Source organism: Nonomuraea sp. NPDC050786 (assembly GCF_040654115.1).
GTDB lineage: Bacteria > Actinomycetota > Actinomycetes > Streptosporangiales > Streptosporangiaceae > Nonomuraea.
This window is the reverse complement of sequence record NZ_JBFAHJ010000001.1, coordinates 665589-777168: the sequence shown is the minus strand read 5'-3', so window position 1 is coordinate 777168 and position 111580 is coordinate 665589. Positions and strand designations below refer to the sequence as shown.

The following is a 111580-nucleotide window of genomic DNA, read 5'->3' as shown; positions in this document are numbered from 1 at the left end:
TTCGATCGCGGCGGAGCGGGTCAGTCCTACCACGCCGTGCTTGGCCGCGGCGTACGCGGTGCCGCCCGGGTAGCCGACGTGGCCGGCGATGCTCGCGGTGTTGATGACGGCGCCGGAGCCCTGCTCCAGCATCACCGAGATCTGGAACTTCATGCATAGCCAGACGCCGGTCAGATCCACTTCGAGGGTCCGGTCCCATGCCTTCCTGGTCAGTTCGTGGGTCCGCGGTCCTGAACTGGTGATGCCGGCGTTGTTGTGGGCGGCGTCCATCCGGCCGAACGCGTTCACGGTCGTGGTGACGGCGTTCTCGACGCTGTCCTCGTCGGAGACGTCGGCGACGATCTCGATCGTGCGCTCGCCTCCGGGGTCATGCCGGTGGCGGGTCTCGGTGAGCCGTTCCGCATCGAGGTCGACCATGGCCACTCGGTAGCCGCCGGCCAGGAATCGGGACACGACCGCCTCTCCGATGCCGTTGGCGGCACCCGTGACGAAGGCGACTGGACGGAGGTCGGCGTTGCTGGCTGACATTTAGACTCCTCGGTGACGCTGCTGTTGAATAAAAGATATTATTTAATATCCTAAACGCGATCTCTCGTAGTGTGAGAGCCACGCCGCTTGGTATCCCATATAAGATCCAGAGAGTCATCCGATGTGGCGCATCAGGAGGAGACTCGACATGCCACGTGAACCGGTCCTCGCCGACGTGGCCTACAAGAAGCTGCGCGAAGCGCTCGCCCACGGCACCCTCCGGCCGAACCAGCGACTCGTCGAGGCCGAACTGACCGAGCTGTTCGACATCGGCCGGACGCCCATCCGAAGCGCGCTGCTGGCCCTGGAGAACCAGGGCCTGATCATCAAGCAGCGTACGAGCTGGACGGTGCGGGAGTTCGGCCCCGCCGACATCCGCAACGTCTACCAGGTCCGGATGGCCCTCGAAGGCTTCGCCGCGCGCCTGACCGCCACGGTGGCCGAGGACGGCACCCTGAAGAAGATCGAGCAGATCCTGGCCGGGCACGGCGACAAACTCGGGACGCTCGACGCCGACGCCCAGGTGAAGCTGAACGCGGACTTCCACGGATCCATCGCGCGAGCTTGCGGAAACCCGCACCTGATCGCGCAGATCGAGCGGAACCAGCAGTTCCACTTCGACTTCCACACGGCCCGCCTGTACACAGCCCAGGACTACGCCGTGGGCCATGCCAGTCACCACGAGATCGTCGGCGCTCTCCTCCGCCGCGATCCCGACGCGGCGGAGGAGCTGACCCGCGCGCATTACGAGCTGTCGTTGAAGACCCTGCTCGAACGGCTCTGAGCCGATCGCGCCGCGCCGCCCGGTTTTCATGATCCGGCGAGTTCGTCCTGTCGCGCGCCGACTGGTCGCCCGGCCCTTGAGGTGCGCACTCGGCGGATGCCGAACACGACGAGGGTGAGCGCCCATGTCCCCAGTCCGAGCCAGAGCTGGGAACGGGTGTCCTCCCGTACGCCCAGCAGGACCAGAACGGCCACGATCGCCGCGGTGGTCAGCAGGGACAGCCACGGGAACAGCCACATCCTCAGCGGAAGGTCGGCCTTGGGGTTGCGCATCCGGAGCACGATCTGCGAGACGCACATGAGCAGGTACACGAACAGGATGAGTGCGCCGGAGGAGTTGAGCAGGAACAGGAACACGGTGTCGGGCGAGACCGCGGCGGCGATCACGGACAGGAACCCGACCAACGTAGAGGCCAGGATCGCGGGCGCGGGCACCCCCCGCTTGTTGACCTTCACCAGCGCCGCCGGCGCCTCGTTCTTGCCGGCCAGCACGAACAGCATGCGAGAGGCGGTGAAGATGGCGGAGTTGAGGCAGGACAGCACGGCGACCAGGATCAGGCCGTTCATGACGCTGTCGGCGCCGGGGATGCCCATGACGTTCATGGCCGCGACGAACGGAGACTGGCCTGACTTGACCGACGACCACGGCACGATGACGGCCAGCAGGAAGACGGAGCCAACGTAGAAGGTGATGATCCGCAGGATCACCGAGTTGGTCGCCTTGCTGACCGACCGGGCCGGGTCCTTTGACTCCGCCGCGGCGATGGTGGCTATCTCGGGTCCCATCATCGCGAACATCACCACGACGACCGTCGACAACATCGCCTGCGGCCCGTTCGGGAAGAACCCTCCGTGCGCGGTCAAGTTGCCGAAGTCCAGGGAGCGCCCGGGCCACAGGCCGAGGACGAATGCCGCGCCGAGCGCGATGAAGGCCAGGATGGCCACGACCTTGATGCCGGCGAACCAGAACTCGAACTCGCCGAAGGACCTGACCGAGGTCAGGTTGGAGAGCGTCAGGCCGGCCAACAGGATCAGGCTCAGCACCCACAGCGGCAGGTCGATCCAGTACTGCAGGATCCCCGCGCCCGCGACCGCCTCGAATCCGACGACGATCACCCAGACGTACCAGTACAGCCACCCGGAGGAGAAGCCCGCCCAGTCGCCCAGGGCCTTGCGCGAGTACTCGACGAACGATCCGGTGGAGGGGTGGGCGACGGCCATCTCGCCGAGCATCCGCATAGCACACACGACGATCAGGCCGGACAGGAAATAGGTCAGGAACGAGCTCGGCCCGGTCGAAGAGAGGACGGCGCCGGACCCGACGAAGAGGCCAGCTCCGATGATGCCGCCCATCGCGATCATCGTGACGTGCCGGTTCTTCAGGTCCGGGCGCAGCCCTGCCTGGCTGCTGTTGGTGGGTGTGGTCATGTTGCTCCTCGTGCCGCGACCGTGAAGAAACCGGCCTCAATCTGGTTCTCACGAGAACACCACGTTACAATATCCAAGTCAATATCCTATTTAGGATATTCTGAGTGAGACGCCTGCGTCGCCTGCGATCTCGGTCGGGCCGGGGTGTTCATTGGCTCCGGCCGCCGAATTGATATAGCGCCGGACAGGCAGACCTCTGCCCGGCCCAAGGCCGGGATCGACCAGCTGATCGCCCGCCGCGACGTCGGCGTCCGGGAGAAACCGTCTGGGCCCCCTGCGCCAGACCGCCCGCAAGGCACGGGTCCGCGCCGGTGTCCATGTCGATGAGATTCCCGGACTATTTTGAACCGAATAGTTCATTTTGCCGTACGTTCCACCGTGCAGTGGCGCCATGAGCAATCACTCCGAAGCGCCTGTCACGCCCGTCGAGGCATACGAACCCCCTACTACGTGGCTGTCTTCACTGCGGTGCGATCCCAGGAGCAGGGCGGTTTCGGCGAGACCACGCACGAGTGGAAGACCTGGTGACGGACGTCCCTGGTTCCTGGGGATGGACCATGCGCAGGCGCCTGGCGGGCTGGCCGTCACCGTCGGCTACTTCCGCGACGCCGACGCCCTCACGGAGTGGCGAAATAACGCCGAGCACCGAGCGGCGCAGAACCGCGGGTGGGCCGAGTGGTACCAGAGCTACACGCTGCACGTGGCGAGAGTGGAGCCGAGCCACGGGTTCATGCGAACGTAGGTCCGCAGAGCCCGACAGCAGGTTGACCAACTGAAGTCAGGCGGTGGCGCTGACGCGATCCGCAGGTCTTCGACGCCGCGGCAAGATTCTTCCCCGGTGGTGCGGGGCTGGCTGTCCCTGCACCACCGGCCGATGACCTCCGTGCACGTGACGACCGGCCGGAACGGCTGAGGCCCATCCTCGGCACGCAGCCCGAACGCCACGCCAAGCGCCGGCAGCACCGGGGACCCATGTCCGCGTTCAAGCATGGCCGCGGACGCATCCACAGTTCGAAGGCTCACCGGAAGCTTCCGCCCGATCCCTTGGGGGCGAGGCAACGCGCCTCCACCTGTCGGCTGTGGCCGGTGTCGCGTAGTAAGCGCAATCCTGGCCAGGCGCTGAGCCACTGCAATCCGTTACGCATGTGTTTCTCCTGCCGTGGACGGACAGTGAGCTCGGGCCGTGCGTCCACACGCGTTCTGGGCACGAAGGGCGCGCCGTACTGAGGGTCCGATGCTGGCATGGAGGGTTGACTTACCACTCAGCAAAGTGAACCATTTGATTCAATCTAGCGCCTCGGACCCTCCGGGCGGAAGCCTCGAATTTTTGATAGGACCCATAGTTTGAGCCACGAAGCACCCGAGTTCGACCTGGTGATCCGTCATGGGCACGTCCTGACCATGAACGCCGGGAACGCCACGTTCGATGACGGCTTCCTCGGTGTCCGTGATGGCCGGATCGCCGTTGTGGGCCCCGACGCCGGGCAGCCTCCCTACAAGGCGGCTCGCGAGATCGACGCGACCGGCTGCGCGGTCCTGCCCGGAATGGTCAACGCCCACAGCCACCTGGCGATGGCCCAGTTCCGCGGGATCGCCGACGACGTGACGCTGGACGAGTTCGTCTCCCGCCTCACCACTGAGGAGGCCAAAGTCCTCACCCGCGACACCGTCCGTCACGGCGCCGCGTCAGCCTCGGCCGAGTCCATCCTGGCCGGAACCACCGCCGCGCTGGACATGTACTGGTTCGATGAGGAGACGGTGGCCGCGGCCGCGCCGTACGGGCTGCGGATCGTCACCGGCCCCACATTCGCCAACTTCGCCAACCCCGACCCGCGCTCGTTCGAGGAGATCCTTCAGGATGCCGAAGCCAGGTTGGCCGCCCACCCGCCGGGTGCGACCGCGGCCCCTGTACTCATGCCGCACAGCACCTACGCCCTGAGCCGACGCCAACTCCAGGACGTCGCCGCACTCGCTGAGCGATACGCCTGCCGCGTCCACGTGCACGCAAGCGAGAGCCCCAAGGAGGTGGCCGACGTCCGCCAAGCGCACGGCGCCTCACCCATCCAAGTGCTGGAGCAGACCGGCCTGCTGGGGGCGGGTACGGTGGTGGCGCACGCGGTCGTCATCGACGACGCCGACATCGAGACCCTGGCCGCCACGGGTACCTCCGTCGCGCACTGCCCGTGGTCGAACCTCAAGTTGGCCTGCGGCGTGGCTCCTGCGGGCAGGCTTCTCGCGGCAGGCGTGACAGTGGCCCTCGGCACCGACAGCGCCGCCAGCAGCAACGGACTCGACGTCTGGTCGGTTGTCAGGCTGGCCGCCACCCTGCACAAGGGAATATCCGGCGACCCGCGGCTGATCACGGCACGGGAGGCTGTGGAACTGGCCACCGTCCACGGTGCGAGAGCGCTGCGGCTGGACGGGGAAATCGGCACGCTCGAGACCGGCAAACGCGCCACGCTGCAGGTGGTCGACCTCTCGCGGCCGCACTTCGCCGGCTGCCAGGACGTGTGGTCAGCCCTGGCCTATTCCGCGCGCCCCTCCGATGTCCGCGATGTCGTCGTGGACGGCGTCGAGCGCGTTCTCGCCGGCGCTTTCGTGGGCACGCAGTGATTCGGCCCGCCGGGAGATCGCGACAGTCGCCCGATCATGCACGGCCGTGACCCCGTCCACGTCACCGGTGGCGAGGAGGTCCAACTGCAGACCACGCCACAGTGCGATGATCTCTCTGGCCAGCAGATTCGCGTCACCGGGTGCCAGGCCGTCCTTCTCCAGGGCCGCGCTCGCCGTGCCGATCCAGTCGTGGCCGAAATGCCGCAGGAGACCGGGGATGCGGTCAGGCTGGTGCACCGCCAGCCCGACGGATTCGAACAGCAATCTCAGGTAGGGCAGGTTCTCCTCCCGGCATACGGCTCGCCAGGTCTCCCGCAGCCGCTCATCCAGCGGGATGTCCAGACGGCTGATGTGCCGATCGAGATCCTTCATCGACGGATACTGCAGCAGCGCCGCGTCGAGAGCTTCCTTGACCAGGTTCTCTGTCGATCCGAAGTAGTACAGCAGCATGCGGTTGTTCGACCCCGCCGCTTTGGCGAGCTCGCGCAGTGTCGCGGCCGCGGATCCGTTTCTCAACATGTACTCGACGATCCGGTTCAACAGCTTTTCCCTGCCGCGGGCTTCCTTGCCCTCAGCGGTACCCGTGCGCGCCACGGTGCCGAGGCTACTCCGGATTTCACAGCCCCACACACGACCGATTCCGTCACCCGCCGAAGGTCCAGCCCACGGTGTGGCGTCCTCATACAGGAGGACACATGACCTTTCTCGTGATCGGCGAAAGCATCGCCGACCTGAGCGGCTCGCCGGGGGACTGGCGTTCACCGCGGTCCCGGGAGGCAGCCCGCTCAACGTCGCGGTCACGCTCGCCGGCCTCGGCCGACCGACCAGGTACGTCAGCGAGGTCCACGAGGACATGTTCGGCGATTTTCTGCGCGACCATCTCACCCGGCACGGGTGCCGCACCGACGAACTACGCGGCACGCAGGCGACCAACCTCGCCATCCCCAGGATCGGCGGGGATGGATCAGCGACCTACGACTTCGGGTTCGGCTGGCGGCTCGTGGGGAGCGTGCCGCTCGACGGAAGCGCATGCCTGCACACTGGCTCCCTCGCCACGCTCGTCGGTGGGGGAGCCGAGGAGGTGGGCACGTGCTGGTGGCGGGGATGGCCAGGGCGGTCGGTGGGCTGCGGGAAGCACGGACGATGCTCGGCGACCTGGCCGATCGGACCCGGTCGCCGGACGAGGTGGCCTACCCTGGATCGCGAGAACGAGCCGAAACCGGACACTCCACCCTACGGCCCAACCATGCGAGGCGCCGGAGGTGTGGACTGTCACCGGATCCTCACTCGCCTCCAGCGAGGCCTGCGTCACCGAGGCCTTCGCCCCGCTTCTCATCGGCCGCGACGCCGATGACCACGGTCCCACGCTTGTAGGCCGCAGGTCAGCGAGTCCAGGTGGTGCTCTCGTTACAGCCACTGGCGACGTTCGTTCTCCACTGGGTTGGTGCCTTCTAAGGGATGTCTTTAAGCCCCCATCACGATCATGGACTGGTGATCCGCAAGGTCGGTGTGTCATGGTGGCCTGTCCGGCTGATCTTGGCTGATGGCCGCCAGAAAGCTTGCGACCAAGGGGGTGTGGTCGTTCTTCCGCCAGGCGACGGCGATTTGTGTGCGAACGGTATCGGGCTCAATCCTGCGGAAGGCGACGCCTTTGAGGCGGATGCGCCGGATGCCAGCCGGGGCAAGGGAGACCCCCAGGCCGACTTCCACCAGGGCGCAAACGGTCTGCCACTCCACCGCGTGCTGGGCCACGCGCGGCGTGAAGCCGGCTGCGATGCACAGGTTGGTGATCTGATCGTGAAGCTGTGGGCCGGCGGTGCGGGGCAGGAGCACGAAGGGAGAGTCCGCCAATTGCGCGAGGCGGACCGTGCGCTGGGTCGCCAAAGGGTGCCCGGACGGTAGGACGGCCACGAAGGGCTCAGCAAGTACGGTTTTGAAGCTGAGTTCGGTCTCGTCGTCGGTGGAGGGCTCTCGCAGCAGGCCGATGTCGATGGTCTTATCGTGCAGGGCGGCGATCTGCGGCGCTGTGGTCATCTCACGGATGTCCAGGTGAACGTCGGGGAAGCGTTCCCGGAAGGTGCGCAGCAGTCCGGGCAGGACGGTCAAGGCCAGGGAGGCGGCGAAGCCGATCCGCAGGCGGCCGGCCCGGCCGCTGCCCACGGCCCGGGCTGCCGCCAGGCCGTCCGCGAGGTCGGTGAGGGCCCGCCGGGCTGCGGGCAGCAGTTCGTGACCGGCTGGGGTGAGGGCGATGCGTCCTGGTTCGCGGCTGAACAACGCGTGGCCGACTTTGTCTTCCAGGCGGCGGATCTGCTGGCTCAGTGGCGGCTGGGCGATACCCAGGCGGACGGCGGCGTGGCCGAAGTGGAGTTCCTCGGCGAGCACGACGAAGGCGTGCAGCTGCGGCAAGGGTAGTTCGGGGCGCTCCATACGCCTAGAGATATCAGGCGATGCCTATGGGTGTATTGGACGTATATGTGCTGGTCTCTTAGTGTTCGGCGCATGACGGAGCGACGTGCGATCCTCAGCGGCTCGACGTTTGAGGAGCAGATCGGCTATGCCCGCGCCGTGGTTGACGGCGATTGGGTTCACGTGTCGGGGACGACCGGGTTCGACTACACCACCATGACGATTTCAGACAACGTGGTGGAGCAGGCTGAGCAATGCTTGCGCAACATCGCGGCTGCGCTGGCCGAGGCGGGATGCAGTTTCGCCGACGTCGTGCGGGTACGGTACATGCTGCCGGACCGGGCCGACTTCGAGCCCTGCTGGCCGGTTCTGCGCCGATACTTCGGCGAGGTCCGGCCTGCCGCCTCGATGCTCATGTGCGGCCTTTCCGACCCTCGGATGAAGATCGAGATCGAGGTGTACGCGCGGCGCGCCACCACGTAACGACCTGTGTCATCAGAGTTCGGGATGCCGCCATGTGATCTAGATGAGTAACTCCGATGGCAGGGGTTGATGCCTGGGTATGAAGGGAGGGTGTCGATGATCAGGTTGGGGCGCAAGACCTCGACACCCTCTTGACCGCACTGAGCTGTTCGAATCGCGGGTAGTCCTTTGCACTTGCGTTTTAAGGTCGACGGGCGAGGCCGTCGAGTATGAGAGACAGGAAGCGCTCCGGGATGACGCCCGGATGGCAGGCGAACACGTTGAGCAGTTCCATGAGGTCGCCGGTGCCGACATCTGAACGCATCGCACCGTCCGCCTGCGCCTGCCGTACCAACTCGTCGAGCCGCCGCACCAGTGCCTGCCTCGCCTGCGGCGCGGAGGTCCCGGCCAGTGCGGCTTCGATGGCGCCGCGACCCTTTTCCACGCTGTAGAGGACGAAGGCGCGAACGGCCGCCCACGCGTCAGGCTCGGCCGCCACGACGCGGTCGAGGCCGTCGATGGCTGATCGCCAGCCGGGCCGGCGTTGGCGTCGGCACGCTCTACCGCCGCTTCCCCGACCGCAGCGTACTGCTCGCCGCACTGGCCGAGCAGTAGGCGAGGCCAAAGCGGACAAGGCGGTCGGTGTCGGCGGCAAGGTAGACAGGCAGACCCGCTCACCCGGCCGGAGCCGCCGGGGAACCTGCGGCCACGGCGCGACGCGAGTGCCGAAGGCGACGAACAGGACTGACCACGATGAGGGATGCTGAGGCCGGACGCGACCAGGGCTCCGCGCGGTGCGCGGGGCCCGGCTCGTAGCTGTGTTGCTGCTCGCGCGGGCGGCTGCGCACGCCCGTCGCCCATCGCGACTTGAGCGGCACTGCGGTCGTTCAAGCGGGTGTTGGCAAGCGCTCCTGCCTTGTCACGAGGGGCTGGATGAGCTGGGTGTGCCAGGTGGAGGGGGCCGGCCAGTTGGACGGGTCGGGTTGTTGGGTGAGGTCGATCCAGGTGTAGATCTCCCATGCGCCGCCGTGTGGTTCGTATGTGGATGCGTCCGTCCAGGTTTGCAGCCGGCCGTAGGCATCGGCCAGGCGGTCGTGCGCCCCGGGGTGCCAGGTGCCTATGGCGGGTCCGGCGGGCAGGTGGCCGGTGCTTATCTGCCGGTCGTGCAGGGCCGGCGTCTGGGTGGGTACGCCGATCTCGATGTCGGTTTCGAGCTCGTCGAAGGAGTGGTAGCGCACGTACGGAGGCCCGTCCGGCTGCACGTCGTGCTCGAGCAGGTAGCGCCACAGCGCGGTCAGGCCGTCGGCTAGGGAGTGCTGGAGCTGGACCACGGCGACGGTGTGCCGTACGCGGGCGACGGGCTGGGCGGCGAGGGTGTGGAAGATGACGTCTTGGCTGTGTGGCGAGTTCATCGTGGTGCGGGTGCTCAGCTGGGGAAGGTGCCGCTGGTGACGTTGACGAACGTGCCGGTGATCGCGGCGGCGTGGTCGGAGGCCAGGAACGCGGCGGTGGCGGCGACCTGTGCCACGCGGGGTGAGCGGCGCAGTGCGCGCACGCTGGACAGGTGGTCCAGCACGCCGCGGAAGGTGGCCTCGTCCACCTGGGGTGCTGGGTTGACGGCGGTGAGCTTGGCAGGGGAGACGGCGTCCTCGACGCCGGAGGTCCAGATGCCCAACGCGCGCACGCCGTGCGGCCCGATCTCGACAGCCAGGTTGCGGATGAAGGTGTCGAGCAGGGCGTCGGCGGGGCCGGTGGCGCCCATCAGCGGGCTGCCGAAGGCCGAGCCGCTGTTGATCGCGAGTATCACCCCTGACCCTTGCCTGATCATGTGGCGGGCGGCGGCGCGGGCGGTGATGAAGTTCGTGGTGGCGCCGGTCGTGATCGGGCCGACGAAGTCCGCGGTGGACATCTCGACGAGCGCTGCACATGACGGAGGTCCGGGCTGAGCTCGGTCAACTTGGCTTACGTGAAAGAAGAGATCATCTGCCTCTGACCTGCTGGAAGGGTCCTCCGACCCTAGATAACCATCGCGTTGTTGACCAGGATGTCGATGCGACCGAGTTCCCGTACGGTCTGCTCGACCGCGTTCGTGACCGCGTCGGCGTCCGCGTTGTCCGCCTTGATGACCAGGGCTCGTCCGCCGTTTGCTTCGATCTGGTCGGCGACGGCCTGCGCCTTGTCCGCGGTGCTGGTGTAGGTGAGCGCTACCGCGGCTCCGTCCCGCGCCAGCCGCTGGACGATCGCCGATCCGATGCCACGGCTGCCCCCGGTCACCAGAGCGACCTTGCCTGCAAGCTCGTTCATGTCCGCCTCATTTCATGTAGTCAGATTTGTTTCGTTGCGTGTCTCCGGACGCTGCTGTCGCTGTGGACAGCCGCGGTCACGAGCATGCACCATCGGCGAACCGATCCCTCGGACCGCCGGGTTGCTTGTGTCAGATCCCCGCCGGCTCATACGAAAGAACGACGACACCTGTTCTGAGAGTCTTTGTCGTGACAAGTCGCAGCGCTGTTTCTTGCCCGTCTCGCGACAGCCGCGTACCGTGGCCCACGAAGAGTGGGTGGACCCAGAAATGGAGTTCGTCGAGCAGGTGGTGCTCCAGCAGCGTCTGCCCGAGAGGGCCATGGCCGTACATGACGAGGTCGCGGCCGTCCTGCCGTTTGAGCTTGTCCACCTCGGCTGGGACATCACCCCTGATGATGGTCGAATTGTTCCAGTCGGCATTTTCCAACGTGGATGAAAAGACGTACTTGGGAATACTGTTGACCCGGTCGGCGTATTCACCGGTCTGCGCGGGCCATGCGGACGCGAAGATCTCGTACGTCCGCCTGCCCATCAACATCCCGTCGCTCGCCAGGAGCCGTTCCAGCGCGTACGCCCGAGCTTCACCGTCGAAATAGTCATTGGCCCAGACGTGCGGGTCTCCGATTACTCCGTCAAGAGACACGAGGGTGGATTCGACGATCTTACGCATTGCTGCCTCCGTTGGTTACGTCGTCTGGTTACGTCGTCGGGCGTGGTGTCCGGCCGCGGTCATCGACCCGTGTCGAGCCATCCGGGCCGCCACGGTTGGTGCTGATGAACTGAAGACCAGCCATCACCCGGAGAGGAATCGCGGCCGGGGATGCCGATCCGGCTCGAGACGGGCAGGCGGGTCGCCTGTCATGCGCCACCAGACCCGCGGCAGGAACGCCCCGGTGACGATCGGCGGACGCGGCGGTGCGAGAGTGGTCATGACCATGGAGAACTCCTGAGGAAGATTTCCTGGTTCCTCATGATGTGGCCAGGTCAGAGCCGTCCGCGATACATTCGGCGGCAGCCGAATCCAGAGGGACCCGGACATGCTCACGCTGACGTTCACCGCCTACGACGTGACCTCGATCAGGTTCGCGCTCTCCCCGCTCAGGGAGGTCACCGCGAGCGTCCACGCGCTGCGCACCCCGGCCCGCCGGGCCCTGCAGCTGCCGTGGTTCAAGCAGGAGCCCTCGCCAGCAACACGGTGACCTCACGCGTGCGCTTCGCTGAGGACGATGCCACCCACGCCCAAGGCTGGAACATAAGGGTTGTCCGAGCGCTGGGCGACCGTGAAGAACACGGCGAGTCGGCCGCCATCGGCGACGGCTGTCGGCTTCCACACTCCTGCGTCGTGCCATGCTGTCCCGTCGATGGTTCGTACGATTTGCCGCGCTGGCTTCCACGGTCCGTGGGGGCTGTCGCCCCGTGCTCTCCACAGGCCGTGCTCGGGGGTGAAGACCGAATCGAGTGGGTGGCGGGAGGTGACCAGGGCGAAGCCCTCGCCGTCCCGAGTGACAAGTGCGTCGAAGCGGTCCTCTTCCGGCTGCCCGCGCCGCCGCCAGCCGCTGACGCCGTCGGCGCTTTCGGCCCACCCCACCGACGGGCGCCCGTCGGCGGCGAGCCCGGCCGTGTAGCGCAGCATCCAGGAGCCCTCGTGATAGAGCACGTTCGGCTCGAGAACGGTGCCGCGTTCCCATGATTCGCTCGCGGTGAAGACCGGCTCGGGATGACGCGCCCAGCGGGTGCCGTCCCATTGCAGGAAGCCGATCTGGTACGGGCCGTAGAGGCTCTCCCAGGCCGTAGAACTGGCGTAGTAGATCCGCTCGACCACGTTGCCGTCGGCGTCGCGACCCCGGACGTAGGACGGGCAATGGTAACCGGTGGCGTCCCAGGCGCCGCTCGGCGGCGGTCCTGTCAGCCTTGCCGCCTGGTGCGGATCGTCCGGACTCGTGGAGATCTGCCAGCCCGCGCTTAGCTCGGGCGATTGGGCGGTGTACAGGTGAATGACCTTCTCCTCGGCCTGCATGCCACCCATAACCATCCACCAGTGGCCGTCACGCCGCGTGACGCTCGGATCGGCCACAGTGTCGAGGTTCCGCAGGTGGGCCAGGCCCTTGCCGGCCGCGCCGCCGAACACCAAGTCCTTCATGTCCATACTCCATACGATGGTCGAACATTTGATGTCTGGATAGTACGATGATCGTATGACAAGTGCAACGGACCCGGTTGTAGCGCTGATGGGCCTCCAGCAGCATGCTGCGGCTCTCGGCACGATCCACGCCGAGCAGATCGCCTCTCAGCTCGGCATCACCGCGACCGATTTGAAGGGCCTGTTCCTGCTGCTGCAACGGCCGCACGCGCCGCGCGAGCTAGCGGCCGCCCTGCACCTGACACCGAGCGCGATCACATCCGTCATCGATCGGATGGAGCGGGCGGGCTTCGCGCGGCGTGAGCCATCGAAGACCGATCGGCGGCGCTATCTCGTCACGGCTGTGCCGGATCGTGCACAACAGGCCATCGAGCTGTACACGCCGCTCTTCACCAGCATGCGCGAGGTGCTCGCCCATTACGACGACGACCAGCTCGCGACGCTACTCGATTTCGCCCAGCGCACCGTGCATGCTTTCGAGGAGTTGACAACGCGTCGGCGGGAGTGAGAGCTCTTGTGGGATCTTCGGTGGGGTGTCGGAATGAGACCTAAGGTCGACACGTCGGCGGTGCCGCGACTGGGCCGGACATACCGGCGGCTGGAGGCACTTTCGAAGCGGAGAGCCGACCGACACGATCCGGTCTCGACCACGTGCTGGCGGGGTTCTGATTTGTACCGTCGAGGTGCGTGGCTCCGCCAAGGACCGCGGCTCAGTTCGGGGAGCCCGTCCGCTGTGATCGTGCATCGATGAGGGTGTGGTGGTCTCCATGTCCGGGGAAGCCGAGATGACCGTGAGCGAGACCATCGTGCTCGCAGCCGGGCAGGAGCGGCCGGCCGGGCAGCCCGCTGGGCCGGACGTCCACTTGGTGGCCGTGTTCGCCAAGGCCAAGCGTTTGAACGGTACGTGGCCGCTGTTCGCGCGGGGACTGGATCCGGCCGTCCAAACGGCGTGGTTGCGCAGCCGGTACCGGGCGGTGGCGGTCTGTGCCGCTGGCCGGTCGATACGCCGAGGCAACATCAAGGCTCGCCTGGCCCGCTCCCGTTCACCAGTCAATAGCCCAACCATGACCACATTCCGGCACTCTTGTGACCCGAGCCCCGACACCAAATCCCTTTGTCAGCAGGCTCTAAGAGGGGTGACGGGGCGTCCAATTGTCCGGCCTCGGACAATTGGTCAACGCCTACGGCGGCGGCGCTCGGCGGCGAGGTCGATCACGTCGGCGTACTGGTGCTCCTCGGCGTGGTAGGTGACCATCATCGCTCGCGTGGCCAGCCTGCGAACGGCCTTAACCTCATCGGCGTCCAGGCGTCGGCCACCATTCAGCACACGCTGCGAGGCGGTCAGCAGGCCACGCACGGCCGCCGCGAGCTCCTGCGCTTCGGTCCGCCGGAGCGTCAGCGGTACGACCACCTGGGCAGCCTCGGCGCCCATGTCAGATCATCCTTCTCTGCTCGGCGACCAGCTCGCCCACGAGCGCCTGGCGGGCCTGGTGAAGGCTGCGCAGTGCCTCATCGATCGAGCGGACGGCGGCGTGCCCGGCCCTGAGGGCCTCGGCGGTGTTCGGCTGGCCGTCGCGTCGGGCGAGCGCTGCTAACGCCTCGGCAACGGCGTCGGCGTTCGGAAGAATATGCATGGCCCTCTGAGATCGTCAAGGGAGAAACCGCAGGTTGCCCTACGATCGTGCCATGGCAGAAAGTAAGAAGGGACGGCCGGCGACCGGCAAGACGCCGAACAAGACTGTTCGCGTGCCTGACGGGCTCTGGAACGCGGCCAAAGCCAAGGCCAAGGAGGAGGGGGCCACCGTCTCAGACGTAGTCAACACATGCCTGACCAAGTACGTGTCCAAGCCGAAGAAACAGGATCCTAAATAGGGGGTAGTCCAGTGCACTACTGGCACGTGTAGCGGCAGCCGCGGGTGATCTCGATCGGCCCCTTCCTGCCCAGGAACGAGGGGAACGCGTCGAGCGGGAGCTGCGGCGCCGGCCTGGTGCGCAGCGCGACGCCGTCACCGTCCTTGATCGCCAGCCCCGGGACCGAGGTGAGCGGCTCGTCCCGCTGGAGGGCCCGGACGAGGGAGATGATCGTGGACTCGCCCTCGCCGATCCCCGCCAGGTCCCAGCCCGCGTCGATCACCTGCTGCGGCTCGGCCGTGGCGTGCACGCCACCGGCGATGTGCAGCACCTTCGGGGAGCCGGACATGGCCTGCGACGTGCCGCTCAGCGCTCTGACCGTGGCCAGCTCGGCGGCCATGGCCTCCGCGTCCGGCGAGTAGAACGACCACAGCACGAGCACCCGGTCGGCCTGGCAGGCCGTGATGTGCTCGGCGGTCTCCTCGGGAGTGGTCCCGAGCCTCAGCTCGTGCTCGACCCCGGCGCTCTCCAGGGCGGCGAGCAGCGCGTGCACGCCGTACGTCACCGCCTTGCGGTATCGGACCACCACACCCACTGCCAGCGCCACGTCCCGCAGCGTAGCTCAGGTCGCGCGCACGTGGACCCCGCCGCGGAAGGCTAGGCCCGCCCGGCCATCCTGCGGACCACGGCCACGAGCGTCTCGCCCAGCCCCGGGCCGTGGCCGGCGCCGTCGAGCACGATCAGCTCGCAGCCGGGCCACGCCCGCGACAGCTGCCACGCCGTCTCCAGCGGCGTGCTCACGTCCAGCCGCCCGTGCACCAGCACGCCGGGCACGTGCCCCAGCCCGCCACGCCCCCGGCCCGCCGTGCACGACCACGGCCGGCTTGCCCGCCGGATTGCCCGCCACCTCCCAGTACACGAGGTTGCCGTCGCCGACGTCGAGCATCCCCTTGTCGTACGCATGCATGTGCTCACCCTTCCGATCTAACAGTGCTGTTACATTAGCGGCTGTGATCGTTCCGGGCGGCGGGACGGGATCCTCTTGGGCAGGGGCGGCGGCTTCGGGGTCTCCTCCGGTGGGGGCGGCGGCGGGCCGGTCCTGGCGCTCCGCCAGCGTGAGGGGAAGGCGGAGGCGGCGAGCAGGATGCACCCCGTGGGCAGCGACCAGCTGTAGAGCAGGGACATGTAGCCCTCGAGAAACTCGCTCGGCACCTGGTCGAATCCCATCCGCTGGTCACCGCCCAGGGCGATGCGCAGCAGGGCGGCCCCGATGAATCCGGTGAAGGCGAGGCCCGGCAGCAGGGAGGCGAGCGGCGAGATCCTCGACCCCGCGAGGACCCCGATCAGGAGCAAGGTGCCGATGAACACGGCCATCATGCCCCAGTCGACGGTCATGCGCGCCGTGCCGCCATAGCGCTCGAAACCGAGGATGAAACCGGCCGCGATCAGTGGAGTGGCCAGCAGTCCCGCGCCGGCGCCGAGCAGGTGACGAACACCATTACGCACAGAGAACACCTCCAGCCACGCGACCCTACCGACCTGTCCCGCCGATCACCTTTAAGGCGGTAAATCGGCGGTCCACTCCCTGTCCGAAAAGCCCCCATAACACCGAAATAGAGGCTCTTTGGCATGCTGGCAGGAGCCGTACCAAACGTTAGCTTGACAGCACCCCCACCCGAGGAGTGCACATGTTGGGCAAACGCTGTGCGTTGGTGAGCGGCGTCATCCTCGCCGCCTGCCTGGCCACCCCCATCAGCCCCGCAGCAGCTGACCAGGCACCTCAATCCGCCTCCCCGACCCCTCCGCCTTCCGTGGTCGACGCGCTTGAGCGGGACCTCGGCCTCTCCGAGCAGCAGGTGCTCACCCGGCTGGCCAACGAGGAACGCGCCGCGGCCACGGATGCCACCCTGACCGCCCAGCTCGGCGCGTCATACGGCGGCGCCTGGCTGAACGACGACGCCTCCAAGCTCCTGGTCGCCACCACGGACCCCGGCGCCACCGCCACGATCGAGTCGCACGGCGCGCAGCCGGTCGTGGTCGCGCGGTCGCTCGCCCAGCTCGACACGATCATGCAGCAGCTCGACCGGGCCTCGAGGCGCGTCAAGGCCGCCGCCGCGCTCTGGTACGTGGACGTGAAGACCAACAGCGTCTCCATCCAGGCGCCCACCGTCGAGGCCGCTGAGGCCCTGGCCGCGGCCGCGGGCGTGGATCGCGGCGTGGTCAGCGTGTCGGCGACCGGCGAGCGGCCCATGCCGCTCATCAACATCATCGGCGGCGCCCCGTACTACATCGGCTCCAGCCGCTGCAGCGTCGGCTTCTCCGTCACCAAGGGCAGCACGCCGGGCTTCGTCACCGCCGGGCACTGCCGCCTGGCCGGCAGCACGACCAGCAACCCGACGGGCACCTTCCAGGGCGCGTCCTTCCCGGGCAACGACTACGCCTGGGTCGCCGCCCCCGGCAACACCCCGCAGCCGTGGGTGCGCGGCTCCGGCGGCGCGAACGTGATCGTCCGCGGCTCCACCCAGGCCGCGGTCGGCTCGTCCATCTGCCGCTCCGGTTCGACCACCGGCTGGCACTGCGGCACCATCCAGCAGCACAACACCACGGTCAGGTACTCGCAGGGCACTGTCAGCGGCCTGACCCGCACCAACGTGTGCGCCGAGCCGGGCGACTCGGGCGGCTCGTTCATCTCGGGCAGCCAGGCCCAGGGCATGACGTCGGGCGGCTCGGGCAACTGCTCCAGCGGCGGTACGACGTACTACCAGCCCGTCAATGAGGCCCTGAGCGCGTACGGCCTCACGCTCAAGACCGGCTGAGCTCCCCGCCGGCTGCTGACCGAAACCCCGCGCCGCGTGCCCAGGCCGAACTGGGCACGCGGCGCGGCTTCTTTTTTTCCGGCTCGCCGATGAGTTTTCGCGCCTCGCCCGGTCTGCCCCTGCGGAAGAGATTCGGACCATCAGTGAGGAGTTCGCCATGAAGCGACCCTTCGTGGGCGGGATGCTGCTCGCCAGCACCGACCCCGAGCGCCTGCGCACCTGGTACGTCACCGCGCTGGACCCGGAGGAGAACACCGACGTCAACCAGTACGGGGTGCTCAAGTTCGGCGAGTTCTACCTGTTCATCGACACGCGGGAGGACGTGTCCGACAAGAATCCGGAGCCCGGCAGGGCGATACTGAACTTCCACGTGACCGACGCCCGCGCCGCCGCGGCCCGCATGGAGCAGGCGGGCGCGTCATGGCTGGCACCGCTCGAGGATCGTGACGGCAGCCTGTTCGCCACCGCGATCGACCCGGACGGCAACTACGTACAGATCATCCAGCTCAGCGAGGCCCACCTCGCGGGCATGTGAGGCAGTCATGTTCGAGAACACGAAGGCGTTCAGCGGGTTCGCGGTCGACGACATCGCGGCGGCGAAGCGGTTCTACGGGGAGACGCTGGGACTGCGCGTCTCGGAAGAGCACGGGATGCTCACCCTGCACATCACGGGCGGCACGGACATCCTCGTCTACCCGAAGGAGCGGCACACCCCGGCCACGTTCACGATCCTCAACTTCCCGGTCGAGGACATCGACAAGGCCGTGGACGAGCTGACGGCGCGAGGGGTGCGCTTCGAGCGCTACGAGGGCTTCCCGCAGGACGCCAAGGGCGTTCTCCGCGAGGGACCGCCCATCGCCTGGTTCACGGACCCGGCGGGAAACGTCCTGTCGGTCATCCAGCAATAGTCAGGGTCGGGTCAGGGGCGGCTCGGGGGTGGCGCCGGATGTGGGGAGAGGGCCGCGGGCGGGAGAGTGGGCCCATGACCGCAGTGCAGAGGCTCTACCCCCTGATCGCCTGTGCGTCCATCCTGATCTCGGTGGTCGCCGTGGTGGTCGGGCAGTTCGGGCCCGACCCCTACCTCGACCCCCTCAACGTCACCGTCAGCGAGTACGCCGTGTCCGACCGCGGGGGCGTCACGGAGGTCGCCATGGCGGTGCTGGGGATCGGGTCGCTGGCGCTCCTGGCGGGGCTGCGGTCGTCGGGAGCGCCGGTGCGGGGGATGCCTGAGTGGTTGCTCGGGGTGTGGTCGGGAGCGCTCGTGGTGGCGGCCCTGGTCCCGACCACGCCCCTCGGGGCGGATCTCGATCTGGCGGCGCAGGTGCACCGGTACGTGTCCGTCGCGGCGTTCGTCAGCCTGCCCGCCGCCGGCGCCCTGCTGGTGCCCAGGCTCGGCTCAGACGGCCGCTGGCGGCCTGTGGCACGGGTGGTGGAGTGGGTGACCCTGGCCGGGGGGTTCGGGCTGCTGGCGATCACCTACGTGGCCATGCCGGGGGACCGGGTGCTGATCGGGCTCGTCGAGCGGTTGCTGCTCGCGGCCGAGGTGAGCTTGCTGGCCGTGCTCGCCGTCTGGCTGACCCGGCTGGCGTGGCGTCCGAGCGCCGGTCAGGCCGGCGCACGAAGCGGGAATTTCCCGGCATATCACGAAATTATCGCGAGTCGATCTTAAAACCATCCGTTTCGGTGCTATTCTCTCCCGCGATCTTCTATCCGGGAGCAGGTGTCATGGCATCGGGCAGATCCATCAGATTCAAGATCTCGACGCTGCTCGTCATCCCCTTGATCTCCCTGATCGCGCTCTGGGGCTTCGCCGCGAGCACCACGTGGGGAGAGGCGCTCAGCCTGCTCAAGGTCGAGACGATCTGGACGGGCGTCATCAACAACGCCGACGGCCTGATCGGGAACCTCCAGACCGAGCGGCTGGCCTCCGCCGAGCAGCTGGCGGGCAGGGTCACGGCTCCTGACGAGCTGAGCAAGGCCCGGACCAAGGTCGACAACAACAGGAAGAAGCTGCGCGAGCAGGCGATGAGCGAGGACGTGCAGTCGGCGCTCTCGCAGGACATGAAGACGCAGCTTCAGGCGGTGTTCGAGGCGAGCGACCGGATCCCGGACATCCGCCGCAAGGTGGACGACCGCAAGTTCACCCCGGGCGCCCTGGTCACCGAGTACGCGAAGATCTCCGACGAGATCCACCTGCTCTACTCCCGGATGACGGTCAGCACCGACCTCGAGCTGGCGCTCCAGGCTCAGGGCCTGATCGCCGCCGACGAGGTGCGCGAGATCCTGAGCCGGGAGCACGCGCTGATCGTGGCCGCGAACGGCCGCCTGACCATGATGTCGGACCTCCACCTGCTGGCGGGTCTCGACAGCACCCGGAAGTACCTGTTCCCCAAGGCGCTGGCCAACCTCGACACCGACCTGCGGGCCCCGTTCGAGAAGCTCTTCTACTCCCCGCGCTACACCACCATGGAGAACCTGCTGGAGAGCTACATCTCCGGCCAGCCGGTGGACGTCGAGCTCTGGCGGGGCGTGGCGGACGCGGTGCAGAAGGAGTACAGAGAGGCCGTCTGGCGCACCGGCGACAAGCTGCTGGCCAGGATGGAGCCCGCGGGCGTGGGCATCGTGGTGCGGGCCGCCGTCGCGGGCGCGCTCGGCCTGATCGCGGTCGTGTTCTCCATCTTCATCTCGATCAGGGTCGGCCGCAGGCTCACCCGGGAGCTGGGGGCGCTGCGCCGTACCGCGCTGGACCTGGCCGAGATCAGGCTGCCCAGCGTCGTGTCGAAGCTGCGCAAGGGCGAGAGCGTGGACATCGCGTCCGAGGCGCCGCCCATCACGGTCGCCAAGAACGCGACCAGCGAGGTCAGCGACCTGGCCGCGGCGTTCGACAGCGTGCAGGGCACGGCCGTGGACGCGGCCGTCGAGCAGGCCAGGCTGCGCGAGGGCGTGTCCGAGGCGCTGCGTAACCTCGCCAGGCGCAGCCAGTCGCTGCTCCAGCGCCAGCTCAAGATGCTGGACGAGATGCAGCGCCAGACGGAGGAGCCGGAGGCCCTGGAGCGGCTGTTCAGGCTCGACCACCTGACCACGCGCATGCGCCGCCACGCCGAGGGCCTGGTGCTGCTGTCGGGCGGCTCCGCGGGCCGCAGGTGGCGCGGCGTCATCCCGATCGAGGACGTGCTGAGCGGCGCGGCGGCCCAGGTCGAGGAGTACACCCGGGTCCGCGTCTACCCGATGTCCGAGTGCGGCGTCTCGGGCGCGGCGGTGGCCGACCTGATGCACCTGTTCGCCGAGCTGATCGAGAACGCCGCCTCCTTCTCCTCGCCCAGCAACGAGGTCTCCGTACGCGGCGAGATCGTCGGCAGGGGCTTCGCCGTCGAGATCGAGGACCGCGGCCTGGGCATGGACGAGGCCACCCGCAGGGCCATCAACGACCGCCTGGCCAGCCCGCCGGAGTTCGACCCCTCGCAGACGGAGCGGCTCGGCTTCGCGGTGGTCGCCATGCTGGCGGCCAGGCACGGCGTCCGCGTGACGCTCAAGCCCTCACCGTACGGCGGCACCACCGCCATCGTGCTCCTGCCGGGCTCGCTGGTCGAGCCCATGCCGGCCCCGGCCCCGGTGCAGCCGATCGAGTTCGAGTCCGTCTCCGTGTCGGTCGTACGGTCGGAGCCCACGGGGCCCGGCGAGCTGCCGCGCCGCGTCCGTACCAGCAAGCGCGGCGGCGGCCAGGCGCCGAGCGGGCTGCCGCACCGGTCCCAGCAGGAGCCGCAGCAACTGCCGCAGCAGCTGCGCCAGGAGCAGGAGGAGTCGGGGCTGCCCCGCCGCCAGCGGCAGCGGGAGACGGACCTGCCGCAGCGCGACCGGCAGACCGGCCTGCCGCAGCGGGACCGGCCGGTCGGCCTGCCGCAGCGGCTCAAGCAGGCGCCGCCCCCCGCGTCGCCGGCTCCGGAGCGCTCGCCCGAGGAGGCCAGGGCGCTGCTCTCCTCGCTCCAGTCGGGCTGGCAGCGTGGGCGGCAGGACAGTGATCAGGATGGGGGATCGCAGTCGTGAGCGAGCACGAGTGGGTCGACGAGGAGGCAGGACCTGTCGTACGGCCGTACGCGGTCGCCCGCGGGCGCACCAGGCCCACCTCCTCCTCGGGGCTCGACCTGCTGGCGACCGTCGTCTCGACGGGGTCGCCCGTCCCGGCCAAGGCCGAGCTCACCGCCCAGCACCGGCGGCTGCTGAGCGCCGTGAGCGGCCAGAACAGGCCCGTCGCCGAGGTCGCCTCGGATCTGGGCCTGCCGGTCGCCGTCGCGCGGGTGCTCATGGGGGACCTGCTCGAGCACGGCCTGATCACGGTACGACCGCCGCGCGACGAGGCCACCACCGCCACGGAGAGCCTGCTCCGAGAGGTGATCAACGGCCTAAGGGCGCTCTAGGCGGCCGGCTTCGCAGGAGGTCGCTAGTTCGCCGAGGTCAGCGTGCGCAGGGAGTGCTCGACCAGGGTGATCATGACTTCCTTGGCGGACGCGCGCCGCCGCACGTCGCAGAGCATGATCGGCACGTCGTCGTCCAGGTCCAGCGCGATGCGCACGTCGTCCACGCTGTGGCTGGCGGCCCCGTCGAAGCAGTTGACCGCGACCACGAACGGCGTGCCCCGCTGCTCGAAGTAGTCGAGGGACGGGAAGCAGTCGGTCAGCCGCCGCGTGTCCGCGATCACGACCGCGCCCAGCGCGCCGTGGGACAGCTCGTCCCACATGAACCAGAACCGCTCCTGTCCGGGCGTCCCGAACAGGTACACGACCAGCCCGTCGCGGATGGTGATGCGACCGAAGTCCATCGCCACGGTCGTGGTGTTCTTGGCCTCCACGCCATCGAGGTCGTCGACCCCGATACCGCGGTCGGAGAGCACCTCCTCCGTGCGCAGCGGCTTGATCTCGCTGATCGACCCGACCAGGGTGGTCTTGCCGACGCCGAACCCTCCCGCGATGAGAATCTTCAGGGCGACGGGGTCCTCAGAGAGCACGGAGTCCATTGATCACTTCCTTGAGAATGCGCTCATTCGACCGCGACCCTCCGGCGGAGGGCGACGTCACCGAGATGAGGCCGTGGTCACGCAGGTCGCCCAGCAGGACCCGGACGACGCCGACGGGCAGGTCGAGCTCGACGGCCAGGTCGGCCACCGAGATCGGGTTACGGGCTGCCCGCAGGATCAGTTGTTGCTCGGGATCGAGCTCGCCAGTCGGGTCGCCGATGGCGCGCACGGATGCCACGAGGTCGAACGCGTCTCCAGAGGAGCGCGTGCGACCGCGGATGAGAGCATAGGGCCGGACGACGGGCCCCGCCTCCTCATCGAACCACTGCGGGCTATGGCTCATGACGCTCCAGCGCGCGGATTGGTGGTGATGTGCTGGCCCACCCGCTTGACCAGCATCGCCATCTCGTAGGCGATCTGGCCGACGTCCACGTTCGCATCGGCGATCACGGCCAGACAGGTGCCCTGTCCCGCCGCGGTGACGAACAGGAACGCCGACTCCATCTCCACAATGGTCTGGCGCACGTCGCCGCCGCCGAAATGGCGTCCCGTGCCACGGGCCAGGCTCTGGAACCCGGCCGCCACAGCCGACAGATGCTCGGCGTCCTCCCGGGACAACCCCTGGGAGTAACCCACGGCCAGACCGTCGGTCGACAAGAGGACCGCCTGGCGCACGGCGGCGACCCGGGTGGTCAGGTCGTCCAGCAGCCAGTTCAGCTCACCGGTGTTGGTGCTCGGCGCAGTCATGCATCCCCCTTACTCATGGCCCCTCCTCAGAGGCTTCTTCTCGGGCGCGTTGGGTTCCCCGCTGGAAGGCGGAGAACAAGTCCCTGACCTCGTCGGGAGAGCGTTCGGGCCGCGGCTCCTGCTCGGCGGGCCGCTCCTGCCCACGCGACTCCGGCTCGCCGGGCTGCTCCTTGAGCTGGGCCGCCAGGTTGGCCTGGCGCACCCGCCTGGGCAGCCCCGCGTGGGTGCCCGAGGTCACCACGGCGAGCGCCTTCTTCCGCGTACGGCTCGGCAGCTCCGCCTTGCCGTCACCCGCGCCCAGCGCCGCCTGCTCGGTCACCATCGACCGGGGCACGAGCACGACGGCCGCGGTGCCGCCGAAGGGCGAGCGCCGCAGCAGCACCTTGATCCCGTGCCGCTCCGACAGCCTGGCCACCACGAACAGGCCGAGCCTGTCGCTGTCGGCCAGGTCGAACTCCGGTGGCGCGGCGAGCAGGGCGTTGAACGCGGCGTACTCGCCGGTCGACAGCCCGAGCCCTCTGTCCTCGACCTCGATGACGTATCCGTTGCTCACCAGGTCGCCGCGTACCTGGACCGTGGTGTCGGGCGGCGAGTAGATGGTGGCGTTCTCGACAAGCTCGGCCAGCAGGTGGGTGACGTCGGCCGCGGCCGTGCCGTCGACCGCGCCGGCCGGCATGTTGTCGACGTTCACCCTGGTGTAGTCCTCGACCTCCGCGATGGCGGCCCTGACGATGTCGATCAGGGGCACCGGCTTGCGCCAGGCCCGCCCGGGCTCGGCCCCGGAGAGGATCATCAGGCTCTCCGCGTGCCGGCGCATGCGGGTGGTCAGGTGGTCGAGCCGGAAGAGCTCCTCCAGCCGGTCAGGGTCGTGCGTACGCCGCTGCATGCCGTCCAGCAGCGCGAGCTGGCGGTGCAGCAGGCCCTGCTTGCGCCGGGCGAGGTTGAGGAAGACCTGGCCGACCCCGTGCCGCAGGGCGGCCTGGCCGACCGCCGCCGTCACGGCGGTGCGCTGCACGGAGCCGAAGGCCCTGGCCACGTCGGTGATCTCAGCGGAACCGCTCACCTTGATCGCCTTGGCCTCCTTCTTCACGTCGACGTCCGCGCCCCGGCGCAGCCGCTCCACGATGTCGGGCAGGCGCGCCTGCGACAGCTCGACGGCGGCGGAACGGAGCCCGGCCAGCTCTCCGGCCAGGCGACGGCCGAACCGTACAGAGATGATGATCGACGCGAGCACCGCGATCAAGCCGAGGCCGCCCGCGACGGAGATCTCGACGATGGTGCCGGTGGCGGCCTCGGACGCGCGCTTGGCCAGGATGTCCGCCGAGGAGGCGCCGAGCCGGTCGAGCCGGGTCGTGAGCCTGTTGATCGTCTGGTTCCAGCTGTCGGAGCTGACCGGCGGGGCGCCGGTCCTCGTGATCCGGGCCTCCATGGTGGCGAAGGTGAGGAACGGCTCGCCGGCGAAGACCTCCTCGTACGGCTTGCGCAGCTGCACGTCGAGCCCGGCGAGGCCGCGCGCGTGCAGGAACTTCCTGGAGGCCGCGTACTCGGTGAAGGCGGCCGCCTCCGGCTGGGTGAGCCGGTGGTCGGCCATCGCCCCGATGATCAGCGCGTTCTCCCTGGCGATGTACTCCCTGGCCATGCCCATGGCCTGCAGCGAGGAGGCCTGCTGGAAGATCGCCAGGTCGGAGACGGAGACCAGGTGGTCGTAGAGGGTGAAGATCGCGTCGAGGATGCGGTTGTACTCGTCGAGCCCGGCGAGGCGGGAGCCGAGGCCGCCGTCGATCTCGGCCCTGACCGGGCCGAGCCGGTCGAGGGCGGAGTCAAGGGAGTCGAGGGGCAGGCGCAGGTCGCCGCTGACCGCGCTGCCGGCCTCCATGACGGCCAGCTTGAAGTCGGTGACGGACCTGTCGGTGCGGGCGCGCTGGGCGCCGAGGGCCGTGGTGAGCTTACGCGTAGTGAGCGTCTCGGCGGAGCGTACCCGCTCGGCCTGCAGCTGTAGTCCCAGGTCGGTGGAGGTGAGGCCGATCGTCCGGTAGAGGGTGTTGGCGCGGAGCAGTGACTGGGCGTCGCCCATGGTGAGGTTGAGGACGAAACCCCAGAGCGCGCTCAGAGACAGGAGCGGTAGCAGCAGCAATAAGAAGATCTTGAACCGAATAGACCGGTTTCGCGAGCCCATGTCCCAACCTCAAGTCCGGGGCATTTCCACACCTTGTGTAAATACACCTCCGGAAGATCGCATAGGAGACTAGCATCGTTTATGGTTCCGGCGCAGTGGGAGGAACACGTTCATTACCGGGATTATTGGGACAAGATCCTGCAGCCCGGACGATCCACGCCATGGCCCGGGTGGCGCTACCAGCGGGATCGCGCTCTCACGGCCTCACCCCGCCAGCTCCTCCACGGCGCGCACGGCAGCCGTGACGGCGCCACCGGCCCCGGGCTCCGAGTCGGAGCCCGCGATGGCGATCCGGCCGAACCGCCTGCGCGCCGCGTCCGCCGGGAACGGCCCGTCCGGGTAGAACGCGTGCCAGGGGCGGCAGTACTCGGGCGATCTCCCGTGCCCCCAGCGGTCGACCGTGATCGCCTCGATGTCCCTGGCCGGGTCGAAGCCGCCGGGGCCCAGCAGCCGGCCGAGCTGGTCGCGTACGGTCTGCTCCAGATGGCTGTACGGAGTCCTGAACAGCTCCTGCCTGCCCGCCACCGAGCCCCGGTCGGGCCCCAGCTCCGAACGGCAGGGCGTGGCCAGCAGGCGCACCTCGGACGGCGGCGCCAGCTCGGACAGGCACCAGTACGCACCGGTCCAGCGGACCCGGCGGACGCCGACCCGCCGCCAGGCCCCCGGGTCGCGCACGCGCACCGTGGCGTGCAGCAGCGGCACCCTGACGGCCAGGCTCAGCGCCCGCCGCTGGTCAAGGGGCAGGTCGGGCACGAGGTACGGGATGACCGCACTCCAGCAGGCCAGGATCACCGCCCGGGCCTCGACGGTCATGACCTGGTGGCCGTCGAAGTAGCCCACGGTCGCCGAGGCGGCGCCGTCGCGTACGGACACGACCGGGCTGGACGGGCGGAACAGCACCCGGCCGTCCAGCGGCGCGGCGACGGCCTCGGCCGGCCCCTCCTTCACGCTGGGTGAGTTGAACCGCGACGGCTTGCCCCGGTCGAGCCCCAGCCCGCCGAACCCGGGAAAGCCGGTGCCCCAGGCGTCGATCGCCCCGAACGCCCGGGTGTCGTACCCCCACGCCCGGCACGACATGGTCCGGCAGAACCGCTCGACGTCGGGGTGCGCCCCGCAGACCTCCAAGAGGAAGCGCGAGTAGGTCAGTCCCGCCAGCCGCTCGTGCTTCTCCTCCGCCGAGAGTCCGGGGAACCAGTCGGGCGGATCGCGGTGCAGCATGAGCAGGTCCTGCCTGGCCCGCTCGGCGACCGGCAGCCGGGCGGGCCAGCCGGGGGTGAGCCTGACCAGCGTGTCGGAGCCGAAGGTCTCCCGGTCGCACATCACGCCGTCCTCCTGCGGCCCGAAGCGGGCCGGGCCGGAGAACGAGATCCTGTCGTGGTTGTCGAGGACGAGGACGCTGTCGCCGGGACGGCGCCGCAGCCATTCGCGCGCCGCGCTCGCCCCGCTCGTGCCGCCGCCGACCACCGCCAGGTCGTAGCTCTCGCCGGTCGGCTCCGGCCGGCCCGCGTGCCGCCAGAAACGCCCGTCCCGCAGCGCGTGCGGCACGCTGAGCGCGGCCGGCGCCCCGCCGCGCACGGTGAATGGCTCGGGCGGGGACGCGCTCCCGCGAGGGCTCTCAGCAGCCACGAACCCCAGCGCCATCCCGTCGAAGAAGTCGCGGCGGGAAATGGGATGGTTCGTCACGAGGTCTCGCGGAGTGGAGCTCATGGCGGATCATCAGCAGACAGGCGAAACCTCTGGCGAGCGACGCGCAGCGCTCCGGGGAACATTTTGCGCGGGCTATTACCGCGAATGCCCGTTTGGAGTAGCGTCCGGAATATCGCGAGCGGGGGGAGTCCGGTGGTCGGCAAGCAGGGCAGGGTCACGGGGAAGATCGGCCCAGGGCTCGTCGGCGAGGTCATGATCCCGGTCAGGGGCGGCGTGGAGGCGTTCTACGCCCATCCGAGCGTGCCCGACGAGGAGTTCGGCACCGGATCCATCGTGGTCGTCGTCGAGTACTTCCCCCCGCGGACGGTCTACGTGGCCAGAGCACTTGTCTGAGGGAGGCCCTCCGATGTCCCCCGAGCTCTACATCGCCGCCGCCGGTGTCGCCGTCGCGGCCGTCGTCATCATCCTGCTGTTCAAGGCCGTGTGGCGGGTCGCGGAGCCCAACGAGGCCCTGATCATCTCCGGCCTGGGCGCCCGCCGCCGGGGCGAGGGCGTGGACAGCCTGGGCTTCAAGATCATTACTGGCAAGGGCACGGCGGTGCTGCCGGGGTTCCAGGCGGCCAGGCGGTTGCGGCTGGACACCAGGGCCGCCAACCTCCAGGTCTCGTGCGTCACCCAGCAGGGCATCCCCGTGCACATCCGCGGCGTGGTGATCTACAAGGTCGGCGACGACCTGTCCTCCATCGCCAACGCCGCCCGCCGCTTCCTCGACCAGCAGGACTTCATGACCAGCGCGATCCACGAGCTGTTCACCGGCCACCTGCGCTCGATCATCGGCAACCTCACCATCGAGGACCTCATTCTCAACCGCGAGCGCCTGACCAGCGAGACCAGGGCGTCGGCCGCCGACGAGATGAGCAAGCTCGGCCTCATCGTGGACTCGCTGCAGATCCAGGAGATCGACGACGAGACCGGCTACATCGTCAACCTCGGCAAGCCGCACGCCGCCAAGGTCGCCGCGACCGCCCGCATCGCCCAGGCCCAGCGTGACCAGGAGGCCACCGAGGCGGAGCAGATCGCCGCGGCGAACATGGCCGCCGCCCGCCGGGACTCCCGCATCAAGGAGGCCGCCTACCAGGCCGAGATCGACCGGGCCATGGCCACCGCCCGGCAGGCGGGGCCGCTGTCGGAGGCGACCGCCCGCCAGGAGGTGGTCGTCCAGGAGACGAAGGCCGCCGAGCTGGAGGCCCAGCTCGCCGAGCAGCGGCTCCAGTCGCAGGTGCGCAAGCCCGCCGACGCCAAGGCGTACGAGACCGTCACGCTCTCCCAGGCCGAGCGGGACGCCCGCATCGCGCAGGCGGAGGCCGAGGCGAAGGAGACCGAGCTGCGCGCCGCCGCGCAGGCCTCCCAGGTCAAGCTGGCCGCCGCGGCCGAGGCCGAGTCGGTACGGCTGCGCGGCGAGGCCGCGGGAGCCGCCACGAAGATCACCGGTGAGGCGGAGGCCCAGGCGGCGCAGGCCCGCGGTCTGGCCCAGGCGGAGGCCGCCAAGGCGCTGGGCCTGGCAGAGGCCGAGGCGTCGTCGGCCAAGGGCCTGGCGGAGGCCCAGGCGATCAGGGCACGCTCCCAGGCGCTCAAGGAGAACCAGGAGGCGGTCATCGCCCAGCAACTCGCCGAGCGCTGGCCGGAAATCGTCGAGGCGGGCTCGAAGGCGTTCGGAAACGTCGATCACATGGTGGTGCTGAACGGCGCGCAGGGCGTCGAGGAAATGCTCGCCAAGGCGCTCACGCTCGGCGGCGCCGGATTCGGCCTGGCCAGGGCCCTGCTCAACGGTGGAACGCCCAGCGGAACGCCAAACGGAGCAGAACCGGAAATCGCTCGTAAAACCACTTAATCCCGCGAATAGCGACGTTACCCGTTTCCTTACTCTTCACTTCCTCTAGCGTTTTTAAAAATGCCGTCAGAGCGATGTGGAGAGCCCATGCTGAAGGCCATTTCCGGCATATTCCTGAGTATGGTGGCGATCGCCGGATGTTCCGGCGGGGACACGACCCCGTCGGCCGTCCCCACGGGGACGCGGCTGCCCGGCCCGCAGGCGTCCGCCGACACGGCCAGGCTCCGCGACGCCCTGCTGCCGGTGCCCAAGGGCATGCACGTCGCGTACGGCCCCGAGCTGGGCGCGTTCGGCTCGCTCAAGGCCACCCAGCTCGGCCTGGAGGCGATGCGCCAGGCCAAGCTGCAGCGGCCCGAGTGCGCGGGGGCGGCCCAGCTCGACGCCGCCGAGCCCGACGTCGCCCAGGCGCCCGCGGCGGTGATCTCCTTCGCCGCCGACCGCGGCTCCATCACGCAGGCCGTCGTGTCGCTGCCGTCCGCGGCCTTCCCCGAGCCGCTGCCCAAGCAGTGCGCCTCGTACACCGCGGAGGTCGAGGGCACCAAGGTGGCCTACCGGACCCGCACGCTGGCCATGCCGGCCAGGGGCGACCAGTCGCGGGCCTACCTCACCACGGCGGCGGGCGGAAAGAAGAACGCGCAGATCGGCTCCGTCATGATCAGGCGGGGGACGTTGATCATGAGCATGCTCGTGGTCGGGCAGCGGGTGAAGCCGCAGGGGCTGTTCGAGCTGGCCCGCCTCGCCGACCAGAACCTCGCACAGGCCACCCACTGACCCCGGCGGGACCAGCCGCCCGTCAGATGAGGACGTGGTCGTCGGGGCGGCCGACGAAGGAGAACTGCGCGTTGCGGGTCAGCTTGATGTGGTCGGCCTGCCAGGTGTGCATCGAGGTGTCCGCACTGCGCCAGTAGACGAAGTTGAACCGGTCCGCCGAGTAGATCTTGACGGAGTCCTCCTTCAGCCGCCGCACCAGATGGGTGTCCTCGCCGCGGGTGATGTCGGCGAACCCGTACGAGCGGAACATGTCGGCCTTGCCGAGGAACGTGCCGCCCTGCACCAGGAACGAGTAGCGGTGCTCCAGGCCGGGCAGCCGCAGCATCGTGGTGTTGCGGCCCTCGAAGTACGCGTAGTGCGCCCCCTTGCCGACCAGTTCGGCGTCCGAGTAGTCGAACGCGCGCACCAGGTCCGACAGGTAATGGTCGCCGTACAGGTTGTCGTCGTCCATCTTCGCGATCAGGTCGCCCTCGGCGGCGGCGATGCCCATGTTCATGCACGCGCCGAGCGACTGCGACGCGTCGGCGGGCAGGACCACGACGTCCGTGATCCCCGCCATGCGGGCCTTGTCGGCGACCACCACCGGGTCGATGTCCAGCCCGTGCAGCACCATGACGAGCTGGAGCGGCCGGTGGATCTGGCGGGCCACCGAGGAGATGGCGTGCTCGATCTGGGAGGCGCGGTTGGTGGGCAGCACGACCGAGATCGAGCGGGACCGGGGCTCCACCCGGTGCCCGAGGTTCTGCAGGATCTGGTCCACCCGGTGCGAGAACAGGTGCTTGTCGAAGACCTCGCGCATCGCCAGGTGGCCCATCCTGGCCCGCAGCTCGGGGCTGTTGATCAGGTGCAGGACCTGGTTGTACGACTCGACCGGCTCCCGCGCGATGGGGATGAGGTCGCCGAAGGTCTCCTCGACGGCCCGCGACCACCCCGACACGACCGGCGTGGCGCAGGCGGACAGCTCGAAGACCCGGCGGGCGCACATGGTCGGAGATTCGAGCACCGAGTTGACGTTGAGGAAGACCTTGTACATCCGGTACGCGGCCAGCATCTGGTCGTACGGGAGCTCGCCCACGATGTGCGGCCGGTACTTCTCCGGCCAGGCGTACTTCTCGTCCACCTCGCCGTTGCGCGCGAAGATGTGCAGCCCGAGCTCCCTGACGGGGTCGAGCACGGTCTCCATCTGCTCGCGCCGCTCGGGATGCTTGTCACGGAAGTACATCCCGGCGAAGACCACGTCGTGCAGGCGGCCCTGCCGCTGCTGGATCGGGTTGTGCACGCGGGGCTGGGCCGCGAACTGCAGCACATCAACCCGATCATGTCCCAAAATTTCCCGATATTTCGGCAGCATGTCACCGTCGCAGGTGAACACGTAGTCGAACAGCTTGGCCGTGTCGATGAAGAAGTCGAAGTTCGGCGGGTCCTCCTTGTTCCAGAAGACCGTCGGGATGCCCTCCTGCCTGCACCAGGCCACCAGGTCGCGCAGCGGCTCCTTGGGCGCGTTGGTGCCGGTCATCTGGTAGCGCCAGCGCCCCTGGTTCCCGTGCCAGGCCGACTCGCAGAACAGCAGGTCGGGCCGCTTCTCGGCGAAGATCTCCGGCCAGTCCTTGAGCCCGAACTCGATCTGGTCCCACTCGTACTTGAAGGCCATCCTGGAAAAGTCGTCCAGGATCACCGCGACCTTCAGGTCCGGCCTGTTGACCGGCCCCTTCGGCCACTTCACCGCCGGCACCTCGACCAGCGGCGGCCGGTGGTTGGCCGTCTCGATCGCCTCGGTGACCGGGGTGGGCGGCTTGGGCGCCTTCTCCTTCGACCGGACCGCCTGGACGATCTTCCCCGGGCTCTTCGAGCCCAGGGCCTCGCCCAGCTTGAACGTCCGCTTCGCCTGCGTCGCCTCCAGCTTCCAGGTCGCGTACGCGGCCTTCGCTTCGGCGATCTCCAGCCGCCTCCGGAGCTCCCTGACCTCGGCCTCGAATCGCTCGACGAGCTTGCGCTCCTCGGGCAGCCAGTTGACGGGGCCGAGCCGCTGGTACGTGGGCTCTTCGGGGGTTTCGGCCATGGTGATACGCCTATCGCTTAGCGGAGGTTTGTCATATTACGGCGGACAAGGCCGCTATTCGGGGCGTTTGGCCTGAGACGCAGGGGCGAGGTTGTCGCCCTTCAGCCAGGCGGAGATCACCTTCGCGATCCGCGGCCCGGCCTGGCCGTCCCAGAGCACCGGCAGCTCGCCGGCCGGCGTGGCGGCGCCGTCCGCCAGCGCCTTCTCCGCGGCGGCAGGCAGCAGAGCGGGCGTGACCAGCCGGTTCGTGCCGTGCGTGATCGTGATCGGCCGCTCGGTGTTGGGGCGCAGGGTCAGGCAGGGGACGCCCAGCACGGTCGTCTCCTCCTGGACGCCGCCGGAGTCCGTGACGACCAGGGCGGCGCCGCGTACGAGTGAGAGAAAGTCCACATAGCCCAGCGGGTCGACCACCTTGACCGTCTCGCTGTCGACCAGGCCGGCGGCGGCCAGGCGGGCCTTGCCGCGCGGGTGGATCGGCACCACGACCGGGATCTGCCGCGAGACCTCCAGCACCGCGTCGACCAGCTCCTTGGCGGCCTCCGGCGTGTCCACGTTCGCGGGCCTGTGCAAGGTCGCCACGGCATAACGGGCCGGTATGCCGAGCCGCTCGACCACGGGGGCGGGGTCCAGCGACGGCAGCGCCGCGTAGAGGCTGTCGATCATGGGGTTGCCCACCAGGTGCACCTTGGACGCGGGCACGCCCTCGTTCGCCAGGTAGGACAGCGCCTCGGGCGAGGTGGCGAAGAGCAGGTCGGCCAGCGCGTCGGTGACGACCCGGTTGACCTCCTCCGGCATGCCCCGGTCGAACGAGCGCAGCCCCGCCTCCACGTGCGCGGTCCTGACGCCCAGCTTGGCGCAGACCAGGATCGCGGCCAGCGTCGAGTTCACGTCGCCGTAGACCACGACCAGGTCGGGCTGCTGCTCCTGGACGACCTCCTCCAGGCCGACGAGCAGCGCCGCGGTCTGCTTGGCGTGCGTGCCCGAGCCGACCCCCAGATTCGCCACGGGCTCGGGCAGTCCGAGATCGGCGAAGAAGACGTCGGACATCAGCGCGTCATAGTGCTGACCAGTGTGGATGATGCCCTGCCGCACGCCGAGTTCACCGAGTGCCCGCACCACCGGGGCCGCTTTCACGAAATTGGGACGAGCACCCAATACGTGCAGGACCAGGGGGTTCTCCCTCATTGACCTCGCCTTTCATAGCGGAAGGGGAAAAACGTTGCCTATGGTACGGTCACGGCGTGGCATCCGACGCCAGTCGTCAAGACTCCTCAAAGGTTTCCGCGAAGTCCGCCCGTGCCGGCGTCGGTGGACTTCTCAAAGGCTTCGTCCAGCACCCGATCATCGTCTCCCGCGTCGTCGTGACGAAGGTCAAATCCGACCCGGTCCGCGTGGCACAGGCCGCGGCCGACGCGCTTCCGCCCCGGCTGCGCCCCGTCGTGGGCAGCGTGGCCTGGCCGGCCGCGCGGCGGGCCCGGCGCGTGGTGCGCAAGTTCGGCATGCGGGTGGTCAAGGGCCCGTGGAACGAGGCCAAGGAGCTGTGGAACGCCGGCCGGGTGAGCGAGGCCGCCGCCGTGCTCGAAGCCCACACCAAGTACCCGTTCGTCAAGCGCAGGGCGGCCTACTACCGGGGTGAGCTGGCCGCGATCAGCCCCGACCCCATCCCGCCCGGGCCCAAGGTGGCCATCACGGAGCGCGTCCAAGGGCGGGTGCTGCACTTGGTCACGAACGCGCTGCCGTACACGCAGGCGGGCTACACCGTCCGCACCCACCGCATCGTCACCTCGCAGCAGGCCGCGGGGCTCGACCCGCACGTGGCCTCCAGCTGGGGCTGGCCGATGTTCCAGGGGCACGCGGACGCGTCGCCGTTCGAGGAGATCGACGGCATCCCCTACTACCGGCTGCTGCCGGACGGGCACGGCGAGATGCCGTTCGAGATGCGCGGGCGCATGGTCAAGGGCGCCGACGCCGTCACGAAGCTCGTCGAACAGCTCAGGCCGCAGGTCCTGCACGCCGCCACCGACCACCGCAACGGCTCCGTGGCGCACGCCGTGCGCGACAGGACGGGCACGCCGTTCGTGTACGAGGTGCGCGGCTTCCTGGAGGAGACCTGGGCCTCCCGCGACCCGATCCGCGTGGGCAGCGAGCGGCACGTGCTCCAGCGCGAGCGCGAGGCGTTCCTCATGCGGGAGGCCGACGCCGTGGTCACGCTGGCCGAGACCATGGCCACGGAGATCGTCGAGCGTGGGGTGCCCCGGGAGCGGATCCACCTGGCGCCCAACGCCGTGGACGACACGCTGCTGACCGCGCACTACGACGGGGCGTCGTTCAGGGACGCGTACGGCATCGCGCCCAACGAGATCGTCGTCGGCTCCGTGTCCAGCATCGTGGCCTACGAGGGGTTCGCCACCCTGCTGCGGGCCGCCGCGCTGCTGCGTGACGACCGCACGCCCGTGCGGGTGCTCATCGTGGGCGACGGCGCCGAGCGCGACAACCTCCTGGCGCTGGTCGAGGAGCTGGGCCTCGAGGACGCCGTCCTCCCGGGCCGGGTCGGCCCCGATGAGGCGCTGCAGGCCCAGGACGCGATCGACATCTTCGCCTGCCCGCGCGAGGATCTGCGGGTATGCCGACTTGTTACGCCATTGAAACCCGTCGAGGCGATGGCGCTCGGCAAGCCGGTCGTGCTCAGTGACCTGCCCGCCCTGTCCGAGCTCGTCGGCTCCGACGGCGCCGGTCTCCTCGTGCCGCCGGGCGATCCGGCCGCGCTCGCCAAGGCCATCGCGGGGCTGCGCGAGGACCCGTCCCGGCGTGCCGAGATGGGTGAGGCAGGACGGGAGGAAGTGGCGGCGAAGCGGACTTGGAGCCGCGTTGCCGAGACTTACCGTGCTCTATACCGCTCTCTTACCGAATGATGACCTTCATGTTCGCTGTCACTTACGACGGGTTCGGTCGCATTAGGCGTGAGCTAGGTGGACTTGAGATAACCTTTGCGACCATGAAGTGTTGTTTCCGGCTCTCTAAGGCACTGCTGTGACAGAAATCGACTTGGCTGTCATCGGCCTCGGCTACGTCGGCATGCCCCTCGCCAAGGAGGCAGTCAACGCCGGCCTGCGGGTCGTCGGCGTGGACGTCGACCCCGCCAAGGTCGACGCGCTCAACGCCGGGCAGTCCTACATCGATGACCTGACCGACGCCGACCTCGAGCACATGCTGGCCAACGGGTTCAGCGCCACGCTCGACGAGACCGTGCTCGCCAGAAGCAACACGATCGTCATCTGCGTGCCCACCCCGCTGGACGAGGACCACCGCCCGGACCTGTCCGCCGTGGAGGGCGCCACCAGGACCGTCGCCCGCAACCTGAGCAAGGGCACGCTCGTCGTGCTCGAGTCCACCACCTGGCCCGGCACCACCGACGAGGTGGCCAGGCCCCTGCTGGAGACCTCAGGGCTCGTCGCGGGTGAGGACTTCCACCTCGCCTTCTCGCCCGAGCGCATCGACCCGGGCAACCCCAAGTTCGGGCTGCGGAACACGCCCAAGGTCGTGGGCGGCTACACGGCGACCTGCCGCGACCGCGCCACGGGGTTCTACGGGCAGTTCATCGAGCAGGTGGTGCCCGTCAGCGGTACCCGTGAGGCCGAGATGGCCAAGCTGCTCGAGAACACCTACCGGCACGTCAACATCGCGCTCGTCAACGAGATGGCGATCTTCTGCGACGAGCTCGGGATCGACCTGTGGGAGTCGATCGAGGCCGCGGCGACCAAGCCGTTCGGCTTCCAGAAGTTCCTGCCCGGTCCGGGCGTCGGCGGGCACTGCATCCCCGTCGACCCGTCGTACCTGTCGTACACGGTGCGCAAGCTCGGCTACCCGTTCAGGTTCGTGGAGCTGGCGCAGGAGATCAACGAGCGGATGCCGTCGTACGTGGTGGCCCGCGTCCAGCGTCTGCTCAACCGGCATAAGAAGGCCGTGAACGGCGCCAGAGTCGTTATGCTCGGCGTCACCTACAAACCGGACATCGCCGACGAACGTGAGACCCCGGCGCTCCCTGTGGCGCGTGCGCTGCTGGAGCTGGGCGCCGAGCTGTCGTTCGCGGACCCGTACGTCAAGGAGTGGTCGGTAGACGGCACCGCGGTGCCGCGTGAGGAGGATCTGGCCGAGGCCGTGATCAACGCGGACGTGACGCTGCTCCTGCAGCAGCACGCCGCATTCGACCTCGACATGGTCGAGGCGAAGGCCAGGCTCGTGCTCGACACCCGCGGTGTGCTCACCGAGGGTGAACGCGTCGAGCGGCTGTAGCGACGGAGGGCTGCGCGCAGTGCACGTGCTCGTCATGACGGTGGTGCATAACCCCGAGGACGCTCGAATCCTGCATAGGCAGATTCGTGCCCTTGTGGATGCCGGTCATGAGGTCACGTATGCCGCCTCATTCACCGCGCACGGGGTCGTGCCGCGACCGTGGGTAACCGGCGTCGACCTCCCCCGCGCCGCACAGCGCAAGCGGATGGCGGCCGTGTGGGCCGCCCGGCGCCTGTTCAAGCGCATGCGCGACAAGGTCGACCTCGTCCTCATCCACGACCCGGAGCTGCTGTTCGCCGTCTGGGGCGTGCGCAACAGGCCGCCCGTGGTGTGGGACGTGCACGAGGACACCCCCGCCACGCTCTCGCTCAAGCCGTGGCTGCCCGCGCCGTTACGGCCTCCCGTGCGCTTCTTCGCCCGCATGCTGGAGGGCACCGCGGAGCGCCGCATGCACCTGCTGCTGGCCGAGACCGCCTACGCGGGCCGCTTCAAGCACGCCCACCTGATCGTCCCCAACGAGACATGGGTGCCCGACACCGTGACTCCCCCGGGCGACGACCGGGTGGTCTACCTCGGCTGGCTGTCCAGGGCCCGGGGCGTGTTCGAGGCCATCGAGGTGGCGAGGCTGCTGCAGCCGTACCGCGTGGCCGTGGAGCTGATCGGGTACGCCGACCCGCAGAGCCGTCCCCTGCTCAACCAGGCCGTCACCGAAGGCGTGCTGGAGTGGCGCGACTTCATGCCCAACGACGAGGCGCTCAAGCGGCTCGACGGGGCGCTGGCCGGGCTGTCGCTGCTGCACGACGAGCCCAACTACCGCCACTCGATGCCCACGAAGATCGTGGAGTACATGGCGCACGGCATCCCCGTCATCACGACCCCGTCACCGCGCGCCGTCGAGCTGGTGGAGCGCTATGACAGCGGCGTCGTGGTGCCCTGGGAGGACCCCAAGGCCGTCGCCCAGGCGGTGCTGACCCTGCGCGACGACGTACGCGAGCGGCGGGCTCAGGGCGCGCGCGGCTACGCGGCCGCCCGCGCGAACCACCACTGGCCCAACTCGGCCAAGCGCTTCGTGGCCCAGCTGGAGTCCTGGGCCGGGGTCAAGCAGTAATCCATTGAGGGCGGTCTGAACGTGCGCTGGCTCTTCGTGGTCGCGGGCCTTGCCATGCTGGCCGTGGTCGCCACGGTGATCATCGTTCTGCCGTCCTCCTCGGACAAGCCTCCGGTCGCGGCTACGCAGAAGCCCAAGCCGTCGCACACCATGCCGACGCCGAAGGTGACGAAGTTCACCGACCCCTGTGGAACGTTCGAGACCAAGGAGCAGGCCCCGTACGCCGTGACCGGCTACTGGATCATGCCCAAGTCGAACCCCTGCACCTGGCGCACCCAGCTGAAGGAGATCCACGACGTCGGCGGCGACACGGTCATCAGGATCGGCTACGGCCTGCAGTTCCGCACCGTCTCGGAGTCGGGCGAGATCCTGACCAGGGACGGGGAGGTCGACCCGCTCTACAAGGCGTGCCAGGAGGACGGGCTGACCTGCCGCGACGCGGCCGAGCGCGACCTGCGCCAGGCCAACCCGGGCAACAAGATCGGCCGCACGTACGTCTACCGCACGGACGAGTCGTTCGGCCCCGACCTGTTCCGCTGCCCCCAGATGGAGCATCCCGTCAAGGCGGGCAACCGGATCTACTACCGGCTCCTCACGCAGCCGGACGGCTCTGACGACGCCACGTGCGACTTCTCCGGCAAGGCCGTCTCGTACGACATGATCCTCGTGGCCGGATCCGACAAGGACAGCCTGAACGAGCTGCTCGACCTGGGCGACCAGTTCGGCATCCAGATCTATCCGGCGCTGCCGCTGGCGCCGCGCGACCCGAACATGCCGACCAGGGCGTACAAGAAGCACCTTGGCACGCTGACCACGCTGACGCGGCGCATCCTGCAGGACTACGGTGCGCGCTTCGCCGGCCGGCCGTCTCTGGGGGGCGTCTACCAGCCGTTCGAGGTGCAGATGGCCGCCACCCTGGCCACGAACCCGACGCTGGAGGTGTACGCCGACCAGCACACGATCGTCGAGCAGCAGCTTCCCGGCAAACCCATCCTGATCAGCCCCTACATGGACGCGCGCAAGCGGGTGCCCTTCGGGCAGACGCCCAGGCAGGTGGCCGAGGCGTTCAAGGCGCTGGCCAAGACGGGGGTCGGCATCATCGCGCCGCAGGACAGCCGGGGGACCGGCAAGGTGGGGCTGTTCTGGCCGGACCAGCGCGACGACGAGGTGGACGAGCGGCTGCGCCCGATGGTGGGGGAGTCGACGTACGGGACGGCCTACTACGGCTCCACACGCGACTACTACCGCGAGATGTCGGTCGCCCGCGAGGAGATGGTCAAGGCCGGCTACGAGGTGGACCTGTGGGCGAACGTGGAGGCGTTCGAGCCGTCCGGCAAGGAGCCGTGCGCCCCCCAGGGCTCCCGGGGCAAGACGGACAAGAAGCGCCTGGACCAGGCCGTCACGATGGCGGGGCGGTACGTCCAGAAGGTCGTCTCCTACATGTGGAGCGACTACATGACGTGCGGGACCCCCTCGCTCGAGAAGGAGATCACCACCGACTGGCGGCGCCCCATCGCGGTGGACGCCATCCGGCGGGGCCGTGACGTCCAGGACGGGGTGGAGGTGCGCGGGTACAACCTCAAGGACAGCACCGTCACCGTCACGTGGTCGGGAGGCACCAAGGACCTGGTCGTGTCCGCGGTGGGGTGGCTGGACGAGCAGCCGCTCGAGGAGCTGCCCGAGGGGATGGCCACGGCGTGGGTGCCGTTCGACTGGACGCAGGTGCCCGCGGGCGAGTGGGTCAGGATCACCGTGAAGGGCCCGACGGGTCAGGAGACGACGGAGCCGTTACACGTACGCGTCGTCACCTGACGGTTCGCGTACATGGGTGCCCAGAACTGCGTGTAACGTGCCGTGCATGGTCCCGAGCGTCCCGGTCAGCGTCGACCTGGTCGTGCTCACCGTCAGAAACCAGGCACTGAGCGCCCTGGTGTGGCGCCGTGACAACCCGCCGTTCCTCCGCCGCTGGTCCCTGCCGGGGGGCTTCATCCAGCTGGACGAGGACCTGCCCGCCGCCGCTCAGCGCATCCTCGCGGAGCGGGCCGGCCTGCCGGGCGCGCCGGTCCACCTGGAGCAGCTCCAGACGTACGGCTATCCGGACCGCGACCCCCGCCAGCGCGTCCTGAGCGTGGCCTACCTGGGCCTGGCCCCCGACCTCCCGGCCTCGGAGAAGGCCCACATGAGCTGGCAGCCGGTCGACTCCCTCGCGGTCATGGCCTTCGACCACCGGCGCATCATGCAGGACGGCGTGGAGCGGGCCAGGGCCAAGCTGGAGTACACCTCGCTGGGGGCGGCCTTCTGCCCGCCGGCGTTCACGGTGGCGGACCTGCGGCGCGTCTACGAGATCGTCTGGGGGCGCCCGCTGGACCCGCGCAATTTCCACCGGAAGGTCACCAAGGCCGAGGGCTTCCTGGTGGAGACGGGCGGCACGACGACCCGTGACGGCGGCCGCCCGGCCAAGCTCTTCCGCCGCGGCCCCGCCGAGCTCCTCCACCCCCCGATGCTCCGCAGCCTCAAGGAGTGAGTCGGGCGAGACCGGCTTCTGGCTCCAAAGGGCCGGTCAGGGGTTCAGGACGGCGGCCGTCATCGGGGTGTGCAGGGTCCACCCGAGGGTCTCGTAGAGGGCCTGGCCCTCCGCCGTGGCCACCAGGACGCCCGTACGCGCCCCCAGTGAGGCGGCCGTGGACGCCAGGGTCTGCATGACCACCGTGCCGAGCCCGCGCCGGCGGTGGTTGCCCGCCGTCTCCACCTGATCCACGACGGCCGTGCGGCCCGCCAGCGCGAACTGGCCCCTGGCGGCGACCTCGCCCGCCGCCGTCAGCAGGCGGGCCGCCGTGACGCCGGCACGGGTGGTGACGGCCAGCGTGTAGCCGGAGGGAACCTGGGGTGTCCTGCGGGTCAGGGACACCGTCATCATGAACTCCGGGTCCTGCACGGCCCACCGCTCCGGCAGGAGCGGGGCGACGGCGGAGGCGGCGGCGCAGAGCTTCAGCCAGGTGCCCGGCGTGGTGATGGTGCTGGTCAGATGGTCGAGGATGCCAGGGGTCGGGGCGGTGACGATGTGGCGGGAGACGTGGCCGGGCAGGCCGACGTCCACCCGCAGGCCCCATGGCTCGACCACGGGACGGGGGGCATTGCGGGAGATCACCCAGCCCTCCACCCAGGCCCGGACTGTGGCGGGATGGGCAGTTTTGAGAACCTCCGTCATGGAGCACAGCTTATGGTCTGCCCCTGACAGAGGACCGGGGCGTAGCAGGATAAAAAGGACACGGCGTGGCATCGCCGAGTCGTTACCCGCGCCCGGTAGGGTCCCCGTTGTGCGCGTTGAAATACATGGTCACCGGGGAGCTCGGGGCCTCTGGCCGGAGAACACCCTGCCGGGAATGAGCCGCACGATGGAGCTCGGCGTCCACGCGCTCGAGCTCGACGTCGCCCTCACCGCCGATCGCCGCCTCGTGCTCACGCACGACCTGACGGTCTCCGCCGTGACGAGCGCCGACCGGCGGCCGATCACGGCGGGCGATCCGCTCTTCCCGTACGTCGGCAAGCCGATCAACGCTCTCACGCTGGCGCAGCTGCGCACGCTCGACGTGGGCGTACGGCTGCCGCGCCACCCCGACGACCCGTTCGCGCTGACCCAGGTCCCCATGCCGGAGACCAGGATGCCGACGCTCGGCGCCGTGCTGGGGCTGGTGAACGCCTACGAGGCGGAGGGCGTACGGCTGCACGTCGAGCTGAAGTCCGACCCCACCAGGCCGGAGCTGACGCCCGATCCCGAGCTCTTCACGGAGCTGGTCGTCGAGGAGCTCGACCGGCACGGCAGGCTCGGCAACGCGGCCATCCTCAGCTTCGACTGGCGGATCGTCTCGCAGGCCGCCCGGCTCGCCCCCGACACGCGGCGGTTCGCGCTGATCGAGCTGGACACCCTGCACTGGCACGACGACCTGGGCGACGACATACCGGCCGCCGCCCGCGCCGCCGGGGCCACCACGCTCTCGCCCGAGCACGTCATGGTGGACGAGGCGCTGATGGCCCAGGCGAACGCCGCCGGGCTCGACGTGGCCGTCTGGACCGTCAACGAGGCGGCCTTGGCGGCGAGAATGCTGGACCTGGGAGTGGCCGGGATCGTCACCGACTATCCCGACCGGATGCGGGAGCTCTGGCGGGAGCGGGGGCTCGAGCTGCCCACGCCCGTGGGCCCGCTCAAGCCGGTGGGGGTCTAGAGCCAGCCGTTCCTGCGGAAGCCCCGATGCAGGAGCACGCAGGCGGCGACCATGACGGCCAGCACCGCGGGGTACCCCCAGACCTGGTGGATCTCCGGCATGAAGTCGAAGTTCATGCCGTAGATCCCGGCGATCATCGTGGGCACGGCCAGGATGGCGACCCAGGACGAGATCTTGCGCATGTCCTCGTTGGCCAGCGCGTTGGAGCGGGCGAGCGCGGCCTGCAGGATCGAGCTGCACAGCTCGTTGGAGGACTCGACCTGCTCGCACACCCGGGAGAGGTGGTCGCCGACGTCGCGGAAGTATTCACGCATGTCGTTGGGGATGACGCGGCGCTGGGGCAGCGCGGCCAGAGGGGAGAGCAGCGGGGTGACGGCCCGCTTCATCTCCAGCATCTCCCGCTTGAGCTGGTAGATCCGGTTGATGTCGCGGGAGCTGACGTCGGCGAACACCGTCGCCTCGACCTCTTCCAGCTCGAGCTGCATGAGGTCGGCGACCTGGAGGTACTGGTCCACGACGTGGTCGGCGATGGCGTGCAGGACGCCGGCGGGGCCGCGGTTCATCAGCTTGGGCTTGTCCTCGAGGCGCTCGCGGACCACCGTGAGGGGGCAGTGCTCGCCGTGGCGCACCGTCACCACGAAGTCCACGCCGAGGAAGACCATGATCTCGCCGGTGGCGATGATCTCGCTGTTGCCGGTCAGCTCGTCGTGGTCGAGGTAGGAGACGGTCTTGAGCACCATGAACAGCGACTCGCCGTACCGCTCGACCTTGGGGCGCTGGTGGGCCTTGACGGCGTCCTCGACGGCCAGCGGGTGCAGCCCGAACACCTCGGAGAGCCACTCCACCTCGGGGGCCTCGGGCTCGTGCAGGCCGACCCAGACGAACGCGTTGGCGCCGTCGGAGCTCTTGTTGTGCTCGCGTACGAGGTCGAGCGCCTCGACGATGCCGGAGGCGGCGACCTTCCTGCCCTGGATGTAGGCGCCGTACTCGACGATGGAGTCCACGGGAGGCACGCAGACCTCACGCACCGACTCGGCTAGCGCGAGCCCGGTGTGCGGACGAACAGGGTGACGGTTGATGCGACGGAAAAGCGTGGACGAGCGCATGGCAGTCCCTTTCCGCCCGACCTGGCACGCTCCACGCGCGACGAAAAGTCACCTCACAGAATGCGCGGAGGCACGATCAGGCTGCCGGATTGGAGTGGTCGGGGGTATGCGGTGTGTACGTGAGCGAGCACGTACTGCTGGGATCACCAGGTTTCATCCCGGACCACCTCCAATCGCATTGGGACGCCGCGAAGCCGCCCTAACTTACCACAGGCGGGTGAACCTACTTGACGATACTCGCAAGGACGGCCTCGACTCAGGTAGAACTCGACAAAGTTCCGGTGCTATTCGGGCGAATCGTGTGCTCCAGCACCCTCGCGTGCGCGTGGCGGCGGGCCTGCGACAATGGACCGCGTGCGCGTTCTAGTCATTGGTTCCGGAGGGCGTGAGCACGCCCTGTGCCGTTCACTCAAGCTCGATCCCCAGGTCGCCGAGGTCCACTGTGCCCCGGGCAACGCGGGCATCGAGGAGGTGGCGACCGTCCACCCCGTCGATCCGCTCGACCCCGAGCAGGTGGCCGAGCTGGCCCTGCGGCTGCGGGTCGATCTCGTGGTGGTGGGGCCGGAGGCGCCGCTCGTCGCGGGGGTGTCCGACGCCGTGCGCGAGGCGGGCATCGCGTGCTTCGGGCCGTCGAGAGACGCTGCCATGATCGAGGGCTCCAAGACGTTCGCCAAGGAGGTCATGCGGGCGGCCGACGTGCCGACCGCGCGGGCCAGGAGCTGCGTCACGGAGGAGGAGGCGGCCGCCGCTCTCGACGAGTTCGGCGCCCCGTACGTGGTCAAGGACGACGGGCTGGCCGCCGGCAAGGGCGTGGTCGTCACCGACGACAGGGACAAGGCGCTGGCGCACGCGCGGGCGTGCGAGCGGGTGGTGATCGAGGAGTTCCTCGACGGGCCCGAGGTGTCGATGTTCGCGCTGTGCGACGGGAGCACCGCCGTGCCGCTGCAGCTCTCGCAGGACTTCAAGCGCGCCTACGACGGCGACGAGGGGCCCAACACGGGCGGCATGGGCGCCTACACACCCCTGCCCTGGGCGCCCGACGGGCTGACCGAGCAGGTCATGCGGGAGGTCGTGCACCCGACGATCGGCGAGCTGACCCGGCGCGGGCTGCCCTACCAGGGCGTGCTCTACGTGGGGCTGGCCCTGACCTCCAAGGGGCCGAAGGTCGTCGAGTTCAACGCGCGCTTCGGCGATCCGGAGACGGAGGTGCTGCTCGACCGGCTGGAGACGCCGCTGGGCGGGCTGCTGATGGCGTGCGCGACCGGCGAGCTGGGGCTCGACCCGGTGTTCAAGGACGGCTCGGCCGTGACCGTGGTGATCGCGTCGGAGAACTACCCCGAGGCGCCGGTCAAGGGCGACGTGATCAATGGGCTGCAGGAGACGGAGAACGCGTACGTCCTGCACGCCGGCACCAAGCGGCAGGGTGACGAGGTCGTCTCCAACGGCGGCCGGGTGCTCAACGTGGTCGGCCACGGGCCCGACCAGGAGAGCGCGCGCCGGGCGGCCTACGACCTCGTCGGCCGCATCCAACTGCGCGGCTCCTTCCACAGGACGGACATCGCCCGATGAAGCATGTGCACTCCGGCAAGGTACGCGACCTCTACCAGACCGACGAGGGCCTGCTCCTGATGGTCGCCTCCGACCGGATCTCGGTCTTCGACTACGTGCTGGAGACCGAGATCCCCGACAAGGGGGCCATCCTCACGCAGATGTCGCTGTGGTGGTTCGACCAGCTCAAGGACGTCGTGCCCAACCATGTCGTGGCTCCCGGCGACGACACCCGCAGCGTGCTGTGCCGGCCGCTGCGGATGGTGCCGGTCGAGTGCGTGGCGCGCGGCTATCTCACGGGCGGCGGGCTGAACGAGTACCGCGCCGACGGCACGGTCTCGGGCGTCCGCCTGCCGGAGGGGCTCGAGGACGGCTCCCGGCTGCCTGAGCCGATCTTCACGCCGTCCACGAAGGCGCCCATGGGGCAGCACGACGAGCCGATCTCCCACGAGCGGGTCGTCCAGGAGGTCGGCGCGGAGACCGCCGAGGAGCTGCGGCGGATCACCCTGGCCGTCTACACGCGCGGCGCGGAGATCGCCCGTGAGCGCGGCATCATCGTGGCCGACACCAAGATCGAGCTCGGCTGGGACGCCGACGGCGTGCTGACCCTCGGAGACGAGGTGCTTACGCCCGACTCGTCGCGATTCTGGCCGGCCGACCAGTGGCAACCGGGCCGTACGCAGCATTCTTTTGACAAGCAATTTGTACGCGATTGGCTACTATCGCCCGAATCGGGATGGGACAAATCCTCCGGAAACCCCCCACCTCCCCTTCCTGACCACGTGATCGAGCGCACAAGGCAGCGATACCTAGAAGCATATGAGCGCGTCACGGGGGCTTCCTTTAGCGGATGATTCGGCTGGGTCATGTGGTGTAAGCGACTACTGTTGGCCCGATCGAGCCTCACCGTTGATTTCAAGGAGCCGCACGAATGGTCCGTTACCGCGTGCGCGGTGGCAACGCACTGCGTGGAACCGCGTTCATCCAGGGCGCGAAGAACGCCGTGCTACCCATGATCGGTGCGGCTCTGCTCGCCGCCAAGGGCCGCACCGTCCTGCGCAACGTGCCGATCATCGAGGACGTCCGCCGCGCGATCGAGCTGGCCGAGGCGGTCGGCGCGTACGTCGAGCTGCACGAGTCCGAGCGCACGCTGGTCATCGACGCCTCCAGGGTGAACAGCCCCGTGCTGCCCGCCGCGATCGCCAGGCGCTTCCGCGGCTCTGTGCTGTTCACCCCCGCGCTGCTCCACCGGCTGGGCGAGGCGATCGTGGAGGGCGTCGGCGGCTGCAACCTCGGCAGCCGCAACCTCGACTTCCACTACCTCGGCTACAAGCGGCTGGGCGCCATCGTGGACGAGGGCGACACCGTCATCCACGTCAAGGCGTCCGGCCTGACCGGCGCGACCCTCTATCTCGACACCCCCTCACACACCGGCACCGAGAACCTCATCATGGCCGCCGCCCTGGCCAAGGGCACGACGGTGATCGAGAACGCGGCGCTGGAGCCCGAGGTGCTCGACGTCATCGACATGCTCACCAAGATGGGCGCGCGGATCAGCGGCGGCGGCACGGGGTTCATCACCGTGGAGGGCGTGGAGGAGCTGCACGCGGTCGAGCACACGGTGATGCCCGACCGGCTCGACGCCGGTGTGTTCGCGATGGCCGCGGCCATCACCGGGGGCGAGCTGAGCCTCGTGGGCACGGGCCTCGACCTCGGCGTCGTCCGCTACAAGCTGGAGCAGATGGGGGTCGAGTTCGCCCGCCAGGGCGCCGTCCTGCACGTGCGGTGCGAGGGCCCGCTGCGGCCCATCAACATCATCACCGACACCTACCCCGGCTTCGCCACCGACCTGCAGTCCCCGATGATGACCGTCGCGGCGCTCGCCGACGGCACCAGCTACATCCACGAGCGCATCTTCGACGGCAGGTTCGCCCTGGCCGGAGAGCTGAACAAGATGGGCGCGAACGTCGAGGTCGACGGCAGCCGGGCCGTGGTGCGCGGCAGGACGCCGCTGATCGGCACCCAGGTGACGGCCCACGACCTGCGCTCGGGCATCGCCCTGGTGCTCGCCGGGCTCGCCGCCGAGGGCGAGACCGTGATCGACTCCGGATACCTCATCGACCGCGGCCACGCGCATCTCGCCGCCCGAATGCGCGCGCTCGGCGCGGACATTACACGAGAGATTTCAGAGCGCTAAAAAACGCTGGAAAAACCTCGTTGAGCTGCTAGGACATCTTGTCGGGCGGTCAACCTCTACGGCTTTCCGGAAAAGTCGGGCGTGACATTACGGCCCCCGCGAGCGATCGTTCCAAAAGAGAGCACTGCAACGGACGGCAGGATGGGACGAACATTGGTCGATAGGGCCGAAGAAACTCCCCGAGTGTCACGCCCGGGCGCTATGACACCGGACCTAACCATTGGCGTGGTCGGACCTCACGACCTGGTCGAGCGAGTCATGCTGATGGGTCATGCCGCGGCACCATTGCCGTGTCGCCTTGTCGCGGCCGCATACCGCGACGAACAGGAGGCACCGGACAAGGTGACGCGGCTCGGTCCCGGAGTCGACGCATGCCTGTTCGCCAGCCCGGTCCCTTATGACCTGGCCAGGCGTTCCGGCGTGCTGACGATGCCCGCGACGTACGTCCAACTCGGCGGAGCAGCATTGGTGGCGGCGCTGGCCAAGGCCGCGCTGGACCCCCGCATCGACCCGCAACGGGTCAGCATCGACGTGGTGAGCAGGGCCGATGTCGAGGAGGCCTACACGGACCTCGGCATCCCCGCCGCTGACGTGCACAGCCGCGACGAGCCGGGCGCCACCGGCACGATCGCGGCCTATCATGAGCGCCTGCTCAGGCAGGGGGCGACCTCCGGGGCGCTGACGTGCCTGCCCGCGGTGGGCGAGCGCCTGCACGCGGCAGGTGTGCCGGTCATCAGGATCAGGCCGACCTCGGGCGCGGTCCGCACGGCGCTGCACACGGCGGCGCTGCTGGGGGCGCATCACCGGCTGGAGGAGTCGCAGCTGACGGTGGTCCTGGTGGAGGTGCCGACGCTGCGCGAGCCCGTACGCCGCGCCGCCCCCCGCTACTGGCGCGACGAGCTGCGGCTGTCGCTCCACCGGCTCCTGGTCCAGGAGGCGAACCGGATGAACGCCACCGTCTGGCCCATCGACGATCACAGCTATCTGGTCACCGCTACCAGAGGCTCGATCGTCGCGGCGACGGACGGGTTCAGGGTGCTGCCGTTCGCCGGCAGGATCAGGGACGAGCTCGGCCTGGCGGTCGAGGTCGGCGTGGGCATGGGGCGCACGACGCACGACGCGGAGTCGCACGCGCGGGCGGCGCTGGCCCGCACGCAGGCGGGCAAGCAGGCGCAGGGGTTCGCGGTGGACCGCGAAGGGCGAGCGCTCATCCCCGCCCCCCGCATGCCACCCGCCGGATCGGCCGCGCTCAAGCCGAAGGGCGTGGAGGTGCTGGCCCGGCTGGCGGCCAAGCTCGAGGGTGGGGACACCGTGGTCGACGCCGAGGGGGCGGGCAAGATGCTGGGCGTCACGCCCCGCACGGCCCGGCGGTTGCTGCGCACGCTGGTTGACGAGGGACTCGCGTGGCCGCTCCCGCCGAACCGCACACCCCAGCCTGGCCGTCCACGCCAGCTCTACCGGCTGATCGTGGAGAAACTCGGTCCCCGATGAGCACCCGGTCCCAGGGGAGTGCCGTGCTTGAGCCCGTCGCCTGATGGCGGCGGGCTCTCGTCCGCCGCACAGGGATGAGCGGTTCTGGGGCGAATGGGTGCTTTGTCGTGACCTGTGGCAGACGATGATATTGACAACCAATGTCATCTGTGCGAACTCCCACATTGACACCAGGGAAGTTATTGGTTGACCCGTGTAGATGCGGGTATGTTCTCGGACGCCCCCGATCGACGAGATTCGGACGGGGGCGCCAAATTCTTTCCGGCGCCGGCCCTGCCGCTCGGTGAGCCGAGTCGCGCGCACCCCGTGTGTGTTTCTGGCCGGGCCGCCGTTCTTTCGCCCAACATCACGTGCACGGCACGAAGCCGTGGTAGCGATGCGAGCGGTTTCGGGCCGGTTCGTCCGGCGTTGCGGGTTCCAGGTCCGATGCCCGCCGGGGCGTGTCGGAGCCTGCCTGTATTGTCATGAGTCATGAAGTTAGACACCACTGACAGCCGTGCTCCGATCATGGTCTGGGGCGCCCTGGCCATCGTCTACGTGGTGTGGGGTTCGACGTATCTCGGGATCGGCCTCGCGATCGAGTCGATCCCGCCCATGCTCAGCGGGGCCATGCGGTTCATCGTCGCCGCCGCCCTGCTCGCCGGCTTCCTGCTGGTGCGGTCGGGGCCGGCGGCCCTCAAGATGTCGCCCAGGCAGTTCCTCGGCGCGGCCTTCGTGGGCGTCCTGCTGCTGACCCTGGGCAACGGCATGGTGTCGGTGGCCGAGCAGTACATCTCCACGGGCCTGGCGGCGCTTCTGGTGGCCTCGGTGCCGCTGTGGCTGGTCGTGTTCAGGTTCGCCGTGCGGGACCGTCCCAAGGCCCTCACGCTCGTCGGCGTGCTGATCGGGCTCGGTGGGGTCGCCGCGCTCTCGCTGACCGGCGCTCAGGGTGGCAGCGGTGTCGGGATCGTGGTGATCCTGCTCGCCTCGGTGTCATGGTCCGTGGGCTCGTTCCTGTCGGGCAGGATCCAGATGCCGGCCAACCCGCTCGCCGCCAGCGTGGTCGAGATGGTCGTGGGCGGCGCCGGGCTGCTGGTGCTCGGCACCGGGTCGGGCGAGCGGCTCGACCTGTCGGCCGTCACCACCAGATCCTGGCTGGCGCTGGCCTACCTGATCCTGGTGGGGTCCCTGATCGCCTTCACCGCGTACTCGTGGCTGCTCGGCAACGCCCCCATCTCGCTGGTTTCCACCTACGCCTACGTCAACCCGGTCGTGGCGGTCGCGCTCGGCGCGCTCGTGCTGCACGAGCCGGTCACGACGCAGGTGCTCGTCGGCGGCCTGGTCATCCTGGCCGGCGTGGCGCTGGTGATCTCGACCGAGCGGAGAAAGCCGAAGCGCGTCCTCGAAGACGGCGACGCCGGCGTCGGTGCGAGCGGCGGACAGGAGCCACGGCCCGCGCGACAGCAGGACGACCCCGCGGTCGAGCGGGGCCGCCGCGGCTGATCAGCCGCGGAAGGCGCTCGCCGTGGATGGTCAGCCGTGGAAGGCGCTCGCCGTGGGCTGATCAGCCGCGGAAGGCGCTCGCCGCGGCGAGGAAGGCGTCGTTGGCCTCCGGGTCGCCGATGGACACGCGGGCGCCCTCCCCCGCGAACGGCCGCACGGCCACTCCCTCGACCGCGCATGCCGCGGCGAAGTCCATGGTGCGCTCGCCGAGCCTGAGCCAGACGAAGTTGGCCTCGGTGGGCGGCACCGTCCAGCCCTGGGCGATCAGCGACTCGCGCACCCGCGTGCGCTCCTTGACCACCCGCTCGACCCGCTCCAGCAGCTCGTCCTCGGCCTGGAGCGAGGCGATGGCCGCCACCTGGGCGAGGTGGTTGACCGCGAAGGGGACGATCGTCTTGCGCACGGCCGTCGCCACCGGCTCGTGCGCGATCAGGTAGCCGACCCGCAGGCCCGCCAGCCCGTATGCCTTGGAGAACGTACGCAGGACGCAGACGTTCGGCCGGTCGCGGTAGAGGGTCAGGCCGTCGGGGACGTCCTCGTCGCGCACGTACTCGCGGTAGGCCTCGTCCAGCACCACCAGCACGTGCTCCGGCACCCGGTCCAGGAACGCCTCCAGCGCGCCCCGGCGGATGGCGGTGCCGGTCGGGTTGTTGGGGTTGCACACGAACACCATGCGGGTGTCGTCGTTGATCGCCTCCGCCATGGCGTCCAGGTCGTGGTCCTCGCCGGCCAGCGGCACCCTGACCGACGTGACCCCGGCCAGGTCGGCCAGCAGCGGGTACGCCTCGAACGACCGCCACGCGTACACGACCTCGGCCCCGGGCTCCCCGACCGACTCGAACAGCTGCTGCGCCACCGTGACGGAGCCCGCGCCCAGGGCGATGTGGCCGACCGGCACGCCGAACCGCTCGGCGATGGCCTCGGTCAGCTTGACCGCCCCGGGGTCGGGGTAGCGGTTGATCTGCCGCGCACCCTCGGCGATGGCCTCGACCACGGACGGCAGCGGGTCGTACGGGGACTCGTTCGACGACAGCTTGTACGACCGGCCGTCGGGGGCCACGACGGCCTTGCCCGGCTTGTAGGCGGCCATGGTGTCCAGGATCTGGCGGAAACGAGGCATGACCCAACCTTATGAGGCCCGGCAGTCTGAGGCACCAACCAGGGCGCGTCAGCGGTACTTGTCGAGGGCGGCCGCGACGAGCCCGGCCGCCCGGTCACCGGTGGCGAAGCCGGGCCGCCGCTGGTTGGCGTAGATGAGCACCCAGACGTTCGCCAGGTAGAAGGAGATCTGTGTCCGATAGAGCCGCAGCCCGCCGAGGTCCCATTTCTGCGTGAAACTGTACGCCGCGTCGCCCACGTCCGGCCCCTTGCGGAGCTTGGTCCCCGGGACGCGCTTCGGCTCCTCCTTCATGTTCTTGACCGTCTGCTCATGGGCGGCGCTTGCGCTCCAGCTGGAGGTGATGGCGCTGACGTGCAGCGAGGTGCCGTCCCCCTTGGTCCACATGCAGCTGCCGGCGGACAGGTACTGGCGCTTGGCCGGAGCGCCCAGCATCGAGCGCACCTGGGCGCCGGTCAGCAGGTCGCACGCCTCGAAGGCGCGTTTGATCTGCGGCGTCGTCGGCGTCGGCGGGCCGAATTTCGGCACCGAGTAGGTCGGCATCGAGTAGGTGACCGGAGGTGAGAGCGCGAAGCCGAGGATGCGGACGACGTTCGGAAACAGGCGCGGCACGACCACGACCGTCGCCGCCACCGTCAGCACCGCCGCCAGCACGGCGCCCACGGCGAGCTTGGTCCGGCCCCGTCGAGGCGCGCGTACCGGCCTGGTCTGCCTCTGTCTCAGGGGCGGGTCGGTCGCGGGGCTCCCCCGGTGGACGGCCTCCAGCGAGCGGCCCGCCTCGTCCGGCAGGCAGCGCCGCGCCGGGTCCTTCTCCAGGATCGCGGCCAGCACGGGCGCGAGGGGTCCCGCCAGCCGGAAGGGGGCCGGCTCCTGCATCAGCACGGCCGCCAGCACGGCGGCGGTGTTCGGGCCGGCGAACGGCGGGCCGCCCTCCACCGCCGTGAAGAGCGTGGCGCCGAGCGACCACAGGTCGGCGGGCGGGCCGTCCGTCTCGCCCCTCAGGCGCTCGGGCGCGATGTAGCCGGGCGAGCCGGTCAGGAAGCCGGACTGGGTGAGCGCGGAGTCTCCGGCGATGGTCGCGATGCCGAAGTCGGTCAGCAGCACCCGCCCGTCGTCGGTGAGCATGACGTTGGCGGGTTTGACGTCCCGGTGCAGGACGCCCGACGCGTGCGCGGCCCCGAGAGCGTCGAGCACCCGCAGGCCGATCCCGGCGACCTGCTGCGGCGGCAGCGGGCCGCTGTTACGCACGGCCTGGTCGAGGGAGCGGCCGCGGACCAGTTCCATGACGATCCACGGCCGCCCGCCGTCGAGGACGACGTCGTGCACGGTGACGATGGAGGGATGGGAGCGCAGCCGCGCCGCGGCCCGTGCCTCGCGGAGCGTGCGTTCGGTCAGCTCGGTCCGCGAGGCCGCGTCGAGGTCCGGCGGTAACTTGACCTCCTTGACGGCGACCTCCTGCTGGAGCAGCTCGTCCGTCGCCCGCCAGACCGTGCCCATGCCGCCCTCGCCGAGCTGTGACTGCAGCCGGTAGCGGCCCGCGAGCAACGTCACCGCGCCCCCTCTCCGATCTTCCGTGGCCCTCTGTCAATATCACGGGCGACAGGGGCAAATCAGGCGGTAGGGGGAACGGGCCGATCGCCGGATCAGACGAGCGAGCGCACCACGACGGTCTGGTCGCGGCCGGGGCCGACGCCGATGGCCGAGATCGGGGCGCCGCTCATCTCCTCCAGCGCCCGCACGTACGCCTGCGCGGTGGGCGGCAGGTCCTCGAACGACTTGGCGCTGGTGATGTCCTCCTGCCACCCCGGCAGTTCCTCGTACACCGGAACGGCGTGGTGGAAGTCCGTCTGCGTCATCGGGATCTCGTCGTGCCGCACCCCGTCCACGTCGTAAGCGACGCACACCGGGATCTTCTCCAGCCCGGACAGCACGTCCAGCTTGGTGAGGAAGTAGTCGGTGATCCCGTTGATCCGGGTCGCGTAGCGGGCGATGACCGCGTCGAACCACCCGCAGCGCCGATTGCGGCCGGTGGTGACGCCGTACTCGCCGCCCGTCTGCCGCAGCCAGTCGCCCACCTCGTCGGTCAGCTCGGTCGGGAACGGGCCGGAGCCGACGCGGGTGGTGTACGCCTTGAGGATGCCGATGATCTTGGTGAGGCGGTTCGGCGGGATGCCGGCGCCGGCGCAGGCCCCGCCCGAGGTGGGCGAGGAGGACGTGACGAAGGGGTACGTGCCGTGGTCGATGTCCAGCAGCGTGCCCTGGCCGCCCTCCAGCAGCACGAACTTGCCCTCGTCCAGCGCCTTGGAGAGCACCAGCGAGGTGTCGGCGATGTGCGGCTTGAGCCGCTCGGCGTAGGCGAGGTACTCCTCCAGGACGGCGGAGGGCTCGATGCCGCGCCGGTTGTAGACCTTGGTCAGTACCTGGTTCTTCTCGGTCAGGGCGACCTCGATCTTCTTCGCCAGGATGCCGGGGTCGAGCAGGTCCTGCACGCGCACGCCCATGCGGGCGATCTTGTCGCCGTACGCCGGCCCGATGCCTCGCCCCGTGGTGCCGATCTTGGCCTTGCCGAGGTAGCGCTCGGTGACCTTGTCGAGGGCCTTGTGGTGGGGCATGATCAGGTGCGCGTTGGACGAGATGAGCAGCCGCTCGGCGGAGATGCCGCGCGCGGCCAGCCCGTCGATCTCGCTCAGCAGCACCCCGGGGTCGATGACCACGCCGTTGCCGATGACAGGCACGACATCAGGCGACAGGATTCCCGTGGGTAGGAGATGGAGCGCGTATTTCTGATCCCCGATGACCACGGTGTGTCCCGCGTTGTTGCCACCCTGATAGCGGACGACGTAGTCGACGTCGCCACCGAGCAGGTCGGTGGCCTTGCCCTTGCCCTCATCGCCCCACTGGGCGCCAACGAGAACGGCAGCCGGCATGGTTGTGTCTCCCGTGCACAAATCGAAACCCCTGGCGCAAGCGCGACAGGGGCTCTTGCGTAGAGAGACTACCCGAACGTGCCCATACGTCCCAAGACAGCTGTCGCTAGCCCTTGGTGAGCACGTCGTAACCGGTCTCCGTGCTGTCCTTGAGGAACTGCAGGCACCGCTCGGCCTCGTCCTTCTCGCCGATCGCCTGGGCGGCCCTGGACAGGGCGTACAGGCAGCGCAGGAAGCCGCGGTTGGGCTCGTGCTCCCACGGGATGGGCCCGTGTCCCTTCCAGCCGTTGCGGCGCAGCTGGTCGAGCCCGCGGTGGTAGCCCGTGCGGGCGAAGGCGTAGGAGGTGACGGCGTGGCCCTGCGCGAAGTACTCCTCCGCGAGCGACGCCCACGCCGCCGGATGGGCGGGGAAGCGGGCGGCCACGTCGGCGGCCTTGGCGCCCGATTCGAGCGCCTCCCTGGCCTCGGGCAGATCCGGCAGTTGAGTCGGGGGCGGCCCGGCGAGAAGGTTATCCATACGACAAGTCATACCCGCCGGGCCGCGAAAGGCGCTACGAGATCTTCGTCCCACTCGACTTGAGGTTCTGGCACGCCTCCACGACGCGCGCCGCCATCCCGGCCTCGGCGGCCTTGCCGTACGAACGCGGGTCGTACGCCTTCTTGTTGCCCACCTCGCCGTCCACCTTCAGGACGCCGTCGTAGTTGCGGAACATGTGGTCCGCGACCGGCCTGGTGAAGGCGTACTGGGTGTCGGTGTCGATGTTCATCTTGACGACGCCGTACGAGATGGCCTCGTGGATCTCCTCGAGCGACGAGCCGGAGCCGCCGTGGAAGACCAGGTCGAACGGCTTCTCCTTGCCGTACTTGGCCCCGACCGCGTCCTGGAGCTCCTTCAGCACGCTCGGCCGCAGCTTGACGTGGCCCGGCTTGTAGACGCCGTGCACGTTGCCGAACGTCGCCGCCAGGATGTAGCGGCCCTTCTCGCCGAGGCCCACCGCCTCGGCGGTGGCCAGCGCGTCCTCGGGGGTCGTGTAGAGCTTCTCGTTGATCTCGCCGACGACGCCGTCCTCCTCGCCGCCGACGACGCCGATCTCCATCTCCATGATGACCCGCGCCCTGGCGCACTTGTCCAGGAGCTCCTTGGCGATCTCCAGGTTCTCGTCGAGCGGCACGGCGGAGCCGTCCCACATGTGCGACTGGAAGAGCGGGTCGAGGCCCTTGGAGACCCGATCGAGGGAGATGTCGATCAGCGGCCGCATGAAGCCGTCGAGCTTGTCCTTGGGGCAGTGGTCGGTGTGCAGCGCCACCGTGACGGGATATTTCGCGGCCACGACCCGCGCGTACTCCGCGAGCGCCGTCGCGCCCGTGACCATGTCTTTTACGGTGGCCCCTGACAGGAATTCGGCGCCGCCCGTGGAGACCTGGACGATGCCGTCGCTCTCCGCCTCCGCGAAGCCGCGCAGGGCGGCGTTCAACGTCTGCGAGGACGTCACGTTGATCGCCGGGTAGGCGAATCCGCCGGCCTTGGCCCGGTCGAGCATCTCAGCGTAGACCTCTGGAGTCGCAATAGGCATGATTCATCTCCCTGAGAAGTTACGGCTTCGCGCCAGGCCCAGTATTCCGGGTCAGTACCCCGTGTGGTAGACACAACGCGTTTGTGCCCGCTACGGGTAGGCTCTCGGCGTGGACTGGCTCTGGAATCTCCTCGACCCGACGTGGTGGCTGACCGTGTTGGGGGCTTTTGCGACGATCGGCGTTCTCGCGATCATCTTCGCCGAAACCGGTTTGCTGCTCGGGTTCTTCCTGCCTGGCGACTCGCTGCTGGTGGCCGCGGGGATTTTCAGCTCGGCCGCGGTGGCCGACGGAATGAACATCGAGCCTCTCTCCATGCCGGTCCTGCTGATCGGCACGCCGCTGTGCGCCATTGCGGGCGCTCAACTGGGGCATTTCCTGGGGGCCAGATTCGGCCGCAAACTCTTCGACAAACCTGATTCGCGGTTGTTCAAGAGGGAGCACGTCGTCAGGGCCGAGGAGTTCTTCGAGAAGTTCGGTCCCGCCAGGGCGGTGATCCTGGCCAGGTTCGTGCCGATCGTGCGCACGTTCATGAATCCCGTCGCGGGCGTGCTGGAGATGCCGGCCAAGCGCTTCTTCCTGTGGAACGTCGTCGGCGGCGTGGTCTGGGTCGAGGGCCTGCTCCTGCTCGGCCACTATCTCGGCAGCAAGGTCGACCCCAAGCAGATCGACAGGTACATCCTGCCGGGCGTCTTCGTCATCGTGCTCATCTCGCTGATCCCGATCATCGTCGAGGTGATCAAGAAGCGCAGGGAGCGTAAGAACATTCCCGCGCCCAACGGCAAGCACCACCGCGTGCACTGACCCGAAAACCGGGTGTTACCCGGGGTACGCTGCCCACTGTGGGACGCCACAGGTCAGATCCGATGGGCCTTGCCCGCCTGGCGCTCGCCCTCCTCGCCGCGGGCGCCGTGGTGACGCTCCTCGTCATCGGCGCTCGCGCGCTGCTCGGCTCGTCCGGCGCGACGCAGGAGCGGGAGCGTGCCGTCGCCGCCACGACCGGCCCGGTCACGGCGGCCACCGCGCGGGAGCCGACCGTGCGCATCGAGTGCGTCGCCGAGACCTGCCCGATCGTCACGGTACGCGTGCCGGGCGGCGACGTGCTGCAGTACCGCGAGATGAGCAGGGGCGAAGAGGTCAGCTACTTCGAGCCGGAGCTCGACGTCGTGCTCAGCGACGCGGGCACGGTCCGCGTCACCGAGAACGGCAAACCCAGGGAGCAGGGCAAGGACGGCGAACGCGACGCGTTCACCGTCAAGAGCCGCGGCGGCTAGAGCCCGAGGTCGTCGAGGGTGAAGGCCGAGCGGTACTCCAGGCCCTCGCCGGTGATGCGCTCCCTGGCGCCCCTGTCGATGATCGTCGCCACGGCCACGACCTCGGCCCCCGCCTCGCGCAGCGCCTCGACGGCCGTCAGCGGCGAGGCGCCTGTCGTGGAGGTGTCCTCGACGGCCAGCACGCGCCGCCCCTTCACCTCGGGGCCCTCGATCCTGCGCTGCATGCCGTGCTGCTTCTGCGCCTTGCGGACCACGAACGCGTCGAGCGTGCGCCCGCGCGCCGCCGCCGCGTGCAGCATCGCGACCGCCACCGGGTCGGCCCCCAGCGTGAGCCCGCCCACCGCGTCGAACTCGAGGTCCGCCGTCAGGTCGAGCATCACCTTGCCGACGAGGGGCGCGGCCACGCCGTCGAGCGTGATGCGGCGCAGGTCGAGGTAGAAGTCGGCCTCCATGCCGGAGGAGAGGATGACCTTGCCGTGGACGACGGCCTTGCTCTTGATCTCGGCCAGCAGGTTGTCGCGATCCGTCATGCGTCCAAGCTTATGGGCCTGCCAGAAGGTCTCGACTCGGAGGCAAAGGCACGGACGCGGTTTAGTCATCGCCGATAGTGCGGAATGAATGCGCGGGCAACCCCGCGTAATCGTGAGGTCACTATGGGTGTCGAATCGCCGCAAAGCGATGCAGAGCTCCTTCAGGCGGTCAGAGAGGGCAACGCCGCCGCCTTCGGGCTGCTCTACGAGCGCCACGTCGCCGCCGCCCGCGCGCTGGCCAGGCAGCTCGTCTCCCGCGTCGAGGTGGAGGACGTGGTCGCGGAGTCCTTCACGAAGATCCTCGATCTGGTGGGCAGGGGCGGCGGGCCCGAGTCCGGCTTCCGTACCTACCTGCTGACCGTGGTGCGGCGCACGGTCCACGACCGCTCCAGGATCGAGGGCGGCGAGATGACCGCGGGGGAGTACGACCCGGGGGTGCCGTTCGTCGATGCGTCGCTCGTCGGGCTGGAGAGGTCGCTGATCGCCAGGGCGTACCTGTCGCTGCCCGAGCGGTGGCGGGCGGTGCTCTGGCACATCGAGGTGGAGCGGTGCAGACCGGCCGAGGTGGCCCCGCTGCTGGGCCTGTCCGTCAACGGCGTGTCGGCGCTCGCGTACCGGGCGCGGGAGGGGCTGCGGCAGGCGTACCTGCAGATCCACCTGGGCTCGCCGCCGCGGCACGACTGCCGCCCCGTGCTCGGCAAGATGAGCGCGTACGTGCGGGGCGGGCTGACCAGGCGTGACGCCAAGGAGGTCGACGAGCATGTGAGCGGCTGCGAGGAGTGCCACGGGGTGCTGCTGGAGCTGACCGACGTCGACCGCGGGCTCCGCGTCATGGTCGGGCCGCTGATCGCGGGGCCGGTCTTCGGCGGGTACGCGGCGGCACAGGCCAGGTCGGCCGCGGCGGCCGTCGGCGCGCGCGGGCTGCTGCGGGTGCTCGGCCGGGCGCGACGGGCGCCCAGGCACCAGCAGGCCGCGATGGCCGGCGGCGTGGCGGTGACGATGGCCATGGTGACCGTGCTGGTGCTGCTCTCCGACGACAGGCCGGGCAGGCGGCCCGTCGCCGCGCCGGTCGCCGAGCCGCCGGCCTCGGTGCAGCCGGTGCCGGTGCCGCTGCAGAGCGAGGAGCCCGCCAGGGTGCCCCCGCCGCCGGTCAGGAGCGGGCCGCCGGCCCAGGCGCGGCTGCGCGCCACGATCGACGCGCTCGGATCGCTCGTACGGGCCCGGCCCGGCATCGTCGGCATGCGGCTGCGCAACTACGGCGGAGCCGCCAGCGAGAGGCTGACGGCGTTCGTCCAGCTGCCGGCGGGTGTGGCGCTCGTCCCGCCCGCGCGGCGCGCCCGCCACGAGGCGGCCGGCACCGTGGACGGCTGGTCGTGCCGGGCGGCGGGACGCGGCGCGCGGTGCGCCAGGGCCCCGCTGGCGGCCGGTCAGGGCACGGCGCTGTTCCTGCGGGTGCGGGTGTCAGGTGCGGCGCCGCAGGGCGCGGTGCCCGCCGTCCGGGTGGACGCGGGCCCGCTGCACGTCACGGCCCAGGCCGAGGAGGGCGTACGGCCGGTGGGCGCGCCGGCCAGGTTCGCCACCGACGGCCGGGTGGCCGTCAGGGCGATCGGCAACTCGCTGCTGAGCTGCCCGGAGGAGCGCGCGGGGTGCCTGGAGGCCCGGCAGCGCCGGCGCGGCCAGCGCGACAACGACCTCTGGCCGATGACCGCGCTCGACCGGGACGACGACCCCGGCACCCACACGTCCAGCGGAGCCGAGCTGGCCCTGCCGAAGGGCAGCAGGGTCGTGTGGGCCGGGCTCTACTGGTCCGCGAGCACCGCGGAGGCCGGGCCCATCAAGCTCCGGCCGCCGGGGCGGCGCGACTACGTGACGGTCCAGCCCGGCGACGTGGCCGTCCGTGAGCTGCCGCTCGGGCCCGTTTACCAGGCGTACGCCGACGTCAGTGAGCTGGTCGCCGCCTCCCGCAGGAGCGGCACGTGGTGGGCGGCCGACGCGCCGCTGGAGGAGGGAGTGTCCCGGCATGCCGGGTGGAGCCTGGTGGTGATCGTCACGGACCCGGCGGAGCCGTACAGCCAGGCTGTGGTGCTCGACGCGGCCACCGTGGTCGGGGGTGCGGCGCGGCGGGTGCGTCTCCCGCTGGGCGGGCTGAGCCCGGCCGCCTCGCCCGCCAGGGTCGAGCTGGTGACGTGGGAGGGGGACGCCGATCTCCAGGGCGACAAGGTCTCGCTCGGGTCCGGCGCGCTGGCCCCCGCGAACGGTGACCGAGATCCCGCGAACGTCTTCGACGAGTCGTCGAGCGGCGCGGCGGAGATGACGTTCGGCGTGGACGTCGACACGATCAGCGCGGAGCTCGGCGTGGACCCGGGGCTCACGGTCGCCACGGACAAGGACGTCGTCCTGCTGGGAGCGGCCGCGTTGAGTGTGCGTGCGCGACAGTGACCCTAATTTGGACAAACTGGTACGGTCTTCCTGGCCGATCTGGTGTGTTAGCGGGCGAGTGCCGAATCGTCTGGATTAACCCTCGCGCGATCACCTGCTTTCATTACCCTGAGAGAGGGCCGCCAAGTCCGGTCTCTGACGGTGCAGAGCCAGCAAGGTCGGACCACCATGAAAGGGGCGGTGCTAGTGGATCGCTGTGCGCTGTTCGTGGACGCCGGCTATCTGCTGGCTGACGGAGCGATGGCCGTGCACGGCACGCGTCATCGCGAAGCGGTTGCCTGGGACTACCCCGGGCTGCTCCAGCTGATGACCGGCCTGTCGCGCGAGCGCACCGGCCTGCCGCTGCTTCGGTGCTACTGGTACGAGGCGACGGTCGAAGGCCGGCGCACGCCGGAGCACGACGCGCTGGCCGACATACCGGGCCTCAAGCTCAGGCTGTCGCGCATCCGGCCGGGCCGGCGCGAGGGCGTCGACGCGCAGGTCCATCGCGACCTCATGACACTCGCCCGCAACAACGCCATCTGCGACGCGGTGGTGGTGAGCGGCGACGAGGACTTGGCGCAGGTCGTGTGCGACGCGCAGGACCTCGGCATCAGGGTGAGCGTGATCCACGTCGCGGCCGAGGGCGGCTGGGCGGTGTCCCGCTCGCTGCGGCAGGAGTGCGACGACCTGGTCGAGCTCGGGGCCGTGCACCTGCGCCCCTACGTCAGCCTGGTCTCGGGGGCCGCCGAGTCGTCCAACGGCCATCAGCCGGTCAGCAACGGGCAGGCCGCCCACTCGCTGCCGCCCGCCCAGCCCTCCCTGCCGCCGTCGCTGCCCCAGATGCCGCCCTCCAGCGGCAGCCACGCCGCCGGCTCGTCGTCCTCCGCCGCGCCGTCCCCGTCCTCGTCCAACGGGTCGTCGTCCGGGCGCGGGCAGTCGTCCACGCCGCCCGCGCTGCCGACGTACTCCAACTACCAGCCCGAGCAGCCGCCGCCGGCCGCGCCGCCGTCGTCGGCTCCCGTCACCGGGCACGTCCAGTCGCAGTCGCCCAGCACCGGGCAGTTCGCCGCGCCGTCCTCCAGCGGGACGTACCAGCCTTCGCAGCTGGGGCCGTACACGGGGCCGCAGCCCGCCCCCGTCAACCCGCCCTCGGCCGCCACCGCCGGTGCCACGACTCTGGCGGACGCGGTCAAGTCCGCCCATCGGGAGGGGCACGACTTCGGCGAGTCCGTCGCCCGCGACGCGCCCGCGCTCTGGCTGGAGGCCGTGCTGGCGCGCAAGCCGCGCATGCCCTCCGACCTGGAGGCGCGGCTGTTGCAGGGGTCTTCGCTGCCTATCGACTTCCTGCTGCACGACGAGGTACGGCACGCGCTGCGGCGTGGCTTCTGGGACGCCTTGGAACGCGCCCGCCACTGACTCGCCGCACCTTCACCGGTCTTGTGACCTGCGCCGCCTTCTGACTTCGACCCGGCCCAGGGGGTGGGCCGGCGGTGGTGGCGCCGTTGGGCCACGGCGCCCGTCCACCGTGCGCCCCGCTCACCGTGCGGTCGTCCAGTGCGCACCGCCCACCGTGCGGGCGCGCGCCAGTCGTGTGGTGACGTAGCCGGGGCGGTCAGGACAGGGCGTCGAAGCCGGCGCGGAGGTGGCTGAGGCGGTCCGTCAGGTCGGACAGGGGTGCGGCGAGCGCCGGGTCCTGGGACTTGCGGGCCAGCTCCCGCACCCGGGCCAGCTCGTCCTCCACCGCCGTCAGCCGCCGCGACAGCTCGGGCAGCACCGACGCGTGGTCCCCGACGCCGGGCGGCAGCTCGCCGGTCAGGCGGTCGCGGAGCATGGACGCCTGCTCGGCCAGCCGCTTGTTCATGTTGTACAGCTCGGCGAAGACCGACACCTTCGCCCGCAGGACCCACGGGTCGAACGGCTTGGTCAGGTAGTCGACCGCACCGGCCGCGTAGCCGCGGAAGGCGTAGTCGGGCGCGCTGTCCACCACGGTCAGGAAGATGATCGGGATGTTCCTGGTGCGCTCCCGCCGCTTGATGTGCGCGGCCGTCTCGAACCCGTCCATGCCGGGCATCCGCACATCCAGCAGGATCAGCGCGAACTCGGTGTTGAGCAGCGCCTTGAGCGCCTCCTCGCCCGACCTGGCGCGCACCGGCACCAGGTCGAGAGAGCTGAGGATGGCTTCGAGAGCGATCAGGTTCTCCTCGCGGTCGTCGACGAGGAGGATCTTGGCTCGATCCGGCACGATCACGACCCTTCGGCTGCTGAGGCTGATGAGTCGGACGTGGCGCCGCGTCCGCGGCTGAGCCAGCCCCGCAGGCGTTCGAGCAGGCGGTCCACGTCGACCGGCTTGGGTACGTAGTCGGACGCGCCGGAGGCGATGCTCTTCTCGCGGTCGCCCCGCATGACCTTGGCGGTCAGCGCGATGATCGGCAGATCGGCGAACTGCGGCATGCGCCGGATGGCCGAGGTGGTGGCCCAGCCGTCCATCTCCGGCATCATGATGTCCATCAGCACGAGCGCGACGTCCTCGTTCCGTTCGAGCTGCTCGATCCCCTCCCGACCGTTTTCAGCGTAGACGACGGTGGAACCGTGTCGCTCCAGAACGCTGGTCAACGCGAAGACGTTTCGGATGTCGTCGTCCACGATGAGGATCTTGGCGCCGCTGAGCGGGTCGTCGCCCTGCCACTGGATCGGCGTCTCCATCGGCGGCTCGACCAGCTCCGGCATCGGCAGGTCGAGCGGCATCGGCGGCTCCGGCACGGCCGCCGCCTGCTCCTCCGACGGCGCCGTCATCAGCTGCCGCCGCGTCCCGCCGGTCTCGGTCACGGCCAGCGGGCCGGTGTACGAGGCCGGCAGGTAGAGCGTGAACGTGCTGCCCTGGCCGAGCTCGCTGTCGACGTGGATCTCGCCGCCGAGCAGCCTGGCGATGTCGCGGCAGATGGCGAGGCCCAGGCCCGTGCCGCCGTACTTGCGGCTCGTGGTGCCGTCGGCCTGCCTGAACGCCTCGAAGATGACGTCCCGCTTGTCGGGTGCGATGCCGATGCCGGTGTCGATCACGTGGAAGGCCAGCAGGTTGTCCGCCTCGTGCAGGCTGTCGTCGTCGAAGTCGACCCCGAGCGGGGCCATCGAGACGCGCAGCTTGACCTCGCCGCGCGGGGTGAACTTCACCGCGTTGGAGAGCAGGTTGCGCAGCACCTGCTGCAGGCGCTGCTCGTCGGCGCGCAGCTCCTGCGGCACGTCGGACTCCACCTCGGCGCTGAACGACAGCCCCTTGTCCTGCGCCAGCGGCGCGAACGCGGCTTCGAGCAGGTCGACCATCTTGGGCAGCGACACCTTGATCGGGTGGATGTCCATCCGGCCCGCCTCGACCTTGGACAGGTCGAGCATGTCGTTGATGAGCTGGAGCAGCGAGGAGCCCGCGCTGTGGATCGTACGGGCGAACTCCACCTGCTGCGAGGTCAGGTTGCCCTCGGCGTTCTCGGTCAGCAGCTTGGCCAGCACGAGCAGGCTGTTGAGCGGCGTGCGCAGCTCGTGGGACATGTTCGCGAGGAACTCGGACTTGTAGCGCGAGGAGACCGCGAGCTGCTCCGCGCGCTCCTCCAGCGTGCGGCGGGCCTGCTCGATCTGGAAGTTCTGGATCTCGATCGCGCGGTTCTGCTTGGCCAGCAGCGCCGCCTTGTCCTCCAGCTCGGCGTTGGACCTGCGCAGCTCCTCCTGCTGGCGCTGGAGCTCGTCGGAGCGCTCCTGGAGCTCCCTGGTGAGCCGCTGCGATTCGGTCAGCAGGTCTTCGGTGCGGGAGTTGGCGATGATCGTGTTCATCGTGACGCCGATGGTCTCGACGAGCTGGCGCAGGAAGTCGAGGTGCACCTCGCCGAACGGCGTGAACGAGGCCAGCTCCAGCACGCCGAGCACGCGGCTCTCGAACAGGATCGGCAGCACCACGATCTGCGCGGGCGTGGACTGGCTGAGCCCGCTGTCGATGGTGATGAACTCCGGCGGCACGTCGTCGAGCATGATGTGCCGGCCCTCGGCCGCCGCCTGCCCCACGATGCCCTCGCCGATCGCGAACCGCTGGCGCGGCCCCCTGCCGGGGCGCACGCCGTACCCGCCGATCAGCAGCAGCTCGTGGTCGCCTTCGGGGTCGATGCTGTAGAAGGCGCCGTAGCGGGCCGAGACCAGCGGCGTCAGCTCGCTCATCGTCAGCTTGGCCACCTCGAGCAGGTCGCGGTGGCCCTGCATCAGCCGGGAGATGCGGGCCAGGTTGGACTTGAGCCAGTCCTGCTCCTGGTTGGCCTGCGTGGTCTCGCGGAGGTTGGCCACCATCGAGTTGATGTTGTCCTTGAGCTCCGCCAGCTCGCCCTTGGCCTCGACGGCGATCGAGCGGGTCAGGTCGCCGCGGGCCACGGCGCTGGTCACGGTGGCGATGGCGCGCACCTGGGTGGTGAGGTTGCCGGCCAGCTCGTTGACGCTCTCGGTGAGCCGCTTCCACGTGCCCTCGACGCCCTCGACCCGCGCCTGGCCGCCGAGCTGTCCTTCGGAGCCCACCTCCCGCGCGACTCGGGTCACCTCTGAGGCGAACGACGACAGCTGGTCCACCATGCGGTTGATGGTGGTCTTCAGCGCCAGGATCTCGCCCTGGGCGTCCACGTCGATCTTGCGGGTGAGGTCGCCGTTGGCCACGGCCGTGGTGACCTCGGCGATGTTACGCACCTGGGAGGTCAGGTTGTTGGCCATGAAGTTGACGTTGTCGGTGAGGTCCTTCCAGACGCCCGACACGCCGGTCACCCGGGCCTGGCCGCCCAGCTGACCCTGCGTGCCCACCTCGCGGGCGACTCGGGTGACCTCGTCGGCGAAGGAGGACAGCTGGTCCACCATCGTGTTGAGGGTGTCCTTGAGCTGCAGGATCTCGCCCTGCGCGTCAACGGTGATCTTCTTCGACAGGTCGCCCTGGGCCACCGCCGACGACACGGTCGCGATCTGGCGCACCTGGGAGGTCAGGTTGTTGGCCATGAAGTTGACGTTGTCGGTGAGGTCCTTCCAGACCCCGGACACGCCGCGCACCTGCGCCTGGCCGCCCAGCTGGCCCTCGGTGCCCACCTCGCGGGCGACGCGGGTCACCTCGGAGGCGAACGACGACAGCTGCTCGACCATCGTGTTCATGGTCGACTTGAGCTCGAGGATCTCGCCCTGGGCGTCCACGTCGATCTTGCGGGTGAGGTCGCCGTTGGCCACGGCCGTGGTCACCTGGGCGATGTTGCGCACCTGGTACGTCAGGTTGTTGGCCATCGAGTTGACGTTGTCCGTCAGGTCCTTCCAGACGCCGGACACGCCCTTCACCTCGGCCCGGCCGCCCAGCTTGCCCTCGGTGCCCACCTCGCGGGCGACGCGGGTGACCTCGTCGGCGAAGGAGGACAGCTGGTCCACCATCGTGTTGAGGGTGTCCTTGAGCTGCAGGATCTCGCCCTGCGCGTCAACGGTGATCTTTTTCGACAGGTTGCCCTGGGCCACCGCCGTCGCCACGGTCGCGATGCTGCGTACCTGGGAGGTCAGGTTGTTGGCCATGAAGTTGACGTTGTCGGTGAGGTCCTTCCAGACGCCCGACACGCCGGTCACCTGCGCCTGGCCGCCCAGCTGGCCCTCGGTGCCCACCTCTCGGGCGACCCTGGTGACCTCCTCGGCGAAGCCGGAGAGCTGGTCCACCATCGTGTTGACGGTGTTCTTCAGCTCGAACATCTCGCCCACCGCGTCGACCGTCACCTTGCGGCTCAGGTCGCCCTTGGCCACGGCGGTGGTCACCACGGCGATGTCGCGCACCTGCGCCGCCACGCGGGAGGACATCGTGTTGACGGCCTCGGTGAGGTCGCGCCAGCTCCCCGACATGCCGCGCAGGTTGGCGCTGCCGCCCAGGCGACCCTCCGTGCCGGCCTCGCGGGCCACCCTGGTCACCTCGGAGTTGAACAGGGCGAGCTGGTCGACCATGCCGTTGATGGCCTTGCCCAGGCGCCGAACCTCGCCTCTGGCCGAACGGTCGAGATCGATCCGGCGTGACAGGTCTCCCTTGGCGACCGCGTCGATCACGTCGGCCGCGCCGCTCACCGGGCTCACCAGGGCGTCGATCAGCTGGTTGACCGACTCGACGCCCTCCGCCCAAGCGCCGACGCCGGGCCCGGGGGTCAGCCGCTCGCCGAACCGGCCTTCTTTGACGATTTCTTTGCGTACGCGGACCAGTTCGTTGGCAAGATGCTCCCGGCGGTCGGCCACTTCGTTGAGCAGCAGCCGGACCTCGCTGAGGATCCCTGGAGGCGCATGAGGGACACGACGCCGGAAATCACCGTCACGCCAAGAGAACAATGTCTCAAGGATGGGCACGAGATCCGACTCGGTATAGGTCCTCTCCTCCGTGATTGGCGTGGCCTTGGCCGTGGTCATGGGGCCTCCTTCACTCGCGGCGGGCTCCGGCGAGTGATTCAAGTCTGTCACGATGAGTAGCTCGCAGTCCTGCCCTTGGATTTACCCCAAGACAGTGGGAAGTGTGGTAGGCACGTGGGGATGACTGCTTCTCCCCATGCGGTGCTGGCTGCGACGTTCGCGCCTGGCGATACCGCTGTGACGGCCGCGATGAGGTTCACGCGCGAGGTGATGACCGCGTGGGCCACCGGCGGCGTGCTCCACACCGCTGAGCAGGTCGCGGGGGACTTGGCCGAACAGGTGGTTGATGAGCCGTTTGAGGTGATTTGGAAGCATTTCGGGGACGCTGTACAGGTCGAGTTGAAGCAGAGATACCTCTCCCAGGGTGATCCAAAAGCTCCTTCCGCGAACGTCGAAGAGTGGGGAGTCACCTTCACGGGTGATTCTCGTGTCCATTGGGCCAGACTCACGCTACCTGGCTCCACGGACCGAGTGGCCGCCGAATGGCTGGAGGAGGGCTCCCGGGGGCCGCACTGGCTGGGATTTCTGGCCGACGCCAGCGACCTGCTCGCGGGCACCCTCGACCCCGACATGGTCCCGGCGATCATCGCGCAGGTCGTGGTGCCCCGGCTGTCGAGCTGGTGCGCCGTCTACACCGCCGACAGCACGGCCGGGCCGCTGCGGCTGGCCTATCTCTGGCACGCCGACGAGGCCAGGATAGACGGACTGCGCGAGCAGCTCGCCGAGATGGACGTCGCCGCCGCGGACACCAGCGTGACCTCGGCCCTCCACCTGGCCGACTCGCAGGTGCTCGCCGTGCCGCTCATGGCACGCGGGCGCGGCCTCGGCATGATGTGCCTGGGCCGGCCCGACCGCTTCCCCGACGAGGTCATCCAGTTCGCCGAGGACATCGGCAGGCGCGCCGCCCTGGCCATGGACAACGCCAGGCTCTACGCCCAGCAGGCCGCCGCCAACCGGGCGCTGCAGCGCAGCCTCCTGCCGCCCAACGAGCCGGAGGTCCCCGGCCTCGACTACGGCGTCATCTACGAGCCGGCCGGCGAGACCAACGAGGTCGGCGGCGACTTCTACGACCTGTTCAAGGCGGGCGACGACTCCTGGCGGTTCGCGATCGGCGACGTCTGCGGCACCGGCCCCGAGGCCGCCGCCGTGACCGGGCTGGCCCGCCACACGCTGCGGCTGCTGGCCCGTGAGGGGTACGGCGTCGCGGCGGTGCTCGGGCGGCTCAACCAGGCGATCCTGGAGGAGGGCGAGCGCGCCAGGTTCCTCACGCTGCTGCACGGCGACATCACGCCCTTGGCGACCGGCCTCGAGGTGCGCCTGGTCTCGGCGGGGCACCCCGAGGCGCTGCGACTCAAGCCGAGCGGCAAGGTCGAGGCGGTCACCACGCCGCAGTCGTTGCTGGGGGTCTTCCACGAGGTCGTGTTCGAGGCCGACACCGTGCATCTCGACCGTGGCGACGTGCTGCTGGCCGTGACCGACGGGGTGACGGAGCGGCGCTCGGGCGGCCGGCTGCTCGACGACGACGGCGGCCTGGCCAAGCTGCTGGCCGAGTGCGCGGGGCTGTCGGCCAGGGCGGTGGCGGAGCGCATCCGCAGGGGCGCGGCCGACTTCGCCTCGGAGCCGAGCCAGGACGACCTGGCCATCCTGGTGCTGCGCGCCCGCTAGCTCCCGGCCCAATTGGCGCCTCCCTGTGACAGCGTGGGCGCATGTTGTCACCAAGATCGGCCGACGATCAAGCCAAGAAGTCGGCCAGCTTCTTACAGGGTGTCAAGTTTACTGTGGATTTACGTGCTTCCTGGCGAAATCGAGCTGGAGCGCGAGCTGCGCGATCCGCTGGGCGACCACGAGCGAGCCGCGGATGGCGTCGTAGGTGTAGACCTCGTGATCGCGCCCGTGCTCGGCGAGCTTGGCCACGTACTTCTCGATCTGGCGCAGCGGGCAGCGCGTGTCGTCCTCGCCGGCGAGGATCAGCAGCGGGCTCTTGACCTGGTCGACGTAGGTGATGGGGGAGCTGCGCGCGTACCGCTCGGGCTGCTCGTCGGGCGAGCCGCCGAGCAGCGCGCGGTGGTAGGCGCGCAGGCTCTCCGCCTCGTCCTCGTACGCGGTCTGGTGGCAGGCGATCGGCGCCGCCGCGATGCCGGCCGCCCACAGGTCCGGCTGCGTGCCGAGGCCGAGCAGCGTGAGGTAGCCGCCCCACCCCGAGCCGGCCAGCACGATCCGGTGCTCGTCGGCGATGCCGCGATCGACCACGCACCGGCGTACGGCGGCCACGTCGGCCAGCTCGATGTGCCCCACGTCGCCGTGGAGCGCGTCGCGCCAAGCGGAGCCGTACCCGGTCGAGCCCCGGTAGTTGACGCGCACCACCGCGAACCCCGCGTCCACCCAGGCGGCGACCTCGGGTGAGAACACGTCGCGGTCGTGCGCCGTCGGCCCGCCGTGCAGCAGGAAGACCGTGGGGTACGGGGCGCTGCCCACCTCGGGCTTGGAGATCAGCGCGTGGATGCGGCCGCCCTCGCCGTCGACGTCCATGTCCTCGACGGGGACGCTCGGCGGAGCGGGCGGGCCGCTGGGGTTGACCACGACCTGGCCGTTGGTGGAGCGGATGATCGGCGGGCGGGAGGCGCTGGACCAGGAGTACTCGACGTGGCCGCTGGGCCGGGGGGCCGCCTCGTCGATCACGCCGTGCGGCGTCTCGAGGAGGGTCAGACCGCCGCCCGCGAGGTCGTAGCGGTGCAGGTAGCTGCGGGCGCGGTGGTCGCGCCGGATGAGCAGGCCGCGGCCGTCGCCGTACCACTCGGCGTCGAGGTCGCCGGGGTCCTTCAGCCAGATCTCGCGCTGCTCGCCGGTCACCGGGTCCCAGACCAGAGGCTCGTGGCGCTCGCGGCGCTCGTGCAGGGCGAGCAGGCGGCGGTCGCCGATGACCGGGGCGAATCTGAGTCCGGTGACGCCCTTGGTGGGGCCGTCGTACAGCTCGCCCACCGTGTGGCCGTTCTGGCGGATGACGCGGAGTGCGGGGTGACGGAAGTCGCCGTACTCGCCATGATTGATCGCGATGAGGGAGCCGTCGAGGGTCATGTCGGCCACCCAGGCAGCTTCGCCGTGCTCGTACAGGAGCTTCGTCGGCTCGCCGTCGCGTACGAGATGGACCTTGAACGTGCCCTCGCTGGCCATGGTGATCGCCGCGACGCCCGTCGTGGACAGGGCGATGCCGCCGGGCTGGCCGGGCGGCAGGTCGGGGGCCACCTGCTCGTTGGGGCCGCCGTTGAACGGCTGGCGCCACCACACGCCGAACTCGTCGCCCTCGGTGTCGGCGAACCAGTAGATCCACTGGCCGATGGGGTCGATGGCCGCGTACGCGGTGCCCCTGGGCCGGTCGGTGACCTGGCGGGTGGCGCCGGTCACGCGGTCCCAGGCGTAGACCTCCCAGGTGCCGGTGGCGTTGGAGCGGTAGATGGAGCGGTTCGGGGCCTGGCGCGCCCAGGACGGCAGCGTCATGCGCGACGCCCGGAACCTGGCCTGCCAGCGTTCCTCCGCCTTCATCCGGTGCGCCCCCTCCCTTTGCTGCCCCGCGCCTCCGGGCGAGGGATGTCGTCCAGTATTGCGCCTGTTCCGCAGAAATACTCAGGGAATGTGGGGGAATTTCGGACTAAATGCCCCATCAGTAACACCAGTCCCACTTGCCCGTCAAGGAACGGGCCTTGATCGGGTCACCGGCTCGAAGATAGACAGGTGAAACGACGCTTGCGTTCGCACTTTTTGCTGCCTTTTCGCGACATTCTGGGAGATAAATCCCGCGATTCGCTGATTCAGCTCGTCCGGGTCGGTATGCCACGCACTCGGGCCCATCCCGACCACCTGGGCGATGTCGTCATGCCCCAGCTCCATCTCGAACTCGATCGTGCGCCGCTCCGACTCGACGAAGCCCTCCAGGCTCCGCGCCAGCCTGCGCTCCTTCTCCTCGTCCACGGAGAGCAGGCCCAGCTCCTCGACGAGCGGGCTCAGGTGCCGCCTGGCCGGGGTCACGACCACCGCGACGCCTCCGGGCCGGAGGATCCTCCTGAACTCGGGCCCGTTCCTGGGCGCGAACACGTCGATCACCACGTCGGCCACCCCGTCCCTGATGGGGAGCGGGCGCCACACGTCGGCCACGAACGCCCCTGCCCTGGGATGCACCCGCGCCGCCCGGCGCACAGCGTGCTTCGACACATCGAACGCCATCCCGATGCCATCGTTCACCGCGTTGAGCACGGCCGCCAGGTAGTGCCCGGTGCCCGTGCCCGCATCGACGATCACCGGCGCGGCCCAGCCCTCCGCGCGACGACCGCCGGTCATTTCCGGTTCGTACGCAAGGCGTTGTGACCCCGCGCCGTAACCGGCCTCCACTCCCGCCCCACGGTACGCCCTCAACTCCGCGCCGTCATTCGTTTCGGTGGAGTGCTCACGTTTTGCTCGACCGTTCTGGCCGCACGCGTACTTTCGCACGGTTTCTGCCACTGCCTCTTGCAGCGGTGCATAGTGACCCGCATCGAGAAAGCGCGCCCTCGCGGCCACCATCTCGGGGCTGTCGGCCGTCCCCGGGGGTTTGCTGCCTACGAGCAGGCTCACGTAGCCCTGCTTGGCCACGTCGTACGCATGTCCGTCGGCGCACCGCAGCGCGTCGGCGTCGAGCCGCACACCGGCTCGGCAGACGGGGCAGACGAGATATTCGACGATGTCGGCCAGCATGCCGCCCATTCTCGTCCACCGCTCGAGGACCCTCCTCGACGGGGTTCCGCCCCGCCGCGCGCTGCGCCGGGCTCCGCCGCACATCGTCTCGCCGACGCGGCGCATGGAAGGAGTCGTCGCAGCCGCGATGCGCCGTGGTCGCGCCACCGGGTTTCCTTGGGGCGTTCGCCTCTGGTGGTGGAGGCGCCGTCGCACCTGCGATGTGCGATCCGAATGGGGCGCCTTTGGGTGTCGCCTTCGGCGTGTGGGGGCCGCGAACAGGGTGAGGCGGTGGAGAGTGCGGGCCGCGAGTAGGGGTGGCGGTGGGGAGTGCGGGCCGCGAGCAGAGGGCGGCGGTGGGGAGTGCAGGCCGTAAGGAGGAAGGCGCAGGAGTCAGGCGGCGGTGGCTTCCAGGAGGAAGGCGGCGTTGGAGGGGGTGGTGCGGAGCTTGCCGATGAGGACCTCGAGCCCTTGCTGCCTCTCCAGCCCCGTGAGCATCCGGCGCAGCCGCCACACCACCTGCCGCTCCTCCGCATGCAGCAGGATCTCCTCGCGCCGGGTCCCGGAGGCGTCCAGGTCCACGGCGGGGTACAGCCGGCGCTCGGCCAGCTCGCGGACGAGGTGCAGCTCCATGTTCCCCGTCCCCTTGAACTCCTCGTACAGGTTGTTGTCCATCCGCGACCCCGTGTCGACCAGCGCGGTGGCGAGGATGGTGAGGGAGCCGCCGCCCTCGACGTTGCGGGCGGCGCCGAAGAAGCGCTTGGGCGGGTACAGGGCCCCGGCGTCGATGCCGCCGGTGAGCACCCGGCCGCCGCCGGGCGCCAGGTTGTTGTACGCCCGCCCCAGCCGCGTCAGCGAGTCGAGCAGCAGCACGACGTCCTGGCCGGACTCCACGAGCCGCTTGGCCCGTTCGATGGCCAGCTCGGCGACGGCGGCGTGGTCGCGGTCGGGGTGGTCGAAGGTCGAGGAGAAGATCTCGCCGGAGATCGTGGCGCGCATCTCGGTGACCTCCTCGGGCCGCTCGCCCACGAGGACCACCATGAGGTGCACCTCCGGGTGGTTGCGGCTGATCCCGGCGGCCAGGGCCTGCAGGACCATGGTCTTGCCGGCCTTGGGCGGCGCGACGATGAGGCCACGCTGTCCCTTGCCGATGGGCGCGAACAGATCGATGACGCGCGTGCTGAGCGACTCGGTCTCGATGTTGAGCCGCTCGGTCGGATGTACGGGGGTCAGCTCGGCGAACCGCCGCCGATCGCGCCACTGCGCGGAGCCGTTGACCGACGTGACGCCGACGAGCTTGCTACCGGCGAACGACGCGACGACGTGGTCGCCGGGGCGCAGGTCGAACTGCCGTACCTTGTCGGGCTGAAGGCGGACGTCGCCGGGGCCGGGCAGCTGGCCGGCTCGGATGAACGCGGACTTCTCGCGCACGTCCAGGAGGCCCTCGACCTGGCGGACGGGCACGTCCGCACGCTGTTCAGGAATGTGTACAGACATGGTGAACCCCTTTGGGGGAGACGCGCCTGAGCAGAGCAGGGCGCGGTGGCGAAAAAGGAAGTCGGGCCCTGGAGAGAAGCCGGGGCGGGACTCAGATGAAGAACCAGCGGAGCGGAAGCTCAACGCTTGGTGGCAAGATACCACACCATCTGGCCCAGTAAACGCCTAGCCCTCTTGGGCTATTCCCGGGCCGTTCTCGGAGTTTCTCCGACGGGCGCGGGACGGGACGCGTGACAATGTTCTTCTCGGCACCGTACTGCGAGGAAAATTACCGCGCCCGGTGTACCGGAGGGCACAGAACCCCCATCGAAGCAGCGTCATCGTGTCAAGTGGCATGCAGGACCCCTGCAACTCGGTGAAGGTTCCATAGGACGAACAGAACTCCTTGGGGGAGCACCATGAAGACCGCCAACCGCTGCCCGCGCTGCCACCACGAGCTCGACGAAGGCCCGATCATGTACAGGTGCGCGCACTGCTGCCGCGCCGTCTACGCCGCCGACCTGGAGAACGAGTTCGTTCCCGCGGAGCCCGTAGCCGCCTAACCTGGGCGAGTGGCACATAGACCTATAACCGTCTCCGGCGTCGAGGTGACACCGCTCTGCGACGCCGTGGGCCCCATGGGAGCGGCGCTCCGCCGCCCGCTCGGCGAGATGTTCCTCGGTTCCGGGCTGCAGGACGAGCCGTGGATCCTGCACTTCCACTGCTATCTGATCCGCGACGCGGCCGGTCGCCTGACCCTCGTCGACACCGGCATCGGTGGCGAAGACTCGCCGGCCGCGAGCTGGGCGCCGGTCCCCGGAACGCTTCCGGGCGAGCTGGCCGCCGTGGGCGTCACGCCCGCCGAGATCGGCACCGTCGTCCTCACCCACCTGCACAGCGACCACTCCAGCGGCGTGGTGACCGGCGGCAGGCCGGCGTTCGAGAACGCGCGGTACGTGGTCCAGCAGGCCGAGCTGGACGCCGCGCGCGGCGCGGTGCTCGACACCCTGTTGCCACCGATCAAGGATCAGCTGCACGCGGTGGAGGGCGATGCCGAGGTCTCGCCGGGAGTCCACGTGCACCTCGCGCCCGGCCACACGCCCGGCCACCAGATCGCCAGGGTCGGCGAGGTGGCCATGGTCGGGGACCTCCTGCACCACCCTGTGCAGCTCGACGACCCGGCCATCCGGTACGTCTACGACGACGACCCGGAGACCTCGGCGCGCACCCGCGCGGAGGTGCTCGAGGCGCTGAAGGCCGAGGGGGCGATTCTCGCTCCTGCTCATTTCGGCGAGCCGTTCCTGCGTCTCTGAGCGACTTCCAGGCACGATGTGTAGCCATGAAGACACACATTGTGACCGGCGTCGCTCTTGGCGCCGTTCTGGTGTTCTCGTCGGAAGCGTCGGCCGCGCCCACGCCTGATCTGTCGGGCGCCGTCTACGCCGGATTCGGAAATCAGCTCACCAGGTACGCCGACGGCGAGTGGAGCACGCTCGCCAAGGTCGGTGCAACACCGCAGTTCGCCGCGTCGCCCGACGGCACGAAGGCGGCCTGGGTGACCGAGAACGGGGAGCTCCAGGTCATGGAGGGCGGCAAGGCCAGCACGCTCGTGAACGGGCTCCAGGGCGGCACGCCGTGCCTGACCCCGGTCTGGTCCGCCGACTCGAGCAGGATCGCCTACCCGGCCCAGGGCGACACGATCATGGTCGCCAAGGCCGACGGGAGCGCCGCCCCGGAGAAGGTGGGCACGTCCCCGGGCGTCTGCCACCTCGCCTGGTCGGCCGACGGCCGCTACCTCGCGGGCTACAACACCCAGGGCGACTCCCTCTACCGGCTCAACGCCAAGACCGGCAAGAGCCTCCCGGCCAAGGGGGTCAAGTACATCAACCACGTGCAGAGCCTGTCGCCCGACGGCAGCAAGGCGGTCGTCTCGATCCCGGAGAGCCCGGAGACGCTCGGCGACGGGACCTGGCCGGCCTCGTTCAAGCCGGTCGTGCTCGACATCAAGACGGGCAAGAAGGAGCGGCCGGCGGTCAAGGGCAAGCAGATCGGCGCCTTCTACCTGCCGGACGGCCGCCTCGTGGTGCGTACGGCCGGCACGCGGGGCCAGTCCGGGACCGCCGGCCCCGCGCACAACTCGCTGGTCGTGCTCGACAGCGCGGGGCAGCCGGTCCAGCGGATCGCCGAACCGGCCAAGGCCAGGAACCGGGCGCTGCTGCAGGTCCTGGCGTAGCGGCTAACGTCCGCTCATGGCCGGCTGTTCGGCCAGGAGCGAGGCGGGCAGGGCGACCATCGCGGTCAGGCCGCCGTACGGGGAGGACGCGAGAGTCACCTTGATGCCGTGCCTGGCCGCGAGCCTGCCTACCACGAACAGGCCGAGCCGGTCGCTCTGCGCCAGGTCGAACTCCGGCATCTCGGCCAGCCGCTCGTTGAGCTCGTCCAGCTCGACGCGCGGCAGGCCGAGGCCGCGGTCCTCGATCTCGATCATGATGCCGTGCTGGGTGGTCCCGCTGCGTACGTCCACCCTGGTCTGCGGCGGCGAGAAGAGCGTGGCGTTCTCGATCAGCTCGGCCATCAGGTGGGCCACGTCCGTGACCACCGCGCCGAGCAGGGCGACCTGCGGCGGCTGGAGGATCTCGACCCGCTCGTACTCCTCCACCTCCGCCACGGCCGCGCGGAGCACGTCCAGGATGGGTACGGGATTGCGCCAGCCGCGCCCGGGAGCCTGGTCCGACAGGATGATGAGGCTCTCGGCGTGCCGGCGCATGCGGGTGGTGAGGTGGTCGAGCTTGAACAGGTCCGCCAGCTCCTCGGGCTGCTCCGTGGCCCGCTCCATGGTGTCGAGCTGGAGCAGCTGCCGGTGGAGCAGCGACTGGTTGCGCCTGGCCAGGTTCACGAAGACCTGGCTGACGCCGTGCCGGAGCCTGGCCTGGCTCACCGCGGCCTCGACCGCCGTGGACTGCACGTCGTTGAACGCCTGGACGATGTCGCCGATCTCGGAGGTGCTGGTCCTGACCTCGATCGGGGCCACCTCCTCGGCGGTGGGCGGGGCCGTGTTCGTGCGCAGCCGCTTGACCAGGCCGGCCAGGCGCACCTCGGCCAGCTCCGTGGCGGCGTCGCGGAGCCCGGCCAGCTCGCGGACCAGCCGCTTGCGGAAGCGCAGCGAGACCAGGATCGAGGCGATGACGGCGATCAGGCCCACGCCGCCCGCCACGCCGACCTTGACGAGCATGCTGATGGCCGTCGGCGTCACCCGTCGCACCAGGCTCTGCACGGCCACGGCCTGGTTGCGCTCGACCGCCGCCCACAGGTTCTGGCCGTCCACCGGCCAGGTGGCGGCCGTGGCGGGCAGGCCGTTCGTGACCGCCTGGCCACGGATGGCGTCCTCGGCCGCCTGGAACTCCTTGTAGACCGGCGAGGCGGCCAGCCGGTCGTACGGCCCGCGCAGGCCGGCGTCAAGGTGCGAGAGCGCCTGGGAGAACAGCAGCCGCCTGGTGGCCACCATGCCCGTGAACGCCTCGTGCTCCCGCTGCTCCACCCTGCCCTTGGCCAGCACGATGGAGACCATGGCCAGCTCCCTGGAGAGCAGGTCCTTGGCCTCGCCCATCATGGAGACGGCTCTGGCCTGCTTGTAGAGGGCCATGTCGGGCACCAGGACCATGGAGTCGTACATGCGGAAGGACGCGTCCACGATCTGGCTGTAGGCGTCGATCACGTCCAGCGGCGCGGCGGTCGCGGCGTCCACGTCGCGGCGGACGCCCGCGAGGTGGTCGAGCTGCGTGTTCAGCGCGGCGAGCTGCGCGGTCATCTCGGGTGTCAGGTCGCGCAGGCCCTTGGACAGTCCGCGGAACGTGGCCACGGCCTTGTCCGTGGCCTCGCGCTGCTCGAACACCTTGTCCGCGCCCTGGCCGGTGACCAGGAAGTCCACGGACGCCAGCCGCTCGTCCTGAAGCTGGATGTTGACCCGCTCGGACGGGTCGGCCAGCTTGGTCGCCAGGTCGTTGATGGCCAGCAGGCGCATGCCGTCGCCGCCGGTGAGGCCCGCGGCGAACGCCCAGAGGCCCACCAGGGAGATCAGAGGGACGAGGAGAAGGACGAGGAGTTTCACTGCGATGGGACGGCCACGCGTGGGGGGCATGCGACCTCCGGGTGCATGATGAGATCGCCTCGCAGATTACACCCCCCTTTGGAAGGATTTCTGTGCGTCTTCCGCGTTCTTTCTCCGGCTGGACCATGGCGGTCTTCGGCCTCATCTCCTTCGCACTCGGCCTGCTCGGGCTGATCTCGCCCGACACCATGCTGGCCATGCTGGGGTTCGAGGTGCTCGACGCGCGGGCCACCGGGGACTACACGCTGGTTTATCTGGCCGCCTCGTCGATGGCGGCGGTGAACATGGGGGTTTATTACGTTTTCGCGGCATCTGCGAACTACACGCCGTTCTTCCGGTGGACGGTCCCGTTCAGGCTGGTGACGTTCGCGGTCTTCACCACGCTGGTCCTGACGGGGGCGGCGCCGGGCAAGTTCATCGGCATCGGCCTCTGGGAGGGGCTCGGCGCGCTCATCACCGGGTTCGCGCTCTGGCGCGAGGGCAACCTGCTGCCCTCGCGCCAGGAGTCACGGTCTGGTGTTCTGGGAGCCACGCGAGACTAGGCGGTCGCCGGGTTCGGGGCTGCGTTCCAGCCGCCGTTCCAGCTCTCGCTTCTCGTCCTCCAGCCGGGCCACCCGGTTGGAGGCTTCGGCCCTGGCTCCACGTAGTGCACGGCGGCGCTTCGCGGACCTGCGCGAGCCCGAGCCGATCAGCCAGAGGCCCAACAGCAGGACGGCCGCTGCGGCCGCACCCGCGAGGAACATCTCCACCTGATTGAGCTCGAAGGTGTATCCGAACAGGATGTACCTGGCGCTCTCCTCGGTCAGGACCAAGGCGAGGGCGCCGCCGGCGAGCAGGACCAAGATCAGTCCTAACAGGATCATCCAACTCACCCCTTGTCGTCAGAGCCCGCTCCAACTTCCCCGGGATCGCCGGTGTATGCGCCATGATTGCGTTCATGCGGCCAGAACCGGGACAGGTGCTCCACTTCTCCGAGGACCCGACGATCAAGCGGTTCGTCCCGCACGTGGCGCCGACGTCCATCCGGAAGGAGTCGTACGTCTGGGCGGTCGGCCACGACCGCTGCCCCGACTACTGGTTCCCGCGTGCCTGCCCGCGGGCCATGGCCTGGGTCGGGCCGCGCACCACCGAGGAGGACACGGCCCGGATCATCGGCGCGGGGTGCGGCGACCGGGTGCACGCCGTCGAGTACCGCTGGCTGCAGGCGCTCAGGGAGGTGCGGCTGTACGCGTACCGGCTGCCGGCGGAGCACTTCAAGCCCATCGGGGAGCCGCCGCACGCCGTGGTGTCCACGGTCCCCGTGACGCCGCTCGGCCCGCCCGAGCGGGTCGGCGACCTGTTCGACCTGCACGAGGAGGCGGGGATCCAGCTCAGGGTGCTGCCCAGCCTCTGGCCGTTCTGGGACGAGGTGACCGCCAGCACGCTGGAGTTCAGCGGGATCAGGCTGCGGAACGCCCGTCGATGAGCGCCAGCAGGGTCTCCAGCGGCATCGAGCCCGGCGGCCGCTTCTCCTTGGCGAACCTGTTGGCCTCGCGCCGCAGCACCTCGTTGACCGGGGCGGGCATGCCGTGCAGGCGGCCGAGCAGGACGATCTCGCCGTTGAGGTAGTCGGCCTCGATGGAGCCGCTGCTCCTCGCCAGGCTCTGCCAGGACGAGCCGCCGCCGCGGGCGATCCCGTCGATGGGCCGCACGTCCGCCTTGCGGCCGCGCACGGCGGCCTCCTCCTCGGGCGTCGAGTACGCGATCCCGGCCTCGTCCAGCACGGCCCTGGCCTCGGCCCTGGCCCGCTCGACCACCTTCTCCCTGCCGGGTGCGTGGCCGACGAGCGCCTCCACGGCGTTGCCCAGGTTGCCGAGCAGCTTGCCGTGCTTCCAGCGCATCACGTCGGGCTGGGCCAGGCCCACGAGGCCGCGCTTGCCCAGGTCGTCGGCGATCCGCCGGGCGAGGTCGTCCACACCCTGGGGATAGCGCCCGACGTGCAGGATGCCGGAGTACGGATGTGCGTGCGCTGCCACGATGCCGGGCTCCATGTGCTGCGCGGGCAGCCACACGCACATGCCGTAAACGCGCTCGAACCGCCGCAGGACGGTGCGCTCGTTGTCCACACCGTTCTGAGCGCAGACCACGGGCAGATCGGACGGCCAGCCATCGAGCGCGGCGATGGTGTCCTGTGACTTGGTGGCCACGATCAGCACGTCGTCCTCGCGCACCGGCACGGGGCCGTCGGCGGCGGGGATGTCGAGGGTCTCGGATGACTCGGGGGTGATCAGACGCAGGCCGTCACGCTTGATCGCCGCGTAATGGGCGCCTCTCGCGATGAGGAGAACATCGTGCCCGCCCTGGTGGAGACGGGCCCCGATGGTTCCGCCGACTGCTCCTGCTCCGATCACTATGTAGCGCATTGTCCAAGGATGTCACTTTGCGAGCGCCACTTGGGTCTGCCCCGTCATGGCAGACCCTCGCGCACGCTCGCGCATGATCGTCTTGAGCACGCGCCAGCCGTCGCGCACCGCGTGCAGGTTGCTCGCGCCGTGGATGCGGCAGCGCTCGTGGCTGGGGACCTCGCGGATGATGAGGCCGGCCTGGGCGGCGCGGACGTTCATCAGGGTCTCGATCTCGAAGCCGTCGCAGTCGAGGTCGAGGGCGTCGAGGTGGCAGGCCCAGAAGGCGTTGTAGCCGTAGCAGAGATCGGTGTAGCGGGTGCCGTAGAGGAGGTTCGTCAGTCCGGTGAGGAACTTGTTGCCGAACGAGCGGACCGGGCTGAGGTCGTCCGAGCCGCCACCAGGGGCGTACCTGGAGCCCTTGGCGAAGTCGGCGCCGTTGACGAGCGTGGTGACGAAGGAGTGGATCTCCCGGCCGTCGGTCGAGCCGTCGGCGTCGATCATGACGATGATGTCGCCCCGGGCGGCCTGGAAGCCCTCGATGAGGGCGTTGCCCTTGCCGCGCCGGGTCTGCACGACGACCCGTAGGTCGGGGCGCAGCCTGCGCGCGACGGCAACGGTGTCGTCGGTCGAGTTGCCGTCGACGAGGATGACCTCGTCGATCCAGTGGGGCAGCGTCGCGAAGACATGGGGGATGTTCTCGGCCTCGTTCATCGCCGGGACGATGACACTGACGCTGGCGGCGAAAGGCTGCTTGTTCATGTGCTAAAGGTCACCCCGGACACATGCAAGTCACTTGACGGTTCCTTGCATTGCTCTGTTAATTCAAGATCTCCGCTTCCGCGGCCCTCTTAATGATCTCGTCAACGGTCTCCTGGGGCGTTTTCCGGGTGGTGTCGAGCCATAGTCCGATGCGCGGTGTTTGTGTGCGGAGGACCCTGTCTAGCTGGGCAATCGTCCATCTTCCGCCATATCCGATCTTTGCTCGGGATCTTTCTCGGTGATCGATTTCATCCGCGTCCGGAGTCAGGACGATTACATGGAGAGGGCGAGTGCGAATAAGTCTCGTAAACCGTTCCAAGTCTCCGCCGATAATGACGTCTTGGACTATTGGTGTGAATCCGGCATCGAAATACATGTCGGCCGTGTTGGCCGCTATGCGGTAACGGAGATCGAGTTGGCGGACGGCCTCGTCGGTGGGGTCGGGGGTCATCTCGGCGCGGCCGCCGACGACCATGCGCCGGAACGCGTCACCGCGCACGTGGGCGGAGCGCGGCAGGCGTTCGGCCAGGGCCTGTGCCACGGTGGACTTGCCGGCGGCCATGATGCCGGTGATCAGGACGGCGCCGTTCACGCGCCCACCAGCTTCCGCACCCGGTCGGCGCCCACGGCCAGCAGCAGCGTGGGGAGCCTCGGACCGGTGTCGCGGCCGACCAGGAGCTTGTAGAGCAGGGCGAAGAAGGCCCGCTGCGCCGCCTTCAGCTCGGGCGTCGCCTCGGCGTCCGCCGGCAGCCCGGCCTGGATCTTCGGTACGCCGTACACCAGCGTGGTCAGGCCCGCCGGCGACCAGTCGTCGAGGCCGTCGGCCAGCAGCCGCAGGGCCTCACGCTCGCCGGCGCCGAGCGAGTCGAGCAGCTCCTCGTCGGGTTCGTCGCGCACGCGCGTGCGCTGGTCGGCGGGCACGTGGCCGTCGACCCAGCGCTGGGCCCTGTCGAGGCGGGGGCGGGCCTCGTCGAGCGTCCCGATCGCGTCGAGGTCGCGCAGGATGCGCAGGGTCTGGTCGGCATCGCCGGTCGTGATGTCGACGATGGACGCCAGCGTGCGGTAGGGGACCGGGTGCGGGGTCGCGGGCAGCGGGCCCGCGGCCGTGCTCACGGCCCGGCTGTACGCGGCCAGCTCGGCGGGCTGGGCGTGGCCTTCCGCGACCTTGCGGCCGAGGGCGTCCCACTCGTCGTAGAGCCGCTGGATCTCCTGGTCGAAGGCGATCTTGAAGGACTGGGCCGGCTTGCGGCGGGCGTACAGCCAGCGCAGCACCGGCACCTCCATGATCTCCAGCGCGTCGGAGGGGGTCGGCACGTCACCCTTGGAGCTGCTCATCTTGGCCATGCCGGTGATGCCGACGAACGCGTACATGGGGCCGATCGGCTGCCGGCCGCCGAACACCTCGCCCACGATCTGGCCGCCGACGATCCACGCCGACCCCGGGGAGTGATGATCGACCCCGGACGGCTCGAAGGCCACGCCCTCGTACGCCCAGCGCATCGGCCAGTCGACCTTCCACACCAGCTTGCCGCGGTCGTGCTCGGCCAGCCGCACGGTCTCGCCGAAGCCGCACTCGCACGTGTAGGCCAGCTCGGTGGTCGCGTCGTCGTAGGCGGTGACCGTGGTCAGGTCGCGCTCGCACAGCTCGCAGTACGGCTTGTACGGGAAGTACTCCTCCACCTGCTGTGCCGCCTGCTTCGTACGGTAACGCGACAGCACGGCGTCGATCCTGGCGCGCTCGCGCACGGCCAGCAGGATCTGCTCGCGGTAGGCGCCCTTCGTGTACTGCTCGGTCTGGCTGATGCCGTGGTATTCGACGCCCAGCTGCCGGAGGGCCTCGATCATGGGCGCCTTGAAGTGCTCGGCCCAGTTTCCGTACGGGCTGCCCGGCGGCGCGGGCACGGAGGTCAGCGGCTTGCCGATGTGCTCGGCCCAGGACGGGTCGACGCCCGCGGGCACCCTGCGGAAGCGGTCGTAGTCGTCCCAGGACAGCAGGTGCACGCACTCGACGCCGCGCCGCCGGATCTCGTCGGCGACCAGGTGGGGGGTCATGACCTCGCGCAGGTTGCCCAGATGGATCGGGCCCGACGGGCTCAGGCCCGAGGCGCACACGACCGGTTTGCCGGGCGCGCGACGCTCCGCCTCGGAGATGACCTCGTCCGCGAACCTGGAGACCCAGTCGGTCTCGCCACTCTCCACCATCGTGCCATTCTCGCGGCTTGCTCCTGCCCAAGCCAACGAGTTACCCTTCCTCGCGCTCCGTCACCGGGCTCACCGAGAGTGGCGAGGCGTCTCGGCGTTGACGGTTGGAGGGTCGGCGACGCCCCGGGGGGCACGGTACAGACGGCCGAGCCGCCGGGCGGCGACGAACGCCCCACACCGTCACGCCTCACACGTCCGGCGGCTCGCCACGTCCTCGCAGAGGGCGCCGGCTCCGCGCGGGGATGCCGCGGCCGGGGGCGTCGCGCTGGGTGGCGCCGTGCTGGTTGGCGGCGTGTCTCGGTGGCGGCGTGCCGCGGTCGGTATGGCGTGTCGCGCTTCGCCGCAATGTGGTGGAGGGAAGGGTGCGGCGCCCGGCCGCCGAGGGGCGGGGGGCGCCGCGGGTCAGGGTGAGGAACCGTCAGAGGGTCGAGGCGTACGGGTCCCAGTCCTCTGGAAGGGGTTCGGGTGAGGTGGTGGTGGATGTGATGGGCCGGAACTCGGAGCGCTCGCCCGACTCCGAGATGGCCGCCATGAGCTCCAGCACATGGAAGGCCAGATCGCCCGAGGCCCGGTGCGGCGTGCCCGAACGCAGGGACCTGGCCAGGTCGAGCACGCCGATGCCGCGCCCCGCCGTGGTGCCCGCGACCGGCCGCTCGTGCCAGTCCGTGTCGTGCAGCCCCCGAGCCAGCAGAGGCCCCTCGAACGTGTTGGGATCGGGGAGCGACAGGGCGCCCTCGGAGCCGATGATCTCGATGGTCCGGCGGTTGATCGGTGAGTCGAAGCTGAAGGTGGCAGCGGCGGTGGCCGCCCCCGGGAAGTCGAGCAGCGCGTTGACGTGCGTCGGGACGTCCACGGGGAAGACCTTGCCCTCCTTCGGCCCCGAGCCGACCACGCGGTGCAGGCGCGCCCTGCGCGTGCCGGCCGCCACCCGGGTGACGGGGCCGAGCAGGGACACCAGCGCGGTCAGGTAGTACGGGCCGAGGTCGAAGAGCGGGCCGCCGCCCGGCTGGTAGAAGAACTCCGGGTTGGGATGCCAGGACTCGGGGCCGAGGCTCTGCGTGGCCGCCGTGACGGCCACCGGCTCGCCGATGAGGCCGGAGCGCAGGGCGTGCAGGGCCGACTGGAGCCCGGCTCCTAAGAAGGTGTCGGGCGCGCCGCCGACCCGCAGGCCCAGGTTGGCGGCCTCCGTCACGATCTTGGTGGCCTCGTCCAGGTCCATGGCCATCGGCTTCTCGCCGTACACGTGCTTGCCGGCGCGCAGCGACTCCAGCGCGACGGCCGCGTGCGCGGACGGGACGGTGAGATTGACGACGATCTCGACCTCGGGCACCGCCAGGACGGTGGCGAGGGCGCCCGACACGGGCACGCCGTGCTCGGCCGCGACCGCGGCGGCCCGCTCGGTGTCGATGTCCGCGACACCGAGCACGCGCACGTCGGGGAAGGCTGTGAGGTTGCGGAGGTACTGGCCACTGATGTTCCCGGCGCCGACCAGGGCGACACCGACGGGGCCGTTGCTCAAGAGCCCTCCAGAGAGGTGAGGTAGGCGTGGCTGTCGGCCAGGGCGGCGAAGATGTCGGTCGCGCATTCGTCGAGCTCAACGATGCGCCAGGCGTCCGGGGCGGCGGCGAGGATCTCGGGCACGGGCATGACGCCCCTGCCCACCGCGGTGTGCGGCTCGCCCTTGACCACCGGCCCGTCCTTGACGTGCAGCGCCAGGGTGCGTTCCGCCAGGCTGCCGAGCAGGGCGGGCACGTCGGCGCCGCCCACGGCCGCCCAGTACGTGTCGATCTCCAGGAACACCTCGGGAGCGAGCAGGTCGGCCAGCGCCTCGAGGGCGTGCCGGCCGTCGATCCGCGGCTCGATCTCCCACCAATGGTTGTGGTACCCGATCCGCATCCCGTACCGCGCCGCCTGCTCGGCCAGCCCGTTCAGCAGGTCGGCCGTGCGCGAGAGCCCGTCGCGCGTGGTGAACTCCTCGTGCGCGATGCCGCCAGGGACGATCACCAGGTCGGTGCCGATCGTGGCGATGGCGTCGAAGACCTCGGCGGGCTCCTTGCTGAGCAGCGCGTACGCGTGCGTGCTCGAGACGCTCAACCCCAGGTCGTCGACCACCTCGCGGAAGCCCTTGGGATCGGTCGTGGGGTCGTAGGGCTCCACGGACCGGTAGCCGACCTCCGCGATCCGGCTCAGCACCGTGTCGCGGTCGGCCGCCAGCGCGTCCCTGACGGTGTAGAGCTGGACGCTGATCGGTTTGGTCATCCGCGTACCCCCAGGAGGTGCTCGAGCGCGAGCTGGTTGAGCCGGGTGAAGTGGAAGCCGCGGGCGGCCGCCGCCTCCGGGTCGAAGTCGTCCTTGGCCAGGTCGGCCCAGGTCTCGCCCGGCGCCAGCGTAGGCTGCGCCAGCTCGTCCACGCGGGAGGCGCGCAGGGCCTCCTGGACCTCGGGGTCGGCGCGGAAGATCCGCGACTTCTCCTTGAGGATCAGGTACGTGCGCATGTTCGCCGCGGCCGAGTCCCACACGTCCTGGGCGTCCTCGGTACGCAGCGGCTTGTAGTCGAAGTGGCGCGGCCCGTCGTAGCCGCCGTTCTCCAGCAGGTCGACCAGGAAGAAGGCGCTCTTCAGGTCGCCGTGGCCGAAGATCAGGTCCTGGTCGTACTTCGGCCCGTGCTGGCCGTTGAGGTCGATGTGGAAGAGCTTGCCGTGCCAGAGCGCCTGGGCGATGCCGTGCACGAAGTTGAGCCCGGCCATCTGCTCGTGGCCGACCTCGGGGTTGAGACCCACCATCTCGGGGTGCTCCAGCTCGTTGATCAGCGCCAGGGCGTGGCCGATCGTGGGCAGGAGGATGTCGCCGCGGGGCTCGTTCGGCTTGGGCTCGAGGGCGAAGCGGATGTCGTAGCCGCGCTCGCGCACGTACGAGCAGAGCGTGTCGAGGCCCTCCTTGTAGCGGTCGAGCGCGGCCTTGACGTCCTTGGCCGCGTCCGACTCGGCGCCCTCGCGGCCGCCCCAGCACACGTAGGTCTTGGCGCCCAGCGAGGCGGCCAGGTCGATGTTCTTGATCACCTTGCGCAGCGCGTACCGGCGGACGTCGCGGTCGTTGCTGGTGAACGCGCCGTCCTTGAAGACCGGGTGCGTGAAGAGGTTGGTGGTCGCCATCGGCACCTTCATGCCGGTCTCGTCCAGGGCCTTCCTGAACGCCGCGATGGCCTTGTCCCTGTCGGGCTCGACGGCGAGCAGGTCGTCGTCGTGGAACGTGACGCCGTACGCGCCGAGCTCGGAGAGCCGGTGGACGGTCTCGACCGGGTCGAGGGGCGCCCGGGAGGCGTCGCCGAACGGGTCGCGCGCCTGCCAGCCGACCGTCCAGAGGCCGAAGGTGAACTGGTCGGTCGGGGTCGGGATGAAATTGGCCATTCGAGTGCGCTCCTCGGGATTAGTCCATAATCTGTACATAATCCTGAGGAGGTGAGCATGGTGGCGTCAAGAGGGGTCCGGCATGATTCCATGCGTGCCCGTAATCTGGCCGTAGTACTCGGCGCCATTCACCGATCAGGACCTCACACCAGGGCGGCGCTCGCCGAGCTGACGGGACTCACCAAGACCACCGTCTCCAGCCTGGTCTCCGACCTCCTGGACGCGGGGGTGGTGACGGAGAGCGGGGTCGTGCGGGGCGGCGAGCGAGGGCGGCCGGGGGTGGCCGTGAGCCTGAGCGGGCACCGGGTGGCCACGCTGGGGCTGGAGATCAACATCGACTACCTGGCCGCGTGCGTCGTCGATCTCACCCGAGAGGTGCGGCTGCGCCGTACGCGGCGGGCCGACAACCGCAACTCGGACCCGGCGGACATCCTGGCGAGCCTGCGCGACCTCGTGAAGGAGACGACGGCCGAGGCGGAGCAGGCCGGGCTGCGCGTCATCGGCGCGGCGCTCGCCGTGCCCGGCACGGTCGAGGGCGAGGTGCTGCGTAGCGCGCCACACCTCGGCTGGCGGGACGTACGCGTCGCGGACCTGGTCGACCTGCCGTTCGCGATCGACAACGAGGCGAACCTGGCGGCGCTCGGCGAGCTCTGGTTCGGCTCGCAGGCGGCGGACTTCCTCTACGTGTCCGGCGAGATCGGCATCGGCGCCGGGCTCGTGGTGGGCGGGACGGTGTTCAGGGGGACGTTCGGGCTGGCGGGCGAGCTGGGTCACGTCGTCGTCGTGCCCGACGGGCCGGCCTGCCGGTGCGGCGGCCGGGGCTGCCTGGAGGTGTACGCCGGGCAGGACGCACTGCTCGGCGCGCTGCCCGAGGTCACCTCGCTGGTCGCGCGGCTGGAGTCGGGCGACCGGCCGGCGCTGGAGGCGTGCGAGCGGGCCGGGCACGCCCTCGGCGTGGCGCTCACCTCGGCCGTCCACCTCCTCGACCCCGGCCGGATCGTGCTGGGCGGGATCTACGCGCCGCTGTTCCCCTGGCTGCAGGGGCCGGTGTCGGAGGGGCTGGGGGCCCGCCTGGGGCAGATGCGCGGCACGCCCCCCGCCCTCGTGGTGTCGGAGACCGGCCCGGACGCGGCCGTGCTGGGCGCGGCGGGCCTGATCATCCAGCAGGTCATCGCCGAGCCCGCCCAGCTGCTCGGTCTTTAGCCCCCGACAGCCGCACCGGCTCTAGCCGTTGGCGGCCGCCTCCAGGGCCGCGACGTCGATCTTCTGCATGCCGAGCATGGCCTGCATGGCCCGCTGGGCCCTGGCCGGGTCGGGGTCGCTGAGCAGCTCCTGAAGCCGGCGCGGGATGATCTGCCAGGACAGGCCGTACTTGTCCTTGAGCCAGCCGCAGTGCGACTCCTCGCCGCCCTCGGTGAGCCTCGCCCACAGCTCCTCCACCTCCTCCTGCGAGTCGCAGTCGACGTAGAGCGAGACGGCCTCGGTGAACGTGAACTGCGGGCCGCCGTTCAGCGCGATGAACCGCTGCCCGGCCAGCTCGAACGTCACGATCATGGCCGTCCCCGCCGGGCCGGGGCCGGCGTCGCCGTAGCGGTGGACCTCCAGGACACGCGAGTCCTTGAAGAGCGAGGTGTAGAAGGCGGCGGCCTCCTCGGCCTGGTTGTCGAACCAGAGGTACGTGGTGATCTTCTGCATGGTGTTCTCCCTTCCTACGAGGTCTTCCACCAACGCGTCGAACTCGCCCGGACCGGATCGACAGACCGGATCAGATTTTTGAAGGCGTCTTACTCCAGCTCCGCGATGAAGGCCGCGATCTGCCCGGCCTCGGGCACGTCGAGGCCGGTGTACAGCTCCAGCGCCTGCTTGGCGTGATCGCGGGCCAAGTCCAGGCGGCCGCGATCACGGTGGATGCGCGCCAGGCCCTCGTGGGCGCGGGCCTCCTCCGGCCGGTTGCCCAGCTCGCGCGCGATGGCGAGGGCCTGGTCGTGGTAGGCCGTGGCCGGTTCGGGATCACCGGCGAGCCGGGCGGCCTCTCCCAGCCCGTTGAGCGGCGCGGCCTCGTCGCCGCGGTTGCCCAGCTCGCGGTAGAGCTCCAGCGCCTGCCGGTGGTGGTCACGGGCCTGCGCGTGCTGCCCCTGGCGCTGGTGGACGTGGCCGAGGAGATCCAGTGCCTGGGCCTCGCCGTTGCGGTTGCCGAACTCGCGATGCAGCCGCAGCGCCCGGCGCAGATGGTCGAGGGCCTGCGGGTACCGTCCCTGCCGCTCGTGGGCGACGCCGAGGTTGCTCAGCGTGTAGGCCTCCCCGACGCGGTTGCCGATCTCTCGGCTCAGCTCGAGTGCCTGGGTCAGATGGCGCTCCGCCTCGTCGTACGAGTGCTGCCGCAGGCGTACGTTCCCCGACGTGTTGTGCGCCCGCGACGCGCCGAGCCGGTCTCCGCTCTCGAGGCACAGCTCCAGGGCCGGCCGGCAGGTCTCGTACGACTTCTCGTAACGCCCCTGCCGCCAGTAGACCCACGCCAGATCGAGCAGGGCCCGCGCCTCGGCCGCCGGGTCGCCCTGGCGGCGCGCGGCGTCCAGGGCCTTTGTGTGCAAGGTGATCGCGTCGGCGTGATGGGCGTGCCCGTCGAGATAGGGGTGCACGATGGTCGCCAGCTGACCGGCGTGGAGGGGCCAGTCGCCGTCGGCCGCGCGGCTGCCCGCGGCGACGAGGTTGGCGCGCTCGGCGGCCAGCCACGCGCCCGCCTCGGCGGCCTCCCGCAAGGGCGCGGCCTGCGACTCCGTCTCCGGGATCACCGGCCTGCGGAGCCCGCCGAACGGATAGACCAGGGCCATCGCCGTGGCCGCGGTGCTCCGGTAATGGTCGAGCAGCCGGGTCACGGCGTCATGCCGGGCCTCGTCGCTCTCCTCGGCCGCCGCGGTGGCGCGCGCGTGCTCGCGCAGCAGGTCGTGGAAGGTGTAGCGGCCGGGCTGGTGCTGGGCGAGGACATGGGCGTCCAGCAGCTCCTCCAGCAGCGTCTCGGCGTCGTCGGCCGACACGCCGGCCAGCGCCGCGGCGGCGTGGGTGTCGATGTCGCGCCCTGGGTGCACGCCCAGCAGCCGGAACATGCGCCGCTCCGCGGCGTCCAGGTGCTCGTACGACAGCGTGAACGCGGCCGCCACCCCCCGGTCGGGCGTGGACAGCTCGGCCAGCCGGCGGCGCTTGTCACGCAGCCGGTCGGCCAGGTACGCGACGGTCCAGCGGGGGCGATGGTGCAGCCTCGCGGCGGCGATCCGCACGGCCAGCGGCAGGAACCCGCAGAGCTGCAGCACGTCGAGCACCGCGTTCGGCTCGGCCTTCGCCCGCTCTCCCACGATCGAGGTGAACAGCGCCTCGCCGTCCCTGGCCGTCAGCACCTCCACGGAGAGCGCACGGGCGCCGTCGAGGTCGACCAGCCGGCGGCGGCTGGTGACGAGGACGAGGCTGTCGGAGGCGCCGGGCAGCAGGGGGCGTACGTGATCGGTGTCGGCGGCGTTGTCCAGCACGATCACGGCACGGCGCGCGGCGAGCTCGGCCCGCCACAGCGCGGAGCGCGCGGCGTCCGAGGCCGGGATGCGTTCGGCCGGCACCCCGAGCTGGCGCAGCAGCGTCTCCAGCGCGGCTCCGGCTTCGACCGGCTCGTGTCCCGCCGTGTGCGCCTGCAGGTCGACGAAGAGCTGCCCGTCGGGGTAGCGCTCGGCGAGCCGGTGCGCGGCGTGGATCGCCAGCGCCGTCTTGCCGATGCCGGCCATCCCGTCGATGGCCACGATCGTCATGCCGGACCGGGGCCCGGCGATCCGCTCGAGCTCGGCGGCCCGGCCGGCGAAGTCGGGGATGTCGTACGGCAGGAAGTTCGCCGGGCGTCCGGGCTCGCGTACGGGCTCCTCCCGCGCCTGGACCTGCAGGCTCGGATCGTCACGGAGGATCGCCTGCTCGAGCGCCACGAAAGCGCGGCCGGGATCCAGCCCCTGCTGCTCGACCAGTGACTCGCGCAGCGAGCGGGCCACCGACAGCGCATCGGCCTGCCGCCCCGCGCGATGCAGGGCGAGCATCAGCTGCCCCGCCAGCCGCTCCCGCAGCGGGTGCGCCGCCACGTGCGCGGACAGCTCGTCGATCAGCTCCTCGTGCCGGCCCAGCGACAGCTCGATGTCCGCCAGGCGCTCGACGGCCGCCAGGCGGCGCTGCTCCAGCCGGGCGCGGGAGCTCTCGACGTAGTCCGCTGCCACGTCAGCCAGCGGCTGGCCCCGCCACAGCCGCAACGCCTCGCGTATCCGCTGGACGGCGTCGGGATCGTCGGCGGCCTTGGGGACGGCCGCCACCTGGCTGGTGAACTCCTCCAGATCCAGCCACTCGGGCTCGATCACGTATCCGCCCGACCGGGTCGAGAGCTGCTGTGCGACCCCGGCCTCGCGGAGCACCCGGCGGATCGCGGTGATGGCGGCCTGGATCTGCGAGCGCGCCGTGTCCGGCGGCGTCAGCCCCCACACCGCGTCGATCAGCTGGTCGGCGGTCAGTACGGCGCGGGCATGCAGCAGCAGGTACGCCAGGACCGCCCGATGACGTGGCGCCAGACCGGTCAGCTCCTGGTCGTCATCCTTCACCTGAACGGGCCCCAGGACAGCGAACCGAACGCCCAACCCACCCTCCCGAACGGGACATATAGGCCGCCCATAGCGGACGCATCGCGAATGTATCAGCTCGGCTTCGCATGATGAATGCACAGGTCAGCCAGCCGAGAAAGGAAACGACCATGGAAGCACGGATGAAGAACCCGGCGTACGTCCTCTCCGACAGCCTGAAGGGCATCCAGACCATCTACAAGGCCATCTACCAGGGTGGCGCGCCCCAGGAGCTGCTGGAGATCGTCGCCCTGCGCGCCAGCCAGATCAACGGGTGCAGCGCCTGCGTCCACGCGCACGTCCAGAACCTCAAGAAGTCCGGCGAGTCCGACGAGCGCGTGGGCAACGTCGCGGCCTGGCGCGAGGCGCCGTACTACAGCGACGTCGAGCGGGCCGCGCTGCAGCTCACCGAGGCCGTCACCCGGATCGCCGACCGGTCGGCGGACGCCGTGCCGGACGAGCTCTGGGACGAGGTCGCGGACCACTTCGACGAGCAGCAGCTCTCCGCGATCATCCTGACGATCTCCATGACCAACTTCTTCAACCGCATCAACGCCACCATCAAGGAGCCCGCCGGTCAGAACTGGGGCTGAGGCGTGCCGCGCTCATGCCGGACGGCGGTGTCGAGAGCCGGGTCGGCCGCGAGGATCCTCCGATGGAGCTCCCGCACCGCCCTCCCCGGCTCCAGGCCCTGCTCGCTGATCAGCGTCGCCCGCAGCCCGGCGTACGCGGCCAGGGCCTCGGCCTGGCGTCCCGACGCGCGCTCGTGCGGGGCGTCAGTCGTCACGCTGGGCGCGGCGTCTCCCGTCAGCGGGAACTTCGGCAGTTCAACGGTCTGAGTCGGCATGCGGCTTCCTCCGTTTCGCCACGGATCACTTGGCGAGTCGAATCCAGGAAGCCCGGGTGTGGTCCCGGTGTGGTGGCGATCTCTTCTAGGCTTGAGGTGAGGGACGCCCACCCGTTCGCGATCTGGGGGTGAGCCCGATGAGGCTGCACGACCTGTGTTCCGCGGTCACCGCGACGGCCGCGATGACGACCGCGCTGGTCGCCGGCGCACCGGCGGCCGAGTGGCGACAATGCACCCCTCCGCCGCTGCCGGGCAAGGTGGTGGACGTGCAGCTGACCGACTCGGCCTCGGGGCCGATGCGCGTCACGGTGACCCCGGCACGGGCCCCGGCGGGCACCGTGTCGTTCCGGGCGGCCAACACGGGCACAGTGGTCCACGAACTGGTCGTGCTACCGCTCCCGAAGGGGCAGGCCGTCGGGAAGCGGCAGATGGGCTCCGACGCCCGCGTGAGCGAGACGGGCCACCTCGGCGAGGCGTCGCGCGACTGCGGACAGGGCGAGGGCGAGGGCATCGCACCGGGCTCCATGGGCTGGGTGACGCTGCAGCTGCAGCCCGGACAGTACGAGCTGGTGTGTAACTTCCCCGGACATTACGCCTCGGGTATGTACGCGGCGTTCGACGTCACCAAGTGATGCTCCGCGTGCTAGGTTCCGTCCCGGACGTTCCGCTTCCGGATTGCGGGGTGTGGTGAAACCCGATGCGAGCCCCACGGCACGGGCTCTGCTGGCCCTCGAGCTGATCCAGGGCAGTCCGGGCATCACCGCGGACCGGCTCGCCGACAAGCTCGGCGTCTCCGAGCGGGCCGCCCGCCGGTACGTCGAAATCCTCCGCGAGGCCGGCATCCCGATCGAGTCGCTCCGCGGACCCTACGGCGGCTACCGCATCGGCCGCGGCCTGCGGCTCCCGCCCTTGATGTTCACCGCCACGGAGGCCCTCGGCCTGGTCATGGCCGTGCTCGACGGCCACCATGACGCCGGCGACTCCGCCGGCCCGGTCGGCGGCGCGCTCGGCAAGATCGTGCGGGCGCTTCCCGAGCCGGTGGCCGCCCAGGTCGAGGCCGTACGCCGGACCACGGCGCCCGCCCCCGACCGCGCCGCCGCCCGGCCGGACCCGGCCACCGCGACCGCCCTCGTGCAGGCCTGCTCCAACCGCCGCCGGGTACGCCTCGGCTACCGCTCCGAGGCCGGGTCGGAGCGGCTCATCGAGGCCGACCCGTGGGCCGTCGTCGTCCGCCACGGCCGGTGGTACCTGCTGTGCCTGTCCCACACCGCGGGGGCCCGCCGGGCGTACCGGATCGACCGGGTACGCCGGGTGGAGGTCCTCGACGGCACCTTCACCCCGCCCGCCGACCTCGACCCGGTCGCCACGCTGGAGGAGCATCTCGCCGTCGGCTGGGATTACGACGTCGAGGTCGTCATCGACGCCCCTGCCGACACCGTGGGCCGGTGCCTGCCCCGGGCCCTCGGACGGCTCGAGCCGCTCGACGCCGGGACGTGCCGCCTGGTCGGCAGCACCAGCAATCCGGTGTGGTACGCCGAGCAGCTGGCCGCGGTCCCGGCGCCGTACCGGATCGTGCGGTGCCCCGAGCTCCGGCAGGCCGCCCGCGCTCTCGGACGGCGGCTGCTGGCGGCGGCCGGGAGCGACGACCCGGCCGTCACCTGAAGCCGCGGAAGGCTCCCGCCGGCGGCATGGTCACTGGCACTTGCCCACAAGCCAGGCGCTGAACTGCGGTGTGTAGTCGGTAGCCACCCGCTTGGCGCCGCTCGCGAGCGCGCTCTTCCACGCGTTCTCGTTCAGCGTCCACGAGGGAGGCGGCTCCTCCCACTTGGTGACCTCCGGCCAGATGGGCCCGCCGCTCAGCACCTGGGTCATGCCCGCGTCGGTCACCCGCCGCTTGAGCTCGGCGGCGAGCGTGCTGTCGTGGGAGTACAGGATGATCTCCTGCGACTGGTAGTTCTCCTTGACCGGGTCGAGCACCTCGGCCCAGGCCCGGGTCTTGATCGAGGCGGTGGAGCTGAGCAGCGACTGCCGGGCCTCCGGCTTGATCTCGACCAGCCCCACCATGCCGGCGGCCTTCATCGCGGCCAGCCACTCGCGGAAGGTGTAGACGGTCTCGCCCTGGAACAGGCCGCGGTTGATGGTTCGGCCCTTGAGCGCGGTGTCGCCCGCTGCCCACCAGATGTCGGTGATGTTCTTCTTGGTGCCCGTCAGCCCCCACGTGGAGGTGTTGTGCCACATGACGGCCTTGGTGCCGTCCTTGGTGAGCTGAAGATCGGCCTCGACGCCCGACGCTCCCCATGACTTGTACTTCCGGATGGCCGTGGGATTGTTCGGCTGGCGGACCTGATCCCTCTCCCAGGGATTGGCGCCGGTGGGGTAGCCGCCGTGCCCGAAGATCTGCGGGCATGCGGGCAGGGCGGCGGCGGACGGAGCGGTGAGTAACGAGGCCAGCATCAACGCGGCGAGGGGGACTGCCAAGACTCGCACCTTTCGATCTTGTGATGCCCCGCACTCTGCCACATCCGGGGCTGATCGGGACCTGCCTCACAAGAAGAGAAACGCGATCACTCCGTCGGCTCGCTCGCACTGAACGCGCGCCGGTACGCCGAGGGCGATGTGCGCATGGCCTTGACGAAATGGGATCGGTAGGTGATCGGGCTCTTGAAGCCCACGGTGCGGGCGATCTCCTCCACCGGCGTCGCGGTCTTCTCCAGCAGCGGCAGGCTGGCCTGGACCCGCTGGGCGATCAGCCACCGGGTGGGGCTGGTCCCGGTGCACCGGGCGAAGTGGCGCAGGTATGTGCGGGTGGACATGTGCGCGCGGCGTGCCAGGGTCTCGATGGTGATGTCCTGCCGCAGGTTGGCCAGGGCCCACGTCATGGTGCGGGAGATCTGGTCGTCGTCGAGGTCGTGGGGCATCGGCGCCTCGATGAACTGCGCCTGTCCGCCGTCGCGGTGCGGTGGGATGACGAGCCGCCTGGCCACCGTGTTGGCCACGCTCGGCCCGTGGTCGCGGCGTACGAGGTGGAGGCAGAGATCCAGCCCCGCCGCGCTGCCGGCGCTGGTGAGGACGTCCCCGTCGTCGATGTAGAGCACGTCGGGGTTCACGCGTACGAGCGGGAAACGGCGGCGTAGCAGGTCGGCGTACTGCCAGTGGGTGGTCGCCGGGCGGTGGTCCAGCAGCCCGGCGGCGGCCAGCGCGAACGCGCCGGAGCAGATGGAGACGACGCGGGCGCCTCGGTCGTGGGCCAGCCGCAGGGCGGCGACCAGCTCCGGGGAGCACGTGCCCCGCACGTCGGGGACGCCGGGCACGATCACCGTCTGAGCCGAGGCGAAGACGTCCAGGTCGTACGGCGTGTCGACGGTCGCGCCACCGACGATGCGCAGCGGACCAGGGCGTTCGGCGCACACCTTGAGGTCGTACCAGGGCACGTCCAGCTCCGGTCTCGGCAGCCCGAAGACCTCGGTGACGATGCCGGTCTCGAAGGGCGACATGCCCTCGTACGCGAGCACCGCGACGGTCCCGATGTGCATGGCGAGATCCTATCGATAGGCGTCATCCATGCCACTGTCGCAGGGCGGCTTCGCACCGCGACCATGGGTGTCATGTCAGCCGTTCTCTCCACCGCTCCCGCGCGGCCCGACGAGGCCGTCGCACACTTCGCCGCACGTCTGGCCTTCGAGACCGACGTGTCCGACGTACACGCCGACCTGGAGTCGGGCGCCCCCGGACTGATCGTGGTCGACTCGCGCAGCGCCGAGTCCTGGGAACAGGGCCACCTGCCCGGCGCCGTCCACCTGCCGACCGCGCAGATCGCCGACCGGGCGGAGCTCGTCGTCCCGCGTGACGTGGCCGTCGTCACGTACTGCTGGGGGCCGGGCTGCAACGGCGCGACCAGGGCCGCGCTGGCCTTCGCGCGGCTGGGTTACCGGGTCAAGGAGATGATCGGCGGTTATGAGTACTGGGTGCGCGAGGGGTTCGCGGTGCAGACGGCGGCCGGACGCCTCGTACAGCCGGCCGACCCGCTGACCGCCCCGGTCTCGGCGGTGACCTGCGGCTGCTGACGCCGGATGTTCAGCACCGTCTCCGCGATCAGGGGAGCGCCGCCCGGATCAGTGCGGCGTCCTGGTCGAGACGCGCACGCGAGCGCTTCTTCCAGTCAGCGGTGACCACGACGCCGTCCCCCGCGTACCGCGGCACGACGTGCAGGTGGAGGTGGAAGACGTCCTGGCCGGCGGCTGCCCCGTCGGCCAGTGACAGCCTCACCCCGTCGCAGGGAAGCCCCGACGCCCGCAACGCGGCCGACACCCGCCGTGCCGTCCGCCAGATCGCCGTACCGATCGCGTCGTCGGCGTCGGCCAGCCCGGCCATGTGCACGCGCGGGATCACCAGGACGTGACCGGCCGTGGCGGGCTTGTGATCCAAGATGGCCACCACGCTGTCGTCGTCATGGACGACGCTGGCCGCGGCCCGCCCTGCGACGATCTCGCAGAAAACGCAGAGTTTCATGCGATTCATGATCCCGGGTGCGCCAGGTCTGCCGCACCCGCGTTCCGTCAGGCACAGCACGGGATCGCATCGGCTAGCTCAGGCACGCCAGCCAGCGGCCGTGGGCCGTCCAGCGCTCCACCTCCGCAAACCCGGAGGCGTGGGCAAGGCGCTGGATGTCGGTGATCGACACGGTCGCCCAGCCGAACCAGTCTCCGGCGCTGGAGCCGCGGCGCAGCCGTACCCGGTCCACCCGGCTTGTCGTGTCGGGCGGCGCGACCTCGGCCAGGACCGTGCCGCCCGGCCGGACCAGCTGCCTGACCCGGCGCAGCAGCGCCTCCGGATGGCCGCCGATGCCGATGTTGCCGTCGGCCAGCAGCGCCGTCGTCCATTGACCGCTGCCCGGCACCTCGTCGAAGACGTCCCGGAGCAGGGCGAAGCCGCCCGCCCTGCGGGTCAGGGCGACGGCGCGAGGAGTGATGTCGATGCCGAGCGCCCGCACGCCGCGCCGGGTCAGCGCGACCGTGAGCCGGCCGGGCCCGGAGCCGATGTCGAGCGTGGGGCTGGCGCACCGCTCCAGCAGCGCCTCGTCGCCGTCGATCAGGTCGAACCAGCGCGTGGCCTGCAGCGCGACGCGCCTGCCGTCCACGTATTCGAGCTCGGTGACCGCGCCGCCGAGCGCGTCGGCGTACAGCTGCCCCATCATTGGCCCAGCCTCCCCAGCGTGGCGGCGAAGTGGGAGCCCGGTGCCTGGTCGGCCACGGCGGCGGCGTCGGCCGCGGTGTCGACGTCGGTCAGTTCGGGCAGCACATGGACGGCCAGGCCCGCTCGATCCAGCCGGTCGAGCTGGTGCTTACCGGTCTCCGGATGCGACATCGGCACGCCCAGCAGCAGCGCCGGGTCCGGCCGGCGCAGGCCGAGCAGCCAGAAGCCGCCGTCGGTCGCCGGGCCGTAGACCGCGTCGTGCCGCTCCAGCGCATCGACCGCCTCGCCGAGCAGGGCGGGAGTCACCTGCGGGGTGTCCATGCCGATCAGCACGACGGGGTCCGGACGGAGCCGGTAGGCGTCCGAGAAGGCCGCCGCGAGGCGTTCATCGAGGCTCGAGCCGCGCTGGGGGATCACCACGAATCCGGCGGGCAGCCAGCTGCCCGGCAGCCCGTCCAGGGCGATCAGCCGCTGCGTGGCGGGCGTGGCGGACACGGCGCGCAGGCTGTCGCGGAGGGCCGCCTCGGCGAGCGCGGCGGCCTGCTCCGCGCTGAACGGCGGGGTCAACCGGGTCTTGACCCGCCCGGCCACCGGCTCCTTGGCGATGATCATGAGTTGCGCCGTACGGGTGGGAGACATGCGTGGTCCTTACGAGACGGGGGACGACAAGGGGGCTGCCGGGTCATCGGCGTACGGCCGCGGTCCGCCGGGACCGGCGTACGGCCCAGCCGACCAGCACGGCCAGCGCCGCCGCGGTGTAGAAGGCGGTCGCGGGGCTGGCACGCGCCATCGGGCCGGCGACATAGGCGACACCGCCCGCCAGGGCCACCCCCAGCCACTCCCACCGGCCGTCCATCGCGGCCAGCGCGATGACCAGCAGCGCGTACCAGGAGTAGCCCGGCGTGAGGAGCAGCAGGAGCGACCCGATGACGATGAGCGCGCCGCGCCACGGCCGTTCGGGGTCGCCGTACCGCAGGAAGTGAAGAGCGATCAGGACGAGCAGCACGATCATGGCGTAGGGCGCCCACGAGTCCGGCAGCACCAGCCGTACGAGGGCATAGCGGTGGCCGTCGGCGGGGCTCTCGTAGCGCTCCTCCTGGAGGTAGCCCGGCAGGTAACCCACGACGGACGCCTGGGACACCAGCACGTAGGGCAGGTAGGCGAGCGCCACGACCAGGACGGCGGGCACCAGGATCTTGAAGGCGCGCCGCCAGTCGACGCCGTTCGCCAGGACTCCCGACAGCGCGCCGGGCAGCACCGCGACGGGCAGCAGCTTGGCCGCCACGGCCGCGCCGAGCAGCGCCCCGCGGGCTTGTGCGGAGCGCATGGCGAGCACGACGAGCAGCACGGCGAGCATGTCGACATGCGCGTTGTTCACGGCCTCGATGGGGACGGCGGGGCACCACGCCCAGTAGGCGGCCGTCCGGACGTTCCACCGGCACAGGACGAGGAGCACGACGATGGCCATCACCCAGCCGCCGAGCTGCAGGACCTTGTGCCGTGCGCCGTCCGGCGAGAGCCAGTGGACCAGGAGGAAGTAGCCCTGGGCGACCGGCGGGTAGATGGTGGGCACGGTGGGGCGATTGATCCTGGTACATCCTCCGTCCGGGAGCGGCCAGAGGAGGCGCGCCTCGCATTCAGAGGGGAAGAGCCAGCTGTCGCGCAGCCCGGCGAGCGCCGGGTCGGCCGGCGGGTGGTCGTAGGGGGAGATGCCCGCGGCCTGGACCCGGCCGTCCCAGGCGTACCGGAAAGAGTCGGTGCTGCTGCTCGGCGGCGCCGACAGCCCGGTCGTGACCATCACGATGCCGCCGACGACGACCAGAACGGCCAGCTGCCTGTCCGGCGCCTGCCGCGCCAGCCACACCGCCACCGCGAAGAGTGCCCAGGCGAGCAGGTACCAGCCCAGACCGGGCGCTCCGGCCACCGTCCGCATCAGGACGACGGCCAGGCCCACGAGCACGACGATCGTCTTCACGCCGGCAGCCTCACATCCCGGAGAGGGCTCGTGGCAGGCCGGAGCGCCAGACGTTCGCATTCCATAAGAACCCTTACGAAGTGCGAACGTCGCTAGGGTCCGGCCGCGGGCGGGGGCTAGCGTCGGCCGGGTGAAGGTGATGGTCACCGGCTCGGCCGGATTCATCGGCAGTCATGTGGTCGAGGCGCTCGAAGCCGACGGGCACGAGGTCGTCGGCCTTGACGTGCGCGCAGGCGCCGACGTGCGCGACGGCGCGACGCTGGATCGGCTGCTGCCCGGCGTGGATCTCGTGGTGCACCAGGCCGCCAAGGTCGGTCTCGGCGTGGACGTCTCGGACCTGCCGGACTACGCCTCGGTCAACATGTACGGCACGGCCGTGCTCCTGGCGGCCATGGCGCGCCATCGGGTCAGGAGGCTGGTGCTGGCCTCCTCGATGGTGGTCTACGGCGAGGGCTCGTACGAGTGTCCCCGGCACGGCCGGGTACGTCCGGGCCCGCGCAGGAGAAGGGACCTGGAGCAGGGGCGGTTCGAGCCGCCCTGCCCTGACTGCGACCTGCCGGTCCGCTGCGTCACCATCGCCGAGGACGCGCCGCTCGATCCGCGCAACGCCTACGCCACCAGCAAGCTCGCCCAGGAGCACCTGGCCGCCAACTGGGCGCGGGAGACCGGCGGCAGCGTCGTCGCGCTCCGGTACCACAACGTCTACGGCCCGCGCATGCCCCGCGACACCCCCTACGCCGGCGTCGCCGCGATCTTCCGTTCCGAGCTGGAGGCGGGACGGCCGCCGAAGGTCTTCGAGGACGGCGGCCAGCTCCGCGACTTCGTGCACGTACGCGACGTCGCCCGGGCGAACCTGGCGGCCGCCCTGGCGCCCGCGCGTCCCGGCGAGCCGCGCGCGTACAACATCGCCAGCGGCACGCCGCACACCGTCGGCGAGATGGCCGCCGCGCTGGCAGCCGCACGGGGCGGGCCGGCCCCGCAGATCACCGGCGGCTACCGGCTCGGGGACGTCCGCCACATCGTCGCCTCTCCCGAACGGGCCGGCCGCGAGCTGGGCTTCCATGCCGAGGTCGGGTTCGAGGCAGGCATGAAGGAGTTCGCGTGGTCATGACCGTCGAGGTGATCCTGCCCTGCCTGAACGAGGAGGCCGCGCTCGGCTGGGTCCTCAGCCGCATGCCCGACGGCTACCGTGCCCTGGTGGTGGACAACGGCTCCACCGACCGCTCGGCCGAGATCGCCCACGACCTCGGCGCCCGCGTGGTGCACGAGCCGAACCGCGGCTTCGGCGCCGCCTGTCACGCGGGGCTGCTGGCCGCGAGCGCGGAGGTGGTCTGCGTCATGGACGCCGACGCCTCCCTCGACCCCCGCCAGCTTCCCAGAGTCGCCGAACCGGTCATCGGCGGGAACGCCGACCTGGTCCTGGGCGCCCGCCGGCCGCGTGCGGCAGGCGCGTGGCCCTGGCATGCCCGGCTCGGCAACGCCGTCATCGCCCGCGGCCTGCGTCGCCGCACGGGGGCGCCGCTGCACGACCTCGGCCCCATGCGGGCCGCCGTACGGTCCCGGTTGCTGGCGCTGGGGCTGAGCGACCGCCGGTTCGGCTACCCGCTCGAAATGGTGCTGCGCGCGGCCGGCTCCGGCTGGCGGATCGCGGAGGTGGAGGTGGACTACCTGCGCAGAGCGGGCCGTTCCAAGGTGACCGGCACCGTCCGGGGCACCCTGCGGGCCGCCTCCGACATGCGGCGGGTCATGGCCGATCACGTGAGGTGACGCGGCGAGTGGAGCCGTCCCCGGCGGCAGTGGCGAGGCGGGCGGAAAGAGCCCGTATGCGCTCGATGAGCTCGGGCGGCTCGTGCACCTCGAAGTCGATGTCCATCAGCGCGACCCAGACGGCGAGCTCGTCAAGGTCGTTCGCGCCGCTGGACAGCGTGCAGGACCGCTCGTCGATCGGCTCGATCGTCCCCGTCGTGGCCGGCATGTGCTCGGCGACGACCTCGGCCGGAGCGTGCATCGTGAAGCGGCCCTGGTATCGGTAGGGCGCGCTGGAGATCGACCGGGACATGTAGGCCGCCAGGTCGGAGTCGGGAGGGTCGCGGGGGACGAACCGCGGCCCGTTCGGCGTCCGCAGGCTCAGCCGGTCGATCCGGTAGGTGCGCCAGTCGGCCCGGCCGGTGTCCCAGCCCAGCAGGTACCAGTGCCGTCCCGAATGGACCAGCCGGTAGGGCTCGGCGGAGCGGACGCTCTCCTCCCCGTCGTGCGTCCGGTAGTCGAACCGCAGGGTCTCGTGGTCGCGGCAGGCGGCGGCGATCGCGCTCAGGGAGGCCGGGTCCACCGCCGAAGCCGCCCGTCCCATCGCCACGGTCATCGACTGCAGCGCGTGCACGCGATGCCGGAGCCGGGACGGCAGCACCCGCTCCAGCTTGGCCAGCGCCCGTGCGGAGGTCTCCTCTATCCCCGACACCGATCCCCCGGCCGCCGTACGCAGCCCCACCGCGACCGCCACCGCCTCCTCGTCGTCCAGCAGCAGCGGCGGCAGGTCCGAGCCCGCGCCGAGCCGGTAGCCGGGCGCGCCCGAGGTGGCGTGCACGGGATAGCCGAGCTCGCGCAGCCGCCCGACATCACGGCGGACGGTGCGCGGGGTCACGCCCAGCCGCTCCGCCAGCTCCGCGCCGGACCACTCCCGGTGGGTCTGCAGGAGCGAGAGCAGTTTGAGCAGCCGAGCCGAGGTCTCCAACATGTGTTCCAGATTGCCCTATTCCTAGGACCGGGTCTGTCCTAACCCGTTCCTAGCCTCTTCCTCATGACGTTCACCACGGAAATCCGTCCGTTCCGCATCGATATCCCGCAGGCCGCGCTCGACGACCTGCACGACCGGCTGGCGCGCACCCTCTGGCCCGACGAGCTGCCCGGGGTCGGCTGGTCGTACGGCATCCCGGTCTCGTACGTGCAGCGGCTGGCCGAGTACTGGCGCACCGGATACGACTGGCGCAAGCACGAGGCGGCGCTCAACGAGTACCCGCAGTTCACCACCGAGATCGACGGCCAGAACATCCACTTCCTGCACGTACGCTCCCCCGAGCCGGACGCGCTGCCGCTGGTCATCACCCACGGCTGGCCCGGCTCGATCGTCGAGTTCATGAAGGTCATCGGCCCGCTCACCGACCCCCGTGCCCACGGCGGCGACCCCGCCGACGCCTTCCACGTCGTCGCCCCGTCCATCCCCGGCTTCGGTTTCTCCGGCCCGACCCGCGAGACCGGCTGGGACTTGAGCCGGGTCGCCCGCGCGTGGGCCGAGCTGATGAGCCGCCTCGGCTACGAGCGCTACGGCGCCCAGGGCGGCGACAGCGGCTCGGTCATCTCCCCCGAACTCGGCCGCGTCGCCCCCGACCGGGTGGCCGGCGTGCACGTCAACGGCGCGCTCGGCTTCCCGACCTTCGACCCGGCGGAGATGGCGGGCCTCACCGAGGCCGAGCACGCCCGCATACAGCAGTACGCCGACAACGACCGCTCCGGCTACGCGATCATCCAGGCCACCCGGCCGCAGACCGTCGCCTTCGGCCTGCACGACTCCCCGGCCGCCCAGCTGACCTGGATCGTGGAGAAGTTCAAGGAGTGGACCGACCCCGCGCACGACCTCCCCGAGGACGCGGTCGACCTTGACCAGATGCTCACTGACGTGACGGTCTACTGGCTGACCCGCACCGCCGCGTCGTCCGCCCGGCTCTACAAGGAGGGCTCGGCACAGTGGGGCGTGCCGGTCGAGCGCTCGGAGGTGCCGCACGGGGTCGCGGTCTTCCCCGGCGACGGCGGGATCCGGCGTATCGCCGAGCGCGAACACAACGTGATCCACTGGTCGGAGTTCGACCGGGGCGGCCACTTCGCCGCCATGGAGGCCCCCGACCTGCTGGTCGACGACGTCCGGGCGTTCTTCCGCAAGGTCCGCTGACCACAGGCTCCGCGTGCCGGCACTGACCGGTGCCGGACGGGTCGCTGAGATCTGGGCGGGATCCCGGCCGCGGTGGCCGCTTCTCCGGGACGGCAGGGGTCCGGTGCTGCTCTCGTTCGAGACCGTCGTCCCGGCGACGTCGGACGAGAGCAGCCGTCGGACGAGAGCAGCCGTCGGCCGGCCGCGTCACCGCCCCGTCCGCGCCCTGTCATGGTCGTGTCACGGCCGCGCCGACGATCGCGGCGACGGTCGCGCCGTCGATGAACGGTGACATGCGGCAGACGACGCGCACACATTGAGCGCCAATCGTGGTTCGACATGGACGAGTCACCCACCATTCCCCTTCGGCCCCGAGACCTGCCACGGCGTGGCTCTCCGAGCACGGCACATGCGGGCGCGCCAAGCGCGCCCCGGTCTCCCGGCGGCGAAGAGCCCATGCTGTCCCGTCTTTCTCCCCTCACGCGAGTGCTCGGCGTCACCGTGTCCGCCGCCCTCGCCGTCGGAGGTTGGCTGGTCCACAACAGCGGCGCGCAGGCCCAGCCGCTGCCGCTGTCGGGTTCTGTGTCGGCGTCGAGCACCTCGGCCTGGCCGTGGGAGCTGCCCTGGCCGTCGAAGGGGCAGGCGGCGGTCCAGGTCGCCGGAGAGGCGGACAGCCTCAGCGTGTACGGCGAGCAGCGGCCCGTGCCGATCGCGAGCGTCACCAAGGTGATGACCGCTCTGGTGATTCTCCGCGACCACCCGCTCAGCAGGCACGCCGCGGGGCCGTCCATCCGGGTCGACCGGCAGGCGGCGAACGAGTCGGGCAACCGGGACGAGTCCACCGTGCCGCTCACCTGGGGCCAGGGCCTCACCGAACGGCAGCTTCTGGAGCTGATGCTGATCCCCTCGGGCAACAACGCCGCACGTCTGCTGGCCCGCTGGGACGCCGGCTCGGAGCGGGCCTTCGTCCTCAAGATGAACGCGACCGCCGCCAAGCTGGGCATGAAGAGCACCACCTACACCGGGGCGAGCGGATATGAGCCCACCACGGTCAGCACAGCTGTGGACCAGCTCAAGCTGGCCAGGCAGGCCATGAAGCACCCAGTGCTACGTGACATCGTCGCCACCGCCAAGACCACCGTCCCCGGCGTCGCGGGCGAGATCGTCAACAGCAACAAGCTGCTCGGGCTGCCCGGGGTGGTCGGTCTCAAGACCGGCACCAGCACGGCGGCGGGCGGAGCGCTGCTGTGGGCCGCCCGCCCCCTTACCGGGAGCCGGGACCGGCTGATCCTCGGGGTGGTGCTGCGCCAGGGCGACCCCGACGGCACGCTCGAGGAGAGGAAGCAGGCCGCGTTCGTCGCGAGCAGGAGGTTGATCATGGCGGCCCAGCGATACCTGAGTCGCCCAAGAACACCGACCTCGTGAACTACTCCGCGACCACTTCGGGCGGGCGCGAACGTGGCATCGCCGCGGTCGGCGCACGCGATCCGCAGGACAGCTCGCTACCGTTGCTTCGGGCAGTTCCGGGGGCCGACGCTCTGCCCACCACCGATGACGGTGACCTGAAGAGGGCTTTCCGGCTTCGTGGCAGCGGCCGTGCACACGATCTGATCGACGGCCAGTGTGGACAGGTCAGCAACCGCAGTGGACAGGGTCACCACCACGTGGCCGGTCCGCTCGGCGGTCACCGAGAACGGGGCGGCTTCGGGCGGGACGTCGGTGGTCAGTCCATACGCCCGTTCCTCGGGCGTGGGGCCGGCTGCCAGCAGCTCGAGCCTGTTCGCTGAGAACAGTGGAGGACCACTGGGCCGCCGCGCCACCATGCTGAGCCGGCCGTTCTTCACCAGGTAGAGGGTGATCGTCGTGGTGGGTGCGACGCGTCCGCTCGGCGGGCCGCCGACGGGAATGGCGTCGCTGGGTCGCACGCCGCAGCCGGCCACGGCGACGAGCGAGACTAGGCCCGCGGCGAGCACGCGGCGGGGGAGCCCGGTCCTCATTCGGGGCCTTCCTCCGGGTCGTGTGCCAGGCGTGGCAGGCGGAGCGTGAAGATGGCGCCGCCGTCCGGGGCGTTGGCGACGGTGAGGTCGCCTCGGTGCAGGCGGGCGTTCTCCCGCGCGATGGCGAGGCCCAGGCCGCTGCCCTCGGATCTGGCCCTGGCCGCGCTGGCCTTGTAGAACCGGTCGAACACGTGCGGCAGCACCGCTTCGTTCAGCCCCGGTCCGTGGTCGCGGACCTCGAGAGCGATCCAGTGCGGGTCGGCGGAGAGCCATACCGACACCGGTGGCTCGCCGTGCCGCAGGGCGTTGCCGACCAGGTTCGCGAGGATGACGTCCACCCGGCGCGGGTCCAGCCGTGCCGTCACCTCAGGCGGAAGTTCGGTGTGCACCGTCTCCGACCAGCCCCGGGCGCGCAGGGTCGCGCGCACCAGCTCGGCCACGTCGACCTCGTTCAGTGCGAGAGCCGCGACGCCGGAGTCGAACCTGCTGATCTCGATGAGGTCGTTCACCAGCCCGGTGAGGTTGAGCGTCTCCTGGCTGACCAGCCTGGCGGCCCTGCCGGCGGGCTCGGGCAGCCCGGCGGCCTCCTCGTCGAGGACGTCGGCGACCGCGGCGAGCGCGGCCAGCGGGGTGCGCAGCTCGTGGGACACGTCGGCCACGAACCGGCGGGCGTCGGCCTCCATCTCGCGCAGCTGCTTGACGTGCCGTTCCAGCTGCGCCGCGGTGTGGTTGAACGTGCGTGCCACGTCGGCCAGCTCGTCGGAGCCGCGGACCGCGATCCTGGTCCGCAGCTCGCCCTCGCCCAGCAGGCGTGCCGCCCGACCGAGCTCGCGCACCGGGCGCAGCACACCACGGGTGGCCAGCAACGCCAGGACGACCGCGAACGCCAGGGCCGCCCCGCCGATGACCCAGGCGCGTGCGGCGAGCTGGTCGATGCTCTGCTGTTCGGGACGCAGGCTGCGCACGACGTAGACCTCGATGCCGGACACCCGCGTCGTCCGGTCCTCCTCGATGATCAGCAACGGCGCGCCGATGACCAGGAAGGGCTCGCCCTTCCGCACCACGCGTTGCCAGGCGACTTGGCGGCCGGCCACCTCCGCCCGCAGCTGCGGGGGAATCAGCTCGCGATCCACCGGGGACGGAATCACCCAGCTGCCCGGGATCGGCGCGTTACCGCCCGGCCACCGGCGCCCCGGCGGCGGGCCCGGACTGCTCGTCGAGTACGCATCGCGGTAGACGGCGATCGCGCGGCTGTTCTCGTCGGCCATGGTGCTGGCGATCTCGCGGAGCTCGTCCTGGTCCGGCGTCGCACTCTGCAACGGGAAGAGCTCCTCCATGCGACTTCTCATCGCCTGCACCGCGGCATTCTGGGCCCGCTCCAGGATGTCGGTGCGGGCCTGGACGTACATCCCGCCGGCCACCGCCGCCGCGGTGACCACACACAGCAGCGCGAACGCGAACAGCAGCCGGGCACGCAGCCCCAGGCTCGGCCGAGGTGCCACCGGCGGGTCACACCGGCCCGAACCGGTACCCGAACCCACGCACGGTCTGCACGTAGACCGGCGCCGCCGAGTCGTCCTCGATCTTCGCGCGCAACCGCTGCACGCACGCGTCCACCAGACGCGAGTCGCCGAAGTACCCGTGCTCCCACACCGACTCCAGCAGCTGCTGGCGGCTGTGCACCCGGCCCGGCGTGCCGGACAGCTCGAGCAGCAGGCGCAACTCGGTCGGGGCGAGGCCGACCGGCACGCCGCTCTTGGCGACCACCAGAGCGGCCCGGTCGATGGTCAGGTCCCCGTGCCGCTCCAGCTCCGCCTGGTCCCGGCCGATCCGCCGGAGCACCGCGCGAATGCGCGCATCGAGCACCCTGGGCTGCACCGGCTTGACCACGTAGTCGTCGGCGCCCGCCTCCAACCCGGCCACCACGTCCATGTCGTCGCCACGCGCGGTCAGCATGATGATCGGCACCTCCCGGGCGGCCCGGATACGGCGGCAGACCTCGAAGCCGTCCATGCCAGGCAGCATCAGATCGAGCACGACGACGTCGGGGAGGTCCGCACGCAGCCGGTTCAGCCCTTCCTCGCCGGACTCCACCGCCCGCACCCGGTGCCCATGCCGGGACAGGGCCAGCTCAAGGCCCTCCCGCACGGCCGGGTCATCCTCGATCAACAACACTCGCGACACGCCGCCGAGTTTCACAGCACGCTCCGTAACTCGCCCGCCGGTCCTCCATTGTCGGCCGGCCGTGTCCCCGCCCCGTCCCCGCCGTGTCATGGTTGTGTCACGGTCGCACCGACGGTGGTGGGTGGCGGACAGCGCACACATGTGGCGCCAATCGTATTCATCACGGGGGAACCACGCACCATCCCACAAGACGGGTCGCAAGGCGCGCCCTGTCAGTGGGTGGCCGCGTGGAGGACGGCTGTGATGAGGCGGTGGTTCTCCTTGGTGCCGCCGCCTCCGCCGAAGGAGAAGCGGCGGCGGACGGGTTCACCGGAGCCCTGGGATCTCAGGGCTCCCGCGTGAGCGGCTGTGCGTGGCGTCAACGTGCGAACTTTTCGATGGCCGCCGGGGTGACGGGGGTGAAGAAGTTGACGAGGTTGCCGTCGGGGTCGCGGAACAGCAGCGACCGGTTGCCCCAGGGCATCGTGGTGGGCTCGGTGACGAAGCCGGTGACGAAGCCCGTCAGGTTCTGGTGAACGCGGTCCACGTCGTCGACGAGGAACTCGGTGATCACGCTCTGGTTGTCCGCCGGGCGGGCGGAGCCCGGGGCGAACAGCGGGACGGTGCGGGTGCCGGCGATCGCGAGGGTGGCGCCCGCGGTCTTGAGCTCGGCGAAGTCCTCGGTGGCCCAGGTCGCCCGCGCCCCTGTGGCGCGCTCGTAGAACTCGACGAGACGCGCTACGTCGCTGGTGATGATGCGGATCGAGACGAAGTCCATGGGAATCTCCTTGGCTGTGCTGGAGGCGTGCACGCCGCAGCCTAGGAGAAATAGTGGACAGAATCGGTCCAGTATTCGCGTTAGGCTGCGAACATGCCTCGACCCACCGGCCGCGTGCTGACACTCCTGGAGCTGCTGCAGTCGGGCGGCACCCGGACGGTGGCCGAACTCGCCGACCGGCTCGGCGTCGAAGGCCGCACCGTGCGGCGGTATGTGGACCAGCTGATCGACCTGGACCTGCCCGTGGAGTCGGTGCGCGGCCGCTACGGCGGGTACCGGCTCGCCCCCGGGTACCGCTTGCCTCCGCTCATGCTCAGCGACGACGAGGCGCTGGCCGTGCTGCTCGGCCTGGTCGCCGGCCGCCGAGCAGGGTTGACGACGACGGAGCACGCGGCAAGCGAGACGGCATCGGCGAAGATCCGGCGGGTGCTGCCCGAGCGCATCGCCCGCCGGCTCGACACGCTCCTGGAGGCTCTCGCCTTCACGGATCAGCCCGGCGAGTTCGACACCCCGGACGCCGAGATCCTGCTCACCGTTGCCGATGCGGTGCGCCACCGCCGACCGGTCTCGATCCGCTACACCGACCGCGACGGCCGGCGCAGCGAACGTGCGCTGCACGCGTACGGGATCGTCGCCCATTCCGGCCGTTGGTACGTCACGGGCAAGGACCCCCAGATCGGCGAGGACCGCACCTTCCGGCTCGACCGCATCGCAGACGCGAGGACCCTGCCCGGCTCATTCGAAACGCCCGTGGGCCCCGATCCGGCACAGCGGGTGTTGTCAGCGTTCGCCACGGCCGAGTACCGGCATGAGGTGACCTTGCGGATCCACGGGACAGTTGAGCAGATCCGCGCCCGCCTTCCCGCCGCCGTCGCGAGCCTGGACGAGTACGCGCCCGTGGCAGGCGAGGACCGGGCGACCGAGCGCTGGCTGCGCGTCGAGCTGCGGGTGGAGCGGCTCGACTGGCTGCCTCCGGTGCTCGCCTCACTCGACCGTCCGTTCGTCATCGAGCGCCCCGATGAACTGCGCGACCTCGTCATCGCGCTCGCCGACCGCCTCACGTCCTACGCCGCCAAGCCTGACGGCGAGGAACCAATGCCATGAGATGGCACATTCAGCCATTGAACCGGTGACAGCTGTGAACGCCGGCCTCCGCTTCACCTATCAGCCGGCGACCAGCGAGCGCAGGGCCATGCGAACGATCAAGGGCCTGGCTCTCAGTCTTGAGAACCAGGCCCTTGACCTGCGGTACCTCTGTCGGGGTGGCGGGATTTGAACCCACGACCTCTTCGTCCCGAACGAAGCGCGCTGCCAAGCTGCGCTACACCCCGGTGCACGCCGGTCTTGCGCGTGCTTGGAAAAGTCTAGCGGACTCCCAAGGTACTTGTGACCGCGTCAACGGCGCGGAACGAGGGTAAGCAGTGATGCCTCCGGGAAGCAGGCGAAACGGGCCGGGGCGTACGGGGAGGTGCCGAGGCCCGCGGAGACGTGGAGCCAGGCGCTGTCGTGGCGGCTCAAGCCCTTGACTCTGGCCCGGTCGAGGCCGCAATTGGTGACCAGGGCGCCGTAGAACGGGATGCAGAGCTGGCCGCCGTGCGTGTGGCCGGCGAGCAGGAGCTGGTAGCCGTCCTCGGCGAAGCGGGTCATATTGCGGGGCTCGGGCGAGTGCATGACGCCCAGGCGGAGGTCGGCGTCCGCCGGGGCGGGGCCGGCCACGAGGTCATAGCGGTCGCGCGAGATGTGGGAGTCGTGGATGCCCGCCACGGCCACGTCCAGGTCGCCCACCTTGATGCGGGCCGTGGTGTTGTTCATGTCGAGCCAGCCCTCGGCCGCCATGCCCGCTCCGAGCTCCTCCCAGGGCAGGGTGGGGACATGCTGGCGGCGCTCGTTCTTGGAGGTGCGCCAGAGGTAGCGGGCCGGGTTTTTCGGCTTGGGGGCGTACAGGTCGTTGGAGCCGTAGACGAACAGGCCCGGGCGGGACAGCAGGGGCTCCAGGGCGTGCAGGAGCGAGGGGACGGCGTCCGGGTGGGCGATCGAGTCTCCGGTGTTGACCACCAGGTCCGGCTTCAGCGGGCCCAGGGAGCGGACCCAGTTGATCAGCATCGTACGGCGGGGCGTCAGATGCAGGTCGGAGAGGTGGAGAATGCGTACGGGACGCTGGCCGCGCTCCAGCACGGGCACGTCGAAGCGACGCAGGCGGAACCAGTTGCGCTCCACCACGGAGGCGTAACCCAGCCCGGCGAGGCCGAGACCAAGCATGGACAGTGGCACTGCGACGGCTTTTCTCACCTACTCATGATGCCCGACATCCGGCGGGAGGAGTCCGCGCCGGTCCGCGCAGGCGGCAAGATGGACCGCATGAGCGCATTGAAGGACAAGCTGAAGGCCGACCTGACGGCCTCCATGAAGAGCCGGGACGAGGTACGTCTCCGGACGATCCGGATGGCACTGGCCGCGGTGAACGTCGAGGAGGTCGCCGGCAAGGAGGCCAGGGAGCTGACCGACGACGAGGTCATCAAGGTGCTGACCAAGGAGGCGAAGAAGCGCCGGGAGGCGGCCGAGGCGTTCGGGAACGCGGGGCGGGCCGAGCAGGCGCAGGCCGAGCTGGACGAGCAGGCGGTGCTGGAGGAGTACCTGCCGGCGCAGCTCTCCGACGAGGAGCTCGCGGCCATCGTCGACGCCGCCGTCGCTGAGACCGGCGCCGCCGGGCCGCAGGCCATGGGGCAGGTCATGAAGGTCGTCAACCCGAAGATCGCGGGGCGGGCCGAGGGCGGCCGCGTCGCCGCCGCCGTCCGCGCCCGGCTGGCGGGCAAGTAGCGAGCACGTCCCCCCCGGGGGCCTCTTGCGGCGGGCAAGTGGCGAGCGCGTCCCCCGGCCTCTTGCGCCGGGGGAGGGCTCACCGGTCACCCCGTGTGGCCTGGAAGCCGCTGAGGCGGGCGTTGCGGGCCTCCTGAGGGCCGCTGGGCACACTCCCACGGCGGCCCGGCGGAAAGGGGCCTGGCGGCAGGGTCAGCGGCCGGTCGTGACGACGGGGCCGGTGAACGGGCGGCCGCGTCCGTTCCCCTGCTGGTCCCCGTTCGGCGGGTCGAAGATGTTGAACGGGTCGCCATCGTCCCCGGTCTGCCCCTGCCCGTCCTTGTTCTCCTTCTTCGGCGGCTTGGGCGCGCAGTGCTCCGTGCAGCCGCCGAACCGCGACCGGTCCACCGGCGTGAACTCCGTCGGCTCGATCCCCTTCAGGGCGGTGATCATCGAGTCCTTCCAGATCCGCCCCGAGATGGAGGCCCCGTACACGTACGGGTAGTACCGCCCGCCGATCGTGATCCCGATCAGCTTGTGGGACGAGGTGCCGCGCGGGTCGCCCAGGCTGACGGCCGAGGCCAGGTTGGGGGTGTATCCGGCGAACCAGGCCGACATGTAGTTGTCGGTCGTGCCCGTCTTGCCGGCCGCGTCCCGCCCGATGCCGCCCACCTCTTGCATCGTGCCCTTGGTGAACACCCCGGACAGGATGCCGCTGACCGCGTCGGCGACCTCCTCCTCCAGCACCTGCGAGCACTTCGGCTTGTACTGCTTGGCCTTGCCGTCCCGGTCCTTGATCTCCGTGATCGCCAGCGGCTTGCAGTACTGGCCGCGCGAGGCGAACACGGCGTACGAGCTGGCGATCGTCACCGGGTCGACCTCGTTGACCCCCAGCGTGAACGTCTCCACCTCGGACAGCTTGTCGCCGTCGGCCCGCTTGACCCCGAGCTTCTTGGCCATCTTGACCACGCTGCAGAGCCCGACCTTCTGCTCCAGCTTGAGGAAGAACGTGTTCACCGAGCCCCAGGTGCCGGTCTCGAGCGTCTTGAAGCCGCCGCCGCCCTCGCTGGAGTTGCGCACGGTGTGGTTGGGGTCGCCGACGCTGTCGCCCTTGCAGTTCTTGAACGTGCTGTAGGAGCCGGCCTCGTAGCCCGCGGGGGCGGGGAAGCCGTCGCCGTACTTCATGCCCTCTTCCAGCGCCGTGGCCAGCGTGTAGACCTTGGCCGTCGAGCCCTGCTGGAACCCGCGCCCGCCGCCGTGCGCCGCGTCGGCCACGATGTTGTAGCTCATCTCGTTCTTCTTCTTGCTCCCGCCGAACTTCCGCGAGGCGGCCATGGCCTTGATCTCGCCGGTGCCGGGAACGACCATGGCCTGCGAGGCCACGGGCTTGTCCTTCTTCGAGACGTACTTCTTGATCGCCTTGTCGGCGGCGGCCTGCATCTTCGGGTCGATCGTGGTCCTGATCTCCAGGCCGCCGCGCTGGAGCAGCTTGCGGCGCTCGTCCATGGTCTTGCCGAAGTCCTCGTTGTTGAGGATCTCGTACTGGACGTAGAGGCAGAAGTACGGGAACTTGCTGGCCCCGCAGCCGCCGGGCGCCTTGACGTTCTTCCAGCCCAGCTTCTTCGCCTTGGCCTCGGCGGCCTGCTGCGGTGTGATCTTGCCGATCTCGGCCATCCGGTCGAGCACGGTGTTGCGCCGCTGCAGCAGCCGCTCCCGCGACTCGGGGCCGACGCTCGGGTCGGTCCTGGCGGGGTTCTGCACGGCGCCGGCCAGCGTGGCGGCCTCGGCGAGGCTGAGCTCGGAGGCGGGCTTGTCGAAGAAGCGCCTGGCCGCGGCCTGGATGCCGTGGGCGCCGGCGCCGAAGTAGGCGATGTTCAGGTATTTCTCGAGAATCTGGTTCTTGCTGTACTTGCGCTCGATCGCCATCGCGTAGCGCAGCTCGGACAGCTTGCGCGAGAGCGTCGGAGCGATGGCCGCCTGCTGCTCCTCGGGCGTCTCGGCCTTGTTGAGCAGCACCTGCTTGACGTACTGCTGCGTGATGGAGGAGCCGCCCTGCATCACGCCGCCGCCCGACAAATTCTTGACGAGCGCTCTCGCCGTTCCCTCAACATCGATCGGCCCGTGCTGATAGAAACGGAAGTCCTCGATCGCGATCAGGGCCGTCTGCATGATGGGGGCGACCTTGTCGAGGGTCACGACCCGACGGTTCTCGTAGTAGAACTGCGCGAACTGCTTGCCGTTCGCGTCCTTCAGGACGGAGGGCTCCGGCAGCGGCGGTTCGTCGAGGTTTTCGGGCTTGAGGTTGAGGCTTTCCACAGCGCTCTTCGTGGAGATCCCGGCCCCGCCGACCGCAGGGAGGGCCACGGCCGCGGCCAGCACCCCGGCGGCCGACGCTGCGATGATCAGACGCAGGAGGCTGAGGACGGGGTTGGGACGATCTTTGCGCTGCGCTTGCACGCTACCAAGGGTACGTCGAAACGCTGACCTTTCCGGTAGCAGGACAGCATTTCGCCTTGACTGACGGGGGTGACTAGTCATTCCCGGTCAAGACTGCCGCGAGAAATTGGTCCTCTGGGGTCTGTCGGCCCGAAGGTGTAGTTGCGTACGTTCTCCTCTGCGGCAACTGAATACGGAGGCTCGGCGCCCGCGCCCGTCGGCCCCAAATGAACGACTGACCACCTAAGGGGAGTGGGGTCGAACAATGTGGATCACGGATTGGACCTCCCGTGCCGCCTGTAAGGGTGCGGATCCGGATGCCCTGTTCGTGCAGGGCGCCGCGCAGAACAGGGCCAAGCTCATCTGCCGTGGCTGCCCGGTCCGTACTGAATGCCTCGCCGATGCGCTGGACAATCGCATCGAGTTCGGGGTGTGGGGCGGTATGACC

At 70.0% G+C, this 111580-nt stretch carries 111 protein-coding genes, 1 tRNA gene and 1 pseudogene (2 of these 113 only partly in view); 51 read left to right on the top strand and 62 right to left on the bottom strand.

All coding sequences use genetic code 11. The annotated features are described in order from the left end of the window. On the bottom strand, window positions 1–528 hold the 5' portion of the coding sequence (locus AB0H84_RS04035) for an SDR family oxidoreductase (protein WP_357597748.1). 243 nt of this gene lie to the left of the window's left edge; only the first 528 of its 771 coding nucleotides appear in the window; the start codon lies at window positions 526–528; the stop codon falls past the left edge of the window. Between the two features lie 148 nt (window positions 529–676). Here AB0H84_RS04035 and AB0H84_RS04030 point away from each other — a divergent pair, with 148 nt between their 5' ends. Next, window positions 677–1312 carry a GntR family transcriptional regulator gene (locus AB0H84_RS04030; protein WP_357597745.1) on the top strand — a complete coding sequence of 212 codons (636 nt, stop codon included), beginning with the start codon at window positions 677–679 and terminating at the stop codon, window positions 1310–1312. A 26-nt stretch (window positions 1313–1338) separates the two neighbouring features. Here AB0H84_RS04030 and AB0H84_RS04025 read toward each other — a convergent pair whose 3' ends face one another. Further along, the gene (locus AB0H84_RS04025; RefSeq protein ID WP_357597742.1) at window positions 1339–2739 is read right to left on the bottom strand and encodes an amino acid permease; all 1401 of its coding nucleotides are present in this window, start codon (window positions 2737–2739) and stop codon (window positions 1339–1341) included. A gap of 550 nt (window positions 2740–3289) precedes the next feature. Here AB0H84_RS04025 and AB0H84_RS04020 point away from each other — a divergent pair. Both AB0H84_RS04020 and AB0H84_RS04015 read left to right on the top strand, forming a co-directional pair. Next, the gene (locus AB0H84_RS04020) at window positions 3290–3481 is read left to right on the top strand and encodes a hypothetical protein (protein WP_357597739.1); all 192 of its coding nucleotides are present in this window, start codon (window positions 3290–3292) and stop codon (window positions 3479–3481) included. A 602-nt stretch (window positions 3482–4083) separates the two neighbouring features. Further along, complete coding sequence (locus AB0H84_RS04015; RefSeq protein ID WP_357597736.1) at window positions 4084–5352, top strand: amidohydrolase; 1269 nt, start codon at window positions 4084–4086, stop codon at window positions 5350–5352. On the opposite strand, the gene AB0H84_RS04010 is transcribed toward AB0H84_RS04015, so the two are convergent. Continuing rightward, the gene (locus AB0H84_RS04010) at window positions 5254–5946 is read right to left on the bottom strand and encodes a TetR/AcrR family transcriptional regulator (protein ID WP_357597733.1); all 693 of its coding nucleotides are present in this window, start codon (window positions 5944–5946) and stop codon (window positions 5254–5256) included. The genes AB0H84_RS04015 and AB0H84_RS04010 overlap by 99 nt on opposite strands. Between AB0H84_RS04010 and AB0H84_RS04005 the strand changes: the two genes are divergently transcribed. Next, window positions 5870–6706, top strand: coding sequence for a PfkB family carbohydrate kinase (locus AB0H84_RS04005; RefSeq protein WP_357597730.1), 837 nt, complete (start codon window positions 5870–5872; stop codon window positions 6704–6706). The two genes, AB0H84_RS04010 and AB0H84_RS04005, sit on opposite strands and share 77 nt — an antisense overlap. Window positions 6707–6864: 158 nt before the next feature. On the opposite strand, the gene AB0H84_RS04000 is transcribed toward AB0H84_RS04005, so the two are convergent. Further along, window positions 6865–7779, bottom strand: a complete 915-nt coding sequence (locus AB0H84_RS04000) for a LysR family transcriptional regulator (RefSeq protein ID WP_357597727.1) — start codon at window positions 7777–7779, stop codon at window positions 6865–6867. A gap of 72 nt (window positions 7780–7851) precedes the next feature. On the opposite strand from AB0H84_RS04000, the gene AB0H84_RS03995 reads away from it, so the two are divergent. Further along, window positions 7852–8241, top strand: coding sequence for a RidA family protein (locus AB0H84_RS03995; RefSeq protein WP_357597724.1), 390 nt, complete (start codon window positions 7852–7854; stop codon window positions 8239–8241). Window positions 8242–8422: 181 nt separating this feature from the next. On the opposite strand, the gene AB0H84_RS03990 is transcribed toward AB0H84_RS03995, so the two are convergent. Next, window positions 8423–8719, bottom strand: a complete 297-nt coding sequence (locus AB0H84_RS03990; protein ID WP_357597722.1) for a hypothetical protein — start codon at window positions 8717–8719, stop codon at window positions 8423–8425. Here AB0H84_RS03990 and AB0H84_RS03985 point away from each other — a divergent pair. Further along, window positions 8632–8835, top strand: a complete 204-nt coding sequence (locus AB0H84_RS03985; protein WP_357597719.1) for a TetR family transcriptional regulator — start codon at window positions 8632–8634, stop codon at window positions 8833–8835. The genes AB0H84_RS03990 and AB0H84_RS03985 overlap by 88 nt on opposite strands. A 272-nt stretch (window positions 8836–9107) precedes the next feature. On the opposite strand, the gene AB0H84_RS03980 is transcribed toward AB0H84_RS03985, so the two are convergent. The 4 genes from AB0H84_RS03980 to AB0H84_RS03965 all read right to left on the bottom strand — a co-directional run bounded on the left by AB0H84_RS03980 (window position 9108) and on the right by AB0H84_RS03965 (window position 11194). Then, entirely contained in the window at window positions 9108–9632 is a 525-nt protein-coding gene (locus AB0H84_RS03980) for a GyrI-like domain-containing protein (RefSeq protein WP_357597716.1), read from the bottom strand. 14 nt (window positions 9633–9646) lie between these two features. Next, complete coding sequence (locus tag AB0H84_RS03975) at window positions 9647–10129, bottom strand: SDR family oxidoreductase (protein ID WP_357597713.1); 483 nt, start codon at window positions 10127–10129, stop codon at window positions 9647–9649. 107 nt (window positions 10130–10236) lie between these two features. Next, entirely contained in the window at window positions 10237–10524 is a 288-nt protein-coding gene (locus AB0H84_RS03970) for an SDR family NAD(P)-dependent oxidoreductase (protein ID WP_357597711.1), read from the bottom strand. A 130-nt stretch (window positions 10525–10654) separates the two neighbouring features. Continuing rightward, window positions 10655–11194, bottom strand: coding sequence for a dihydrofolate reductase family protein (locus AB0H84_RS03965; protein WP_357597708.1), 540 nt, complete (start codon window positions 11192–11194; stop codon window positions 10655–10657). A gap of 367 nt (window positions 11195–11561) precedes the next feature. Between AB0H84_RS03965 and AB0H84_RS03960 the strand changes: the two genes are divergently transcribed. Continuing rightward, window positions 11562–11723 (top strand): hypothetical protein, encoded by a 162-nt coding sequence (locus AB0H84_RS03960; protein ID WP_357597705.1) that lies wholly within the window; start codon window positions 11562–11564, stop codon window positions 11721–11723. Window positions 11724–11725: 2 nt separating this feature from the next. On the opposite strand, the gene AB0H84_RS03955 is transcribed toward AB0H84_RS03960, so the two are convergent. After that, the gene (locus tag AB0H84_RS03955; protein WP_357597703.1) at window positions 11726–12670 is read right to left on the bottom strand and encodes a hypothetical protein; all 945 of its coding nucleotides are present in this window, start codon (window positions 12668–12670) and stop codon (window positions 11726–11728) included. 49 nt (window positions 12671–12719) lie between these two features. Here AB0H84_RS03955 and AB0H84_RS03950 point away from each other — a divergent pair, with 49 nt between their 5' ends. After that, a complete protein-coding gene (locus tag AB0H84_RS03950; RefSeq protein ID WP_357597700.1) occupies window positions 12720–13172 on the top strand; it encodes a MarR family transcriptional regulator in 453 nt (150 codons plus the stop codon). A gap of 666 nt (window positions 13173–13838) precedes the next feature. Here AB0H84_RS03950 and AB0H84_RS03945 read toward each other — a convergent pair. Further along, window positions 13839–14096 (bottom strand): hypothetical protein, encoded by a 258-nt coding sequence (locus AB0H84_RS03945; protein ID WP_357597698.1) that lies wholly within the window; start codon window positions 14094–14096, stop codon window positions 13839–13841. 1 nt (window position 14097) lies between these two features. Further along, window positions 14098–14298 (bottom strand): hypothetical protein, encoded by a 201-nt coding sequence (locus tag AB0H84_RS03940; RefSeq protein WP_357597695.1) that lies wholly within the window; start codon window positions 14296–14298, stop codon window positions 14098–14100. Window positions 14299–14350: 52 nt separating this feature from the next. Here AB0H84_RS03940 and AB0H84_RS03935 point away from each other — a divergent pair, with 52 nt between their 5' ends. Then, entirely contained in the window at window positions 14351–14536 is a 186-nt protein-coding gene (locus AB0H84_RS03935) for a hypothetical protein (RefSeq protein WP_357597693.1), read from the top strand. A gap of 16 nt (window positions 14537–14552) precedes the next feature. Here the strand turns inward: AB0H84_RS03935 and AB0H84_RS03930 are convergent, their stop codons facing one another. The 4 genes and pseudogenes from AB0H84_RS03930 to AB0H84_RS03915 all read right to left on the bottom strand — a co-directional run bounded on the left by AB0H84_RS03930 (window position 14553) and on the right by AB0H84_RS03915 (window position 16021). After that, on the bottom strand, window positions 14553–15122 hold the full coding sequence (locus AB0H84_RS03930) for a cobalamin-dependent protein (RefSeq protein ID WP_357597691.1): 570 nt from the start codon (window positions 15120–15122) through the stop codon (window positions 14553–14555). Window positions 15123–15172: 50 nt separating this feature from the next. Continuing rightward, complete coding sequence (locus tag AB0H84_RS03925; RefSeq protein ID WP_357597924.1) at window positions 15173–15349, bottom strand: hypothetical protein; 177 nt, start codon at window positions 15347–15349, stop codon at window positions 15173–15175. 19 nt (window positions 15350–15368) lie between these two features. Further along, window positions 15369–15482 (bottom strand): annotated as a pseudogene (locus AB0H84_RS03920) (prolyl aminopeptidase); the annotation flags it as partial. 29 nt (window positions 15483–15511) lie between these two features. Further along, on the bottom strand, window positions 15512–16021 hold the full coding sequence (locus tag AB0H84_RS03915) for a hypothetical protein (protein WP_357597688.1): 510 nt from the start codon (window positions 16019–16021) through the stop codon (window positions 15512–15514). Between the two features lie 182 nt (window positions 16022–16203). Between AB0H84_RS03915 and AB0H84_RS03910 the strand changes: the two genes are divergently transcribed. The 6 genes from AB0H84_RS03910 to AB0H84_RS03885 all read left to right on the top strand — a co-directional run bounded on the left by AB0H84_RS03910 (window position 16204) and on the right by AB0H84_RS03885 (window position 21746). After that, entirely contained in the window at window positions 16204–17331 is a 1128-nt protein-coding gene (locus tag AB0H84_RS03910) for a S1 family peptidase (RefSeq protein WP_357597685.1), read from the top strand. Window positions 17332–17488: 157 nt separating this feature from the next. Beyond that, window positions 17489–17866: a VOC family protein gene (locus AB0H84_RS03905; protein ID WP_357597682.1), complete on the top strand. Its 378-nt coding sequence runs from the start codon at window positions 17489–17491 to the stop codon at window positions 17864–17866. A 7-nt stretch (window positions 17867–17873) separates the two neighbouring features. Then, on the top strand, window positions 17874–18239 hold the full coding sequence (locus AB0H84_RS03900) for a VOC family protein (RefSeq protein ID WP_357597681.1): 366 nt from the start codon (window positions 17874–17876) through the stop codon (window positions 18237–18239). A 74-nt stretch (window positions 18240–18313) separates the two neighbouring features. After that, window positions 18314–19000 (top strand): DUF998 domain-containing protein, encoded by a 687-nt coding sequence (locus AB0H84_RS03895; RefSeq protein ID WP_357597679.1) that lies wholly within the window; start codon window positions 18314–18316, stop codon window positions 18998–19000. A 56-nt stretch (window positions 19001–19056) separates the two neighbouring features. Further along, window positions 19057–21375 (top strand): nitrate- and nitrite sensing domain-containing protein, encoded by a 2319-nt coding sequence (locus AB0H84_RS03890; RefSeq protein WP_357597676.1) that lies wholly within the window; start codon window positions 19057–19059, stop codon window positions 21373–21375. Continuing rightward, window positions 21372–21746, top strand: a complete 375-nt coding sequence (locus tag AB0H84_RS03885) for a DUF742 domain-containing protein (protein WP_357597673.1) — start codon at window positions 21372–21374, stop codon at window positions 21744–21746. The genes AB0H84_RS03890 and AB0H84_RS03885 overlap by 4 nt, the downstream gene beginning before the upstream one ends. A gap of 23 nt (window positions 21747–21769) precedes the next feature. Here AB0H84_RS03885 and AB0H84_RS03880 read toward each other — a convergent pair whose 3' ends face one another. The 5 genes from AB0H84_RS03880 to AB0H84_RS03860 all read right to left on the bottom strand — a co-directional run bounded on the left by AB0H84_RS03880 (window position 21770) and on the right by AB0H84_RS03860 (window position 26972). Continuing rightward, window positions 21770–22342: an ATP/GTP-binding protein gene (locus AB0H84_RS03880; protein ID WP_357597670.1), complete on the bottom strand. Its 573-nt coding sequence runs from the start codon at window positions 22340–22342 to the stop codon at window positions 21770–21772. Then, window positions 22323–22685, bottom strand: coding sequence for a DUF742 domain-containing protein (locus tag AB0H84_RS03875; RefSeq protein WP_357597667.1), 363 nt, complete (start codon window positions 22683–22685; stop codon window positions 22323–22325). The genes AB0H84_RS03880 and AB0H84_RS03875 overlap by 20 nt, the downstream gene beginning before the upstream one ends. Next, entirely contained in the window at window positions 22682–23089 is a 408-nt protein-coding gene (locus AB0H84_RS03870) for a roadblock/LC7 domain-containing protein (protein WP_357597664.1), read from the bottom strand. Before AB0H84_RS03870 ends, AB0H84_RS03875 begins: the two co-directional genes overlap by 4 nt. 13 nt (window positions 23090–23102) lie before the next feature. Beyond that, a complete protein-coding gene (locus AB0H84_RS03865; protein ID WP_357597662.1) occupies window positions 23103–25223 on the bottom strand; it encodes a nitrate- and nitrite sensing domain-containing protein in 2121 nt (706 codons plus the stop codon). 246 nt (window positions 25224–25469) lie between these two features. After that, on the bottom strand, window positions 25470–26972 hold the full coding sequence (locus AB0H84_RS03860) for an NAD(P)-binding protein (RefSeq protein WP_357597659.1): 1503 nt from the start codon (window positions 26970–26972) through the stop codon (window positions 25470–25472). Window positions 26973–27104: 132 nt separating this feature from the next. Between AB0H84_RS03860 and AB0H84_RS03855 the strand changes: the two genes are divergently transcribed. The 3 genes from AB0H84_RS03855 (at window position 27105) to AB0H84_RS03845 (ending at window position 29574) form a co-directional block, all read left to right on the top strand. Continuing rightward, entirely contained in the window at window positions 27105–27305 is a 201-nt protein-coding gene (locus AB0H84_RS03855) for a hypothetical protein (RefSeq protein WP_357597656.1), read from the top strand. Between the two features lie 13 nt (window positions 27306–27318). Continuing rightward, window positions 27319–28803, top strand: a complete 1485-nt coding sequence (locus AB0H84_RS03850) for an SPFH domain-containing protein (protein WP_357597653.1) — start codon at window positions 27319–27321, stop codon at window positions 28801–28803. An 87-nt stretch (window positions 28804–28890) separates the two neighbouring features. Then, a complete protein-coding gene (locus AB0H84_RS03845) occupies window positions 28891–29574 on the top strand; it encodes a hypothetical protein (RefSeq protein WP_357597650.1) in 684 nt (227 codons plus the stop codon). Window positions 29575–29596: 22 nt separating this feature from the next. Here AB0H84_RS03845 and AB0H84_RS03840 read toward each other — a convergent pair whose 3' ends face one another. Further along, a complete protein-coding gene (locus tag AB0H84_RS03840) occupies window positions 29597–31633 on the bottom strand; it encodes a glycosyltransferase (RefSeq protein ID WP_357597648.1) in 2037 nt (678 codons plus the stop codon). A gap of 54 nt (window positions 31634–31687) precedes the next feature. Beyond that, a complete protein-coding gene (gene wecB / locus AB0H84_RS03835; protein WP_357597646.1) occupies window positions 31688–32818 on the bottom strand; it encodes a UDP-N-acetylglucosamine 2-epimerase (non-hydrolyzing) in 1131 nt (376 codons plus the stop codon). A 176-nt stretch (window positions 32819–32994) separates the two neighbouring features. Between wecB and AB0H84_RS03830 the strand changes: the two genes are divergently transcribed. The 5 genes from AB0H84_RS03830 (at window position 32995) to AB0H84_RS03810 (ending at window position 39558) form a co-directional block, all read left to right on the top strand. Beyond that, on the top strand, window positions 32995–34545 hold the full coding sequence (locus AB0H84_RS03830) for a glycosyltransferase family 4 protein (RefSeq protein ID WP_357597643.1): 1551 nt from the start codon (window positions 32995–32997) through the stop codon (window positions 34543–34545). 118 nt (window positions 34546–34663) lie between these two features. Continuing rightward, window positions 34664–35926: a nucleotide sugar dehydrogenase gene (locus tag AB0H84_RS03825; protein ID WP_357597640.1), complete on the top strand. Its 1263-nt coding sequence runs from the start codon at window positions 34664–34666 to the stop codon at window positions 35924–35926. Window positions 35927–35945: 19 nt separating this feature from the next. Beyond that, window positions 35946–37034 (top strand): glycosyltransferase, encoded by a 1089-nt coding sequence (locus AB0H84_RS03820; protein WP_357597637.1) that lies wholly within the window; start codon window positions 35946–35948, stop codon window positions 37032–37034. Window positions 37035–37055: 21 nt separating this feature from the next. Next, a complete protein-coding gene (locus AB0H84_RS03815) occupies window positions 37056–38846 on the top strand; it encodes a DUF4434 domain-containing protein (RefSeq protein ID WP_357597635.1) in 1791 nt (596 codons plus the stop codon). Window positions 38847–38892: 46 nt separating this feature from the next. Then, window positions 38893–39558: an NUDIX domain-containing protein gene (locus AB0H84_RS03810; RefSeq protein ID WP_344999152.1), complete on the top strand. Its 666-nt coding sequence runs from the start codon at window positions 38893–38895 to the stop codon at window positions 39556–39558. A gap of 36 nt (window positions 39559–39594) precedes the next feature. On the opposite strand, the gene AB0H84_RS03805 is transcribed toward AB0H84_RS03810, so the two are convergent. Next, window positions 39595–40242, bottom strand: coding sequence for a GNAT family N-acetyltransferase (locus AB0H84_RS03805; RefSeq protein ID WP_357597632.1), 648 nt, complete (start codon window positions 40240–40242; stop codon window positions 39595–39597). A 109-nt stretch (window positions 40243–40351) separates the two neighbouring features. Between AB0H84_RS03805 and AB0H84_RS03800 the strand changes: the two genes are divergently transcribed. Further along, window positions 40352–41257 (top strand): glycerophosphodiester phosphodiesterase family protein, encoded by a 906-nt coding sequence (locus tag AB0H84_RS03800; protein ID WP_357597629.1) that lies wholly within the window; start codon window positions 40352–40354, stop codon window positions 41255–41257. Here AB0H84_RS03800 and corA read toward each other — a convergent pair. Next, a complete protein-coding gene (gene corA, locus AB0H84_RS03795) occupies window positions 41254–42261 on the bottom strand; it encodes a magnesium/cobalt transporter CorA (RefSeq protein ID WP_357597627.1) in 1008 nt (335 codons plus the stop codon). The two genes, AB0H84_RS03800 and corA, sit on opposite strands and share 4 nt — an antisense overlap. Before the next feature lie 456 nt (window positions 42262–42717). Here corA and purD point away from each other — a divergent pair, with 456 nt between their 5' ends. From purD to AB0H84_RS03770, 5 genes are all read left to right on the top strand, one after another. Further along, entirely contained in the window at window positions 42718–43932 is a 1215-nt protein-coding gene (gene purD / locus AB0H84_RS03790; protein ID WP_357597625.1) for a phosphoribosylamine--glycine ligase, read from the top strand. Then, entirely contained in the window at window positions 43929–44765 is an 837-nt protein-coding gene (locus tag AB0H84_RS03785; protein ID WP_357597623.1) for a phosphoribosylaminoimidazolesuccinocarboxamide synthase, read from the top strand. The genes purD and AB0H84_RS03785 overlap by 4 nt, the downstream gene beginning before the upstream one ends. Window positions 44766–44842: 77 nt before the next feature. Continuing rightward, window positions 44843–46108, top strand: coding sequence for a UDP-N-acetylglucosamine 1-carboxyvinyltransferase (gene murA, locus AB0H84_RS03780; RefSeq protein WP_357597621.1), 1266 nt, complete (start codon window positions 44843–44845; stop codon window positions 46106–46108). Window positions 46109–46309: 201 nt separating this feature from the next. After that, entirely contained in the window at window positions 46310–47599 is a 1290-nt protein-coding gene (locus AB0H84_RS03775) for a transcriptional regulator (RefSeq protein WP_357597618.1), read from the top strand. Between the two features lie 471 nt (window positions 47600–48070). Continuing rightward, window positions 48071–49081: an EamA family transporter gene (locus tag AB0H84_RS03770; protein WP_357597616.1), complete on the top strand. Its 1011-nt coding sequence runs from the start codon at window positions 48071–48073 to the stop codon at window positions 49079–49081. Between the two features lie 61 nt (window positions 49082–49142). Here AB0H84_RS03770 and hisC read toward each other — a convergent pair whose 3' ends face one another. The 5 genes from hisC to fbaA all read right to left on the bottom strand — a co-directional run bounded on the left by hisC (window position 49143) and on the right by fbaA (window position 54699). Further along, window positions 49143–50201 (bottom strand): histidinol-phosphate transaminase, encoded by a 1059-nt coding sequence (hisC, locus tag AB0H84_RS03765; RefSeq protein WP_357597613.1) that lies wholly within the window; start codon window positions 50199–50201, stop codon window positions 49143–49145. Window positions 50202–50249: 48 nt separating this feature from the next. Continuing rightward, on the bottom strand, window positions 50250–51749 hold the full coding sequence (locus AB0H84_RS03760) for a serine/threonine-protein kinase (protein WP_357597610.1): 1500 nt from the start codon (window positions 51747–51749) through the stop codon (window positions 50250–50252). Between the two features lie 92 nt (window positions 51750–51841). Further along, window positions 51842–53125, bottom strand: a complete 1284-nt coding sequence (locus tag AB0H84_RS03755; RefSeq protein WP_357597607.1) for an adenylosuccinate synthase — start codon at window positions 53123–53125, stop codon at window positions 51842–51844. Window positions 53126–53231: 106 nt separating this feature from the next. Then, a complete protein-coding gene (locus AB0H84_RS03750; protein ID WP_344999126.1) occupies window positions 53232–53642 on the bottom strand; it encodes a DUF3151 domain-containing protein in 411 nt (136 codons plus the stop codon). A 34-nt stretch (window positions 53643–53676) separates the two neighbouring features. Continuing rightward, on the bottom strand, window positions 53677–54699 hold the full coding sequence (fbaA, locus tag AB0H84_RS03745; RefSeq protein ID WP_357597604.1) for a class II fructose-bisphosphate aldolase: 1023 nt from the start codon (window positions 54697–54699) through the stop codon (window positions 53677–53679). A 109-nt stretch (window positions 54700–54808) separates the two neighbouring features. Here fbaA and AB0H84_RS03740 point away from each other — a divergent pair, with 109 nt between their 5' ends. Both AB0H84_RS03740 and AB0H84_RS03735 read left to right on the top strand, forming a co-directional pair. Beyond that, entirely contained in the window at window positions 54809–55501 is a 693-nt protein-coding gene (locus AB0H84_RS03740; RefSeq protein ID WP_357597602.1) for a DedA family protein, read from the top strand. 62 nt (window positions 55502–55563) lie between these two features. Continuing rightward, the gene (locus tag AB0H84_RS03735; protein WP_357597599.1) at window positions 55564–55971 is read left to right on the top strand and encodes a hypothetical protein; all 408 of its coding nucleotides are present in this window, start codon (window positions 55564–55566) and stop codon (window positions 55969–55971) included. Here AB0H84_RS03735 and pyrE read toward each other — a convergent pair. Beyond that, window positions 55968–56501, bottom strand: a complete 534-nt coding sequence (gene pyrE, locus AB0H84_RS03730) for an orotate phosphoribosyltransferase (protein ID WP_357597596.1) — start codon at window positions 56499–56501, stop codon at window positions 55968–55970. The genes AB0H84_RS03735 and pyrE overlap by 4 nt on opposite strands. Window positions 56502–56624: 123 nt before the next feature. On the opposite strand from pyrE, the gene AB0H84_RS03725 reads away from it, so the two are divergent. Together AB0H84_RS03725 and AB0H84_RS03720 are read left to right on the top strand one after the other, a co-directional pair. Continuing rightward, on the top strand, window positions 56625–58940 hold the full coding sequence (locus AB0H84_RS03725; protein WP_357597593.1) for a sigma-70 family RNA polymerase sigma factor: 2316 nt from the start codon (window positions 56625–56627) through the stop codon (window positions 58938–58940). Window positions 58941–59126: 186 nt separating this feature from the next. Next, window positions 59127–60338 (top strand): NYN domain-containing protein, encoded by a 1212-nt coding sequence (locus tag AB0H84_RS03720; protein WP_357597590.1) that lies wholly within the window; start codon window positions 59127–59129, stop codon window positions 60336–60338. A gap of 196 nt (window positions 60339–60534) precedes the next feature. Here the strand turns inward: AB0H84_RS03720 and AB0H84_RS03715 are convergent, their stop codons facing one another. Continuing rightward, the gene (locus tag AB0H84_RS03715; RefSeq protein WP_357597587.1) at window positions 60535–61164 is read right to left on the bottom strand and encodes a response regulator; all 630 of its coding nucleotides are present in this window, start codon (window positions 61162–61164) and stop codon (window positions 60535–60537) included. 2 nt (window positions 61165–61166) lie between these two features. After that, window positions 61167–65351 carry a HAMP domain-containing protein gene (locus tag AB0H84_RS03710; protein WP_357597584.1) on the bottom strand — a complete coding sequence of 1395 codons (4185 nt, stop codon included), beginning with the start codon at window positions 65349–65351 and terminating at the stop codon, window positions 61167–61169. 471 nt (window positions 65352–65822) lie between these two features. Between AB0H84_RS03710 and AB0H84_RS03705 the strand changes: the two genes are divergently transcribed. Beyond that, window positions 65823–67016, top strand: a complete 1194-nt coding sequence (locus AB0H84_RS03705; protein ID WP_357597582.1) for a SpoIIE family protein phosphatase — start codon at window positions 65823–65825, stop codon at window positions 67014–67016. Window positions 67017–67124: 108 nt separating this feature from the next. On the opposite strand, the gene AB0H84_RS03700 is transcribed toward AB0H84_RS03705, so the two are convergent. The 3 genes from AB0H84_RS03700 to rho form a co-directional block, all read right to left on the bottom strand. Next, complete coding sequence (locus tag AB0H84_RS03700) at window positions 67125–68891, bottom strand: prolyl oligopeptidase family serine peptidase (protein WP_357597579.1); 1767 nt, start codon at window positions 68889–68891, stop codon at window positions 67125–67127. Window positions 68892–69035: 144 nt separating this feature from the next. Beyond that, window positions 69036–70076, bottom strand: coding sequence for a putative RNA methyltransferase (locus AB0H84_RS03695; protein ID WP_357597576.1), 1041 nt, complete (start codon window positions 70074–70076; stop codon window positions 69036–69038). 372 nt (window positions 70077–70448) lie between these two features. Then, the gene (rho, locus tag AB0H84_RS03690; RefSeq protein ID WP_357597573.1) at window positions 70449–71552 is read right to left on the bottom strand and encodes a transcription termination factor Rho; all 1104 of its coding nucleotides are present in this window, start codon (window positions 71550–71552) and stop codon (window positions 70449–70451) included. A gap of 398 nt (window positions 71553–71950) precedes the next feature. Here rho and AB0H84_RS03685 point away from each other — a divergent pair, with 398 nt between their 5' ends. From AB0H84_RS03685 to AB0H84_RS03675, 3 genes are read left to right on the top strand one after another with little or no spacing between them, the layout of a single operon-like run. Then, window positions 71951–72094, top strand: coding sequence for a hypothetical protein (locus tag AB0H84_RS03685; RefSeq protein ID WP_357597571.1), 144 nt, complete (start codon window positions 71951–71953; stop codon window positions 72092–72094). A 9-nt stretch (window positions 72095–72103) separates the two neighbouring features. Further along, window positions 72104–72844: an MBL fold metallo-hydrolase gene (locus AB0H84_RS03680; RefSeq protein ID WP_357597568.1), complete on the top strand. Its 741-nt coding sequence runs from the start codon at window positions 72104–72106 to the stop codon at window positions 72842–72844. Window positions 72845–72870: 26 nt separating this feature from the next. Beyond that, complete coding sequence (locus tag AB0H84_RS03675; protein ID WP_357597565.1) at window positions 72871–73764, top strand: hypothetical protein; 894 nt, start codon at window positions 72871–72873, stop codon at window positions 73762–73764. A gap of 3 nt (window positions 73765–73767) precedes the next feature. Here AB0H84_RS03675 and AB0H84_RS03670 read toward each other — a convergent pair whose 3' ends face one another. Then, the gene (locus AB0H84_RS03670) at window positions 73768–75669 is read right to left on the bottom strand and encodes a nitrate- and nitrite sensing domain-containing protein (RefSeq protein WP_357597563.1); all 1902 of its coding nucleotides are present in this window, start codon (window positions 75667–75669) and stop codon (window positions 73768–73770) included. 62 nt (window positions 75670–75731) lie between these two features. Here AB0H84_RS03670 and AB0H84_RS03665 point away from each other — a divergent pair, with 62 nt between their 5' ends. After that, window positions 75732–76181, top strand: a complete 450-nt coding sequence (locus tag AB0H84_RS03665; RefSeq protein ID WP_357597560.1) for a hypothetical protein — start codon at window positions 75732–75734, stop codon at window positions 76179–76181. Here AB0H84_RS03665 and AB0H84_RS03660 read toward each other — a convergent pair. Continuing rightward, window positions 76146–76502: a hypothetical protein gene (locus AB0H84_RS03660; protein WP_357597558.1), complete on the bottom strand. Its 357-nt coding sequence runs from the start codon at window positions 76500–76502 to the stop codon at window positions 76146–76148. The genes AB0H84_RS03665 and AB0H84_RS03660 overlap by 36 nt on opposite strands. Before the next feature lie 74 nt (window positions 76503–76576). On the opposite strand from AB0H84_RS03660, the gene AB0H84_RS03655 reads away from it, so the two are divergent. Beyond that, on the top strand, window positions 76577–77104 hold the full coding sequence (locus AB0H84_RS03655; protein WP_357597555.1) for a DUF6886 family protein: 528 nt from the start codon (window positions 76577–76579) through the stop codon (window positions 77102–77104). On the opposite strand, the gene AB0H84_RS03650 is transcribed toward AB0H84_RS03655, so the two are convergent. From AB0H84_RS03650 to xylA, 7 genes are all read right to left on the bottom strand, one after another. Continuing rightward, on the bottom strand, window positions 77079–78041 hold the full coding sequence (locus tag AB0H84_RS03650; protein ID WP_357597552.1) for a 2-dehydropantoate 2-reductase N-terminal domain-containing protein: 963 nt from the start codon (window positions 78039–78041) through the stop codon (window positions 77079–77081). The two genes, AB0H84_RS03655 and AB0H84_RS03650, sit on opposite strands and share 26 nt — an antisense overlap. 12 nt (window positions 78042–78053) lie before the next feature. After that, a complete protein-coding gene (locus tag AB0H84_RS03645; protein ID WP_357597550.1) occupies window positions 78054–78782 on the bottom strand; it encodes a glycosyltransferase family 2 protein in 729 nt (242 codons plus the stop codon). 58 nt (window positions 78783–78840) lie between these two features. Then, a complete protein-coding gene (locus AB0H84_RS03640; RefSeq protein ID WP_357597547.1) occupies window positions 78841–79374 on the bottom strand; it encodes an AAA family ATPase in 534 nt (177 codons plus the stop codon). After that, window positions 79371–80984 (bottom strand): lysine--tRNA ligase, encoded by a 1614-nt coding sequence (gene lysS / locus AB0H84_RS03635; protein ID WP_357597544.1) that lies wholly within the window; start codon window positions 80982–80984, stop codon window positions 79371–79373. The genes AB0H84_RS03640 and lysS overlap by 4 nt, the downstream gene beginning before the upstream one ends. 418 nt (window positions 80985–81402) lie before the next feature. Continuing rightward, window positions 81403–82503 (bottom strand): Gfo/Idh/MocA family oxidoreductase, encoded by a 1101-nt coding sequence (locus tag AB0H84_RS03630; protein ID WP_357597541.1) that lies wholly within the window; start codon window positions 82501–82503, stop codon window positions 81403–81405. Then, on the bottom strand, window positions 82500–83243 hold the full coding sequence (locus tag AB0H84_RS03625; RefSeq protein ID WP_357597538.1) for a sugar phosphate isomerase/epimerase: 744 nt from the start codon (window positions 83241–83243) through the stop codon (window positions 82500–82502). Before AB0H84_RS03625 ends, AB0H84_RS03630 begins: the two co-directional genes overlap by 4 nt. Then, on the bottom strand, window positions 83240–84391 hold the full coding sequence (gene xylA, locus AB0H84_RS03620; protein WP_357597535.1) for a xylose isomerase: 1152 nt from the start codon (window positions 84389–84391) through the stop codon (window positions 83240–83242). Before xylA ends, AB0H84_RS03625 begins: the two co-directional genes overlap by 4 nt. A gap of 90 nt (window positions 84392–84481) precedes the next feature. Between xylA and AB0H84_RS03615 the strand changes: the two genes are divergently transcribed. Then, window positions 84482–85594 carry an ROK family transcriptional regulator gene (locus tag AB0H84_RS03615; RefSeq protein WP_357597532.1) on the top strand — a complete coding sequence of 371 codons (1113 nt, stop codon included), beginning with the start codon at window positions 84482–84484 and terminating at the stop codon, window positions 85592–85594. Window positions 85595–85615: 21 nt separating this feature from the next. On the opposite strand, the gene AB0H84_RS03610 is transcribed toward AB0H84_RS03615, so the two are convergent. Beyond that, window positions 85616–86086 carry a VOC family protein gene (locus AB0H84_RS03610; RefSeq protein WP_357597529.1) on the bottom strand — a complete coding sequence of 157 codons (471 nt, stop codon included), beginning with the start codon at window positions 86084–86086 and terminating at the stop codon, window positions 85616–85618. 89 nt (window positions 86087–86175) lie between these two features. Further along, window positions 86176–89007: a tetratricopeptide repeat protein gene (locus AB0H84_RS03605; RefSeq protein WP_357597526.1), complete on the bottom strand. Its 2832-nt coding sequence runs from the start codon at window positions 89005–89007 to the stop codon at window positions 86176–86178. Window positions 89008–89156: 149 nt separating this feature from the next. Here AB0H84_RS03605 and AB0H84_RS03600 point away from each other — a divergent pair, with 149 nt between their 5' ends. Further along, entirely contained in the window at window positions 89157–89618 is a 462-nt protein-coding gene (locus AB0H84_RS03600) for a carboxymuconolactone decarboxylase family protein (RefSeq protein ID WP_357597523.1), read from the top strand. Here the strand turns inward: AB0H84_RS03600 and AB0H84_RS03595 are convergent. Then, entirely contained in the window at window positions 89603–89872 is a 270-nt protein-coding gene (locus tag AB0H84_RS03595) for a BTAD domain-containing putative transcriptional regulator (RefSeq protein ID WP_357597521.1), read from the bottom strand. The two genes, AB0H84_RS03600 and AB0H84_RS03595, sit on opposite strands and share 16 nt — an antisense overlap. A 137-nt stretch (window positions 89873–90009) precedes the next feature. On the opposite strand from AB0H84_RS03595, the gene AB0H84_RS03590 reads away from it, so the two are divergent. Together AB0H84_RS03590 and AB0H84_RS03585 are read left to right on the top strand one after the other, a co-directional pair. Beyond that, window positions 90010–90504, top strand: a complete 495-nt coding sequence (locus AB0H84_RS03590) for a sulfocyanin-like copper-binding protein (protein ID WP_357597519.1) — start codon at window positions 90010–90012, stop codon at window positions 90502–90504. Window positions 90505–90559: 55 nt separating this feature from the next. Beyond that, the gene (locus AB0H84_RS03585; RefSeq protein WP_357597516.1) at window positions 90560–91534 is read left to right on the top strand and encodes a WYL domain-containing protein; all 975 of its coding nucleotides are present in this window, start codon (window positions 90560–90562) and stop codon (window positions 91532–91534) included. Window positions 91535–91564: 30 nt separating this feature from the next. Here the strand turns inward: AB0H84_RS03585 and AB0H84_RS03580 are convergent, their stop codons facing one another. Both AB0H84_RS03580 and AB0H84_RS03575 read right to left on the bottom strand, forming a co-directional pair. Continuing rightward, window positions 91565–92350: a glycerophosphodiester phosphodiesterase family protein gene (locus AB0H84_RS03580; RefSeq protein WP_357597513.1), complete on the bottom strand. Its 786-nt coding sequence runs from the start codon at window positions 92348–92350 to the stop codon at window positions 91565–91567. An 86-nt stretch (window positions 92351–92436) separates the two neighbouring features. Continuing rightward, complete coding sequence (locus tag AB0H84_RS03575; protein WP_357597510.1) at window positions 92437–93405, bottom strand: helix-turn-helix domain-containing protein; 969 nt, start codon at window positions 93403–93405, stop codon at window positions 92437–92439. A gap of 72 nt (window positions 93406–93477) precedes the next feature. On the opposite strand from AB0H84_RS03575, the gene AB0H84_RS03570 reads away from it, so the two are divergent. Continuing rightward, complete coding sequence (locus AB0H84_RS03570; RefSeq protein WP_357597507.1) at window positions 93478–93936, top strand: rhodanese-like domain-containing protein; 459 nt, start codon at window positions 93478–93480, stop codon at window positions 93934–93936. Window positions 93937–93964: 28 nt separating this feature from the next. Here AB0H84_RS03570 and AB0H84_RS03565 read toward each other — a convergent pair whose 3' ends face one another. The 4 genes from AB0H84_RS03565 to AB0H84_RS03550 form a co-directional block, all read right to left on the bottom strand. Further along, complete coding sequence (locus tag AB0H84_RS03565; protein ID WP_357597504.1) at window positions 93965–94381, bottom strand: HIT family protein; 417 nt, start codon at window positions 94379–94381, stop codon at window positions 93965–93967. Between the two features lie 73 nt (window positions 94382–94454). Beyond that, window positions 94455–95066: a methyltransferase domain-containing protein gene (locus AB0H84_RS03560; protein ID WP_357597501.1), complete on the bottom strand. Its 612-nt coding sequence runs from the start codon at window positions 95064–95066 to the stop codon at window positions 94455–94457. Beyond that, window positions 95063–95704, bottom strand: coding sequence for a TIGR04282 family arsenosugar biosynthesis glycosyltransferase (locus tag AB0H84_RS03555; RefSeq protein ID WP_357597498.1), 642 nt, complete (start codon window positions 95702–95704; stop codon window positions 95063–95065). The genes AB0H84_RS03560 and AB0H84_RS03555 overlap by 4 nt, the downstream gene beginning before the upstream one ends. 43 nt (window positions 95705–95747) lie before the next feature. Further along, window positions 95748–97040 carry a glycosyltransferase 87 family protein gene (locus tag AB0H84_RS03550; RefSeq protein WP_357597495.1) on the bottom strand — a complete coding sequence of 431 codons (1293 nt, stop codon included), beginning with the start codon at window positions 97038–97040 and terminating at the stop codon, window positions 95748–95750. A gap of 130 nt (window positions 97041–97170) precedes the next feature. Here AB0H84_RS03550 and AB0H84_RS03545 point away from each other — a divergent pair, with 130 nt between their 5' ends. Together AB0H84_RS03545 and AB0H84_RS03540 are read left to right on the top strand one after the other, a co-directional pair. Next, complete coding sequence (locus tag AB0H84_RS03545; protein ID WP_357597492.1) at window positions 97171–98151, top strand: NAD-dependent epimerase/dehydratase family protein; 981 nt, start codon at window positions 97171–97173, stop codon at window positions 98149–98151. After that, entirely contained in the window at window positions 98148–98807 is a 660-nt protein-coding gene (locus AB0H84_RS03540; protein WP_357597489.1) for a glycosyltransferase family 2 protein, read from the top strand. The genes AB0H84_RS03545 and AB0H84_RS03540 overlap by 4 nt, the downstream gene beginning before the upstream one ends. Here the strand turns inward: AB0H84_RS03540 and AB0H84_RS03535 are convergent. Next, a complete protein-coding gene (locus AB0H84_RS03535) occupies window positions 98785–99774 on the bottom strand; it encodes a YafY family protein (protein ID WP_357597486.1) in 990 nt (329 codons plus the stop codon). The two genes, AB0H84_RS03540 and AB0H84_RS03535, sit on opposite strands and share 23 nt — an antisense overlap. 63 nt (window positions 99775–99837) lie before the next feature. Between AB0H84_RS03535 and AB0H84_RS03530 the strand changes: the two genes are divergently transcribed. Both AB0H84_RS03530 and AB0H84_RS03525 read left to right on the top strand, forming a co-directional pair. Then, window positions 99838–100983, top strand: coding sequence for an epoxide hydrolase family protein (locus AB0H84_RS03530; RefSeq protein WP_357597484.1), 1146 nt, complete (start codon window positions 99838–99840; stop codon window positions 100981–100983). A 435-nt stretch (window positions 100984–101418) separates the two neighbouring features. Next, window positions 101419–102387, top strand: a complete 969-nt coding sequence (locus AB0H84_RS03525) for a serine hydrolase (protein WP_357597481.1) — start codon at window positions 101419–101421, stop codon at window positions 102385–102387. Window positions 102388–102464: 77 nt separating this feature from the next. On the opposite strand, the gene AB0H84_RS03520 is transcribed toward AB0H84_RS03525, so the two are convergent. The 4 genes from AB0H84_RS03520 to AB0H84_RS03505 all read right to left on the bottom strand — a co-directional run bounded on the left by AB0H84_RS03520 (window position 102465) and on the right by AB0H84_RS03505 (window position 105900). Continuing rightward, window positions 102465–102959, bottom strand: coding sequence for a GerMN domain-containing protein (locus tag AB0H84_RS03520; protein WP_357597478.1), 495 nt, complete (start codon window positions 102957–102959; stop codon window positions 102465–102467). After that, on the bottom strand, window positions 102956–104461 hold the full coding sequence (locus tag AB0H84_RS03515; protein ID WP_357597475.1) for a HAMP domain-containing sensor histidine kinase: 1506 nt from the start codon (window positions 104459–104461) through the stop codon (window positions 102956–102958). The genes AB0H84_RS03520 and AB0H84_RS03515 overlap by 4 nt, the downstream gene beginning before the upstream one ends. A gap of 7 nt (window positions 104462–104468) precedes the next feature. Next, window positions 104469–105143: a response regulator transcription factor gene (locus AB0H84_RS03510; RefSeq protein ID WP_357597472.1), complete on the bottom strand. Its 675-nt coding sequence runs from the start codon at window positions 105141–105143 to the stop codon at window positions 104469–104471. Window positions 105144–105501: 358 nt separating this feature from the next. After that, window positions 105502–105900 (bottom strand): VOC family protein, encoded by a 399-nt coding sequence (locus AB0H84_RS03505; protein ID WP_357597469.1) that lies wholly within the window; start codon window positions 105898–105900, stop codon window positions 105502–105504. A 93-nt stretch (window positions 105901–105993) separates the two neighbouring features. Here AB0H84_RS03505 and AB0H84_RS03500 point away from each other — a divergent pair, with 93 nt between their 5' ends. Then, window positions 105994–107004 (top strand): YafY family protein, encoded by a 1011-nt coding sequence (locus AB0H84_RS03500; protein ID WP_357597466.1) that lies wholly within the window; start codon window positions 105994–105996, stop codon window positions 107002–107004. Between the two features lie 153 nt (window positions 107005–107157). Here AB0H84_RS03500 and AB0H84_RS03495 read toward each other — a convergent pair. Further along, window positions 107158–107231: transfer RNA gene (locus tag AB0H84_RS03495), tRNA-Pro, on the bottom strand. A 64-nt stretch (window positions 107232–107295) separates the two neighbouring features. Then, the gene (locus AB0H84_RS03490) at window positions 107296–108159 is read right to left on the bottom strand and encodes a metallophosphoesterase (RefSeq protein WP_357597912.1); all 864 of its coding nucleotides are present in this window, start codon (window positions 108157–108159) and stop codon (window positions 107296–107298) included. A 99-nt stretch (window positions 108160–108258) separates the two neighbouring features. On the opposite strand from AB0H84_RS03490, the gene AB0H84_RS03485 reads away from it, so the two are divergent. After that, entirely contained in the window at window positions 108259–108717 is a 459-nt protein-coding gene (locus AB0H84_RS03485; protein ID WP_357597463.1) for a GatB/YqeY domain-containing protein, read from the top strand. 192 nt (window positions 108718–108909) lie between these two features. Here the strand turns inward: AB0H84_RS03485 and AB0H84_RS03480 are convergent, their stop codons facing one another. Next, window positions 108910–111153, bottom strand: coding sequence for a transglycosylase domain-containing protein (locus AB0H84_RS03480; RefSeq protein ID WP_357597459.1), 2244 nt, complete (start codon window positions 111151–111153; stop codon window positions 108910–108912). 244 nt (window positions 111154–111397) lie between these two features. Here AB0H84_RS03480 and AB0H84_RS03475 point away from each other — a divergent pair, with 244 nt between their 5' ends. After that, window positions 111398–111580 carry the 5' portion of a WhiB family transcriptional regulator gene (locus AB0H84_RS03475; protein WP_090771382.1) on the top strand. Its footprint extends 114 nt past the window's final position, so 183 of the gene's 297 nt are visible here — the first part of the coding sequence; it begins with the start codon at window positions 111398–111400; its stop codon lies beyond the right edge, outside the window.

Bases quoted from the DNA above. Each gene is read 5' to 3' on its own strand.
- AB0H84_RS04030 (WP_357597745.1), top strand. From the start codon at position 677: ATGCCACGTGAACCGGTCCTCGCCGACGTGGCCTACAAGAAGCTGCGC.
- AB0H84_RS04025 (WP_357597742.1), bottom strand. From the start codon at position 2,739: ATGACCACACCCACCAACAGCAGCCAGGCAGGGCTGCGCCCGGACCTG.
- AB0H84_RS04020 (WP_357597739.1), top strand. From the start codon at position 3,290: ATGGACCATGCGCAGGCGCCTGGCGGGCTGGCCGTCACCGTCGGCTAC.
- AB0H84_RS04005 (WP_357597730.1), top strand. From the start codon at position 5,870: ATGTACTCGACGATCCGGTTCAACAGCTTTTCCCTGCCGCGGGCTTCC.
- AB0H84_RS04000 (WP_357597727.1), bottom strand. From the start codon at position 7,779: ATGGAGCGCCCCGAACTACCCTTGCCGCAGCTGCACGCCTTCGTCGTG.
- AB0H84_RS03995 (WP_357597724.1), top strand. From the start codon at position 7,852: ATGACGGAGCGACGTGCGATCCTCAGCGGCTCGACGTTTGAGGAGCAG.
- AB0H84_RS03980 (WP_357597716.1), bottom strand. From the start codon at position 9,632: ATGAACTCGCCACACAGCCAAGACGTCATCTTCCACACCCTCGCCGCC.
- AB0H84_RS03975 (WP_357597713.1), bottom strand. From the start codon at position 10,129: ATGTCCACCGCGGACTTCGTCGGCCCGATCACGACCGGCGCCACCACG.
- AB0H84_RS03970 (WP_357597711.1), bottom strand. From the start codon at position 10,524: ATGAACGAGCTTGCAGGCAAGGTCGCTCTGGTGACCGGGGGCAGCCGT.
- AB0H84_RS03965 (WP_357597708.1), bottom strand. From the start codon at position 11,194: ATGCGTAAGATCGTCGAATCCACCCTCGTGTCTCTTGACGGAGTAATC.
- AB0H84_RS03960 (WP_357597705.1), top strand. From the start codon at position 11,562: ATGCTCACGCTGACGTTCACCGCCTACGACGTGACCTCGATCAGGTTC.
- AB0H84_RS03955 (WP_357597703.1), bottom strand. From the start codon at position 12,670: ATGGACATGAAGGACTTGGTGTTCGGCGGCGCGGCCGGCAAGGGCCTG.
- AB0H84_RS03950 (WP_357597700.1), top strand. From the start codon at position 12,720: ATGACAAGTGCAACGGACCCGGTTGTAGCGCTGATGGGCCTCCAGCAG.
- AB0H84_RS03945 (WP_357597698.1), bottom strand. From the start codon at position 14,096: ATGGGCGCCGAGGCTGCCCAGGTGGTCGTACCGCTGACGCTCCGGCGG.
- AB0H84_RS03940 (WP_357597695.1), bottom strand. From the start codon at position 14,298: ATGCATATTCTTCCGAACGCCGACGCCGTTGCCGAGGCGTTAGCAGCG.
- AB0H84_RS03935 (WP_357597693.1), top strand. From the start codon at position 14,351: ATGGCAGAAAGTAAGAAGGGACGGCCGGCGACCGGCAAGACGCCGAAC.
- AB0H84_RS03910 (WP_357597685.1), top strand. From the start codon at position 16,204: ATGTTGGGCAAACGCTGTGCGTTGGTGAGCGGCGTCATCCTCGCCGCC.
- AB0H84_RS03905 (WP_357597682.1), top strand. From the start codon at position 17,489: ATGAAGCGACCCTTCGTGGGCGGGATGCTGCTCGCCAGCACCGACCCC.
- AB0H84_RS03900 (WP_357597681.1), top strand. From the start codon at position 17,874: ATGTTCGAGAACACGAAGGCGTTCAGCGGGTTCGCGGTCGACGACATC.
- AB0H84_RS03895 (WP_357597679.1), top strand. From the start codon at position 18,314: ATGACCGCAGTGCAGAGGCTCTACCCCCTGATCGCCTGTGCGTCCATC.
- AB0H84_RS03890 (WP_357597676.1), top strand. From the start codon at position 19,057: ATGGCATCGGGCAGATCCATCAGATTCAAGATCTCGACGCTGCTCGTC.
- AB0H84_RS03880 (WP_357597670.1), bottom strand. From the start codon at position 22,342: ATGGACTCCGTGCTCTCTGAGGACCCCGTCGCCCTGAAGATTCTCATC.
- AB0H84_RS03875 (WP_357597667.1), bottom strand. From the start codon at position 22,685: ATGAGCCATAGCCCGCAGTGGTTCGATGAGGAGGCGGGGCCCGTCGTC.
- AB0H84_RS03870 (WP_357597664.1), bottom strand. From the start codon at position 23,089: ATGACTGCGCCGAGCACCAACACCGGTGAGCTGAACTGGCTGCTGGAC.
- AB0H84_RS03860 (WP_357597659.1), bottom strand. From the start codon at position 26,972: ATGAGCTCCACTCCGCGAGACCTCGTGACGAACCATCCCATTTCCCGC.
- AB0H84_RS03850 (WP_357597653.1), top strand. From the start codon at position 27,319: ATGTCCCCCGAGCTCTACATCGCCGCCGCCGGTGTCGCCGTCGCGGCC.
- AB0H84_RS03845 (WP_357597650.1), top strand. From the start codon at position 28,891: ATGCTGAAGGCCATTTCCGGCATATTCCTGAGTATGGTGGCGATCGCC.
- AB0H84_RS03840 (WP_357597648.1), bottom strand. From the start codon at position 31,633: ATGGCCGAAACCCCCGAAGAGCCCACGTACCAGCGGCTCGGCCCCGTC.
- wecB (WP_357597646.1), bottom strand. From the start codon at position 32,818: ATGAGGGAGAACCCCCTGGTCCTGCACGTATTGGGTGCTCGTCCCAAT.
- AB0H84_RS03810 (WP_344999152.1), top strand. From the start codon at position 38,893: ATGGTCCCGAGCGTCCCGGTCAGCGTCGACCTGGTCGTGCTCACCGTC.
- AB0H84_RS03805 (WP_357597632.1), bottom strand. From the start codon at position 40,242: ATGACGGAGGTTCTCAAAACTGCCCATCCCGCCACAGTCCGGGCCTGG.
- AB0H84_RS03785 (WP_357597623.1), top strand. From the start codon at position 43,929: ATGAAGCATGTGCACTCCGGCAAGGTACGCGACCTCTACCAGACCGAC.
- murA (WP_357597621.1), top strand. From the start codon at position 44,843: ATGGTCCGTTACCGCGTGCGCGGTGGCAACGCACTGCGTGGAACCGCG.
- AB0H84_RS03775 (WP_357597618.1), top strand. From the start codon at position 46,310: ATGACACCGGACCTAACCATTGGCGTGGTCGGACCTCACGACCTGGTC.
- AB0H84_RS03770 (WP_357597616.1), top strand. From the start codon at position 48,071: ATGAAGTTAGACACCACTGACAGCCGTGCTCCGATCATGGTCTGGGGC.
- hisC (WP_357597613.1), bottom strand. From the start codon at position 50,201: ATGCCTCGTTTCCGCCAGATCCTGGACACCATGGCCGCCTACAAGCCG.
- AB0H84_RS03755 (WP_357597607.1), bottom strand. From the start codon at position 53,125: ATGCCGGCTGCCGTTCTCGTTGGCGCCCAGTGGGGCGATGAGGGCAAG.
- AB0H84_RS03750 (WP_344999126.1), bottom strand. From the start codon at position 53,642: ATGGATAACCTTCTCGCCGGGCCGCCCCCGACTCAACTGCCGGATCTG.
- fbaA (WP_357597604.1), bottom strand. From the start codon at position 54,699: ATGCCTATTGCGACTCCAGAGGTCTACGCTGAGATGCTCGACCGGGCC.
- AB0H84_RS03735 (WP_357597599.1), top strand. From the start codon at position 55,564: ATGGGCCTTGCCCGCCTGGCGCTCGCCCTCCTCGCCGCGGGCGCCGTG.
- pyrE (WP_357597596.1), bottom strand. From the start codon at position 56,501: ATGACGGATCGCGACAACCTGCTGGCCGAGATCAAGAGCAAGGCCGTC.
- AB0H84_RS03725 (WP_357597593.1), top strand. From the start codon at position 56,625: ATGGGTGTCGAATCGCCGCAAAGCGATGCAGAGCTCCTTCAGGCGGTC.
- AB0H84_RS03710 (WP_357597584.1), bottom strand. From the start codon at position 65,351: ATGACCACGGCCAAGGCCACGCCAATCACGGAGGAGAGGACCTATACC.
- AB0H84_RS03700 (WP_357597579.1), bottom strand. From the start codon at position 68,891: ATGAAGGCGGAGGAACGCTGGCAGGCCAGGTTCCGGGCGTCGCGCATG.
- AB0H84_RS03695 (WP_357597576.1), bottom strand. From the start codon at position 70,076: ATGCTGGCCGACATCGTCGAATATCTCGTCTGCCCCGTCTGCCGAGCC.
- rho (WP_357597573.1), bottom strand. From the start codon at position 71,552: ATGTCTGTACACATTCCTGAACAGCGTGCGGACGTGCCCGTCCGCCAG.
- AB0H84_RS03685 (WP_357597571.1), top strand. From the start codon at position 71,951: ATGAAGACCGCCAACCGCTGCCCGCGCTGCCACCACGAGCTCGACGAA.
- AB0H84_RS03675 (WP_357597565.1), top strand. From the start codon at position 72,871: ATGAAGACACACATTGTGACCGGCGTCGCTCTTGGCGCCGTTCTGGTG.
- AB0H84_RS03670 (WP_357597563.1), bottom strand. From the start codon at position 75,669: ATGCCCCCCACGCGTGGCCGTCCCATCGCAGTGAAACTCCTCGTCCTT.
- AB0H84_RS03660 (WP_357597558.1), bottom strand. From the start codon at position 76,502: ATGATCCTGTTAGGACTGATCTTGGTCCTGCTCGCCGGCGGCGCCCTC.
- AB0H84_RS03655 (WP_357597555.1), top strand. From the start codon at position 76,577: ATGCGGCCAGAACCGGGACAGGTGCTCCACTTCTCCGAGGACCCGACG.
- AB0H84_RS03650 (WP_357597552.1), bottom strand. From the start codon at position 78,041: ATGCGCTACATAGTGATCGGAGCAGGAGCAGTCGGCGGAACCATCGGG.
- AB0H84_RS03645 (WP_357597550.1), bottom strand. From the start codon at position 78,782: ATGAACAAGCAGCCTTTCGCCGCCAGCGTCAGTGTCATCGTCCCGGCG.
- lysS (WP_357597544.1), bottom strand. From the start codon at position 80,984: ATGGTGGAGAGTGGCGAGACCGACTGGGTCTCCAGGTTCGCGGACGAG.
- AB0H84_RS03625 (WP_357597538.1), bottom strand. From the start codon at position 83,243: ATGACCAAACCGATCAGCGTCCAGCTCTACACCGTCAGGGACGCGCTG.
- xylA (WP_357597535.1), bottom strand. From the start codon at position 84,391: ATGGCCAATTTCATCCCGACCCCGACCGACCAGTTCACCTTCGGCCTC.
- AB0H84_RS03615 (WP_357597532.1), top strand. From the start codon at position 84,482: ATGCGTGCCCGTAATCTGGCCGTAGTACTCGGCGCCATTCACCGATCA.
- AB0H84_RS03610 (WP_357597529.1), bottom strand. From the start codon at position 86,086: ATGCAGAAGATCACCACGTACCTCTGGTTCGACAACCAGGCCGAGGAG.
- AB0H84_RS03600 (WP_357597523.1), top strand. From the start codon at position 89,157: ATGGAAGCACGGATGAAGAACCCGGCGTACGTCCTCTCCGACAGCCTG.
- AB0H84_RS03595 (WP_357597521.1), bottom strand. From the start codon at position 89,872: ATGCCGACTCAGACCGTTGAACTGCCGAAGTTCCCGCTGACGGGAGAC.
- AB0H84_RS03590 (WP_357597519.1), top strand. From the start codon at position 90,010: ATGAGGCTGCACGACCTGTGTTCCGCGGTCACCGCGACGGCCGCGATG.
- AB0H84_RS03575 (WP_357597510.1), bottom strand. From the start codon at position 93,405: ATGCACATCGGGACCGTCGCGGTGCTCGCGTACGAGGGCATGTCGCCC.
- AB0H84_RS03570 (WP_357597507.1), top strand. From the start codon at position 93,478: ATGTCAGCCGTTCTCTCCACCGCTCCCGCGCGGCCCGACGAGGCCGTC.
- AB0H84_RS03565 (WP_357597504.1), bottom strand. From the start codon at position 94,381: ATGAAACTCTGCGTTTTCTGCGAGATCGTCGCAGGGCGGGCCGCGGCC.
- AB0H84_RS03560 (WP_357597501.1), bottom strand. From the start codon at position 95,066: ATGATGGGGCAGCTGTACGCCGACGCGCTCGGCGGCGCGGTCACCGAG.
- AB0H84_RS03555 (WP_357597498.1), bottom strand. From the start codon at position 95,704: ATGTCTCCCACCCGTACGGCGCAACTCATGATCATCGCCAAGGAGCCG.
- AB0H84_RS03540 (WP_357597489.1), top strand. From the start codon at position 98,148: ATGACCGTCGAGGTGATCCTGCCCTGCCTGAACGAGGAGGCCGCGCTC.
- AB0H84_RS03535 (WP_357597486.1), bottom strand. From the start codon at position 99,774: ATGTTGGAGACCTCGGCTCGGCTGCTCAAACTGCTCTCGCTCCTGCAG.
- AB0H84_RS03530 (WP_357597484.1), top strand. From the start codon at position 99,838: ATGACGTTCACCACGGAAATCCGTCCGTTCCGCATCGATATCCCGCAG.
- AB0H84_RS03525 (WP_357597481.1), top strand. From the start codon at position 101,419: ATGCTGTCCCGTCTTTCTCCCCTCACGCGAGTGCTCGGCGTCACCGTG.
- AB0H84_RS03520 (WP_357597478.1), bottom strand. From the start codon at position 102,959: ATGAGGACCGGGCTCCCCCGCCGCGTGCTCGCCGCGGGCCTAGTCTCG.
- AB0H84_RS03505 (WP_357597469.1), bottom strand. From the start codon at position 105,900: ATGGACTTCGTCTCGATCCGCATCATCACCAGCGACGTAGCGCGTCTC.
- AB0H84_RS03500 (WP_357597466.1), top strand. From the start codon at position 105,994: ATGCCTCGACCCACCGGCCGCGTGCTGACACTCCTGGAGCTGCTGCAG.
- AB0H84_RS03490 (WP_357597912.1), bottom strand. From the start codon at position 108,159: ATGCTTGGTCTCGGCCTCGCCGGGCTGGGTTACGCCTCCGTGGTGGAG.
- AB0H84_RS03485 (WP_357597463.1), top strand. From the start codon at position 108,259: ATGAGCGCATTGAAGGACAAGCTGAAGGCCGACCTGACGGCCTCCATG.